Annotated in this window: 108 protein-coding genes (1 of these 108 only partly in view); 44 read left to right on the plus strand and 64 right to left on the minus strand. The window is 53.2% G+C overall.

The features are described 5' to 3' along the window. Positions 1-587: the 5' portion of a disulfide bond formation protein B gene (locus CX650_RS07260; RefSeq protein WP_101095585.1), read on the minus strand. The gene continues 16 nt to the left of window position 1, outside the view; only the first 587 of its 603 coding nucleotides appear in the window; it begins with the start codon at positions 585-587; its stop codon lies off the left edge, out of view. 11 nt (positions 588-598) lie between these two features. Further along, positions 599-1,219 carry a thiol:disulfide interchange protein DsbA/DsbL gene (locus CX650_RS07265; RefSeq protein WP_229799901.1) on the minus strand — a complete coding sequence of 207 codons (621 nt, stop codon included), beginning with the start codon at positions 1,217-1,219 and terminating at the stop codon, positions 599-601. 334 nt (positions 1,220-1,553) lie between these two features. Here CX650_RS07265 and CX650_RS07270 point away from each other — a divergent pair, with 334 nt between their 5' ends. The 4 genes from CX650_RS07270 (at position 1,554) to CX650_RS07285 (ending at position 6,275) form a co-directional block, all read left to right on the plus strand. Continuing rightward, on the plus strand, positions 1,554-3,332 hold the full coding sequence (locus CX650_RS07270; RefSeq protein WP_101095440.1) for an aryl-sulfate sulfotransferase: 1,779 nt from the start codon (positions 1,554-1,556) through the stop codon (positions 3,330-3,332). Between the two features lie 43 nt (positions 3,333-3,375). Next, the gene (locus tag CX650_RS07275; RefSeq protein ID WP_101095441.1) at positions 3,376-4,134 is read left to right on the plus strand and encodes an outer membrane protein OmpK; all 759 of its coding nucleotides are present in this window, start codon (positions 3,376-3,378) and stop codon (positions 4,132-4,134) included. 154 nt (positions 4,135-4,288) lie between these two features. Further along, on the plus strand, positions 4,289-5,263 hold the full coding sequence (locus CX650_RS07280) for a LysR family transcriptional regulator (RefSeq protein WP_101095442.1): 975 nt from the start codon (positions 4,289-4,291) through the stop codon (positions 5,261-5,263). A 124-nt stretch (positions 5,264-5,387) separates the two neighbouring features. Continuing rightward, positions 5,388-6,275: a universal stress protein gene (locus CX650_RS07285; protein ID WP_101095443.1), complete on the plus strand. Its 888-nt coding sequence runs from the start codon at positions 5,388-5,390 to the stop codon at positions 6,273-6,275. 1 nt (position 6,276) lies between these two features. Here the strand turns inward: CX650_RS07285 and folM are convergent, their stop codons facing one another. Next, positions 6,277-6,984: a dihydromonapterin reductase gene (folM, locus tag CX650_RS07290; protein ID WP_200887981.1), complete on the minus strand. Its 708-nt coding sequence runs from the start codon at positions 6,982-6,984 to the stop codon at positions 6,277-6,279. A gap of 281 nt (positions 6,985-7,265) precedes the next feature. Between folM and CX650_RS07295 the strand changes: the two genes are divergently transcribed. Beyond that, the gene (locus tag CX650_RS07295; protein ID WP_101095444.1) at positions 7,266-7,736 is read left to right on the plus strand and encodes a DUF4920 domain-containing protein; all 471 of its coding nucleotides are present in this window, start codon (positions 7,266-7,268) and stop codon (positions 7,734-7,736) included. Continuing rightward, the gene (locus CX650_RS07300) at positions 7,726-8,286 is read left to right on the plus strand and encodes a PepSY-associated TM helix domain-containing protein (RefSeq protein WP_101095445.1); all 561 of its coding nucleotides are present in this window, start codon (positions 7,726-7,728) and stop codon (positions 8,284-8,286) included. Before CX650_RS07295 ends, CX650_RS07300 begins: the two co-directional genes overlap by 11 nt. An 84-nt stretch (positions 8,287-8,370) precedes the next feature. Here CX650_RS07300 and CX650_RS07305 read toward each other — a convergent pair whose 3' ends face one another. From CX650_RS07305 to ung, 6 genes are all read right to left on the minus strand, one after another. Then, positions 8,371-10,374, minus strand: a complete 2,004-nt coding sequence (locus CX650_RS07305; RefSeq protein WP_208622109.1) for a TonB-dependent receptor plug domain-containing protein — start codon at positions 10,372-10,374, stop codon at positions 8,371-8,373. Between the two features lie 108 nt (positions 10,375-10,482). Next, entirely contained in the window at positions 10,483-11,292 is an 810-nt protein-coding gene (locus tag CX650_RS07310) for a class I SAM-dependent methyltransferase (protein WP_039033132.1), read from the minus strand. A gap of 40 nt (positions 11,293-11,332) precedes the next feature. After that, a complete protein-coding gene (locus CX650_RS07315; protein WP_039033131.1) occupies positions 11,333-12,073 on the minus strand; it encodes an ABC transporter ATP-binding protein in 741 nt (246 codons plus the stop codon). Continuing rightward, the gene (locus CX650_RS07320) at positions 12,070-13,065 is read right to left on the minus strand and encodes a FecCD family ABC transporter permease (protein ID WP_101095587.1); all 996 of its coding nucleotides are present in this window, start codon (positions 13,063-13,065) and stop codon (positions 12,070-12,072) included. The genes CX650_RS07315 and CX650_RS07320 overlap by 4 nt, the downstream gene beginning before the upstream one ends. An 8-nt stretch (positions 13,066-13,073) precedes the next feature. After that, the gene (locus CX650_RS07325; protein WP_144361567.1) at positions 13,074-14,099 is read right to left on the minus strand and encodes an ABC transporter substrate-binding protein; all 1,026 of its coding nucleotides are present in this window, start codon (positions 14,097-14,099) and stop codon (positions 13,074-13,076) included. 483 nt (positions 14,100-14,582) lie between these two features. Next, complete coding sequence (gene ung / locus CX650_RS07330; protein WP_101095448.1) at positions 14,583-15,251, minus strand: uracil-DNA glycosylase; 669 nt, start codon at positions 15,249-15,251, stop codon at positions 14,583-14,585. Between the two features lie 332 nt (positions 15,252-15,583). Between ung and CX650_RS07335 the strand changes: the two genes are divergently transcribed. Together CX650_RS07335 and CX650_RS07340 are read left to right on the plus strand one after the other, a co-directional pair. Continuing rightward, positions 15,584-15,910 (plus strand): DUF3144 domain-containing protein, encoded by a 327-nt coding sequence (locus tag CX650_RS07335; protein ID WP_101095449.1) that lies wholly within the window; start codon positions 15,584-15,586, stop codon positions 15,908-15,910. Positions 15,911-16,099: 189 nt separating this feature from the next. Further along, positions 16,100-16,999: a LysR family transcriptional regulator gene (locus CX650_RS07340; protein WP_308428122.1), complete on the plus strand. Its 900-nt coding sequence runs from the start codon at positions 16,100-16,102 to the stop codon at positions 16,997-16,999. Here the strand turns inward: CX650_RS07340 and CX650_RS07345 are convergent. Then, a complete protein-coding gene (locus tag CX650_RS07345; RefSeq protein ID WP_039033127.1) occupies positions 16,988-17,605 on the minus strand; it encodes a LysE family translocator in 618 nt (205 codons plus the stop codon). The genes CX650_RS07340 and CX650_RS07345 overlap by 12 nt on opposite strands. Before the next feature lie 191 nt (positions 17,606-17,796). On the opposite strand from CX650_RS07345, the gene CX650_RS07355 reads away from it, so the two are divergent. From CX650_RS07355 to ccoG, 3 genes are all read left to right on the plus strand, one after another. Next, positions 17,797-18,339, plus strand: coding sequence for a thioredoxin family protein (locus CX650_RS07355; RefSeq protein ID WP_229799899.1), 543 nt, complete (start codon positions 17,797-17,799; stop codon positions 18,337-18,339). An 84-nt stretch (positions 18,340-18,423) separates the two neighbouring features. After that, a complete protein-coding gene (locus CX650_RS07360; RefSeq protein WP_229799896.1) occupies positions 18,424-19,845 on the plus strand; it encodes a sigma-54 interaction domain-containing protein in 1,422 nt (473 codons plus the stop codon). A gap of 184 nt (positions 19,846-20,029) precedes the next feature. Continuing rightward, on the plus strand, positions 20,030-21,436 hold the full coding sequence (gene ccoG / locus CX650_RS07365; protein WP_101095452.1) for a cytochrome c oxidase accessory protein CcoG: 1,407 nt from the start codon (positions 20,030-20,032) through the stop codon (positions 21,434-21,436). 49 nt (positions 21,437-21,485) lie between these two features. Here ccoG and CX650_RS07370 read toward each other — a convergent pair whose 3' ends face one another. After that, the gene (locus tag CX650_RS07370; RefSeq protein ID WP_101095453.1) at positions 21,486-22,055 is read right to left on the minus strand and encodes an NADPH-dependent FMN reductase; all 570 of its coding nucleotides are present in this window, start codon (positions 22,053-22,055) and stop codon (positions 21,486-21,488) included. 222 nt (positions 22,056-22,277) lie between these two features. Between CX650_RS07370 and CX650_RS07375 the strand changes: the two genes are divergently transcribed. Beyond that, positions 22,278-23,894 carry an AMP-binding protein gene (locus tag CX650_RS07375; RefSeq protein WP_101095454.1) on the plus strand — a complete coding sequence of 539 codons (1,617 nt, stop codon included), beginning with the start codon at positions 22,278-22,280 and terminating at the stop codon, positions 23,892-23,894. Between the two features lie 63 nt (positions 23,895-23,957). Here the strand turns inward: CX650_RS07375 and CX650_RS07380 are convergent, their stop codons facing one another. Then, on the minus strand, positions 23,958-24,482 hold the full coding sequence (locus CX650_RS07380; RefSeq protein WP_039033120.1) for a cytochrome b/b6 domain-containing protein: 525 nt from the start codon (positions 24,480-24,482) through the stop codon (positions 23,958-23,960). 12 nt (positions 24,483-24,494) lie between these two features. Further along, entirely contained in the window at positions 24,495-25,037 is a 543-nt protein-coding gene (hemG, locus tag CX650_RS07385; RefSeq protein WP_039033119.1) for a menaquinone-dependent protoporphyrinogen IX dehydrogenase, read from the minus strand. A 309-nt stretch (positions 25,038-25,346) separates the two neighbouring features. Here hemG and CX650_RS07390 point away from each other — a divergent pair, with 309 nt between their 5' ends. Together CX650_RS07390 and CX650_RS07395 are read left to right on the plus strand one after the other, a co-directional pair. Then, complete coding sequence (locus tag CX650_RS07390; protein WP_101095455.1) at positions 25,347-26,549, plus strand: MFS transporter; 1,203 nt, start codon at positions 25,347-25,349, stop codon at positions 26,547-26,549. A gap of 65 nt (positions 26,550-26,614) precedes the next feature. Then, the gene (locus tag CX650_RS07395; protein ID WP_039033117.1) at positions 26,615-27,445 is read left to right on the plus strand and encodes a TIGR03899 family protein; all 831 of its coding nucleotides are present in this window, start codon (positions 26,615-26,617) and stop codon (positions 27,443-27,445) included. Positions 27,446-27,459: 14 nt separating this feature from the next. On the opposite strand, the gene cysC is transcribed toward CX650_RS07395, so the two are convergent. From cysC to cobA, 5 genes are read right to left on the minus strand one after another with little or no spacing between them, the layout of a single operon-like run. Beyond that, entirely contained in the window at positions 27,460-28,098 is a 639-nt protein-coding gene (gene cysC, locus CX650_RS07400) for an adenylyl-sulfate kinase (protein WP_025009979.1), read from the minus strand. Positions 28,099-28,107: 9 nt separating this feature from the next. After that, positions 28,108-29,844: an SLC13 family permease gene (locus CX650_RS07405; protein WP_071475796.1), complete on the minus strand. Its 1,737-nt coding sequence runs from the start codon at positions 29,842-29,844 to the stop codon at positions 28,108-28,110. A gap of 1 nt (position 29,845) precedes the next feature. Then, positions 29,846-31,261 (minus strand): sulfate adenylyltransferase subunit CysN, encoded by a 1,416-nt coding sequence (gene cysN, locus CX650_RS07410; RefSeq protein WP_101095456.1) that lies wholly within the window; start codon positions 31,259-31,261, stop codon positions 29,846-29,848. Then, entirely contained in the window at positions 31,261-32,169 is a 909-nt protein-coding gene (cysD, locus tag CX650_RS07415) for a sulfate adenylyltransferase subunit CysD (protein ID WP_025009976.1), read from the minus strand. The genes cysN and cysD overlap by 1 nt, the downstream gene beginning before the upstream one ends. Before the next feature lie 18 nt (positions 32,170-32,187). Further along, positions 32,188-33,009, minus strand: a complete 822-nt coding sequence (cobA, locus tag CX650_RS07420) for a uroporphyrinogen-III C-methyltransferase (RefSeq protein WP_039033114.1) — start codon at positions 33,007-33,009, stop codon at positions 32,188-32,190. A gap of 383 nt (positions 33,010-33,392) precedes the next feature. Between cobA and CX650_RS07425 the strand changes: the two genes are divergently transcribed. Both CX650_RS07425 and CX650_RS07430 read left to right on the plus strand, forming a co-directional pair. After that, complete coding sequence (locus tag CX650_RS07425) at positions 33,393-34,304, plus strand: phospholipase A (protein ID WP_189484289.1); 912 nt, start codon at positions 33,393-33,395, stop codon at positions 34,302-34,304. A 71-nt stretch (positions 34,305-34,375) separates the two neighbouring features. Next, positions 34,376-35,848 carry a S41 family peptidase gene (locus CX650_RS07430; protein WP_101095457.1) on the plus strand — a complete coding sequence of 491 codons (1,473 nt, stop codon included), beginning with the start codon at positions 34,376-34,378 and terminating at the stop codon, positions 35,846-35,848. Between the two features lie 547 nt (positions 35,849-36,395). On the opposite strand, the gene CX650_RS07435 is transcribed toward CX650_RS07430, so the two are convergent. Genes CX650_RS07435 through CX650_RS07445 form a run of 3 tightly spaced genes read right to left on the minus strand, consistent with a single transcriptional unit; the run spans position 36,396 to position 40,703 of the window. Beyond that, positions 36,396-37,157 carry a phosphoadenylyl-sulfate reductase gene (locus CX650_RS07435; protein WP_101095458.1) on the minus strand — a complete coding sequence of 254 codons (762 nt, stop codon included), beginning with the start codon at positions 37,155-37,157 and terminating at the stop codon, positions 36,396-36,398. Beyond that, positions 37,150-38,856: an assimilatory sulfite reductase (NADPH) hemoprotein subunit gene (cysI, locus tag CX650_RS07440; RefSeq protein WP_101095459.1), complete on the minus strand. Its 1,707-nt coding sequence runs from the start codon at positions 38,854-38,856 to the stop codon at positions 37,150-37,152. Before cysI ends, CX650_RS07435 begins: the two co-directional genes overlap by 8 nt. Positions 38,857-38,888: 32 nt before the next feature. Then, positions 38,889-40,703 (minus strand): assimilatory sulfite reductase (NADPH) flavoprotein subunit, encoded by a 1,815-nt coding sequence (locus tag CX650_RS07445; RefSeq protein ID WP_101095460.1) that lies wholly within the window; start codon positions 40,701-40,703, stop codon positions 38,889-38,891. A gap of 434 nt (positions 40,704-41,137) precedes the next feature. On the opposite strand from CX650_RS07445, the gene pntA reads away from it, so the two are divergent. After that, a complete protein-coding gene (gene pntA / locus CX650_RS07450) occupies positions 41,138-42,664 on the plus strand; it encodes a Re/Si-specific NAD(P)(+) transhydrogenase subunit alpha (RefSeq protein WP_039033109.1) in 1,527 nt (508 codons plus the stop codon). An 11-nt stretch (positions 42,665-42,675) separates the two neighbouring features. Then, the gene (gene pntB / locus CX650_RS07455; RefSeq protein WP_101095461.1) at positions 42,676-44,160 is read left to right on the plus strand and encodes a Re/Si-specific NAD(P)(+) transhydrogenase subunit beta; all 1,485 of its coding nucleotides are present in this window, start codon (positions 42,676-42,678) and stop codon (positions 44,158-44,160) included. Between the two features lie 220 nt (positions 44,161-44,380). Here pntB and CX650_RS20535 read toward each other — a convergent pair whose 3' ends face one another. Next, positions 44,381-44,509, minus strand: a complete 129-nt coding sequence (locus CX650_RS20535) for a hypothetical protein (RefSeq protein ID WP_264184784.1) — start codon at positions 44,507-44,509, stop codon at positions 44,381-44,383. 137 nt (positions 44,510-44,646) lie between these two features. Here CX650_RS20535 and CX650_RS07460 point away from each other — a divergent pair, with 137 nt between their 5' ends. After that, on the plus strand, positions 44,647-45,354 hold the full coding sequence (locus CX650_RS07460; RefSeq protein ID WP_101095462.1) for a hypothetical protein: 708 nt from the start codon (positions 44,647-44,649) through the stop codon (positions 45,352-45,354). A 422-nt stretch (positions 45,355-45,776) separates the two neighbouring features. Here the strand turns inward: CX650_RS07460 and mrcB are convergent, their stop codons facing one another. The 3 genes from mrcB to CX650_RS07480 all read right to left on the minus strand — a co-directional run bounded on the left by mrcB (position 45,777) and on the right by CX650_RS07480 (position 52,910). After that, positions 45,777-48,104: a penicillin-binding protein 1B gene (gene mrcB, locus CX650_RS07470; protein ID WP_101095464.1), complete on the minus strand. Its 2,328-nt coding sequence runs from the start codon at positions 48,102-48,104 to the stop codon at positions 45,777-45,779. A 14-nt stretch (positions 48,105-48,118) separates the two neighbouring features. Beyond that, the gene (gene hrpB, locus CX650_RS07475) at positions 48,119-50,674 is read right to left on the minus strand and encodes an ATP-dependent helicase HrpB (protein ID WP_101095465.1); all 2,556 of its coding nucleotides are present in this window, start codon (positions 50,672-50,674) and stop codon (positions 48,119-48,121) included. Between the two features lie 64 nt (positions 50,675-50,738). Beyond that, the gene (locus tag CX650_RS07480) at positions 50,739-52,910 is read right to left on the minus strand and encodes a putative bifunctional diguanylate cyclase/phosphodiesterase (protein WP_101095466.1); all 2,172 of its coding nucleotides are present in this window, start codon (positions 52,908-52,910) and stop codon (positions 50,739-50,741) included. Between the two features lie 156 nt (positions 52,911-53,066). Here CX650_RS07480 and thpR point away from each other — a divergent pair, with 156 nt between their 5' ends. Continuing rightward, positions 53,067-53,615 (plus strand): RNA 2',3'-cyclic phosphodiesterase, encoded by a 549-nt coding sequence (gene thpR / locus CX650_RS07485; RefSeq protein ID WP_101095467.1) that lies wholly within the window; start codon positions 53,067-53,069, stop codon positions 53,613-53,615. A gap of 1 nt (position 53,616) precedes the next feature. On the opposite strand, the gene CX650_RS07490 is transcribed toward thpR, so the two are convergent. Further along, the gene (locus tag CX650_RS07490) at positions 53,617-54,075 is read right to left on the minus strand and encodes a GNAT family N-acetyltransferase (RefSeq protein ID WP_071475785.1); all 459 of its coding nucleotides are present in this window, start codon (positions 54,073-54,075) and stop codon (positions 53,617-53,619) included. 91 nt (positions 54,076-54,166) lie between these two features. Next, entirely contained in the window at positions 54,167-55,444 is a 1,278-nt protein-coding gene (gene pepB / locus CX650_RS07495; protein WP_101095468.1) for an aminopeptidase PepB, read from the minus strand. 164 nt (positions 55,445-55,608) lie between these two features. Here pepB and sfsA point away from each other — a divergent pair, with 164 nt between their 5' ends. From sfsA to CX650_RS07535, 8 genes are all read left to right on the plus strand, one after another. Beyond that, entirely contained in the window at positions 55,609-56,313 is a 705-nt protein-coding gene (gene sfsA, locus CX650_RS07500) for a DNA/RNA nuclease SfsA (protein ID WP_101095469.1), read from the plus strand. Positions 56,314-56,481: 168 nt separating this feature from the next. Then, positions 56,482-56,925, plus strand: coding sequence for an RNA polymerase-binding protein DksA (gene dksA / locus CX650_RS07505; RefSeq protein ID WP_101053694.1), 444 nt, complete (start codon positions 56,482-56,484; stop codon positions 56,923-56,925). 68 nt (positions 56,926-56,993) lie between these two features. Beyond that, positions 56,994-57,863: a tRNA glutamyl-Q(34) synthetase GluQRS gene (gluQRS, locus tag CX650_RS07510; protein WP_101095591.1), complete on the plus strand. Its 870-nt coding sequence runs from the start codon at positions 56,994-56,996 to the stop codon at positions 57,861-57,863. Positions 57,864-57,976: 113 nt separating this feature from the next. Further along, the gene (locus tag CX650_RS07515) at positions 57,977-59,362 is read left to right on the plus strand and encodes a polynucleotide adenylyltransferase PcnB (protein ID WP_264184783.1); all 1,386 of its coding nucleotides are present in this window, start codon (positions 57,977-57,979) and stop codon (positions 59,360-59,362) included. Position 59,363: 1 nt separating this feature from the next. After that, complete coding sequence (folK, locus tag CX650_RS07520) at positions 59,364-59,852, plus strand: 2-amino-4-hydroxy-6-hydroxymethyldihydropteridine diphosphokinase (protein ID WP_101095471.1); 489 nt, start codon at positions 59,364-59,366, stop codon at positions 59,850-59,852. Between the two features lie 77 nt (positions 59,853-59,929). Beyond that, positions 59,930-60,724, plus strand: a complete 795-nt coding sequence (panB, locus tag CX650_RS07525) for a 3-methyl-2-oxobutanoate hydroxymethyltransferase (RefSeq protein ID WP_101095472.1) — start codon at positions 59,930-59,932, stop codon at positions 60,722-60,724. Positions 60,725-60,743: 19 nt separating this feature from the next. Beyond that, complete coding sequence (gene panC, locus CX650_RS07530) at positions 60,744-61,589, plus strand: pantoate--beta-alanine ligase (RefSeq protein ID WP_101095473.1); 846 nt, start codon at positions 60,744-60,746, stop codon at positions 61,587-61,589. Positions 61,590-61,747: 158 nt separating this feature from the next. Then, positions 61,748-62,254 carry a DUF4124 domain-containing protein gene (locus tag CX650_RS07535; RefSeq protein WP_071475781.1) on the plus strand — a complete coding sequence of 169 codons (507 nt, stop codon included), beginning with the start codon at positions 61,748-61,750 and terminating at the stop codon, positions 62,252-62,254. 1 nt (position 62,255) lies between these two features. On the opposite strand, the gene CX650_RS07540 is transcribed toward CX650_RS07535, so the two are convergent. The 5 genes from CX650_RS07540 to mpl all read right to left on the minus strand — a co-directional run bounded on the left by CX650_RS07540 (position 62,256) and on the right by mpl (position 66,646). Further along, on the minus strand, positions 62,256-63,026 hold the full coding sequence (locus CX650_RS07540; protein WP_071475780.1) for an ABC transporter permease: 771 nt from the start codon (positions 63,024-63,026) through the stop codon (positions 62,256-62,258). Next, positions 63,023-63,961, minus strand: a complete 939-nt coding sequence (locus CX650_RS07545) for an ABC transporter ATP-binding protein (protein ID WP_101095474.1) — start codon at positions 63,959-63,961, stop codon at positions 63,023-63,025. The genes CX650_RS07540 and CX650_RS07545 overlap by 4 nt, the downstream gene beginning before the upstream one ends. A gap of 126 nt (positions 63,962-64,087) precedes the next feature. Continuing rightward, a complete protein-coding gene (hpt, locus tag CX650_RS07550) occupies positions 64,088-64,618 on the minus strand; it encodes a hypoxanthine phosphoribosyltransferase (protein ID WP_039033092.1) in 531 nt (176 codons plus the stop codon). A 7-nt stretch (positions 64,619-64,625) separates the two neighbouring features. After that, positions 64,626-65,267 carry a flavin prenyltransferase UbiX gene (locus tag CX650_RS07555; protein ID WP_025010042.1) on the minus strand — a complete coding sequence of 214 codons (642 nt, stop codon included), beginning with the start codon at positions 65,265-65,267 and terminating at the stop codon, positions 64,626-64,628. Further along, positions 65,264-66,646 (minus strand): UDP-N-acetylmuramate:L-alanyl-gamma-D-glutamyl-meso-diaminopimelate ligase, encoded by a 1,383-nt coding sequence (mpl, locus tag CX650_RS07560; protein WP_101095475.1) that lies wholly within the window; start codon positions 66,644-66,646, stop codon positions 65,264-65,266. Before mpl ends, CX650_RS07555 begins: the two co-directional genes overlap by 4 nt. Before the next feature lie 252 nt (positions 66,647-66,898). Here mpl and CX650_RS07565 point away from each other — a divergent pair, with 252 nt between their 5' ends. Then, a complete protein-coding gene (locus CX650_RS07565) occupies positions 66,899-69,988 on the plus strand; it encodes a DUF2339 domain-containing protein (protein WP_101095476.1) in 3,090 nt (1,029 codons plus the stop codon). An 86-nt stretch (positions 69,989-70,074) separates the two neighbouring features. Further along, entirely contained in the window at positions 70,075-70,536 is a 462-nt protein-coding gene (locus CX650_RS07570) for a DUF1090 domain-containing protein (protein ID WP_101095477.1), read from the plus strand. Between the two features lie 38 nt (positions 70,537-70,574). Here the strand turns inward: CX650_RS07570 and CX650_RS07575 are convergent, their stop codons facing one another. From CX650_RS07575 to CX650_RS07595, 5 genes are all read right to left on the minus strand, one after another. After that, positions 70,575-71,852 carry an O-acetylhomoserine aminocarboxypropyltransferase/cysteine synthase family protein gene (locus CX650_RS07575; RefSeq protein ID WP_101095478.1) on the minus strand — a complete coding sequence of 426 codons (1,278 nt, stop codon included), beginning with the start codon at positions 71,850-71,852 and terminating at the stop codon, positions 70,575-70,577. Positions 71,853-71,984: 132 nt separating this feature from the next. Continuing rightward, positions 71,985-72,599, minus strand: coding sequence for a disulfide bond formation protein B (locus tag CX650_RS07580; RefSeq protein WP_101095479.1), 615 nt, complete (start codon positions 72,597-72,599; stop codon positions 71,985-71,987). A 10-nt stretch (positions 72,600-72,609) separates the two neighbouring features. Then, positions 72,610-73,224 carry a thiol:disulfide interchange protein DsbA/DsbL gene (locus tag CX650_RS07585; protein ID WP_226684395.1) on the minus strand — a complete coding sequence of 205 codons (615 nt, stop codon included), beginning with the start codon at positions 73,222-73,224 and terminating at the stop codon, positions 72,610-72,612. Between the two features lie 48 nt (positions 73,225-73,272). Next, positions 73,273-75,033 carry an aryl-sulfate sulfotransferase gene (locus CX650_RS07590; protein ID WP_101095480.1) on the minus strand — a complete coding sequence of 587 codons (1,761 nt, stop codon included), beginning with the start codon at positions 75,031-75,033 and terminating at the stop codon, positions 73,273-73,275. Between the two features lie 15 nt (positions 75,034-75,048). Then, positions 75,049-75,789, minus strand: coding sequence for a nucleoside-specific channel-forming Tsx family protein (locus CX650_RS07595; RefSeq protein WP_101095481.1), 741 nt, complete (start codon positions 75,787-75,789; stop codon positions 75,049-75,051). 231 nt (positions 75,790-76,020) lie between these two features. Here CX650_RS07595 and CX650_RS07600 point away from each other — a divergent pair, with 231 nt between their 5' ends. From CX650_RS07600 to CX650_RS07615, 4 genes are all read left to right on the plus strand, one after another. After that, a complete protein-coding gene (locus tag CX650_RS07600; protein WP_101095482.1) occupies positions 76,021-76,731 on the plus strand; it encodes a TetR/AcrR family transcriptional regulator in 711 nt (236 codons plus the stop codon). 232 nt (positions 76,732-76,963) lie between these two features. Then, complete coding sequence (locus tag CX650_RS07605; protein ID WP_039033083.1) at positions 76,964-78,301, plus strand: Na+/H+ antiporter NhaC family protein; 1,338 nt, start codon at positions 76,964-76,966, stop codon at positions 78,299-78,301. Between the two features lie 99 nt (positions 78,302-78,400). Beyond that, on the plus strand, positions 78,401-79,075 hold the full coding sequence (locus CX650_RS07610) for a hypothetical protein (protein WP_101095483.1): 675 nt from the start codon (positions 78,401-78,403) through the stop codon (positions 79,073-79,075). Between the two features lie 59 nt (positions 79,076-79,134). Then, the gene (locus CX650_RS07615) at positions 79,135-79,848 is read left to right on the plus strand and encodes an RNA pseudouridine synthase (protein ID WP_071475829.1); all 714 of its coding nucleotides are present in this window, start codon (positions 79,135-79,137) and stop codon (positions 79,846-79,848) included. A gap of 275 nt (positions 79,849-80,123) precedes the next feature. Here the strand turns inward: CX650_RS07615 and CX650_RS07620 are convergent, their stop codons facing one another. From CX650_RS07620 to CX650_RS07630, 3 genes are all read right to left on the minus strand, one after another. Then, positions 80,124-81,734, minus strand: a complete 1,611-nt coding sequence (locus CX650_RS07620) for a hypothetical protein (protein ID WP_226684393.1) — start codon at positions 81,732-81,734, stop codon at positions 80,124-80,126. A 125-nt stretch (positions 81,735-81,859) separates the two neighbouring features. Further along, the gene (locus CX650_RS07625; RefSeq protein ID WP_101095484.1) at positions 81,860-82,369 is read right to left on the minus strand and encodes a hypothetical protein; all 510 of its coding nucleotides are present in this window, start codon (positions 82,367-82,369) and stop codon (positions 81,860-81,862) included. Further along, on the minus strand, positions 82,362-83,108 hold the full coding sequence (locus tag CX650_RS07630) for a winged helix-turn-helix domain-containing protein (protein WP_039033081.1): 747 nt from the start codon (positions 83,106-83,108) through the stop codon (positions 82,362-82,364). The genes CX650_RS07625 and CX650_RS07630 overlap by 8 nt, the downstream gene beginning before the upstream one ends. Before the next feature lie 426 nt (positions 83,109-83,534). Here CX650_RS07630 and CX650_RS07635 point away from each other — a divergent pair, with 426 nt between their 5' ends. Together CX650_RS07635 and CX650_RS07640 are read left to right on the plus strand one after the other, a co-directional pair. Then, a complete protein-coding gene (locus tag CX650_RS07635; RefSeq protein ID WP_039033079.1) occupies positions 83,535-84,356 on the plus strand; it encodes a cytochrome c3 family protein in 822 nt (273 codons plus the stop codon). A gap of 10 nt (positions 84,357-84,366) precedes the next feature. Beyond that, complete coding sequence (locus tag CX650_RS07640) at positions 84,367-84,909, plus strand: hypothetical protein (protein ID WP_101095485.1); 543 nt, start codon at positions 84,367-84,369, stop codon at positions 84,907-84,909. Between the two features lie 3 nt (positions 84,910-84,912). Here CX650_RS07640 and CX650_RS07645 read toward each other — a convergent pair whose 3' ends face one another. The 6 genes from CX650_RS07645 to CX650_RS07670 form a co-directional block, all read right to left on the minus strand. Then, on the minus strand, positions 84,913-85,518 hold the full coding sequence (locus tag CX650_RS07645) for a hypothetical protein (RefSeq protein WP_101095486.1): 606 nt from the start codon (positions 85,516-85,518) through the stop codon (positions 84,913-84,915). Then, entirely contained in the window at positions 85,511-86,299 is a 789-nt protein-coding gene (locus tag CX650_RS07650) for a winged helix-turn-helix domain-containing protein (RefSeq protein WP_101095487.1), read from the minus strand. Before CX650_RS07650 ends, CX650_RS07645 begins: the two co-directional genes overlap by 8 nt. A 110-nt stretch (positions 86,300-86,409) precedes the next feature. Beyond that, a complete protein-coding gene (nhaD, locus tag CX650_RS07655) occupies positions 86,410-87,864 on the minus strand; it encodes a sodium:proton antiporter NhaD (RefSeq protein WP_101095488.1) in 1,455 nt (484 codons plus the stop codon). A gap of 220 nt (positions 87,865-88,084) precedes the next feature. Next, complete coding sequence (locus tag CX650_RS07660) at positions 88,085-88,822, minus strand: DUF481 domain-containing protein (RefSeq protein ID WP_039033075.1); 738 nt, start codon at positions 88,820-88,822, stop codon at positions 88,085-88,087. Positions 88,823-88,961: 139 nt separating this feature from the next. Beyond that, positions 88,962-89,144, minus strand: a complete 183-nt coding sequence (locus CX650_RS20590; protein ID WP_082014222.1) for a DUF2474 family protein — start codon at positions 89,142-89,144, stop codon at positions 88,962-88,964. Beyond that, positions 89,128-89,721: a cytochrome d ubiquinol oxidase subunit II gene (locus CX650_RS07670; RefSeq protein ID WP_276328238.1), complete on the minus strand. Its 594-nt coding sequence runs from the start codon at positions 89,719-89,721 to the stop codon at positions 89,128-89,130. The genes CX650_RS20590 and CX650_RS07670 overlap by 17 nt, the downstream gene beginning before the upstream one ends. 3 nt (positions 89,722-89,724) lie before the next feature. Between CX650_RS07670 and CX650_RS07675 the strand changes: the two genes are divergently transcribed. After that, positions 89,725-90,120: an aminotransferase-like domain-containing protein gene (locus CX650_RS07675; RefSeq protein ID WP_101095490.1), complete on the plus strand. Its 396-nt coding sequence runs from the start codon at positions 89,725-89,727 to the stop codon at positions 90,118-90,120. Between the two features lie 163 nt (positions 90,121-90,283). Here CX650_RS07675 and fba read toward each other — a convergent pair whose 3' ends face one another. The 4 genes from fba to tkt form a co-directional block, all read right to left on the minus strand. Next, complete coding sequence (fba, locus tag CX650_RS07680) at positions 90,284-91,351, minus strand: class II fructose-bisphosphate aldolase (protein WP_039033070.1); 1,068 nt, start codon at positions 91,349-91,351, stop codon at positions 90,284-90,286. A 114-nt stretch (positions 91,352-91,465) separates the two neighbouring features. After that, positions 91,466-92,641, minus strand: a complete 1,176-nt coding sequence (locus CX650_RS07685) for a phosphoglycerate kinase (RefSeq protein WP_101095491.1) — start codon at positions 92,639-92,641, stop codon at positions 91,466-91,468. An 87-nt stretch (positions 92,642-92,728) separates the two neighbouring features. Further along, positions 92,729-93,745 carry an erythrose-4-phosphate dehydrogenase gene (gene epd / locus CX650_RS07690; protein WP_039033068.1) on the minus strand — a complete coding sequence of 339 codons (1,017 nt, stop codon included), beginning with the start codon at positions 93,743-93,745 and terminating at the stop codon, positions 92,729-92,731. 131 nt (positions 93,746-93,876) lie between these two features. Next, the gene (gene tkt / locus CX650_RS07695) at positions 93,877-95,871 is read right to left on the minus strand and encodes a transketolase (RefSeq protein WP_101095492.1); all 1,995 of its coding nucleotides are present in this window, start codon (positions 95,869-95,871) and stop codon (positions 93,877-93,879) included. Positions 95,872-96,316: 445 nt separating this feature from the next. Between tkt and metK the strand changes: the two genes are divergently transcribed. Continuing rightward, positions 96,317-97,468 (plus strand): methionine adenosyltransferase, encoded by a 1,152-nt coding sequence (metK, locus tag CX650_RS07700; RefSeq protein WP_071475766.1) that lies wholly within the window; start codon positions 96,317-96,319, stop codon positions 97,466-97,468. A 64-nt stretch (positions 97,469-97,532) separates the two neighbouring features. Here the strand turns inward: metK and CX650_RS07705 are convergent, their stop codons facing one another. Beyond that, positions 97,533-97,862: a hypothetical protein gene (locus CX650_RS07705; protein WP_101095493.1), complete on the minus strand. Its 330-nt coding sequence runs from the start codon at positions 97,860-97,862 to the stop codon at positions 97,533-97,535. Between the two features lie 26 nt (positions 97,863-97,888). Beyond that, the gene (locus tag CX650_RS07710; RefSeq protein ID WP_101095494.1) at positions 97,889-98,425 is read right to left on the minus strand and encodes a GNAT family N-acetyltransferase; all 537 of its coding nucleotides are present in this window, start codon (positions 98,423-98,425) and stop codon (positions 97,889-97,891) included. Between the two features lie 129 nt (positions 98,426-98,554). On the opposite strand from CX650_RS07710, the gene CX650_RS07715 reads away from it, so the two are divergent. Both CX650_RS07715 and CX650_RS07720 read left to right on the plus strand, forming a co-directional pair. Beyond that, entirely contained in the window at positions 98,555-99,508 is a 954-nt protein-coding gene (locus tag CX650_RS07715; RefSeq protein ID WP_101095495.1) for a nucleotidyl cyclase domain-containing protein, read from the plus strand. A 120-nt stretch (positions 99,509-99,628) separates the two neighbouring features. After that, positions 99,629-100,495: a diguanylate cyclase domain-containing protein gene (locus CX650_RS07720; RefSeq protein WP_101095496.1), complete on the plus strand. Its 867-nt coding sequence runs from the start codon at positions 99,629-99,631 to the stop codon at positions 100,493-100,495. Positions 100,496-100,549: 54 nt separating this feature from the next. Here CX650_RS07720 and CX650_RS07725 read toward each other — a convergent pair whose 3' ends face one another. After that, complete coding sequence (locus CX650_RS07725) at positions 100,550-100,717, minus strand: hypothetical protein (protein WP_229799892.1); 168 nt, start codon at positions 100,715-100,717, stop codon at positions 100,550-100,552. Between the two features lie 136 nt (positions 100,718-100,853). On the opposite strand from CX650_RS07725, the gene CX650_RS07730 reads away from it, so the two are divergent. Further along, on the plus strand, positions 100,854-101,267 hold the full coding sequence (locus CX650_RS07730) for an META domain-containing protein (protein WP_039033061.1): 414 nt from the start codon (positions 100,854-100,856) through the stop codon (positions 101,265-101,267). 61 nt (positions 101,268-101,328) lie between these two features. On the opposite strand, the gene CX650_RS07735 is transcribed toward CX650_RS07730, so the two are convergent. Beyond that, positions 101,329-102,651 carry a dicarboxylate/amino acid:cation symporter gene (locus CX650_RS07735; RefSeq protein WP_039033182.1) on the minus strand — a complete coding sequence of 441 codons (1,323 nt, stop codon included), beginning with the start codon at positions 102,649-102,651 and terminating at the stop codon, positions 101,329-101,331. Between the two features lie 297 nt (positions 102,652-102,948). Between CX650_RS07735 and CX650_RS07740 the strand changes: the two genes are divergently transcribed. After that, the gene (locus tag CX650_RS07740; RefSeq protein ID WP_101095498.1) at positions 102,949-103,398 is read left to right on the plus strand and encodes a GNAT family N-acetyltransferase; all 450 of its coding nucleotides are present in this window, start codon (positions 102,949-102,951) and stop codon (positions 103,396-103,398) included. 2 nt (positions 103,399-103,400) lie between these two features. Here CX650_RS07740 and CX650_RS07745 read toward each other — a convergent pair whose 3' ends face one another. The 3 genes from CX650_RS07745 to CX650_RS07760 form a co-directional block, all read right to left on the minus strand. Beyond that, the gene (locus CX650_RS07745; protein ID WP_101095499.1) at positions 103,401-104,696 is read right to left on the minus strand and encodes an L-serine ammonia-lyase; all 1,296 of its coding nucleotides are present in this window, start codon (positions 104,694-104,696) and stop codon (positions 103,401-103,403) included. Between the two features lie 15 nt (positions 104,697-104,711). Further along, positions 104,712-106,025: an aromatic amino acid transport family protein gene (locus CX650_RS07750; RefSeq protein ID WP_039033058.1), complete on the minus strand. Its 1,314-nt coding sequence runs from the start codon at positions 106,023-106,025 to the stop codon at positions 104,712-104,714. A 418-nt stretch (positions 106,026-106,443) separates the two neighbouring features. Further along, positions 106,444-109,005 carry an acylase gene (locus tag CX650_RS07760; RefSeq protein ID WP_101095501.1) on the minus strand — a complete coding sequence of 854 codons (2,562 nt, stop codon included), beginning with the start codon at positions 109,003-109,005 and terminating at the stop codon, positions 106,444-106,446. Between the two features lie 232 nt (positions 109,006-109,237). Between CX650_RS07760 and yjjX the strand changes: the two genes are divergently transcribed. Continuing rightward, positions 109,238-109,774 carry an inosine/xanthosine triphosphatase gene (gene yjjX / locus CX650_RS07765; RefSeq protein WP_101095502.1) on the plus strand — a complete coding sequence of 179 codons (537 nt, stop codon included), beginning with the start codon at positions 109,238-109,240 and terminating at the stop codon, positions 109,772-109,774. Between the two features lie 191 nt (positions 109,775-109,965). Next, positions 109,966-110,967 (plus strand): bifunctional helix-turn-helix transcriptional regulator/GNAT family N-acetyltransferase, encoded by a 1,002-nt coding sequence (locus CX650_RS07770; protein ID WP_083399750.1) that lies wholly within the window; start codon positions 109,966-109,968, stop codon positions 110,965-110,967. A 5-nt stretch (positions 110,968-110,972) separates the two neighbouring features. Here CX650_RS07770 and CX650_RS07775 read toward each other — a convergent pair whose 3' ends face one another. From CX650_RS07775 to rplU, 7 genes are all read right to left on the minus strand, one after another. Beyond that, positions 110,973-111,362 carry a DUF3718 domain-containing protein gene (locus tag CX650_RS07775; protein ID WP_039033055.1) on the minus strand — a complete coding sequence of 130 codons (390 nt, stop codon included), beginning with the start codon at positions 111,360-111,362 and terminating at the stop codon, positions 110,973-110,975. Between the two features lie 133 nt (positions 111,363-111,495). Then, positions 111,496-111,978: a type 3 dihydrofolate reductase gene (gene folA, locus CX650_RS07780; RefSeq protein WP_101095503.1), complete on the minus strand. Its 483-nt coding sequence runs from the start codon at positions 111,976-111,978 to the stop codon at positions 111,496-111,498. Positions 111,979-112,001: 23 nt separating this feature from the next. Beyond that, positions 112,002-112,472 carry a threonine/serine exporter family protein gene (locus CX650_RS07785; protein WP_096140910.1) on the minus strand — a complete coding sequence of 157 codons (471 nt, stop codon included), beginning with the start codon at positions 112,470-112,472 and terminating at the stop codon, positions 112,002-112,004. Then, positions 112,469-113,230: a threonine/serine exporter family protein gene (locus tag CX650_RS07790; protein WP_101053828.1), complete on the minus strand. Its 762-nt coding sequence runs from the start codon at positions 113,228-113,230 to the stop codon at positions 112,469-112,471. The genes CX650_RS07785 and CX650_RS07790 overlap by 4 nt, the downstream gene beginning before the upstream one ends. A gap of 23 nt (positions 113,231-113,253) precedes the next feature. Further along, positions 113,254-114,420 carry an Obg family GTPase CgtA gene (gene cgtA / locus CX650_RS07795; RefSeq protein ID WP_025012064.1) on the minus strand — a complete coding sequence of 389 codons (1,167 nt, stop codon included), beginning with the start codon at positions 114,418-114,420 and terminating at the stop codon, positions 113,254-113,256. Between the two features lie 134 nt (positions 114,421-114,554). Next, positions 114,555-114,809: a 50S ribosomal protein L27 gene (gene rpmA / locus CX650_RS07800; protein WP_011760936.1), complete on the minus strand. Its 255-nt coding sequence runs from the start codon at positions 114,807-114,809 to the stop codon at positions 114,555-114,557. Positions 114,810-114,823: 14 nt separating this feature from the next. Continuing rightward, positions 114,824-115,135, minus strand: coding sequence for a 50S ribosomal protein L21 (gene rplU, locus CX650_RS07805; RefSeq protein WP_025012063.1), 312 nt, complete (start codon positions 115,133-115,135; stop codon positions 114,824-114,826). Positions 115,136-115,343: the final 208 nt, after the last annotated feature.

A 115,343-nucleotide genomic window follows, 5' to 3' on the forward strand; every position in this document is an offset into this window, starting at 1 on the left:
AGACTGTACAACCAGCCCAGGGTGACGGCACCCAGCGCCAGGCTGAAAATGCTGTAGGCTATGATGCAATAATCAGCCATATTCATTCCCAACAAGGTCCAATCATCTTCACCACAGCCCCCTGTCGGCGCGAACTCATAGGGTAACCATTCATGCAACGGTAACCCCAAGGGGAAATGCGGTTCGGTTGAACAAGCGGCACCACCGCCACCAGTAGCAAAGATATCGCCACCATCCAGCATGTGCGCAGCTGCATGTATCTGTTGCAGCTCAACTGACCAGAGCATCCCCTGGATCACACCATACCAAGCCAGCGCCAATCCCAAGACCTTGAGCCATTGACTGGAAGGCTTAATCGCCATGGCAATACCGGCAATCAAGATACAGCACTGACTAAAACGAATATAAACACAGAGCTCACAGGGATCCATCGCCAAGAACCACTGGAAATACCCCATTGCCGACAACAACAGAAACAGCGCAGCTCCGGCCATCAGCAACCACACACCTCTCTGGGCCTGCCAGCGGCCCAAGGTTGATAAAGGAGCCTGCTTAAACTCCCCAAACAAACGGCTAACAAGATTCATCTGCATTATCCTCACTTCTTGGACAATTCAAGGATCATTTCGTCCAGCATAGGCATACTGCGAATCGACTTGGTATTGATCAAATACTTGCCATTGACCACCAGCGCCGGGATCCCCTGGATTTTGGCGATGGCAATCCCTTGGTCCCACTTGGCCAAGAGTTGTTTCACTTCAGGGGTTCCCTTGAGACGGTTGAACTCTTCTTGCGAGATCCCAGCCTGACTCAAGCCAAAACGGATGAGCTCATCACCACTGGTAAACTTGGCCTTCTTATCGTGGATCCTGGCATATAAAGCCATTTTGGCAGCTTTATATTTGTCTTCACTTAACACCTTGGCCACCGCTAAAACCTCAGAAGCCTCAGCACCAAAAGGCGATTTACTGGAAATATGATAAGCATCGTAATCCACGCCGGAAGGCAAATTTCCAACCATTCCGGGAACAACAGACTTCTCATACTTGTAGCAGAACGGGCAGTTGACAGAAAAAATTTTGGTTACCTGTTTATTAGCCTGAAACTGAACATTTTCAGGTAAAACTTGATAATGGTTTCCTTCTTCCAAATCCAATGCCATTGCATTGCAGCTTCCCAGTAGAAAAACACCCACTACAATTTTTTTAATAAATTTCATTTTCGACCTCTTATCCATCAATCAGATTCAACCCCATAATGCCAATATAAAAACCAATCACAACAAGCCACTCCAGATAATTAATAACACTGTGAGTAACAACAAAATAAACAACAGAATTCAAATAAACCAATATGGATTTCAAAAAATAATGGATTACAAACAAACCAATAAGGTAAATCAAATTTTTTGAAGTGATAAGTCAAGACGCAAACAAGAGCACAAACAAAATATTAACCAAACATTAAAAATGCTAAATGTGACTATGACCTCAAATTAAATTCCTCCGTTCAACTTAATTAATAAGCGTCTATTAAAAACAAAGGATGATGATATGAAAAAGTCACTCACTTCATTGGCTGTGGTATTAGGTATTGGTTTATCAGCCTCTGTCTCTGCTGCTGGTTTTTACCCAGCACCGCCAGCTGGAAACTTAGGAGGGATTATTGTCAACCCCTATGGTAATTCGCCACTCACTGCCTTAGTCGATTTGGGTAGCAAGCGAGTGTCCGATGTTAGCGTTACCGTGGCCGGAAAAGGTAAGAATGGAGTCAGTATTTCCTATCCGGTTGGTCCCAAAACTATTAACAGACATGACGGTATTCCTATTTTCGGTCTGTATGCCGATTATAAGAATCAGGTCAGTGTTAACTTCACTCTAGATGGTAAGAAATATAGCGATAAATATGAAATTCTCACCAGTGCACTCGAGAACAAGTACATAGATAACCGTAATATTACTTCGATGCAGGAAGTAAAGGTCAAGAAAGTCGATAAAAATTTTAAAGACAGACTGTTAATGGTGAACTCTCATACCATGGTATTCCAAGGTTCAGATCTGCACTGGTCCGGAGTCAAGGGGAAGGATGCCGGTATTTTCGAGTCGACCCCAGCATTGGGCGCCATGACATTCGACATGGCCCCTCTTACTTATATCATTGATACACAAGGTGAAACACGTTGGTGGTTGGATCAGGATGCCACCTATAATGGCCGTGATATCGACGTAAACAAGCGCGGCTATCTGATGGGATTGAGAAAGGATGGCCGCGGTAATCTGAGCTTTGTCCAAGGTCAACATTTCGGATATCTGGACTTGATGGGTAAGATAGTCGACTTCAAGATCCCAAGGGGCTATCAGGACTTGTCCCATGAAAGCATAACCATGCCCAATGGCAACCTATTACTCAGGGGCGCCAAGACCAACTATGTCAACCCACAAGGGGACAAGGTGCATACCGTCAGGGACCATATCCTCGAGGTAGACCAACAGGGGAATTTGGTTGATGTCTGGGATCTCAATAAGATTCTCGATCCCTACCGTGATGCCTTGCTCAAGGCCTTGGATATGGGCGCTGTTTGCGTCAACGTGGATCTCGACCATGCCGGTCAAGCCGCCGGTGAAATGAAGATAGATGCGCCCTATGGCGATATTCCAGGTATAGCCGCAGGTCGTAACTGGGCCCACGTCAACTCCATTTCCTACGATCCCAAAGATGACGGCATCATTCTGTCGCTGCGCCACCAAGGGGTAGTGAAGATCACCCGCGATAAACAGGTCAAATGGATCCTCACCCCCAGCATAGGCTGGAAGGGAGAACTGGCCAAAAAGCTCCTTAAGCCCGTCGATGCCAAAGGCAAGGCCATTGCTTGCTCTGAGCAAGGTGATTGCCAAGGCGACTTTGACTTCACCTATACCCAGCACACAGCCTGGCTGAGCAGCAAAGGCACCTTAACTGTGTTTGATAACGGTGATGGTCGCCACTATACCCAACCCGCTTTACCCACCCAGAAATACAGTCGCTTTGTGGAATACAAAATCGACGAAAACAATATGACAGTGCAGCAAATCTGGGAATACGGTAAAGAACGGGGCTACGAGTGGTATAGCCCTATCACTTCCAACGTGGAATACGTTGCCGACCACAACACCATCTTTGGTTTTGGTGGCTCTATCAATCTGTTTGAGCCCGGCAGAGTCACAGGCAAATTCAATGAGATTGATTACCGCACCAAGGAAGTGAAACTGGAAATCGACGTTCTCTCCGACAAGGCGGGCCAGCCCCATTATCGCGGCCTGTTTATTGAACCGGCGAAGATGTTCGGACGTTGATTTGACTCTAACGGCCGGGAGCTTCCCGGCCTAAGGTAACACTATGTTAGTAAGGACTTCATTACTGCGGCTATTGCCCTTGTTGCTGCTGATCCCCACAGCCCAAGCAGAGGTATTCCAACAACAAAATGGCATCAAAGTCGGCTATGAACACCTGTTGGATGCCAAGGACAACAACCCTAATCTCTATAGTCAGAGTTACCTCAGCTTTACCAACACTACCCGCGCCAGTTGGGGCGATTTTGCGGCTTGGCTGACACTGGAAAACCCCCTGGACGACAACGACAATCAGCAAGGCGAAAAGGCCGGCGCTACCGTCAAGTCCTGGCTAAAGCTGGACTACAATCTGGGAGATAGTTCCTTTAACCTTTGGCTGCAGTCTTTTACGGCCAACAATAAACACCGTACCGAAGAAAACTTCTACTACGGCTTGTCTTACGACATTCAGTGGCAGAAGCTTAAAGGAACCATGGCGATTGGCGCCCATTACGCCTGGGGCGATATGGATGCCTCTAAGCAAGACTTTAATGGCAGCAGTGGTTATGCCGCAGTGGTGCAGATAGCATATCCTATAACTCAGGAATTACTGGGTAAATTTTACTTTGAAACCCAATTTGATCGCAGTGATGAACAAGTAACAACTTTCCTTTATCGGGATTCTGGTTATCAAGCAATTTTGGGGTTGGATTATCAACTCCTACCTCAAGCCTCAGCTTCATTGGCATATAAGTATCGAGATGCTTGGGGTGGTTCAATTCATCATGGAGGAGAACTGTTATTTGAGTTAGGATATCAATTTTAAAAAAAACAAATAAACAACACAAAAAGTATGCCAAAGGTAATAAGGATCACATTATTACCTTTGGCAATGTTAAAATACATATCACTCTTGATGGACGCGGGTCACAGTAAATCTCCATTTTATATACTATCTTGTATAAAAAGGGGAGCCAACCATGAATAAAGCCGACATAAACAATTTATCACTAATTCACCTTCAGCTAATAAGGCTTATCCTGGAGCATGGAAATGCCAGTATTGCTGCTCAAGAATTAGGGTTGACTCAATCTGGAATCAGCTATCATATAAAAAAAATAAGACAGATATTTAATGACGAAATGTTTGTCAGAACAAAGTACGGCTTCACCCCAACAGAAAAGTGCAACAAAATTAAAAGCACTGTTCAGGATATTATATTAAGAATTGAAGATGATCTGCTAAACAGTTGTGACTTTTCGCCTATGAATATCGATAAGGAAGTCTGGCTTGCGGCCGATAATACTATCTGCAACTGGTTTCCAGAGTTAATAGAACAAGCCAATCAAATCGCTCCTAGAATGGTACTTTGTACCCGCAGTTGGAATCAAAATAGTTTTGATGAAATTCTCACCGGCTCTATCAACTTTGGCATTCACGTTAACCAAACCTCGCTCAGTTCTCTCTACAAGGTAGATCTGCTACCCTGTTGCAGGTATTTCTTTATGCGTCATGATCATTACCTGGCGAAGAAAGGACATATTGATCTAAAGGATCTACTGGATTTCCCCGTGGTATTGCACGACTTGTGCGGTTTCAACTCTTATGGTCAATCCCTGATCGAAAAGACCATGAAGCTCAAATTTCCACACTTCAAGATCAGAGCTAAAATTAGCAGCATCAGTGAGATAATCGAAGTCCTCAAGAGCAGTAACGCCCTGGTGTATACCTCGGCACTGGCTTTCCCTCTGGAAGAAATAGGTACTGAGCTTTGTGTACTGGAAGCACCAAGCAGTCTATCCGATGTCGAGTTTATTTATAAACTGTATATCTCTTCCGCTCGCTACGGCTCAGTGGAGTCCGACTGGTTAATCAGCTTTATCAGCGAATCATTCCGTCATTTTGTCTGCTGTAAATATCAGCTGCTGGAGTCACTGATCTGCAATCAAGTCTAAGCAACCAAACAGAGCAAAAGCCACTATTGACAGGCGTTTCAAGAGCAAAAGGATCTGATGGCGCAGCCTGGTATAGCTAGACTTATACGAAGCCAAGATTAGACTTGGCTTCGAGGATAGCGTCATGAGTGTCTTTACACGCCTGCTGGCCGTTTCAGACGACAGCAATAGAGGAAAACTGGCCCTGAGAAAGGCGGTGCAACTGGCCAATGCCAGCCATGCCGAGCTCACACTGCTCAGAGTCAAAACCCCCCAGTATCAGGGTATTGGTCAGTGGTTACAGCAAAAAGTACATCCCCAGCCCTTGGTTTCCCATCTAAGGGAAAAACGCCCCCATTATCCATCGAGAGAGTTGAACCTTTGCGTGAAGCAATGTCAGGCCAAAGATCTGCCTACCGCCATTCTTATTGAGCTCAAACAAGCACATTACGATCTGCTGTTGGTAGAACATCACAGTTACTCAGCCCTGCAGTGTGAGTTGGGCCATACCTATGACTGGCAACTGCTGCAACGTGTGTCTCTGCCGGTGATGTTTGTCAGCGACTCTCCCTGGGAACAACAAGGGTCGTTGCTGACGGCTTTGGAGCTGGATGAAGACACGGAAGATCATGCCCATTTCAATCACAGGTTGTTGCAACAAGCCAATGAATTTGCCGGATTACTTAAACAAAAATTACATCTGCTCAATTGCTATCAGGAAGCCGACATCAGCATGGCCTTCGATAACCTATTACCCGGTTGTCGCTCACTGAAAGACAATCAATGGCATAAACTGCGACAGGTTGCCAGGCCTTTGGCTTTGAGTGACGAACAGTTGCATCTGGCCAGCGGCATGCCGGATCATGTAGTGCCGGAAGCCGCTCAAAAATGGCACAGCAACATAGTTGTCATGGGGGCGGCAGAGCACAGGGGCTTGTTGAGTGAACTCAACGGCCACGCCTCAGAGCAGATGCTCAATCAACTGCGCTGCGATGTACTGGCGTTAAAACCCAGTTGCCCCTTGCTGCATTGAATCACTTCAGCGGCCGCCCACCATCAAGTGATAGAGTGCGGCCCGTTATATAGCGGCTGGTCATCAGATACTTCACCGCGGTCAGCATCTCCTGCTCGCCGCCCTCTTTAGGCAATAATGCCTTGGCAAGCGCCTTTTGCCGGTAGGCCGTGTCATCCTGCTCATTGAACAGCATCAGTGCCGGTGCTATGCCGTTGACCTTGACACCCGGCGCCAGCTTGGCGGCAAATGACAGGGTTAAATTATCCAGCGCCGCCTTACTGGCGGCATAGGCTATGTGCTTCTTACTGCCCTTCTGCGCCACATAATCGCTGATGTGGATGATATCTCGGCTGCCTATCTCATCTGTCTGCAGTAGCGGCGCCAGTGCCAGATTCAACTGATAGGGCACGGAGGCGTGGATCTGCATCATGCTGTCAAAAACCTCTGCGGCATCTATGTCAGGCCGTTCCGGCATCCAATCCGAGGCGTTGTGAATGATTGCCCGCAGAGACTCATGCTTGCTTTTTACCTCGGCAATAAAGGCTTTGATCTCGCTATTTTGCAAAAGATCCACTCGATACAGCTCGGCGCCCGCGGCCTTGAGATCGTCGATAGCAGCATAGTGGCTGCGATAAGTGCCGATAAGTGGGTAGCCCTGAGCCATCAAATCCTTGGCCATTGCCAGTCCCAGACGCTTTCCTATGCCGGTGATCAAAATAGGCTGCATGTATTTTCCTTTCATGTGTCAGTCACACTATTGTTTCACGTTAGGCCGCACTCTGACCAGTCTCGGACAGTGCTCTAAACTGGGCGCAGATGCTAATCTGAACATATTGGAAACCCTATGAAAATAAACAGATAACCTTGACTAATCGGCAAAGTGCCAACTCGCTCGCATATTTGAATTTCAAAGCCATAAATACTGCTACACCTGTGCTCGCTTCAACAGTATCGCCATACAAATACCCAGTATTATCAATTAAAAATTCAACTACAAAGGTCACTCCCATGCGTCTCAATCAGTTAATCTTATTGGTAGCCCTGTTTATTTCCCCTCTGGCCTACAGTGCCAACAGCCTGTTTGGCGAAGCGGTCGATCTGAATATCTTAGTGCCCATTTCCACATTGATGGCATCGCCGAATGACTATCTGGGTAAGGAACTCACAGTGGAAGGCACCATAGTCTCAGTGTGCAGTAAGCGAGGCTGCTGGATGGAGCTGGCAACCGACGACAGCTTTGATCGTTTGAGAATCAAGGTTCGTGACGGTGAGATGGTCTTTCCCATCAGTGCCAGAGGGCAAAAAGCCTATGCTACCGGAGCTTTAGAGGCAATTGAGCTGGATCTCGAACAAACCCGCGCTTATCTCGGACATCAGGCCCTGCAACACAACAAACCTTTCGATCCCGAGTCTATTACTCAAGCCGTGACTTTCTATCAGTTGCATCCATACGGGGTCGAGATCCGTGATGCTGAATAATAAGCTGCGCAAAAGGATACGTTTATTACACAGAGACATAGGGTATCTGTGCATAGGCATGACTCTGGTGTATGCCATTTCGGGAATTGCCGTCAATCATATCAATGACTGGAACCCCAACTATCAGATAACCCAAAGCGAAAGCCGTGTCGAAGGGCTGAGTCCTTCACTGGGTAACAGTGACATTCAAAGCCTGTTGAGCAGGCACTTTTCACTGCAGGATAATATCCGCAGCGGTTACCGCGCCAGCGCCACCGAGTACCAACTATTTCTCAAAGATGGCAGCCAACTGAGCGCCAACCTGGTATCCGGCAGTGTCTCGGCCGAGATGGTAAACAACAGGCCATTGTTGCAGGCGCTCAACTATCTGCACCTCAACCATGCCCGTGACGCCTGGACTTGGATTGCCGACATCTATGCCGCCATGCTGCTGTTTTTGGCATTATCTGCGCTAGTGATGTTGCGTAGCAGTAACGTGATGAAAAGCCGCAAGACCTGGCTGACACTCACAGGTATCCTACTGCCATTGCTGTTTATTCTGCTGCGCTAACGCTCTCTAAGCAAAAAAACGCTAGCAGATAACAAAGAACCCGGTCATAGCCGGGTTCTTCCGTTTTCTGTCCCCTTGAAGAGCTTAACGACCGAAACGGTATTCCACTCCCAACCAATAGTTACGTCCCTCCTCGGGGAAGCCCTCACTGTAGGCGTAGTTGCGGTCAAACAGATTATTGACCGAGGCATTAACACTCAGCCCCTGCCAGAGACGGTAATCGAAGCGGATGCCGGTCACGCCAAAGCCACTGGCTACCTGAGTGCCTCTGGAGCTGCAGAGGCTGTCGCTGCGAGCTTCCTGACTCAGGATGATGTCCAGCTTATCCAGCGGAGTCAGCTTAACCCAGGCAAAGAGTTGATGATCCGGCAGGCCGGTAACATCAAGCTGTTCATCCTCAACATCGGCGTGAATATAGCTGTAGCTCAGGCCTACACTGGCCCAATCGCTGAGATCGCCATAAAGCCCCAGATCCAGCCCGCTGTAATCTACCCTGCCGCTGTTGCGGTTTTGGATAAGCGTCGGGGTGATGTTATGGGTCAAAATCGCATCGGACACCCGGTTATAATAGACACTGCTGTCCAGTTGCCAGTTAGCGGCCAGAGTTGTCTGATAACTGAGTTCCAGGTTAGTCGCCCGCTCAGGCTCCAAATGCGGGTTGACTATGGCAGTTTGGCCATAGGCGGGCCTGAAAGTGGTGTAGCGTTCTTTCAATGTCGGAAAGCGACTGCGCTGGGATAGAGACAGTTGCAGTGTATCCAGGTTATCCAACTCATAACGGGCCATCACTTGCCAATTGAAAGCGTGCTGCGAGTTGTCTTCATAGCGGGTCAGGCTGCCATCCTTTTCATGTTTGTAGCCTTCAAGGCTCTTGCGGGAGTCATAGCTGATGCCCCCAACCAGATCCAGGTTCTCTCTCAGGGCCCATTGATACTCCACTGCCGCCGACAGGGTTCTGTCCTTGTACTTGTCAAACTCCCCCCCTGGCTCCCCCTGTTCCTTGTGCAGATCTTCCTTCCAGTGAGCGGCAAACGACAAGATATCGTCTTTGCGCATATCGATACTGAGCTGCAGACCGGCACCATTGCTGGCATCGTCATAATGACTGTAGGGGCCTTTTTGTTGCTGCAGGTTTTTCAGGCTCTTGTATATCCTCAGGGTGTTTTCAAATTCATCGCGATAGAGGCGACTGTGCAGCACAACCCCGGGGGTGAACTCTGTATAGCCGCTGTAGTAAAAGCTCTGTTTGTCGTACTGCGGCCACTGCCAATAGGTAGGGCGAATATCGGCTTCAGTGCCGGCATAAGGCGGACTGTTCTTTTCCCCTTCCTGGCGGATATAAGTAAAAATGTACTCGTCTGTTTCATTGGGAGTCAGCCCCAATTTGGCGGTGCCGCGGCTATCGCTGTATGCCGAGTTGGCGCGTTTGCCGTCACTGCCGGCGATCGGGTTGTCGTTATCGTGGGACAGGCCAACAAAGTCTTTGTCCAGCTTATTGCCGCTCAATTGGATAAAGCCCCAATCATTACTGCCGGCCAGGCTGGCATCCAGGCTATAACCGTTGTCCTCTCCACGGGCCCAACCTTGAGAAGCGCTCAGTTGTGCTTCAAAGCTCTTCTTGGGTCTGCGGGTCGTCAGGTTGATGGCACCGCCCATCATATTCGGTCCCTGCAGCAAAGAAGCATACCCCTTGGAGACTTCCACCGAGGCCAGATCAGACGCCAAAAAACGCCCCAAGTCCAGATTACCGTCATAGGGGATGTAAATCGGGACTCCATCAAAAAACAGCGGTACCTGCCTACTATCAAAACCCCGAACCTTAACCTGTACCTCGTTACGACGACCGGATTTTTGCAGGCTAACCCCGGGAATAATATTCAGCGCCTCTGCCACGTTCTGCTTATTCAGCATCTTGATGGTGTCTTGATTGACACTGTCCTGATTGGCGGCAATCGGGCTGCCCCAGACACTGATCCTTTCTATTTTGGTTTCGTTTTTACTCTCAGGTTCAGCCACGCTGCCATCGGCAAGCGCCAACGGAGAAGCCAGCATCAGCGGCAGAATAGAGTAATAGTGCTTTGGTTTCATACTACAGACCTTCAACATCCAATCGATATATAAATCTCTATATATCGATAATTAAAAAAATACCCGGAGCTCGGTGCGAGTCCGGGCAATAACTAATCAGACTCTGACTCAGGACAGGGGAGTCGCATCCCAATAGACCATGGCCCAGCTGCGATCGCCGGTTCGCAGCGGTTTGTCCTGTTGCTTATGACGCTGATAATACTCTTGCAACCGCAGTTTTTCGGGTTCATCCAGCGGCCCCAGCGACCAGGCAACGTTGTCTTCAAACTGAGCGTAACTCTCAGCCTGGTTCATGCAACCACTGGACTCGATGAAGTCCACCTTGGGCTTAATACCCATCTGCTGCAAAATATTCACCGCATACAGATAGTTAGGCAGAGTCACCACCTTACGACCTATGGCTTGAATAATGGCGGGGTCGATAAAGGTTGAGCTGACTGTATGTGTGGTATAAACCCTTTTGCGGGCCTGACGATTGAGCTTTTCCAGGGCACTCTTGAGGCAGCCCACAAGAGTCGAGCGCGACGCTACTGCGATATCACACACGGGGATATCACTCCAATCATCTTCCCAGGCTCTCTTAATCAGAGTGACATTGCTCAAACCTTCCGCATCGGCGCGGCGTTTGGCCACTTCCAACATGCCGCTGCTGTAATCCAGGCCATAGACGGCCTGCATCTTGTCGGCCAACCCCAGACACACTGAGCCAGGGCCACAGCCCATATCCAAAAGCGTGTCGCAATCACTCAAGTCCATAAGCTTAAAAAAGCCCTCCAAGTAACTGTCCTTGGGTCTGGCGCAGTTTTCGGCCATCTTTTCCGCGCGCTTGTCCCAATGTTCGGCACTCTTGTGGCTACGTTCAGCCCTTTGCAGGTGCTCGCGGTACATGGCGGCAAAGTCCAGCTCTTCTATTATCATGAAATCACCTTGCTTAAAATTTAGCGCTCCCGTCAACACCTCAAAGGTGCTCGGCAATCGCAGATTCACTGACGCCATAGAGCTGCGCCAGTCCTGATACTTGCAACTGCCCGGCCACTGCGCCTTGTCTCAGGCCATGACCGGGTTCCACCAAGGCCACGCTATCGGCCAACAGCTCGGCATGACGTGGATGGTGAGTCGACATCAATACTGCGATTCCCTGCTGCTTGAGTCGTTTAACCTGAGCCAGCAACTTGATTTGATTGCCGAAATCCAGGCTGGCGGCCGGTTCATCCATCACCAGCAGTCTTGGCGATTGCAATAGGGCCCTGGCAATCAATACCAGTTGTCGTTCGCCGCCGCTTATCTGATCCATGGCGCAATCGGCCAAGTGAGCTATATCCAACTGCTTCAAAGCCGCCAACGCCCGCTTCTGCTCATTGGCGCCGGGCACGGCAAACGGCCCCAATCGCGACTGGCAGCCCATGAGCACCATTTCCAACACCCGAAATGAAAAACGGCTCAACTGCGCCTGCGGCACATAGGCCATCTGCTGTGCCAGCTCGCGCTGCGACCATTGATGAATTTGCCTGCCGGCTATCTTTATCTCACCGGCCAGTGGTTGCAGCAAGCCAAGCAGCGTTTTCAATAAGCTGGTCTTGCCGCTGCCATTACAGCCGAGCAAACAGACGATTTCAGCTTCCGGCAAACAAAGCTCTACATTAGCCAGCAAAGGCTTACCGGCATAGCCCACTGTGACGCCTTGCATGCTGGCGATCATTGGCCCCGACCTCCGCCTCTTAACAGTAAAAACATAAAGAAAGGCGCGCCGATACACGCGGTTAAAATCCCCAGCGGCAACTCGATTGGCGCCAGAGTGCGCGCCAGAGTGTCGGTCAGCAGCAACATAAAGGCACCCAGTAGCATGGACATGGGCAACAAGCGTCTGAAATCAGCGCCCACCAGCAGGCGGGCTATATGCGGCACCACCAGCCCAAGCCAACCTATGATACCGGCGATGGATACCGCCGCCGCAGTCAGCAAAGTAGCCGCCAAAATAAATATCAGCCGGGTTTTCGCTATATTAAGCCCAAGACTGCTGGCCTCATCGTCGGCCAGGCTTAACAGATTCATACGCCAGCGCAGCAGCATTAACGGTACCAAGCCCAGCAACATGGGCAGCAAGCTGGACTTCAGGTCTGCCAGCGTAATATCCGACAACCCACCCATCAGCCAGAAAGTAATGGAAGGTAACTGACTGTAGGGATCGGCCAACAATTTCATCAATGAAATACCGGCGCCACACAAGGCGCCAATAGCTATGCCCACCAGAACCAAAGACAATACTGGATCGCCCTGACGACTGAGCCGCGCCAGCAGACAAACCAGAGCCACCACCAGCAAACCGCCGAGAAAGGCAAACAGCTGGATGTTGTAAACCGATAAGTCCAGATAAATGCCCAATACGGCGCCCAGACCGGCGCCGGCGGAAACGCCCAGAATATCAGGTGATACCAGAGGGTTACGGAACATCCCCTGATAGGCGGCGCCGCTGGCGGCCAGACCGGCTCCTATCATAAGCGCCGCCAAAATTCTGGGCAGCCGCAAATGCCAAAAGACACTGATACTCTTGCTGTCCAGGGCGGCCACATCGCCGCCGATAGCATGCCATAGCGCTTGGCCCTGCTGTACCAGGCTAAGCGGATACTGGCCACTGGCCGCAGCAAAACAGAGAATACCGAGACAGAGCCCGGCCGCCAGTGGGTATTTCATTCTGTCGTTCATGCGGAGCGCAGCAGATTGGCAGCCTGCTCTCCACTCAGCTCACTGTGGTAAAAATCGCGGTAGAAATCCTTAACCAATGCTTGCTTGGCCTGCTCATCAGCGCCGGATAAAAGCAGTCTAAGATAACTCATGCCCAGCAACCGGTTTATTCCTGGCGGTGAGTCAATCCAACCAAAGGGCTTGTTCGGCAACCAATAGACCCGCTGATTACGCACAGCCGCCAGCGTGCCCCAGACCGGGTCTTGACGAATATGGCGGATAAAGGCGGGATCCTGGCTAATGATTAGCTCAGGCTCCCAGGCCATTAATTGCTCCAAAGAGACTTTGGCCAAGCCGCGGTAGTCACCGGCCTTGGCGACATTCTTAAGCCCAAGCTGCTCTATGGCTTCGGTATGAATGGAACCTGTAACTCCGGTTTCAAGCCCTGTCGCCCCGCGGCCGAAGTAAAAAGAGAGCGGCTCCCCCAAACTACGGCCAAACTCTCTGGCATCACTGAGTATTTCGGCCGTACGCTTGGCAACAAAATCGGCTCGCTCATTGACTCCCAACACCTGCCCCAATTTTCTCAGCTGTGCCGGAGTACCTGCGAGTGAGCCATCGAGCAGCAAAAACGGCACGCCGCTGATGCGTTCCACCTTTTGTGCCATCGACTGGTAGTTTTGGCTGAGGTTGCCATAGTCAACAACAAGATCGGCATCCAGAGTCATCAGCTTTTCCAACGAAAGACTGGCATTGCGGCCCACCAAACGGCCCAGTCTGGGCTTTTGCCACAGACTCGGAGCAAATCCATGCTGTTGTAACAAAGCCGGCTTGAGATGGGCGTAGCCGAGCAGTTTTTCCGGACTCAAGGCCAGCAACAGCAGATCAGCCGGCCCGCCGGCACTGACCACCCGCTTGATATCTTTAGCCTGTGGCAGCGACAATTGCCCATTTGGGGTCAACTCAGTTCCATTGGCCAGCATGGGCAAAAAGGCCAATAAGCCAAGACTTAAGCCACCCTTAATAACACTCCTTCTATCCAATCTTGTTATCCTCACTGCCAACCGATATATACAAAAATATATAGCGCTGAAAATTACCTTTATCCACCCACTTTGGCAATGGATGGAGATCACAATTAAAAGATTTGCAACAGCGAACACTTAAAAACGCTATACAAGCGCGTGGAAGAAATAACTTAAAAGGCAGATTGTTATCTGGCAAACATAGACAAGGGTATCCGCACCGGCTCCTTTCTCGAACCAGTCAATAACACAATCAAATTATGGTCTTGCTGCTCAGGAATTATCAAGGCAGATCTGTGGCTTCATCCTATGTTCCCATAGATGCATTCGGGGCTGGTTGAGCATTATGGGGCAGGAGCGTGCAGACCTCAGTCGCCGCTTCGGCGCAGCATATAATTTATGTCGGCACACTAGCGTACCTCGGTGAAATAGTCCGGCACTGCTGGCCTGCGCGGCGCAGTTCAAAGTTTACAGAATCAAGAGGGAGTCTGGGGATACGTCCTATACCTGCCAGTCTATTTCCGCTTGTTGCCACTGCTTGAGTTGCTGATTGATAGCCGAGAAATGGCCACAACCAAAGAAACCGCGATAGGCAGAAAGAGGTGAAGGATGCGGACCGCTGAAGATCTTGTGCTGCGGCGCCTTGATAAGCTTGCCTTTCTTAATGGCATGACTGCCCCAAAGGACAAAAATAATCGGTTCTTCACGCTGATCCAGCAGTTGTAGCGCCCTGTCGGTGAAGGTTTCCCAGCCCGCTTTGGCATGGGAGTGCGCCTTGCCCTGTTCCACTGTCAGCACAGTGTTGAGCATCAAGACCCCTTGTTTGGCCCAGTTTACAAGATGGCCGTGATCCGGGATTGTGAATCCCGGGATGTCAGTCGCCAGTTCTTTGTACATATTGACCAGCGAAGGTGGTGCCTTCACCCCGGGTTTGACCGAGAAACACAGGCCATGGGCTTGCCCTGGGCCATGGTAAGGATCCTGACCGATAAGCACCACTCTCACCTTGTCCAGCGGTGTCAGTTCAAAGGCGCTGAATACCTCGTCCTCAGGAGGAAAGATGGCCTTGCCGGCGGCGCGCTCTGCGGCGACAAACTCACTGAGTTGCTGAAAATAAGGGACCTGTTGTTCGGCGGCGATAAATGCCTGCCAGTCAGCGGAAAGCGCCATGGTGATAATCCTCTGCGTAAAAGAGGCCATAGCTTAAGAGTGCCGACTGCGGGATACAAGCGCCGAGCATAGACTCTGAGGCCTGTATTCGAAGGAACCCGAGTCAATTTTGCAAGCCAACCTTTTGAAGTGTAAGCCAAGATACCCCACGGACACAGACTTGAGTGACAGCAACTGCCGCAACGGTTGAAGCCACTTTTTACCCAAATGCCAAGAACTTTGCCCCAAGGCGCGGGGATTCAGATCCCAATCACCAATATTTTTCCTTGGCATAGCGCCTTTTTAGGTTAGAATCGGCCCTCAATCTTTGGCTTAGCAAGAGCGAATATAATATGTCAGATGCCAACAACCAAACCACCATATTCCAGTTAGCAGATCAGTTTATCGCCCTCGCCAATGAGCTGACCCAGCAAGAAGGCGACGTCGGCAAGGTTGGCACCGCCCTGAGATTTGCCGCCGCCCGCTTCAACGCCTTTGAAGCCGCTATCAAGTCTGCCGATCTGGGCGCCGAAAAAGCCAATGCCCTGGAGTGGTTTACCGCCGAATATCGCGACATGTTGGATGACAACCTGGAAGATCACATTGCCAACCCTCCAGTAGTCAACAACGAAGAAACTACCGAAGCGGCCGATAATGCCGTGCAGCAATTCAAGATCTAGGCTCAGTTTATTGCAGCTGCGGGGCCTGGTCCCCGCACTATTACACCATTCCGGCTTTCCCCTTCTCGGTCTCGTCAGCGCATCACAACCTCTGTTTCTTCCGCGACACTTTCAAAAGTTATTTGAATATCTGCCAATTACAGGCATAAATACCAGAGTCATCAACAGGACTATTCTGGGTAACCGCGCATGATACGAGCATTGCAGGACTTGAAAATATTCAGCGAAACCGCCAGACAGGGCAACCTGTCGCGGGTGGCACAACAGCTTGATCTGACTCCAGCCGCCACCAGCGCTGCCATCAAGCGCCTTGAGGCCCAACTCAACACTGTGCTCTTTGTCCGCTCTACCCGCAGCCTGCGTCTGACTCAGGAAGGCGAAATCTTTCTGCAGCACTGCAATGAAGCCCTGAATATTCTCGATAATGGCTTTCAGGCGATTCAACAAGGTCGGAGCCTGCTCAAGGGCAAGTTACAGTTGTCATTGCCATCGGATCTCGGCCGCAACCGCTTGCTGCCGATATTGGATGAATTTATGGAACGCCACCCACAGGTGAGTATCAGGGTGCAGATAAGCGATCGCCTGACGGATATCTATCGCCAACCCGTCGACATAGTGATCCGCTACGGGCTGCCAGCCGACTCGGCGCTTATCGCCCTGCCGCTTTGTCGCCAAAATGACAGGGTGCTGTGCGCCTCGCCCGACTATATTGCCAGGTTCGGTGCGCCGGGCAGCCCAGAGGAACTGGCAAAACACAACTGCCTGTGCTTTATGCTGGCCGATGCGACTCACAGCAAGTGGCTTTTTCAGTCACAGTCGGGCCAAATCACTGTGCAGGTCAAAGGCGATAGAGTCGCCGATGATGGCGAGTTGGTACGGCGTTGGGCCGTGGCCGGCAAAGGCATAGCCTACAAGTCACGGCTCGATATCAGTGAAGAACTGAAAAATGGTCAACTACTACAACTCTGCCCCGAGTGGCGCGGTGAAGAAGCACCACTCAATATGCTCTGCGCCGACAGACGCCAGCTCAGTCCTTTGGTTATCGCCCTCAGGGAACATCTCGAGCAGGCATTGCAATCACAGCAGTGAATAGATCACCCGCCCGGCCAACAGGATAAGCACCAGGCCGCTAAGGCGGTCAATCAACTGTGCCTTCTCTCTGAGCTTGGGTAACACCTTGGGTTGAGACAACAGGAAGGCTATCAGAGTGTACCAGAGTCCATCCACCAGCATGGGGGTCAAGACTATGATGCCTCGTCCCAGCAGACTATCTGCGGCGGCGACAAACTGGCTGAACAAGGCCAGGAAAAACAGCAAAATTTTCGGGTTGAACAATGAGATGGCAATGCCGTCCCGGGCCGCTGTCAGCATGCTCGTCGGCTTGCCGGCACTAAGCTTTTGCTGCATTCCGCCCTTGGATTGCAGTGCCTGAATTCCAAGCCAGGCGAGATAAAGCGCCCCCAATAAGGCGATGCCATTAAACAGCAGAGGGGTATGTTTCAACACCACAGCCAAACCCAGCAGAGTGATAAAGGCGTAAACACCTATACCCAAAGAGTGTGCCCAGGCGCAGGTAATACCGCGACTGCGACCGCCACCCAAGGTGTGACGCACCACCATGGCCAGGCTCGGCCCGGGTGACATGGCCCCCAAACACGAGATAGCCACCAGTCCCAACCAGTCACTCCAATTCATTGTTTCCCCTCGATGAAACCCACACCAGTTTGCCCTGTTTTGTGACCCACAAAAGACAAGTACCATCCGCAACAGGTTGGTCAATATACTCTATGAAGCCAGCGCTTTCGAGCCGCCAATTTTCAATTAGTTTTAAGGCTTGCTGACTATACTGGGCGCCCTTATAGCTCCCTACCCCCATTGAGGCCCGGATGATACTTACTCTCAGCATGCTGGCTCTGCTCAGCCTGATAGCAGTGATTGTGCTGCTGTTAATCAAAAAACGCCGCGGCGCCAAGATCCCCATGGCGGTGATCCTGGTGTTGGGAGGAATGGCTTTTTGTGTCGCCGCCGTGGTCAGTTTTGTGTATCGCGGCGAAGATTATGAGGCTTACCGGGAACTGCATTGGCAAACCTTAGACAGCCAGGCAATCCCGGCTCTGGTGGCCGAAGGCAAAACAGTCGTCATCGATGTGAGTGCCGATTGGTGCCTGATTTGCCAGGCCAACAAGGCCAATGTGCTCCATCGGGAGCAGATAGTCAGAGCGCTGGCCGAGCCGAATATTGTATTGATGCGCGGCGACCTCAGTAAGCCCAACCCGGCGGTATCCAACTATCTCAGCTCCCAGGGCGTTGCCGGAGTGCCTTATAATCGCGTCCATGGCCCGGCCGTGCCCGAGGGAGTCGTGATGCCCAGTGTCCTGACGGTCAATGATCTGCTCAAGGTGCTGGCTCATGTTCAAGCCAGGCAGTAAGGCACGATATATCGTGCCTCTATACTGACAAGCCCCGTAAGCGGCTCTATACTGGCGCAGTCCTCAGTGCCGAAGGAGCCGCTCTTGTCTGACTCAAACAGCTTTTTACCCGAAAACCGCCTCTTGCTCAATGCCGTCAGTGAAGGCATTTATGGTTTTGATCTTAAAGGCAATGCCGTCTTTATCAACCCAGCTGCCGAGAAGATGACCGGCTGGAGCACCGCCGAACTCCTGGGGCGCAAGATCCATGACTTTCACCACCACAGCCATGCCGATGGCAGCGCCTATCCCCACGAAGATTGCCCCATCTATCAGACACTCAAAGACGGCAAAGCCAGAGAAATCACCACGGAAGTCTTCTGGCGCAAGGACGGCAGCTGCTTTCCCGTACACTATAGTTCCACGCCTGTGTGGCAGGACGGTAAGCTCAAGGGCGTAGTAGCGATATTTCGTGACATCAGTCTGCAAAAGCAGACTGAGTTGTCGCTGCGTCAGGCGCTGGAACAGGTACAGGCACTGTCGGAACAGCTGGCCTCAGAAAACTCCTGGCTGCAGGCCGAGCTGGAAGACAAGACGGGCACCCAGGAGATTGCCGGTAACAGCCCGATGATCCAAACTCTGCTCAAACAGCTGCGCCTGGTGGCCAATACCGACAGTACCGTGTTGATCCAGGGGGAAAATGGCACCGGCAAAGAGCTGGTCGCCCGCCAGTTGCACCGACTCAGCAGCCGCAAAGACAAGCCGATGATCTCGGTCAACTGCGCCGCCTTCTCTGCCGGACTCTTGGAAAGCGAACTATTCGGCCATGAGAAAGGCGCCTTTACCGGTGCCAGTCAGCGGCGCAAGGGGCGCTTCGAACTGGCCCATAGAGGCACCCTGTTCCTCGACGAAGTGGCCGAGCTCAGTCTGGAGGCGCAATCCAAGCTGCTACGGGTCATTCAGGAGCAGGAGTTTGAACGCGTCGGCGGCAGCGAGAGTATCAAGGTGGATATTCGACTGATCGCCGCCACTCACCACGATCTGCAGCAGCGGGTGGAGCAAGGTCTGTTCCGGATGGATCTCTTCTACCGACTCAATGTCTTTCCGCTCAAGGTCCCGGCACTGAGACAGCGGCGGGAAGATATTCCCGAGCTGGTGCAACAGCTGCTCAAGAGTCTGTCATTGAAACTGGGTAAACCGCTGGCGGGCGTTGATGGCGATAGTCTGCGGCGGATGATGCAATATCAATGGCCGGGAAATGTGCGTGAATTGCAAAACCTGCTGGAGCGGGAAGCCATCCTTGCCCGCGAGCCGATACTGCATCTCGCTCCCTTGCCCAGCGATACACAGCTGCCGACCGTGGGTCAGACTCTGGCCGAAGTGGAGGCGGCTCATATCAAGGCGACTCTGGATGCCTGTCACTGGCGAATATCCGGCCCAAGGGGCGCGGCCAGCAGTCTGGGGCTGCCTCCCAGCACCTTGAGATCCCGGATGCAAAAGCTGGGGATCTGCCGCCAGGGCAGTTAAAGCCATAACAGGGGATTCAAGGCGTAAAAAGTCACGACATATCGCCAACTCACGCTATGTCGTGAGTTGGGTTTCCTACATCTAAATAAACATTAGATATAAATCAACAAGTTAATCCTGTATTTGAACTGGCACGTCTCTTGCGATTGCCTAGCCGTATGTCAGTCGTCATTCAGGAAATAGCATGGTTCAACAGGCAAGACAGTCATCGGAAGCGATTCCGGTCACTTTTATCCCCTCCCCCCAAGATAAAAAGAGCAGCCACCAAGGCGGTAAAATCCACTTTCGTAGCCAACGCGGTTATTTTCAGCGTTGGCGCAGCGGCCTCAACGCCCTGTTGATAGCCCTGTTTCTGTTACTGCCCTTTATCGACTGGCAGGGGCGACAGGCCATCTGGTTCGATCTGGCCAATCAACAGTTTTACTTTTTTGGTGCTAGCCTCTGGCCCCAGGATTTTACCCTGTTGGCCTGGTTCTTTATCGCCGCCGCCTTTGCCCTGTTTTTTGTAACCCTGTTTTGGGGCCGGGTCTGGTGTGGTTATCTCTGCCCGCAAACCGCCTGGACGTTCGGCTTCGCCTGGGTAGAAGAGAAGCTGGAAGGCAGCCGTAACCAGAGGATCAAGCTGGACGCTTCGCCCATGAGCCTCAGCAAGGCCAGCAAACGCGGCGGCAAACATCTGCTGTGGATATTGATTTCACTGATCACCGGCTGTGGCTTTATCGCCTACTTTGTACCGGCCAAGCAGTTGTATCCGGAGATTTTTACCTTCTCCGCCGGTTTTTGGGACAGCGCCTGGGTGTACTTTTTTGCCCTGTGTACCTATCTTAATGCCGGTTGGATGCGCGAACAGATGTGCCTGCATTGCTGCCCCTACTCAAGGTTCCAATCGGCCATGTTCGATTCCTTCACCAAGACAGTGACCTATGATGCCCAGCGGGGTGAAAGCCGCGGCCCAAGAAAGCGCAAACAAGCCACAGAGCTTGGCGACTGTGTCGATTGCAATCTCTGCGTCGAGGTGTGTCCCACCGGGATAGATATTCGTAACGGCCTGCAATATGAGTGCATCAACTGTGGCGCCTGCGTCGATGCCTGCGATCAGACCATGAGCAAGTTTGGCTATCGCCCCGGGCTCATCTCCTATACCAGTGAAGAGTCACTGACCGGGCAAACTCCACCACTGTGGCAACGCAAACGCTTTATTGGCTATGGCGCCGCCTTGCTGGCGATACTCTGCACCATGGGGCTGGATATCTACTCGCGGGATCCCATCACGCTCAATGTGATCCGCGACCGCCAGAGCCTGTACCGGGAAACCCTGGATGACGGCATAGAAAACAGCTATCTGCTGAAAATACGCAATAAGACCCAGCAGGATAAGCAATACAGGATAGAGATCAGCGGCGCCCTGCCCTATAAGTTGTCGACCAATCGCGTTCACATCGCCGCCGGCGAGCAGTATGAATTGCCGCTGACCTTGACTGTGCCTGTGGCGCAAATCGACAACAACCGCAGCAATCTGCTGTTTAAAGTGCTTGAGGCCGATGCGCCAGATAATAGCGTCAGCCAGAAGTCGGTATTTTTTGCCCCGTGAGTTGCCTCAGGGCGGCGAAGTGTTTCACCCTGCTTCGTCGCCCGCTTTTTTATCCTCTACTCTGCTGGGCAATCAGCCCCTGCAGTATGCTTTTCACCTTGCTCTGCTGGTCATCTCCCAGCAGAGAACCATCTTCGGTAAAGGCTTCGTGAGCCTTGGCAAGCGCCAACTGCTCGGGCAATACCAGCGCCCCCAGGTTAAACATCAGCTCGCGGACCGGGGTCAAACCTCTGAGCCCCCCGAGTGCCCCCGGGCTTGCCGCCATCAAGGCCACCCATTTACCGGCAAATACATTGCCCGCGGGCTGAGTTGCCGGACGGGACAGCCAGTCGATGGCATTTTTCAATGCCGCAGTCATGGAACCATTATACTCGGGGCACACCAGCACCAAACAATCGCTCCGCAACAGCTTGCCCTTGAGTGCCACGGCAGCTTCGGGAGCGCCAAATTCGGCCTCTTCATCCTGATTGAGCAGAGGCATGGGAAAGGCGTTCAGTGTCAGCACTTCAGGCTCCAGCCCCAGTTCAGCGGCCACTGTTGCGGCATAAAGGGCTAGGCGGGTGTTGAACGAATCTTTCCTCAGGCTACCGGAAATAAACTTTATCCGCAGTTGCTGCATGTTTTTATCCTTAATTACAGTCAATTAACCCACTTATTGCACAGGATTTTTCATCAGTCACCATTGCCTTGACCGCGCTTTGCCTCTAACCTGAACTCTGATCATTACTAAGCACCCCAAAAGGTGCAGAAAGTGTCGGGGGAAGCACGGGCCAAAGTTACTATCATGGCTGGATAAGTATTCAAAACCCAATAACAATAATAAATTCCAAAGGAAAAGGTGATGACAAGAGTGATACAGAATCAGGTATACGATAGCCAGACTCAGTTGGATTTTTCCCGCTATGACTCTCTTGCAGATATGATAGTCAGCAGTTGTGAGCGTTATGGCGACAAGAGCGCCTTTGCCTGCCTCGGCAAGGCCATCAGCTTCCGGGAACTGGAGAGGGATTCACGCGCCTTTGCCGCTTTCCTGCAGCACAATACCCAGTTGCAAGTCGGCGATCGCATCGCCATTCAACTGCCCAATATCAGCCAATTCGTTATTGCCGCCTATGGCGCTATTCGCGCAGGCCTGGTACTGGTAAATACCAACCCCTTGTATACCGAACGGGAATTGATCCATCAGTTCAAAGATTCAGGCGCCAAGGCGCTGGTGGTACTGTCAGATCTCTTGCCGATTCTGGCCAAGGTCGTTGCCAGCACCCCGATAGAAACTGTGATATCCACCCATCCGCTGGATCTTATCGAGCCACAAATTCAACCCAAGACCGGCCTGAAAAACCTCGAATTTACCAAAGTTCTTGAACAGGGGCGTCAGCTGGAATTCACCGAAGTAAAGCTGACTCTGGACGATTTGGTGGCGCTGCAATACACGGGCGGTACCACAGGCCTTTCCAAGGGAGCTATGCTCAGCCACAAAAACCTGATTGCCAACGCCCTGCAATGTGAATCACGTATCGGCGCCAACCTGGTTCAGGGAGAAGAGATCTTCATCGCCCCGCTGCCCATCTATCATATTTACGCCTTCTTGGTGAATCTGGTGCTCTACTTCGAGCGAGGCGCCCTGACAGTACTCATTCCCAACCCGAGGGACATAGCCTCGCTGATCAAGACCTTGGCCAAATATCCCTTTACCGGATTTGCCGGGCTTAACACCCTTTTTGTTGGCCTGTGCCATCAGCAAGCCTTCCGTGAACTGGACTTCTCTCATCTGAAGATCACCATTTCCGGCGGTACAGCCCTGACCGAAGCCGCAGCCAAACTCTGGCAACAAACCACAGGCTGCACCATATCTGAAGGTTATGGTCTGAGTGAGACCTCACCGGTTATCTCCCTCAACGCGCCGGGGCTTGAACGTCTGGGCAGCATAGGCAAGCCGGTTATCGAAACTCAAGTGCAAATTCTCGATGGCAATGACCAGCCCCTGCCGCCAGGTCAAGCCGGTGAACTCGCGGTGCGCGGCCCTCAGGTGATGAGTGGTTACTGGCAAAAGCCCGATGAAACTGCCGCTGTGATGACAGAAGATGGCTTCTTCAAGACAGGGGATATCGCCATTGAGAGCGAAGATGGCTATCACAGCATAGTGGATCGCAAGAAAGATCTGATTATCGTCTCCGGCTTCAATGTTTACCCCAATGAAGTCGAAAACGTGCTGGCCCGCTGTGAGTTGGTACTTGAATGCGCGGTTATCGGAGTTGAAGATGAGCGCAGCGGTGAAGCCGTCAAGGCGGTAATAGTGCTCAAGCCCGAGGTCGATGCCGCCAAGGCTCAAGCAGCCATTGAGGCCCACTGCCGGGCAGAACTCGCGGCCTACAAGGTGCCCAAAATGATAGAGTTTGTCGCCCAGTTGCCCAAGAGCACGGTCGGCAAAATACTCAGGCGTGCACTGCGCAAATAAGTCAGATAAAAATGCCGCTTAAAAGCGGCATTTTTATTACCAAAGTTTTTTACTTTCAGCGTGCTACTGACGGAAGAAGTCCAGCAAATGACTGAGGGCACAGATGGCGTGCACTATCAAAAATCCAATAAAGCCGTGAGCCAGATGTTTATGCCAACCACGCCAGAGCAGCGCATCACTAGAGCCTTGGGTCAAATACCAGAGCAGGCCGGTCAGGGCCACACCGAGCAGCAGTAACATCCCCAGCCCTTCTATCAGGCTGAACAGCCCCTTGCCACCGGCAACCGGTAACTTGCCTTTGAACAAGCCGCCGATATCGGCACCTATCTGGCGCCAATCGCCGATAAACAGGCTGAAATACTGACGCCAGCGGCCAGCAGTACAGTTACTCACAAGAAACGTCAGCGACAACGGCACACACAGTAACCCGAGATAAACATGGCTCAGATCCCAGAAGCCGGCACCGGCCCTGATGCTGCGGATCATCATCAAACTGCTGCTACCCAGCACCAGAAACAAACACAAGAGCATTAACAACAAGTGTTGATGGGCACTATAGAAGCGCCAAAGACGTTGCAACAGAGCCATTTCTGCCTCGCTTTAACCCGCTCTGGAGATCAGAGCCTGCGCCGCCAATTGCTCGGCAAATTCCTGCACCTTGTCCCAATTAGTGTATTCAATACAGGTATTGGGATCGGTCGGTCCCTTGGTGATCCACATGATGAAACGTATGATATTTCTGTCCATGGCTCCATAGCCCTGATAGTCAAGGTTGCCGCCAAATACGGCCAACTGCTTGGGCTTCCATTCAGTCTTGGCAAGAAACGCCTGCATGTAAGGGTTGGTTTCAGGAGTATTTTTTTCCGGCTTGCGCGCCACCAGACTCACAGAAAAGAAGCCATTGGCCTTGCTTTCCAGTTGCTGCTGATGTTGACGGATATAGTCGAACACGGCGGGATTGTGTTTGCCGTGTCGAATACTGGCTCCAATGGCGACCCGATCAAAATCGGCCAGATCCGGCGCATCATCTATCGCCGCCATGGTCACTTGCTGCCCCAAAGCGCCAAGTTGCTTTGCCATAACGTCACAGATCTTGCGGGTCTGACCATGCACGCTGGAATACAGCAGAAGAGTCTTGCTCACCTTAACCCCTAATAGTTCAATCTCTTAGTACTGATGTCATCTTAGGTGATCCATTAGCTCATTTACATGAAACAGATCACGGGCGAAGGGCGAAACGCTATCCAAGCCGTGGAAATACCGAGTAGTTCACAAAAAATAACCGCTGTGAGACCCTTTGAGTAACCGTCCCTCAAGGAGCCGTTATAGCAGTGGAACCTTGGCGCTACAGCAGCTTTACAGCCGAATAATATTTTTCAACAAAGTTTTCTGGTTATCTCCAGGTTCAGGCATTAGCATAAGCTGATACTCTGCAGCCATTTTCTAAACAAGATGCAGCAACCAAGCCGCAATCCCCAGGCCTTGCTACTATGGATGACCTTTGTCATGTCCTTGGTATTTGCCGTCTGGCAGGCCCTGTTGAACAACTTTGTTGTTGAAAGAGCACAATTTACCGGCGCCGAAATAGGCATGCTGCAAAGCCTCAGGGAAGTTCCCGGTTTTCTGGCCTTTAGCGCCATTTTTGTGCTGCTGTTGATTAAAGAACAGGCCTTCGCTCTGTTGTCGCTGGCGCTGCTGTGTATTGGAGTGGGCATTACCGGTTTCTTTCCCCAGGTATTGGGACTCTACCTGACGACCGTTTTAATGTCAGTTGGCTTTCACTACTTTGAAACCATCAATCAATCCCTGACCCTGCAATGGGTCGACAAGTCCCAGACAGCCGGTTTTATGGGAAAGGCCATGTCATGGCGCGCTGCGGCCGCCCTGGGGGGGTATGGCAGCATCTGGTTGGTGATGACAGTCTTCAAGCTGGACTATGTCTGGATGTACAGCCTTATAGGGGCCTTGGGGCTTTTAATGGTGATCACCCTCTACTGCTATTTCCCCAGGTTCGATACCGGCGAAGTCCAGCACAAGAAAATCATCCTCAGAAAACGCTACTGGCTTTATTACTTGCTGACTTTTTTCTCGGGAGCCAGACGGCAAATATTTATGGTGTTCGCCGGCTTTATGATGGTGGAGAAGTTCGGTTACAGCGTCAGTGAGATAACGGCTCTGTTCCTGATCAACTATGTAGTCAACCTGCTGTTTGCCCCGGCCATAGGCCGCTTTATCGGCCGCATAGGAGAAAGGCACGCCCTGACCCTGGAATATATCGGCCTGGTGCTGCTATTTATCAGTTATGCCCTGGTGGAGGACGGCCACATTGCAGCGGCACTCTATGTGATAGACCACCTGCTGTTTGCCATGGCGATTGCCATCAAGACCTATTTCCAAAAAATTGCCGAGCCCAAAGACATTGCCGCCACCATGTCGGTCAGCTTTACCATCAATCATATCGCGGCCGTGGTGATCCCGGTATTGCTCGGAGTGCTCTGGCTCAGTTCACCTGCAGCAGTATTCTATATCGGTGCCGGACTCGCCGCCTGTTCGCTGTTGCTGGCACGCCTGGTGCCCAAAGATCCTGCCCCTGGGCGCGAACTCAGTTGGCACAAGACTCTCGTTGCAGAAACCCAACAGCAGGAAGCCGGCTGAACTACTGGACAACTAACTGAAAACTATGCATAAATAAGCACAGTTTTTGCTAGAAGATAATTAAGATGGCAGAGGAAAAACTCCCCAGAGAAATCGAAGAGCCAGGTCAGGCATCGGCCCGCAAGAAGGCACTGCGCCTCGGGCGCCTGCTGGGACTCGCCTCTGAACAGGACTACAAACCCGCCAATGCCAGCGTCGCCGAGCGGGCCGCCTTTCGCATCGACAAACAGCAAGCCCAGTACCAACGTAACCTGGAAAACATCTATGCCATGGCACTGAGCTATACCCCATCCGACGTGACCGGGGTGGAGCTGGATCCCGACTGGGTACATCAATTCTTCCAAATGGCCGAGCAGATCCACAATCGCAAGATGCAGGATCTGTGGGCTCGGATCCTCTCCAGTGAAATCATCAATCCAGGCAACTTCAGCCTGCGTACCCTGGCAACCCTGAAACAGCTGACCTTGAGAGAGGCACACATACTGGAAAAAGCGCTGGGGATGGCGGTCAAGGTCAACAATGAAAGCCGACTCAAGCTTATCAGTGGTTACAGAGTCAGCGGCGGCATAGGCCAGTATTTTCGTAAACACAGCGCGGTCAACCTGGGGTTGTCGCAATTCGGCATGCCCTACTCAAGCATACTCACCCTGGTGGATGGCGGCATACTGCACAGAGGCGAGTTCGAGACCGGCATATTGGACAGCAAGAGCCCACTGCAACTGCAGATCCAGCAGCAACACCTGAAGCTGACCCCCAAATCAGGCCACCTGTTGTTCAGCTACTACCGCTTTACCCCTGTGGGCGATGAACTGGCACTCTTGGTGCGCCCAAGGGAAGACGAAGCCTATATCAAGGCGCTGAAGGCCTTGTTTACCAAAGACTTCAGCATTAGCTAGGCATCAACTGAGCCTCAGGCGCTGGCCTGTAATCGCGTCGATGGGATCACTTCCAAGGCAGAGAGGTAATCCAGCAATGCCTGCACCTGGGTATTGAGATCGCCCTTGCTGGTATCTATGGTCAACTCGGCGGCCAACGGCTCTTCGTAGGGCGCCGAAATCCCGGTAAAGTCTCGGATCTCCCCCTTACGCGCCTTCTGATACAAGCCCTTGGGATCGCGGGCCTCACACACAGCCAGCGGCGTGGAAACATGCACTTCGATAAAACGTCCCGCGGCAAACCGACAGCGAATGGCATCACGCTCGGCCCGGGTCGGCGAGATAAAGGCCGACAGTACCAGCAAACCGGCATCCACCATCAGGTGCGCCACTTCGCCCACTCTTCGCAGGTTTTCATCCCTATCGGCGGCGCTGAAGCCGAGATCTTTGCAAAGACCATGACGCACATTGTCGCCATCGAGCAGATAGGTATGAAACCCCGCCTCGAACAGTGCCCGCTCCAGGGCGCCTGCCAGGGTCGACTTGCCGGCGCCGGACAGCCCGGTGAACCAGAGCAGCACAGGTTGTTGGCCCTTCTGGGCTGCCCTTGCCGCCTGATCGACAGCATGCTGGTGCCAAACGATATCGGCATTGGGCTGGGTAGAATTCTTCATCGTCACTCCTTAAAGACCCGCATCAAAGGGGAACAGCATGGGCACCAGAAACAGAACTATCGCCGAGTAAAGCAGCGACAGCGGCAGCCCCAAGCGCACAAAATCAATAAAGCGGTAGTTACCGGCGTTGAACACCATCAGATTGGTTTGGTAGCCATAGGGCGAAATAAAGCTGGCGCTGGCACCAAAAACCACTGCCAGAATAAAAGGCCGACTGTCGACCCCGAAGCTGGTCGCAATCGCATAGGCCACGGGAAAAGCCAAGGCCGCCGCCGCGTTGTTGGTAATTAGTTCGGTCAACAGCAAGGTCAGCAAATAAACCCCGACAAAGGCACCAAAGACCCCAAAGCCGGAAAAAGCGCCGAGCAGAGTATCAGCCATCCCTTTGGCCAAGCCGGTATCCAACATCAGCTTAGCCAGACTCAGGGCACTGCCGACAATCAACACCAGCTCCAGCGGGAACCGCCGTTTGAGCTCGCCCAAGGTCACAGCACCTATCGCCAGATAACTGAGCAGCAAGAGCACCAGCCCCTTGGCCAGCGGCAGCCAGCCCAGCAGACTGGCAGCTATGGTGAGCACAAAGCCCGCCAGCACCCACTGACTGCGGCGACTGTCCAGCCTGACACTCAGGTCCAGGCCGCTGACGGCGGCAAAGTCGGTACTGAGACGCGGATTACGGCCAAAGCCATCGCCCGGGGTCAACAGCAACACATCTCCGGCCTGCAGCACTATGTCGCCCAAGCCGCCCTTGAGTGGATGATGGCCACGGCGAATCGCCATTACGGCGGCATCAAACTGCTCCCGAAATCGCGAAGCCTTGAGTGACGATCCCACCAAAGCCGAAGACGGCGCCAGCACGGCTTCCACCAGATTCTGGCCCCTGGCCTGCTGCTTGCCGAACCACTCCAAACCATCGAATTGATGCAGCAACTCCACCGACTCCACCGCGCCGCTGAAGCGCAGCACATCCCCCGCGGCCAGCACGAGTTGCGGCGGCACAGGGCAGATGCGAATGCCGCTGCGCTCCAGCTCCGCCAGATAGAGCTTTTTCAGGGCCCTGAGTCTGTTGTCCTGCACACTGCGGCCCACCAGGGTTGAGCCGGGCAACACCTTGGCTTCCAACAGATAGGGCAGACTTTCATCACCATGTTGCTCATCGCCATCGGGCAACAGGTGTGACAGCAATACCAAAAGCGCAATACCGGCCACCACCACGGCCAGGCCAATCAAGGAAAACTCAAAAAAGCCCAGGGGTTTCAGCCCGGCGTTTTCAACAAAGGAGTTCACTATCAGGTTGGTCGAGGTGCCAATCAGGGTCAGGGTGCCGCCCAAAATCGCCGCGTAGGATAAGGGCAGCAATAACTTGGCCGGTGCGTGCTGCTGATTGCGACGCACCACGCCAATCAGCGAGGCCACCACTGCGGTATTGTTGGTAAAAGATGACAGCAGCGCGGTGGAAAACCCCAGCTTGGCCATGGTCAGCCCCAAGGAGCCTGAGCCTATGACCTGGCTTAACCTGCCAAGCAATGGCGTCTTCTCCAGTGCCGTGGTTGCCAGCACCAGAAGCACCAGAGTCACCAGACTGGCGTTGGTAAAACTGCCCAGCAGCGACTCCAGTTCCAGCATACCCAAGAGGTAACTGAGCAGCGCCGCTATGGTAAACAGCATGGCCGGTGATGCCAGACCACTGACGAGTCCGGCCACCAGCGCGAGCAGTATTAACCCCAGGATCCAGGTTTCAGACAATTCAGTCTCCCTGAGCGCGGATATCCAGCGCCTGCCAATGGGGGAAATGCTTGCGGATCAAGGCATTGAGTTCCAATTCAAACTCACTGAAATGGGTCGTTTTTTCAGTTTCCCCAAGCGCCTGCTGCACCATACCGGCACCGACTGTGACATTGCTGATACGATCGATAAAGATAAAACCGCCGGTATCGCGATTGTCACTATAGGCATCGAACACCAGGGCCTCACTCAGCTCAAGTTCAACCAGGGCTATGGTGTTGAGGCTCAGCTCGGCAACACTATCCTGTGCCAGGGTATTCACATCTATGCTGTGCAGTATGCGGCTGACACTGGCGGGCACCTTTTTGGTTCCCAGCTTGATGTTGTATTGCTTGCCGGGTGTCAGCGGCTGCTCGTGCATCCACACCACCTTGGCCAGCAGCCGGTTGGAAACGCCCACAGGGCTCGCCGCCGGTACTATCACATCGCCGCGGCTGATATCTATCTCATCATTCAGAGTCAGGGTCAGTGCCTGGCCGGCATAGCCCTGCTGCCGATCACCATCGAAGGTGACTATCGAGGCGATAGTCGACTCTTTCCCCGAAGGCAGCACCTTGACCCTCTGGCCAACTTGCAGACTGCCGGAGGCCAAAGTACCGGCAAAACCGCGGAAATCCAGGTTGGGACGGCTGACATACTGCACCGGGAAGCGGGCATCGAAGGCGTGGTTAAAGCCGGTCACAGGCGCACTCTCCAGCATGGCAAGCAGGGTTTCGCCCTGATACCAAGGGGTGCGCGCCGAGCGGTTCACCAGGTTGTCGCCATCGAGTGCCGACAGCGGTACAAAGCGGAGCTCTTCCAACTGTAACTGGCCGGCAAACGCCAGATAGTCGGCCTTGATCGCCTCGAAACGCTCCTCACTGAAATCCAGCAGATCCATCTTGTTGACGGCCACGATGAACTGCTTGATCCCCAAGAGAGAGCAGATAAAGCTGTGTCTGCGGGTCTGGGTCTGCACCCCGTAGCGACCGTCGATCAGGATAATCGCCAGATCGCAGTTGGAAGCGCCGGTCGCCATATTGCGGGTGTACTGCTCATGCCCGGGAGTGTCGGCAATGATGAATTTGCGCTTCTCGGTAGAGAAATAACGATAAGCCACATCTATGGTGATCCCCTGCTCGCGCTCGGCCTGCAGGCCATCCACCAGCAAGGCCAGATCCACGGCTTCGCCCGTGGTGCCATGGCTCTTGGAATCCTTGTGCAATGCCGCCAGTTGATCTTCATAGATCTGGGCGCTGTCGTGCAGCAAACGGCCTATCAGGGTTGACTTGCCGTCATCCACGGAACCACAGGTCAGAAACTTCAAAAGCGATTTATGCTGCTGATTTTCAAGATATTGCTCTATACCCAGCTCATTGACTTGTTGTGCAACCGACATTAGAAATACCCCTCACGCTTTTTCTTTTCCATCGACCCGGACGAATCCCTGTCGATGACCCGTCCCTGACGCTCACTGGAGCGGGACAGCAACATCTCTTCGATAATCTCTGCCAGTGTCGCGGCACTGGACTCTATGGCGCCGGTCAGGGGATAACACCCCAAAGTGCGAAAACGCACCCGGCGATACTCGGGCACTTCGCCTTCATTGAGCGGCATCCGCTCGTCATCGACCATGATCAGGCTGCCATCGCGCTCCACCACAGGGCGCTGCTCGGCAAAATAGAGCGGCACTATGTCGATGTTTTCCTGATAGATGTATTGCCAGATATCCAACTCGGTCCAGTTGGAAAGCGGGAAGACCCTGATACTCTCCCCCTTGTTGACCTGGCCGTTATAGGTGTGCCACAGCTCGGGGCGCTGATTTTTGGGATCCCAGCGGTGATGGCGATCGCGAAAGGAATAGACACGTTCCTTGGCGCGGGACTTCTCCTCGTCGCGGCGGGCGCCGCCAAAAGCGGCATCGAAACCGTATTTATCCAGGGCCTGTTTCAGGCCTTCGGTCTTCATCACGTCTGTGTGCTTGGCCGAGCCGAAGGTAAAGGGATTCATGCCCATCGCCAGGCCTTGCGGGTTCTTGTGCACCAGAAGCTCGAAGCCGTACTTCTTGGCCGCCTGATCGCGAAAACGTATCATCTCGCGAAACTTCCAGTCGGTATCCACATGCAGCAAGGGGAAAGGGATCTTGCCCGGATAAAAAGCCTTGCGCGCCAGATGCAACAGCACGGAAGAATCCTTGCCGATGGAATACAACATCACCGGGTTGTCAAATTCGGCGGCAACTTCGCGAAAGATCTGGATGCTCTCGGCTTCCAACTGTTCAAGGTGACTCAACACTGGCCCTGACATCTTATTTCTCCAATTGATTCAAAGTGCTGTAACAGCATCATGTTGTAGTTGCAGGCCATTGTTCGCCGCCTCGGGTTCAAACCAGCTGAGGCTGTCCGCCAGAGCGACGACTTCGCCTATGATCATCAGCGCCGGCATCACTACCCGCGAGTCCTGAGCCAGGGTTTGCAACTGCTCCAGAGTGCCGATAACACGCTGCTGCTGCCTGGTCGTGGCCTTGGAAACTATGGCCACCGGCGTCTGTGGGCTACGACCATGGGCAATCAGTTGTTGCTGAATAAGCCCGGCATTGAGGATCCCCATGTACACCACCAGGGTGTTGGCCGGGTTGGCGTAGCCTTGCCAATCCATGGGGCGGTTTTGCAGCTGGCAATGACCGGTAATAAAGCTGACCCCCTGGGCAAAATCCCTGTGGGTCAAGGGAATCCCCGCATAGGCGGCGGTACCGCTGGCGGCCGTGATGCCCGGCACCACTTCAAAGGCAACGCCGGCCTGCGCCAGAGTCTGCAACTCCTCGCCGCCGCGACCGAAGATAAAGGGATCGCCCCCCTTGAGTCTGACCACGGTTTGGCGGGTGAAGGCCTTGGTCAGCAACAAACGATTGATTTCACTCTGAGAAGCACTGTGCTCACCGGCCCGTTTGCCCACGGCAATGCGCTCGGCACCTTCGGGGATCAGCGCCAGGATCTCGGGACTGACCAAGGCATCGAACAGCACCACATCGGCGCGCTTAAGCAAGTGCCACGCCTTGACGGTCAATAGTTCTGGATCGCCGGGACCGGCTCCAAGCAGATAAACTTTGCCCTTGGCCCGCTTACCGGGCAGTGTCAGTAATTCCATGCGCTATTCCCCATCTTGCTGATGCAAGCAATATAGCGGCTACACATATTCCACTATAAATAGAGAATCATTAGTTGTTATTACTTTTAGATATATAAGAGGAAATCGCGGTAATGAAAAAGATATCTGGGACGGATAAATCTGTTAATAAAAAACATTACTTTTTACTTTCAATGAATTACGGAAATAGAGTCGAACCGGGTTGATGAAATTTTTTATTGTTTACTGCCGCATTTGGCACTAACTTATGGCAAAAAATTCTAGTTTAAGCTCAGTGACTACGACTCGGGATGGGCATGTGCAGGCTAAAGCCAGGATGTTACACTCTCAAGCCGAAACTATAGCCGGGCACCCATCAAGCCTCAGAGACAACAGGGAAGAATATGTATACCAAAATCCGTTCCAGCCTCAGCGGCCTGACCTTGGCCCTGGTCATATTACCGTCCAGCCAACTCTCCGCCGCCGAAGACAATGCCCCTTCGCTGGTCGATCAAAGGGTGCAAGAGGAACTGGAAACCTCAGAGCGACCCTTTGTAATCACCCCGCACAAGGTCAATTACATACTACCGGTCACCTATAATCCTTCGCCCAATATGGCCCCTTTTGAATCGAAAACGACTTCAGAAGATGAAACCTTGGATAAATATGAAGCCAAATTCCAAATAAGCTTCAAATTCCCGCTGATGTACAACGTGTTTGGCGACAATGGTCACCTGTTTTTCGCCTATACCAATCAATCCTGGTGGCAGGTATACAACAAGGATATCTCCTCGCCGTTTCGGGAAACTAACCACGAACCCGAACTCTTTATGTTGTTCAACAACGACTGGAAAATAGCCGGTTTCACCAACTCCTTCTGGGGCTTTGGCGCCGTGCATCAGTCCAATGGCAAGTCGGGCGACCTGTCCCGCAGTTGGAACCGCATTTACGGCACCATGGTGTTCGACAAGGGCCCAATCGCCCTGGCGGCCAAGGTGTGGTGGCGGATCCCGGAAAGCGAGAAAGAGTATGAGGGAGATCCCCGCGGCGACGATAACCCGGATATCACAGATTACCTTGGCCATTTCGAGCTGACCGGCGTCTATGGCATAGACGACCACAGATTCAGCCTGATGTTGCGTAACAATCTTCAAAGTTCCAACCGCGGCGCGGTGGAGTTTACCTGGAGTTACCCCATACTCGGTAACCTGCGCCTATATGCACAATACTTCAATGGCTACGGCGAAAGCCTTATCGACTATAACGATCACAATCAGCGTATAGGTATAGGGGTCGCCATCAACGATATCCTGTAAGCTAGCAAGGGCGAGCTTAATGATTGCCTCTGTGCCGTTTATAGGCCCAGAGGCTGATATCAGGGAGAGATATGAAGCCGGGATTCCGTGAAATAGTTAGCTGCTTTATCCTGCTGTTGCTGATCTCCTGTCTGCAGTTGGGACGATTCCTGCTGCCTGAGCCTGCGAAAAAAGAGCTGTTAAGCCAAAAACAGATGCAGGCCGATCTGACTGTGCTGCTCAAACAATTGCAACAGCACTCGGCCTTTATGGTGCTGGATCCGGACATTGAATCCCGGCTCGAGAAACGGCTGCAACGGCTGAAACAGGAATACCGAGACAGCATAGCTATCATTCGTTTCACCGCCGAAGTCAATAAACTGCTGGGAGAGCTAAAAGACCCCGGAGTCAGAGTCAAGCAAGCTGCGCTGCCTTCCGGCGTCTTGCCCCTCAGGCTCAAGCCCATGGAAGACAAATGGCTGGCGCTCAATGACAGAGACGAGCCTCTTCAAAGTGATACACCTTTTATCAGCCATATCGATGGCCTGCCCATCAGCCATTGGCAGAAGATTGCCAATCACTTTTTGCCGCCGGAGCAGCGAAATAATGTACCTATGCAGATACCTTGGCTGCAACAGCTGGATCTTCTGCGGCGGGAGATGGGGCTTAGAGTCAAAGATGAGGTACTACTGACGCTCTATGGGGCTGACCTCCAGCCACAAAATATAGAGATAAAAGTACCGCTGCAGTTTCTCAGTGCTCCTCTGTCTATTCTGGCCAGTTGGCAACAATTGGCGCCTGACACAGCCCTGTTTACCTTGACGGATCTCAACGCCATAGAGACAGACCCTCAGCTGCAACAAGATCTGCTGCGCGCGATGAGTAATCACACCCTGGTGCTGGATCTGCGCCACGCCAACGGATTCAGCGACAGCCTGCTGCAGTTTCTCGGCAACTATCAAGATGGACTCAGCAGCCAACCACTGGGCTATAGCCGCTACCGCCGCTCACCGCAGCTACGGCGCGACTTTCTGCAGCCTCTGCACTTTGAACCGCTCACTCAATTCGCACCGTTTCCGCCGGTACAGGCCGCACTGGACAATCAGCCACAGCCCAACCTGAGTCACTGGTATGCCCGACCGATCCCAAAACTGACTGCAGCGCCCGTGCCTGAGTCGGGGCGCCTGGTCCTGCTTATCGGCCCGGACTGTCGTCAGGAGTGTGAATGGATTGCCTATGCCGCCAAACGCTGGCGCAGGGCGTTGTTGGTGGGCGAACCGACCCGCGGCGATCTGGGGCGTTTACATCATTTCACCCTGCCGGCCAGCGGCCTTAAACTGAGTATCAGCGCCTCGCTTGGCTATGACGGTTATGGTCAGTTGCTTTCCGGAGTCGGCACAGAACCGGACCTGTTGCTACCTACAGATGCCCCCTTGCAATGGCAGGGATTACTGTCACTCATCTCCCCGGAGCAGCGTTTGCGAAAGTCTAAGGATGCTCAATCAGAACTCATGGAACCCAAGACTCAATTAAGCTCGACTACGCCCAGCTCAACTGCTCGGTAGCCCCTCTCCGGCATCTTATTTTCAATAGTTGACTCATTCAAAAAGTCACTTGATGAAAACCTTAGTTAGTAGAGACATAGATGAAGTTGAAGTTTGGAACAAACAATTCCCGGATAGCCCCATGAAAGGGTAAGTGGGCTATCCGGGACACGGAGAGTGCTTTGAAGCTGCGCCAGCAAGCCAATCAAAGCTCGGGGTCACTCGCGACCGACTGCTGAAAAAACCTGGGCAACCGATGCCATAAAGGCGAGCCGTCTTGATGTGTATTGCCGACTGCACTGCCTGCCGCTAAGCCGATGTTTCATAAAAACACCCGATACAGAATGACATATCACACTTCCCCCAGCGGGAACTATGGATTATAAACCAGAAAACCGCCCTGTGCATAACCCTGTGAACAAATATGTACTAAAGTATAACCCTCAACGGTTAGAAGACCGTAACAATAGGAATCCTCAAGGTTAACTTTCCAAGATGACCACAAGATGACAAGCCGGACAACTTGTCCACAGACAGAAAAAGGCCGCTGATGACAGCGGCCCCAAAATCAGATCTCATAGTGCAATCCGCACTCGCGTTTTAACCCGTTGAAACGTGTCTCTTCTTCCGTCATCCCCAGCTCCAGGGGCTTGCTCGAATGGCTATCACCCACAGAGACATAACCCTGCTCCCAGAGAGGGTGATAGGGCAAGTCATAGCACTTGAGATACTCATGCACCTGTTTGTTGCTCCACTCGATAATCGGCAGCATCTTGTAGCGCTTGCCGTGGATAGCCAAAATCGGCAACGCCTCCCGGGTCGATGCCTGGGAACGGCGCAAACCGGCAAACCAGGTGCCGACATCCAGCTCAGCCAGTGCCCGCTGCATCGGTTCCACCTTATTGATGCGATTGTATTGCTCCAGCCCTTCAAGCCCCTGCTGCCACAGCTTACCGAATCTGGCCTCCTGCCAGGCGGCGCTCGTCTCGGCCCGATAGACCTTGAGATTGAGTCCGAGTCGCTCTGTCAGTTGATCGATAAAGCGGTAGGTCTCGGGAAACAGGTAGCCGGTGTCGGTCAAAATCACTTGTGTGCCTTGCTGCACCGAGTTCACCAGATGCAGCATCACTGCCGCCTGAATACCAAAGCTGGACGACAGGGCATGACTTCCGGGCAGATAGGCCAGGGCCCATTGGATCCGCTCCTCAGCGCTCAATCCGCCAAGATAGCCATTGATGGCAGCGAGGGCACTTTGCTGCTCAGAGGCCGGCGCATCCAGCAAGGCCAGCAGCGCCTCGGCGCTGTGCAATAAACTTGTGGTATCAGCCATGAAAGTCCCTCGCGGCGTCCAATACAGGTTTTACTATTCCGGCGCGCACCGTGAAATCACCGAAGCTCTCGCCGATTTCGCGCTCGGCGGCATAGCGACCAAACAGGGCATCGAGCTCGCTGAGGATCTCGGCTTCCTGAATATTTTCACGGTACATCTTGTTCAATCGGGTGCCTTCGAAGCTGGCGCCCAGATACATGTTGTAGCGCCCAGGGGCCTTGCCCACAAAACCGATCTCGGCGGCAAAGGGGCGGGCACAACCGTTGGGACAGCCCGTCATACGCACGACTATCGCCTGCTCACCTATGGCGTGCTTGGCCTGCAGCGCATCCACATGATCGATAAACTCGGGGAAATAACGCTCGGCTTCGGCCATAGCCAGGGCGCAGGTCGGCAGCGCCACACAGGCGATAGAATGGCCACGGGTTGCGGTGATCACCTGCCCCATCAGACCATACTTACGTGCCAGTGCTTCGATTTCAGCCTTATCCTCATCCGCCACTTTGGCGATGATAATGTTCTGGTTGGAAGTCATCCGAAAATCGCCCTTATGTATCTTGGCGATTTCCCGAAGCCCGGTCTGCAACAACTTACCCTGGGTATCTTTCACCCGGCCACCTTCGATAAACAGGGTCAGGTGCCAGTGGTTGTCTATGCCTTTAACCCAGCCGTATCTGTCACCGCGATCGCCAATGACCACATCACGCTTGGGGGCGAACTTAACCCCGGCGCGCTTCTCAACCTCGGCCTTAAAGGCCTCAAAGCCGTGATCCACTATGGTGTATTTGAGACGGGAGCGTTTACGATTGCTGCGGTTACCCCAATCGCGCTGCACTGTCATCACGGCCTCGGCAAACTTAATGGTGTCTTCGGCCTTGATAAAACCAAAGTCATCGGCCAGCCGCGGGAAGGTTTCCACTTCGCCATGGGTCGAGCCCATACCGCCACCGGCCACCAGATTGAAGCCCACCAGCTCCCCCTCTTGCGCCACGGCAATAAAACCCAGGTCATTGGTGTAAACATCCACGTCGTTGTCCGGTGGCACAGCTACCGCCATCTTGAACTTACGCGGCAGGTAGGTCTTGCCGTATACAGGCTCGACCGCAGCCGACTGCTCATCTTCTGTGCTGAGCAGCTTCTCCTCGTCGAGCCAAATTTCGGCATAGGCACGGGTGTGCGGCAGCAGATGATCCGACAATTTCTTGGCCCAGAAATAAGCCTGCTGATGCAGCTTGGACTCTACCGGGTTGGGGTTACACATGACGTTGCGGTTCACATCACCACAGGCGGCAATCGAGTCCAGCGCTTCCCTGTCCAGCCCCTGAATAATGGTTTTCAGGTTGCGCTTGGGGATGCCGTGGTACTGGAATGTCTGCCGGGTCGTCAAACGTATGCTGTTGGAGCTGGTCAGCTCCGAGGCTATCTTGTCCACACCCAGCCACTGCTCTGGAGTACAGACACCACCCGGCACCCGGGCACGCAGCATAAAGCTGTACAGCGGCTCGAGCTTTTGCTCCTTACGTTCATTGCGCAGATCCCTGTCGTCCTGCTGATAGAAACCGTGAAACTTGATCAGTTGCTGATCGTCGTCGCTGAAGGCGCCTGTCACTTCCGTGCCCAGACCCTCGCGTATGGTGCCGCGCAGATAGTCACTGTCGGTCTTGATATGCTCGTTGGCGGATAATTTCTGCTCACTCATGGCCTTATCTCTTTATTCCTAGGTTCTTCAGCTCAGTAGACATCTTTCTGGTAACGCTTGGCGCTGCGCAGTTGATCGAGAAACGCTTCGGCGGCCTCGCTCGTCAAACCGCCTTGCTCCATGGCCACTTCAAGCAGTGCCTGGTGCACATCTTTGGCCATTCGCTCGGCATCGCCGCACAGGTAGATATGAGCCCCGCGCTCAAGCCACTGCCACAGCTCTTTGGCCTGTTGTTTAATCTTGTGCTGAACATAGACTTTCTCTGCTTGATCCCGGGAGAAGGCCAGCGAGATCCGGCTCAGGGCGCCACTCTTGAGGTACTGTTGCCACTCGGTCTGATAGAGAAAATCCTGCTCGAAATGGGGATTACCGAAGAACAGCCAGCTGTCGCCGGCCACGCCCTCGGCCACTCTTTGTTGCATGAAGGCCCGAAATGGCGCGACACCGGTTCCCGGCCCTATCATGATCACTGGCGTCTGTGGGTCTTCGGGCAGGCGGAAGTGCTTGTTGGGTTCCACATACACCCGCACCTGAGCGCCCTCCTCGGCCCGGGCCAGGAAGTGAGAGGCGGCGCCGAAACGGCGTTGGCCATCACGCTCCTCCTCCACCAGCGCCACTGTGAGATGCACTTCAGACTCCACTTCACTCTGACTCGAGGCGATGGAGTAAAGCCTAGGGGTAATAGGGCGCAGCTTGTCCAACAGAGCCTGGGCAGAATCCAGCTTGGCGCCATTGAGAGGATAACGTTTCACCAGGTCCACCAGTTGGTGGCTGAGAATAAACTGCCGGGTCTGCTCCTTGTCTTGACTGATAGTAAGCAGCTCGCCGCTTTCTACGGTTTCGGCCCAAAACTGCACCAGACCGGGATAGAGCTGGGTCAGCTCTTTGCTCTCAATCAGAGCATCACGCAGCTCCACAGACTCGCTGCCAAGCTTGACCCGGGTATCCGGCGCCAGCGCAAGCGCCTCGAGAATTTCGGCCACCAGAGCCTCATCGTTATGGAAATAGACCCCCAGCGCATCACCCGCCTGATAGCTGATGGCCGACTCGCCCAAATCGATTTCCAGATGACGGATATCCTTGAGTGAATCCCGGCCCGTCAGTTTCTGGCTGACTATCACTTCGGCGCTGTAGGGGTTTTGCTTATCATATTCCTGACCGATATTGCCATTGATACCTGCATTGACGGCATTGATGGACACCACATTGGTCGCTGCGCCATCGGTCGCCTGCAGCAGAGGCTTAACCTGCTCAAGCAGCTCGGTTTGCCAGCTGTCACTCTGTAACTGATAGTCCACATCACAGTCCACTCTCGGCAGTAAAGACTTGGCCCCGAGGGCGCTCAGGCGAGCATCGAAGTCTTTACCTGTCTGGCAGAAAAACTCATAGGAGGAATCCCCCAGCGAGAGAACCGCATACTGAAGCTTATCCAGCTTGGGGGCGCGTTTGGAGCCGAGAAACTTGTGCAGCTCAATGGCATCATCGGGGGCTTCACCTTCACCATGGGTACTCACCACGGCCACCAGCAGGGTTTCCTGCTTGAGGTTCCGGACATTGTATTCGCCCATAGATGCCAGGTTAACGCCATAGCCCAGACTCTGGGCCTTGGCGGCCAAAGCCTTGGCGATACCCCGGCCATTGCCCGTCTGACTGCCATAGAGTATGGTCAGAGTTTGCCCGCTCTGGCTTTGGGGGGAAGCGCCCTCCTGCCCCTGAGCGCTGGCGGCCAGATAACCACTGACCCATGCCAGCTGCAGCGGGCTGAGCTCGGCGGTGAGTTGTTTAAGCTTATCCACTTGTGGTGCTGAGAGTGGCGAAGCCAGTGAAGAGAGTTGTTTCAGTAACATTGAGACGGCCCGGTGACAGAGTAATGTCAGCAGCTTAGCCCCACTATCGAAAAGCAAAAAAGAATAATATTTAATTTTTTATATCAATAAGGAATATGCATGGTATAAAAATTAAGCTGCAAAAGTGTGGCCTGGCGCAAAGAATTTGCTCTGACCAGTGGAGAAACACACCACATGAAGAATATGAGCTTGTTTCCATTGAAAGACTTGCGACAATGCCAAAAGCACGCTAGGTGCCATGAAAGGAATATCTGTACCCCACACCCAGGATTTCATTCATGAGCGGGCTTGGTTCCTGAAAACATTTCAGGAAGTCCCCAATGGAAAGGGAAAGACCAGTCCCCCGAGTCCAGGTCAACAGACTTGCATTCTTTCACTCTGCCAGCGGAGTTTTGGCGGGGTGAATTTTGTTTATCAACCATCAGGGAATAGTCATGCAGATTGGAATACCGAGAGAGAGTCTCGCCGGTGAAACCCGGGTCGCTGCGACCCCGGCAACGGTAGAGCAACTTAAAAAACTCGGCTTTGAAGTGGCAGTGGAAGCAGGCGCGGGTGCGCTGTCCAGCTTCAGTGATGCCGCCTTCGAAGCCGCCGGTGCCAGTGTGGTACCGAATGTATGGCAGGCCGACTTGATCTTTAAGGTCAACGCGCCAACCGAAGATGAAATCAGCCAAATCAAAGATGGAGCCACCCTGGTAAGTTTTATCTGGCCGGCCCAAAATCCTGAATTGGTGGAAAAGTTGTCACAGCGCAACATCAATGTGATGGCGATGGACATGGTGCCGCGGATCTCCCGTGCCCAGTCCCTAGACGCCCTCTCATCCATGGCCAATATCGGCGGTTATCGCGCCGTGGTGGAAGCTGCCCATGAGTTTGGCCGTTTCTTTACCGGCCAAATTACTGCCGCGGGTAAAGTCCCACCGGCCAAGGTGCTGGTGATAGGTGCCGGGGTTGCCGGTCTTGCCGCCATTGGTGCCGCCGGTTCATTGGGCGCCATAGTGCGCGCCTTCGATACCCGTCTGGAAGTGGCCGAACAGATCGAATCCATGGGCGGTGAATTCCTCAAATTGGACTTCGGCGGGGAAGACGGCTCTTCCAGCGATGGCTATGCCAAAGTGATGTCTGATGAATTCATCAAGGCTGAAATGGCGCTGTTCGCCGAGCAAGCCAAGGAAGTGGATATCATCATCACCACAGCACTGATTCCAGGCAAACCTGCGCCCAAGCTCATCACCAAAGAGATGGTCGACTCCATGAAGCCGGGCTCAGTGATAGTGGACCTGGCGGCCGCTACCGGCGGCAACTGCGAATACACCCAAAGCGGCGAACTCTTTGTGACCGACAATGGCGTTAAAGTCATAGGTTACACAGATCTGCCAGGGCGTTTGCCGGCACAATCCTCCCAGCTTTACGGCACCAACCTGGTGAACCTGATGAAGCTGATGTGCAAGGAGAAAGACGGCAACGCCAGCATAGACTTCGAAGACGTGGTGATGCGCAACATGACGGTCGTCAAGGCAGGTGAAGTCACCTTCCCGCCGCCACAGATCTCAGTGACCGCAGCGCCCAAGAAACCGGCTGCCAAAGTCGAGCCGAAAAAGGCTGAAGAGAAAGCGCCATCCAAGCTCAAGTATATTTTGGGCGCTCTGGGTGTGGCCGCGTTCGGCGCCGTGGCCTCGGTGGCTCCGGCTGAGTTCCTGTCGCACTTTACTGTATTCGTGCTCGCCTGTGTGGTGGGTTACTACGTGGTTTGGAACGTGACTCATGCGCTGCATACGCCATTGATGTCAGTCACCAACGCTATTTCCGGCATTATTGTGGTAGGTGCACTGCTGCAGGTTGGCCAGGGCTCGGCCCTGATGACCGCACTGGCATTTATCGCCGTGCTGATTGCCAGTATCAACATCTTTGGTGGCTTTACCGTCACCCAGCGCATGCTGAAGATGTTCCGTAAGGATTAAGGGGGTATATCGTGTCTCAAGGACTGGTAACAGCAGCCTATATCATAGCGGCCCTGTTCTTCATCTTAAGCCTCGCCGGCTTATCGAAGCAGGAGTCTGCAAAAAATGGAAACCTGTTTGGGGTTATAGGGATGTCGATCGCTTTGATCGCTACCATACTGAATCCTGAAACCAATGGGGTTCACTGGATCATTCTCGCCATGGTGATAGGCGGTGCCATAGGTATTCGTCTGGCGCTCAAGGTTGAGATGACAGAAATGCCTGAGCTGGTCGCCATTCTCCACAGCTTTGTGGGTATGGCCGCCGTATTGGTGGGTTTCAACTCTTTCCTCGGCCTGCACCCACAGGCGATGAACGAAGTAATAGTCACTGTCGGTAATGACCTCAATGCCACTCTGGAAGCCGCCAGGGCAGCCATAGAGCAAGCCGCCGCCTCGGCAGCGCATGAGCCCATGACTGGCGCCATGCTCAACATCCACCTGGTGGAAGTCTTCCTGGGGATCTTCATCGGTGCCGTGACCTTCACCGGTTCTGTGGTGGCATTCGGCAAACTCAGAGGCATTATCTCCTCCAAGCCGATGATGTTGCCTCATCGCCACAAGCTCAACCTGCTGGCGGTAGTGGTATCCCTGCTGCTGATGATTTACTTCGTCAACGTAGGTGGCAGCATCTGGCCTCTGCTGATCATGACACTGATAGCCTTTGCCTTTGGCTGGCACCTGGTAGCCAGCATAGGCGGCGCCGACATGCCGGTTGTGGTATCCATGCTCAACTCCTACTCTGGCTGGGCGGCTGCAGCGGCGGGCTTTATGTTGTCCAACGACCTGCTGATCGTCACAGGTGCCCTGGTAGGTTCTTCCGGTGCCATCCTGTCTTACATCATGTGTAAGGCGATGAACCGTTCCTTTATCTCTGTGATTGCCGGTGGTTTCGGTACCGATGGCGCCGTTTCCAGCGGTGATGAAGAGATGGGCGAATACCGTGAAACCACGGCCGAGGATGTGGCCGAGCTGCTGAAAAACTCCAGCTCAGTGATCATCACCCCCGGATACGGCATGGCGGTGGCCCAGGCACAGTATCCCGTGGCCGAGATCACCCAGAAACTGCGTAATCTGGGGGTTAAGGTGCGCTTCGGTATCCACCCGGTTGCCGGGCGTCTGCCGGGCCATATGAACGTGCTGTTGGCCGAGGCCAAAGTGCCTTATGACATAGTGCTGGAGATGGACGAAATCAATGATGATTTCGAAGACACAGATACAGTACTGGTGATAGGCGCCAACGATACGGTTAACCCGGCGGCCACTGAAGATCCTTCCAGCCCAATCGCCGGCATGCCGGTACTAGAAGTGTGGAAGGCCCGCAACGTCATCGGCTTCAAACGCTCGATGAACACAGGTTATGCCGGGGTGCAGAACCCGCTGTTCTTCAAAGACAACACCCAAATGTTGTTCGGCGATGCCAAGGCCAGCGTAGAAGCGATTTTGAAATCACTCTAAGTAGCCTATCGCAGTAACAGCATGAGTAATAGAGGGATCCTGATGGCTCCCTCTTCTTTTACCTGCTCTTTGCAGGTTTGAGCACTCAGGCCGCTATCTCCTGCCCCCAAGCTGTCTTTAGGGAAGGTGCGAATAAGTCCTCGTGGCACTGGGGGAGATTCACAAAGATAAACTCAGCTTTGGAGAATGGTATTAAAAGCAATCTGGCAATGCGACATCACTATGCCGAAACAACTACCATGCCCACCTGCACCTCTTTATCTTTCTTGCCAAGCTCCGTCAGGGTTCGCTCAACGGCGTTTTCGGCGGCTTCTTGCGCCATGAGATAAGAGAAGTGCATACCTGCCACTAAGACCGGCTTTAGTGGTCTCTAGCCCACCTAATCTCCGCCCGTTCACTGTTCAATTTATGGACAATCAAATCATTGACCCTGCAAGTTAGGTCTGTTAGATATACTCAGATTAAAAAATGCAAAGGAGATGTGAAATGAGTATACGGATCTTACTTGCAATTCTGTTATTGGGGTGTTGCTCTCAAAACGCGATTGCGAAACCAGAAAGCGATGTGCAAAAAAAAGTAGAAGCTCACGCTCAGTACTTTGGTTTTCAAAGTCCAGAGGCTTACCTGCACTTTTCAGCTGAATTAAATCAGCTGATGTCAGGGAAGAAAACCCTAGGAGAACCTCTTTTAAAAACGACTACTTACATCAACTCTTTGGGGGCTGGAACTACTTATTCTACACTTTCTGTTGAGCAAAAGAGTGAACTCTTTGCTTTGATAAAAGCACGTAGGCTAAACATGGCTCAAAGTCTTGGTATTCCAGAGTCTTCAATGGATAGACTTATCACTCAATATGCAACCTACTCTAGACTGAATGCAAAGTTGCATAACATTGCTCTGGATAAGGTGTTTCAAACCAGATCAGGTGAAGATGATGAAATTGAGCGGATAGAAGTCGAGGGACGTCTACTACAAAGTTGGGGAGGCTATGGCTCACTCATGATGTACGTAGGAATCACCGAGATGGCAATGCAATCGAGTATTTCCCAATACACTCCTTTCGTTGTTCGTTTTACCGCAAGAGAGTCTGAACAAACTTTTATGTATAATAATTATTCTGGGTCATGGAGTATCTCAAACGAAACTCCGTGTATACAAGATAGTTGCCAAGGGTATCCTGTTCTAAATCCTTAATTAAAAGGATTGCCAAAAAGCCCCAGTAGAATTAATTACAGGGGCTTTTTTGTACTCAGAATTTCACCTGTCAGAAGTTGTCTTAGTTACTCTAGTGCGAGCCTTCAGCTCTCCCTCCGCTGCAATAACTTTACCTTGCACTTGGTGACCTTTCCCTGAGGGGAAATTCACAAGGATAAGCACTGCCTTGAGAATGGCATTAAACGTAATCTGGCAATGTGGTATCACTATGCCATTACTGTGAACAAAACGGTACGATTCACAGCCACTCTGGGATAGAACAACCGCTTGTTGGTCCATTTCCCCCTCCAAAAGTTGGTGTGGAAGACCCCCCGATTAAAGCTCACGCACACTCAGTGCCCCAGCTTGGCCTGCTCAATAAGCAGGGCCGCTGGTATAGCCGCCCTGCTTAGTTTTAGCCGTTAACCACCGAGGATCCGTTTCCACCAAGGCAAAGGTTCACCGCAGTTGGGTGCCGGATGATAACTGTCGGCCAGCGCAGGAACCGCCACCACATTACGGCAATCGGCTTGTTTCGCCGCACCTGTATCCCGGTCGAAATAGCCCTGCACCACACCGTTGACCGGCGGCAATCTCAGCCCCAGCGGCGGCCGCTCGGCGAGGAAACGTTGATAGACAGTCATGGCACCACTGCTGCCATAGAACTGGGTCTTGCCGTTGTCATCACGGCCAACCCAAACGGCGGCAACGTTACGCTCGTCAAATCCGGCAAACCAGGAATCGCGGCGGTCGTTGCTGGTGCCCGTCTTGCCCGCCAGCATCACTCCGGGGAAAGCCGCCCCAAGACGCGAAGCCGTGCCGGACTCCACCACCTTGGTCATGGCGTACTGCACCAGATAGTTGGCCGCAGGCGTTATCGCCTCATGGCGTGGCATACTGGCCACAGGCAGGGGCTGGTTGTCGCTGTCCAGCACGGCAGTCACCGCATTGAGCTTACGATAACGACCTCCGTCCGCCAGGGTCTGATATACCTGCGCCACCATCAAGGGGGAACCGTTCACGGCGCCGAGCAACATGGAAGGATAAGCCGATACAGCTTCATTCCAACCGGCCTCTTTTAGCGTCGCGGCTACGGCATCGACGCCAACCATCATGCCCAGATTCACGGTCGGCACGTTCATCGATTTCTTGAACGCCGTCAACAGCGGCACCTGGCCGCGGAACTTGCGATCCACATTCTGGGGCGACCAGGTCTTGCCCTGCTCATTCTTGAGGGTAATGGCCTCATCTTTGAGGGGGCTGGCGAGATTGAACTTACTGCCCTGTGCCAGCGCCGTGGCATAAACAAACGGCTTAACCAGTGAACCTATGGGACGGCGAATTTCCACCGCCCGGTTGAAACCCTCGTAGCCCGGCACCTTATCGCCCACCATGGCGGCAATCCCGGCGCTGTACTTGTCGGTCACCACCATGCCCACCTGCACCTCTTTATCTTTCTTGCCAAGCTCCTTCAGGGTTCGCTCAACGGCGTTTTCGGCAGATTCCTGCGCCATGGGATCCAAAGTGGTATAGACCTTGACGCCGGACTGCTTCAGCAGCGCCGCACCATAGCGGTCCTTGAGTTCCTGTTTAACCACGGCAAAGAAGGCCGGCAGTTTCTGGTGCACCGGCTTATCCGAGCGCCTTAATCCCAGCGGCGACTCCGCTGCCGCCTTGTATTGGTCGACAGAAATTTTGCTGCCTTCCATCAACAACCTGAGCACCAGATCGCGCCGCTCCTGAGCCCTGTCAGGATAGCGCCAAGGGTTGTAGTAGGATGGCCCCTTGATAGCGGCGACCAGGAAGGCTTGCTGTGCCAGGGTCAGCTCTCCGACCGGGCGGCCAAAATAGAATTGCGATGCCAGCCCCATGCCATGCACGGCTCTGGATTTGTCCTGCCCCATGTAGACCTCATTGAGATAGGCCTCGAGAATTTCATCCTTGCTGTAACGAAAATCGATAATCAGCGCCATCAAGGCCTCCCTGGCCTTACGGATTAAGGAGCGCTCGCTGGAGAGGAAGAAGTTCTTCGCCAGCTGCTGGGTCAGGGTTGAGCCGCCCTGTACCGTGCGACCGGCACTGATATTGACCAGCAGGGCACGGGCGATGGCAAAGGGATTCACCCCGTGGTGCTCATAGAAGCTGCGGTCTTCCACCAAAATAAGCGCTTCGACTATGTGTTCGGGGATCTGTTCGGTTGGTACAAATAGCCTGTCCTCACCATCACCGGCGATGATCCTGTCCAGCAGCACAGGTTCGAGATGAAACACCGCCAGTTGACGTTTGTCGCTCATGCGCGCCACCGAAGTGACGCCGTTGGAGTCGAAACTTATCATCACCCGCTGCTCTGCCTGGCTTCCCTCAGGATGCAGGAAGGGGCGACGCCACAGCTCGATTCGGGTACTGGAGGCAGAAAACTCCCCCACCTGGCGCGGATTGGCCACCTTGCGATAGCCCAGCAGCTTAAGTTCGGCCATCAGCTGGGCGTGGCTCACCGCCGCCCCGGGATAGAGTGCCATTGAGCGACTGAACACCTGCGCCGGCAGGTGCCACTTCTGCCCTTCAAACTTACGGGCGATGATCTGATCCAGGTAGATACAATAGATGGTCAACGCCGCTACCAGAATAAGGGCCAGCTTCCAGGTTATCGACCATAACCTGCGCCACAACCCGGAGCTTTGCCGCGCCGGCTTGCTCTTGCTGCTGGTTTTTCTGGTACTTTTTTTCGTGGTACTTTTCTTGGTGGTCATGCTTATCCCAAAATTTACTGCTGGATATTCAAGGTCTTTTTCTTGGTGAATTTGGTCGGCAAAGTATTAGCCGGATCGTCGGGCCACAGGTGTTTAGGGTAGCGCCCACGCATCTCTTTTTTCACTTCGACATAGGGCCCTTGCCAAAAGCTGGCCAGATCGGCCGTCAGTGCCAAGGGGCGCTGCGCCGGAGACAAGAGTTCCATGGTTACGGTCAGCTCCCCTTGCAGTAGCCGCGGGCTTTCGGCCATGCCCAGCGCTTCCTGCAGACGCACGCTCAGCAGCGCCCGCCCGCCGGCATCATAGCGGATCGGCGCCCGGGTGCCCGTGGCCATTTTCCAATGGCTCGGTAGCCATTCATTCAGCATCTGCTGCGCCTGCCACTCGAGGCGATTGAGCAGCAGCTGCTTGATATCCAATGCCATTAACCCCTTTAGCTGCTTGATATCGCTCAAAAACGGCTCCAACCACTCCTCGAGAGAATCCAGCAGCGCCGGATCGCTGCTGTCCGGAAATAGGCTCGGATCTTTGGATCTTGCCAGTGCCAGCCTGAACTGGAGCTGCCTGACATCCTCATCCATATTGAGCAGCGCCAAGCCTTTGCTGCGCAGCAACGTCATAATCGCCTGAGCCCTCAGCTTGGGATCCGCCTCTTTCTCGGCTTCCCGCTTGAGCACTATCTCCCCCAGACGCAGTTGGCGCTCGGCAAAGAAACGTCCCTTGGACTCATCCCAGCCCGCCTGCTGTTGCCAAGTGCAGAGAAAAGCCAGCTCATTTTCCAGCAACCCCGCCGGTAATTCGGCCGCCAGATAGATGCGGCCGGCGCTGCGGCCCTCGGTCTCCTGGTAATCGGCCACCACCAGAAACTCGCAGCCGCTGAGGCTGTCACCGGCATCGAGCACCACGCCGCTGCCATTGGCCAACTGGTAACCCTCGACGCCTCTTGCCTTGGCTATCCTGTCAGGAAATGCCAGCGCCAACAACAGGGCGCAATCGGCACGATTCGCCAATTTCAGAAAGTCTGCCGCCTTGCCATTAAGCCCTAAGCGTCTGAGCCAGTTGCCGACTTGTCTGGCCTCAAGGCCTTGAGTGGCCTGAGAAAGTTTATCCATGATATCGGCGCCGTTGCCCGCAAGGCTTCTGGCCTCCAATAAGGCAGCCAGCAGACAAGCCAGACCGGCGAGCTCAGGTTCGCCGCGCCCCTGCCCCAAACTCTGCGCCCGGAGCAGCATATGCGCCAGCCGTGGCTGCGCCCCCAGTGCATAGGCCGCGCGGCCATGGGCGGTAAGCTTACGTTGCCTGTCTACCAATTGCAGCGACTGCAACAGCTGCCAGGCCACCGCCTCATTGGCTCTGGCCGGTGGCGTCAGTAAAGGCAAGTCACTGAGGCTACGCACACCCCAGCAAGCGGCATCCAAGGCCATGGAGAGCAAGTCGGCATGCAAGATTTCCGGCTCATCCGCCTGCGGCAAGCGGCCGTGCTCCTCCTGGCCCCAAAGCCTTAAGCAGAAACCCGCACTGGTGCGCCCAGCCCGCCCGGCTCTTTGAGTGGCCGATGCCTGGCTGATACGCTTGAGTCCCAAACGGGTCACGCCGCTGCGGGGGTTGAAACTGGCCTGGCGCTTGTAACCACTGTCCACCACCAGAGTAATCCCCTCTATGGTCAGACTGGATTCCGCCAGGTTGGTGGACAATACCAGCTTACGCTCACCGGCATTGGCCGGGGCAATCGCCGCATCCTGCTCTTTGGCACTCAGTGAGCCGTAGAGAGGACAAATGCGCACATTGGCCGCAACTCTGGATTGCAGATAGTGCTTGAGGCGCTGAATTTCCCCCTGTCCCGGCAGGAAGGCGAGTATCGAGCCCTGTTGCTGCGCTTCGCTAGCCCCCAAAGCGCCGGCCTGCTGAGGGTCCAGCAGCGCCAGCAACTGCCGCCCCATATGTTCAAGCCAAGGCGCCATGCCAGAGCCGGACCCCGAACCGCTGCGCCTCTGCGCCGAAACAGCGCTGTAGGCGATAGTCACAGGGTAGCTGCGGCCCTCACTGGCAAGTAGCTTGGCATCCGGCATCAAGGTGTGTAACGGCAAACCTTCGAGCGTTGCCGACATGGCCAGCAAGTGTAAATCGTCCCGCAATGAGGCCTGCACTTCCAGTGCCAACGCCAGACCGAGATCTGTGCTCAGATGGCGCTCATGGATCTCATCGAAAATGATCATGGCAACGCCCTTGAGCTCAGGGTCCTGCTGGATCATGCGGGTCAGCACCCCCTCGGTGATGATCTCGAGTCGGGTGTTGCCGCTGACCTGACTCTCACCGCGAATCCTGAACCCCACCTCTTGCCCCAGCGCCTGCCCTCTTTGGCGCGCTAAAAAGCCGGCGATGGCCCGAGCCGCCACCCGTCTGGGCTCCAGCATAAGGATCTTGCCGTCGATTTCCGGCCAGTCGAGCAGTGCCAAGGGCAGCGCGGTGGATTTACCGGCTCCGGTAGGCGCTTCGAGGATAACTTGCAGGCAACTGGCCAAGGTTTGGCGCAGTTGAGGCAACAGAGATTGAATGGGTAAGTCGTTCAAGATTCAGGGCATGGCTTACAAAAACAGGCGCTCAGTGTAACCAGTTTCCGCCGCCGTGGCTAACCTAACGGGGTAGCTCACTCAGCTCAAGTAAGGGCCTGGGTTTGCCTATGGCGTAACCTTGAGCATAATCCACCCCCAGATCCCGCAGTTTCGCCACTATTGCCTCGGTTTCCACAAACTCGGCAATAGTTTGAAACGCCATCTGCCTCCCCAACTGGCACATGGCGGCAATGATCGCCTGATCCGCCTTGTCTTCACAGAGATTGACCACAAACTGGCCGTCAATCTTCACATAATCCACCGCCAACTGTTTAAGGTAGGCAAAAGAGGAAAAGCCGGCGCCAAAGTCATCCATCGCCAGCTTACAACCCAAAGGTTTGAGCAGTTCAATCAACCTATGAGCCTGCTCGAGCTGACTGAGAACCGAAGTTTCGGTGATTTCGATACACAGCTTATCGACCAACTCGGGCTCGGCCAGCAGACGCATCTCAAGCCAGTCCATAAACTCCTCATCCTCAAGCGAGGACGCCGAAAGGTTCAGCGACACCAAAGACAGGGACTGCCACAACTCAAGATGCCGATTGCCCCAAAGCAGCAGATGATCTATCACCCAGCGATCCACTCTGGACGCCAGGTTATAACGCTCTGCCGCCGGCAGAAATATCGCCGGTGACAGCATCTCTCCCTCCTCCTGATACATACGCAGCAAGATCTCCAGATGCATACCGCTATCTGTAGCCTCCAGCGGGCGGATCTCCTGAAAATAGAGCTCAAATTTGTCGTTGGCCAGGGCTCCCAGGACATCGACCGAGGCGGTCATTTCGCTGTAGAGCCGCTTGAGGCGGGGATCGCTGCTGTCGTAGAGTAACCAGCCATTGCGCCCCTGCTCCTTGGCCAGCCGGCAAGCGGCATCGGCCTGGCCCATAACGGTATAGATGTCCTGCGCCAATGGTTCCAACTGGGCTATGCCTATGCTGGCCGAGACCCCATGTTTGCGGTTTTCCCAGTTGAATTCATGATTAAACAGCTGCTGACAGATACGCTCAGCGATATGTTTGGCCGACTCTGGGTTACAAAAATGCATCAGGATCCCGAACTCATCGCCGCCGAGCCTGGCCACCACATCCCCCTTGCGCACCAGCTGCTTGAGCCGCTGCGCCACCTGACACAAGAGCCTGTCACCCGCGATATGCCCGCTGACATTGTTGATCACCCGAAACTGATCCAGATCCACAAAGGCAATACACACAGGAGGAGCCTGTTCCTCGCCGAGCACTTTGGCCAGCAAGGCTTCGAAATGCACCCGATTGGGCAGGCCGGTCAAAGCATCATAATTGGCATGGAATGACAGCTCGCTGGCCAATCTGTGGCGTTCACTGACATCTTCAGCCATCAACACCAGGGTACGCTTATCAGCCTTGCTACGACTGATACTTAGCTTTTGCCAGGAGAGCTCCTGTCCATGCTGAAAACCAACCTCACACCAGGCCTGATTCAATACCCCATCGCGCACCACGGCCAGGGTATCGAGCAAAATGCCCTTGTCATCCTCACGCACCAAGGTCAGCAGATCCTGGCTATCAGCGGCTACCAGTGTCTGTTTGGCTATCCGGTTCATCATGGTCAGTTGGTTGCTGCTATCCAACTGCCCGCAAGCCAGGGGTAACTGCTGAAACAACTCCTGATACTTGCGCTCACTGGCCAGCAGCGCCAATGCGATACGGGTCAGTTCCATCGCCGAGCCTATCATGGCGGCCGCATGGCTAAGCTCATTGACAAAGTCCTCCTGCCAGCGCTTTTCACCACCGCATTGCAAGGCACCGACGGCGATATGGGTCTCCCCCAGATGCAGTGGCGGCAGCACCAGCAGGCTACGTACCTGCCACTGGCGTAAAAAACGTTTCTCTTCCTGAGCTTCCTTGGGAAGCTCTTCAATACTGTCCAGGGTCAGGAGTTTGGGATGGCGTAACAGATTGCGAAAAAAAGGCATGTTCCCCAACCCCCACTCTCGGGTGGCTTGCAGAGTATTGAATTGGGGTTTGAGGTAGAGATTACGGGTCTTGAGCCGCCCGGGAGCCTTTCCGGCCGCCAGCACAAATACCCCGTCACAATCCAGTTGCCGGGTGATGATCTCCAGGGCGCGATCAACATTCTGCTCCAGGGTGATCAACGGAGAATCGCTGAAGACATCCACCAGGGCATGTTGCAATTGATTGGCTAGACTCACGGACATAATGGGGTCATTTCCTTACGACTGTTCCTGAACTGAAGAATCCATCTGATACCATTATGCTTCCATTTTAACGCAGTGAGTCAACTCTCATGCAAAATGGTATAAGCCACAGTATAGGTCAAGAGTATAAGCCAAGGCCTTAACCGGAAACGAAAAATGAGCCCAATTACGCGTAAAAGACTATTTCTCGGATTCTCGCCAGCCGCGGCAGAAAGAGCAAGCTTGCTGAAGTTACAGCAGGCTTGTGAACAAGCTTATGAACCGTCAGCCCCAGGTCTCAAGAAAGTGACTGAGGCCAATCTGCATCTCACCCTGGCGTTTCTCGGCCAGGTGACGGCAGAACAGCTCGGGGATTTACTCGCAGCCATTCCCGGCTTGCCCTTGAAACGCTTTCGGTTGCGGCTCGAGCATCTCTGTTTCTGGCCCGGGCCGAAAATACTCTGCCTGGCCGGCATAGCCGAAGATCCAGCGTTAATGGCGCTCGCCAAGGCGGCGCAACAACTGGCAACAAATCTTGAGCTGCATAGCAGCGAATATGATTACCGCCCCCATATCACCTTGATGCGAAGGGCCAACAACCTACCGGAACTCGAAGATGTTCCAACGCTCAATTTAACGCCAAGCGAGCTGCAACTCTACGAGTCTTTGAGTACTCCAACCGGCGTCGAGTACCAGATATTGGCCAGCTGGCCGTTAAGCGGCTGAATCACTTAAGCGCCTTGTGCATCACCACGCAGTCGAGCACTATGCCTCTTGGGGAGTGATATTGGCTTATCCCCTCACCGCAAAAGCCACAACTGCGATAGAAGTCGGCGGCATTGAGGGTAGACTCCAGCGTCAGCACGGTCACGCCTCTTTCACGCGCCAAAGACTCGAGATAAGCGAGTAAGTCGCGCCCAAGCCCTTGGCCCATGGCTTGTGGATGCACGAACAGGGCTTCAATTCGGTCGTTATCCAGCATGCCGGTCGCCAGTATTTTTCCCTGATGTTCGATGAGATAAAAGTCTCTCTCCACCATGGTGATAAAGACAGAGGGCATCTCGCCTTGGGTCCAAATTCTGAGCTCTGCCTTTGTGTAAACCTCCTGGCAACCGGCCTGAATCGCCAGATTACGGATATCCCAGGCAGCTTGTGCGTCTTCCTTTCTTGCCTTGCGTAACTTCATCCTGCACTTCCCTTCGTTGAAAAATAGCGATACACAGGCATTAAAAAGCCGCCCTGTGGGCGGCTTGGTTTGGGCGTTAATTCCCTATGACTCAGTCCGCCAGCAGTTCGGCTATGGTCAACATACCATGAGTCGTGGCGCCTGCAGCCCAAAGAGCCGAAGCATTGTCTTCAAATGCGGCGGCCAGATCGATATGCAGCCAATCGACACCTTCATTGACAAAACGCCACAGGAAACCAGCGGCATTGGAAGCGCCACCGGCGCCGCCACCTTTTACCGGGCGGCTGTTGGCGGTATCGGCATAGGCAGAAGGACACATCTCTTTATGCCAAGGCTCCAGCGGCAAAGGCCAAACATTTTCGGCCACTAGAGCCGCCTTTTGCTGCGTCAACGCCAGCAGTGGCTGACTGGGGGAGAAGATGGCGTTATAGTTGCGGCCAACGGCCATCACGGCGGCGCCGGTCAGGGTGGCGGCATCGATAACCCGAGTCGCACCGCTGGCGCAGGCGGCCTGCAGACCATCGGCCAGCACCAAGCGCCCCTCGGCATCGGTATTGACCACTTCAACCGTGGTGCCGTTCTTGTAGGTCAGTATGTCTCCCAGCTTATAGGCACGACCACTGATCAGGTTCTCGGCGCAGCAGAGGTAGAGTTTAACCCGCTTGTCGAGACCGTTCTGAATCGCCAGCCCCAGCGCCGCAGCAACCGTTGCCGCGCCGCCCATATCGGCCTTCATGCCCAGCATGCCTTCGGAAGCCTTGATGCTGTATCCGCCTGAGTCAAAGGTGATCCCTTTACCTACCAACGCGACGGACACGGGAGCATCTTCCCCCAGAGGGTTGAAGTCCAGTTCCAGCAACGCTGGTGGCCTTTCGCTGCCGCGGCCAACCGCATGAATGCCTATCCACTGCTCCTGCAGCAAGGCTTCTCCTTCAACTATCCGGTAGCTGACCTTGTCACCGCCGAGCTCGGCCAGCCAATTGGCCGCCTGCTGCGCCAGTTTCAGAGGTGGCAGGTTTTCCGGTGTTTCATTAATAAGACTGCGGGCAAACGATGCGCTGTAAGCCCTGCTGGTCAGCGCACCCTTGAGCGCCTCATCACCGGCCCACTGGATCTCATGGCCGCCTTTGGCGGTGACAAAGCCCTGGGCAAAGGCCCATTGACTGTTGAGATCCCAACCCTCTCCCACCAAAGAAACCTGATTGATCCCCTGGTTACGCAGCTTACGGGCGGCCATCTGGATTTGTCGCAGGGCATCGTTTCCCTGCAGGTGGATCTGAGCCTGCTCAGCATTGTAGGTTACATCGGCCTTGCCCCAATGGGCCGCTGGGGCTTCATGGGTCAGCGCTATCTTCATGGATTGACTCATTTCGATTCCTTCTTCTTTTATATGTAGTGAACGCAAGGCGCCACAATTGCGTCCAGTGTACTGCATTCCTGCCCGGCACTTGAAGCCCTGCGCCGAATGAGAATTGTTGCCAACTGTAAAGCCTGCTAGGCTTTGGAGTTTTCAGTCACTTCAGGGAGATGGGAATGGAGTTTATCCCACCACTGCAATCCGGCATTTTGATCCAAAGGTATAAACGCTTTCTGGCCGATGTCAGGCTGGATGATGGCACTGAGATTACCCTGCACTGCCCCAATACGGGTTCAATGAAGAACTGCCAGTTCCCCGGCGAGCGGGTTTGGTTCTCCTGTTCGGACAATCCCAAGCGTAAGTACGCCCACACCTGGGAACTGATGCAAACCCCTGGAGGCGACCTGATTGGAGTCAACACCGGCCGGGCCAATGCTCTGGTAGAGGAAGGGATCCAAACAGGTGTCATCAAGGAACTACAGGGATACCAAAACCTCAAGCGGGAAGTGAAATACGGTGATGAAAACAGCCGTATCGATATTTTTCTCAGCGAAGGGACAAAGGCCGATTGCTATATCGAAGTGAAGAACACCACACTCTTGGAAGAAGGTCACGGTTACTTCCCTGATGCCGTCACCAGCCGCGGTCAGAAACACTTGCGGGAACTGATGTCCGTGGTAAAAAGTGGCCAACGAGGGGTATTGGTGTTTTTAGTGCAACATACCGGCATAAAAACCGTATCAGCGGCCCGTCATATAGATTCAAAATATGCTGATTTATTGAACGAAGCCATAGCGGCCGGAGTTGAAGTGCTGGCCTATGCCACAAGCCTTGCCCCAGAAGGCTTCAGGGTGGAATCAAGGCTCGAATTTATCCGCTGAACCAGCTGTGAAAAGTGATAAAAAGTTGATTTAATCGGGTTTAGCAGACATATTCAAATAATTAGCAATAAGTAAATCGAAATATTTGCCTAGGTAGAGAGATTCTGATATAGATAGCGGCCGTTCATAAGAACGCCCTACGACGCAAATGGAAACAGGAGATGCGTTATGCCTGAAGGCACTAAAAAACTTGGTGTACTCGCTATCGCTGGTGTAGACCCTTACCAGGAAAAACCCGGTGAGGAGTACATGAACTCGGAACAACTGAGTCACTTCAAAACCATTCTTGAAGCATGGAGGAATCAGTTGCGTCAAGAGGTGGATCGCACTCTTACCCATATGCAGGATGAAGCTGCAAACTTCCCGGACCCGGTGGACCGTGCCGCCCAGGAAGAAGAGTTCAGCCTCGAACTGCGCGCCCGCGACCGCGAACGTAAGTTGATCAAGAAGATCGAAAAGACACTGCAGAAAATTGAAGAAGATGACTTCGGTTTCTGCGAATCCTGCGGCGTTGAAATCGGCATCCGTCGTCTGGAAGCCAGACCGACAGCCGATCTGTGTATCGACTGCAAAACGCTGGCAGAGATCAAAGAAAAACAGATGGCAGGTTAATCTAATCTGCCACAGCGCGGGGCCAAGTGTTACACTGGCCCCGCGATTTTTTTGTCACTCTGCCCTTGATGAACAACACTTCCTACATAGGCCGTTTCGCCCCCTCGCCTTCTGGCTCTTTGCATTTTGGCTCTCTTGTTGCCGCCCTCGGCAGTTATCTACGCGCCCGCTCAAAACAAGGGCAGTGGTTACTGCGAATAGAAGATATCGACCCCCCAAGAGAAGTCAGCGGCGCAGCCGATGACATAATGCACACTCTGGAAGCCTTTGGCTTACACTGGGATGGCGAAGTGCTGTACCAGAGCCAACGCCTGCAAGACTATCAACAACATATAGATGCCTTGCTGAAATCCAATCAGGCCTACTATTGCCAGTGCACCCGCAAACAGATCCAGCAAAGAGGTGGCGTTTACGACGGCCGCTGCCGGGAGTTGCAACTCAAGCAAGGTGCTATTCGCATTCGCAACCAATTGGCGGTTGCTCAGTTTATTGATGACCATCTGGGTAAAGTCTGTGTCGACCCGGCCTTCGCCGCAGAAGACTTTATTATCAAGCGCAGCGATGGCCTGTACGCCTATCAACTGGCGGTAGTGCTGGACGACGCCTTTCAGGGCATCACAGAAATCGTCCGCGGCGCCGATCTCTTGGAGGCCAGTTGCCGACAGATAAGCCTGTTTCGCCAATTCGGGTTTCAGGAACCGAGTTTTTTTCATCTGCCGCTGGCCAGCACCCAAACTGGACGCAAGCTCTCCAAGCAAAACCATGCCACGCCGGTGGATAAACGCCATCCACAGCCGGCGCTGCTGGCGGCACTTGAGTTTCTCGGCCAGGCCGCTGTCACCCCCCAAGCCGATGTGACTCAGATGTTGGCTCAGGCGGTGGCTCAGTTTGATCCGGACAGCATTCCCAAACAGACAGAGATCCTCATCGGCCGCTGATATACTCATCGCCCGCTATTTGGTATATCATAGCCGCCAGTTTTTAACCCTTATTTTGCGTTAACGTTCCGAGGTGTCCCATTTTTCGCCGTATCAGTCAGTTTTGTAAGCAGTTGTTTGACGATGGTCAGACAGCCAAGGCTCAACAAGAAGACAACACAGACACAGGTTTGAGCCTGGAGGTTATCCCGCGCGATGGCCACAGCATTTCCCGCAGACAGATTAGCGAGAATGCGCTCAAGGTTTTGTACCGCCTGCATAAGTCTGGCTTTAACGCCTATCTGGTCGGTGGCGGCGTACGCGATCTGCTGCTTGGACTGGATCCAAAAGACTTTGACGTGGTCACCAATGCCACTCCGGAAGAGATCAAGAAGCTGTTTCGCAACTGCCGCCTGGTTGGCCGTCGTTTCCGCCTGGCCCATATCGTCTTTGGCCGGGATGTTATCGAAGTGGCTACCTTTCGCGGCCACCACGGCAACAGCGAAGAGAAAATTTCCAAGGTCAATTCGGCCGGACGACTGCTGCGCGATAATGTGTATGGCGACATAGATGAAGACGCCGAGCGTCGCGACTTTACCGTCAACGCCCTCTATTACAATATTGCCGACTACTCCATTCGCAGCTATGGCGGCGGTATTCATGATCTTAAAGCCAGAAGCCTGCGACTGATTGGCGATCCCGAGACCCGTTACCGGGAAGACCCGGTGCGTATGCTGCGAGCCGTGCGCTTTGCCACCAAACTGGGGATGTCCATCGATAAGCGCACTGCGGCCCCGATCAAGAGCCTGGCTCCGCTGCTGAAAGATATTCCGGCGGCGCGTATGTATGAAGAAGTGCTCAAGCTGTTCTTCGCCGGTAAGGCGCTGAACAATTATCAGATGATGCGCGAATATCAGCTGTTTGCACCGATCTTCCCTCTGGTGGAAAGCCTGCTGCGGGACGATCCCAAGGGCCCGGCCGCCAGACTGCTGAGCGAAATGATGCACAACACAGATGTGCGCGTCGGTGAAGACAAGCCTGTGACACCGGCCTTCTTCTATGCCGCGCTCCTTTGGTATCCGCTGCAAAACCGCGCCCAGGATATTGCCTTGGAGAGCGGTCTCAGCCCCTATGATGCCTTCTTTGCCGCCATGGGCGATGTACTTGAGCAGCAGTGCCGCTCGGTAAGCATTCCACGCCGCTTCAGCACTCCGGCACGGGATATCTGGCAGTTACAGATGCGCTTTGAACGCTCTCAAGGGGGCCGCGCCTTTAAACTGATGGAGCATCCCAAGTTCCGCGCCGCCTACGATCTCTTGCTGCTCAGAGCCAATGCCGAAGGCGGTAATCTGGCCAAACAAGCCAGTTGGTGGCAACAGTTTGTCGAGTCTGATGATGATAAGAGACAACAACTGATACGCAGCGGCAACAAAACCGGCGGCAGCCGCAACCGTAATGCCAATCAGCGCCGGCGCCGCAAGCCACGTCGCCCAAGCGAAAAACCACAGGCGGCAGAGTAAGATGACCGGAGTCTATGTGGCGCTGGGCGCCAACCTGGACTCTCCCGAGCGCCAGCTTGATAGTGCTTGCCTGGCGCTGCAACAGCTGGCGCTGCAAAACAGCTTTCGCGTTTCATCCTACTATCGCTCGGTTCCCATGGGCGATGTTCCCCAGCCAGACTATGTCAATGCGGTGGCCTGTTTCGAGACCGAACTGGCGCCGCTGGAACTCCTTGACGCCTTGCAGGCAATCGAGTTGCAGCAAGGTCGACAACGCCTGGTGCGCTGGGGGCCCAGAACCCTGGATCTGGACCTGCTGCTCTACGGCGATCAGCAGATACAGACCCCAAGGCTCACTGTGCCGCACTACGGCATCAAGAGCCGTGAGTTTGTCCTCATTCCACTGGAAGAACTCAATCCTTCGCTGGTGTTGCCCTGCGGTACCGGCATAGCCACACTGATCACCGATGCCATGCGCCAATCGCTGCAATTGCTCCATCCCTCCGGCTGAGAAACTGAGCCGGATCGTTGCAGTCCAAAGCTTCATGGCATATAACACCACTTTACTCGGTTAATAAGAAGAGCATTATGTCTAAAATCACCACAGCTACCCTGCGTAAATTCAAGCAGGAAGGTAGAAAATTTACCGCTCTGACCGCTTATGACGCCAGTTTTGCCGCCGCTTTTGACAGCGAAGGTGTAGACGTCCTGCTGGTAGGAGACTCATTGGGAATGGTTCTGCAAGGGCACGATGATACCTTGCCTGTCAGTGTCGAGGAGATGGCCTATCACACCCGCTGTGTTCGCCGTGGCATCAGCCGCAGTTTGTTGATGGCCGATCTACCCTTTATGAGCTACGCCACTCCCGAACAGGCAATGACCAATGCCACCAAGCTGATGCAGGCCGGCGCCAACATGATCAAGATTGAAGGGGGCCAATGGTTACTGGAAACGGTTTCCATGTTGACCGAGCGCGGCATTCCTGTCTGCGCTCATATAGGACTGACACCACAATCAGTGCATGTGTTCGGTGGTTTCAAGGTGCAGGGCCGCGATGCCGACAACGCCCAGCGGATCCTGGATGAAGCCAAGGCGCTGGAAGGTGCCGGTGCCCAACTTTTGGTACTCGAATGTATCCCGGCAGCGTTGGCAAAACAGATAACCGAAGCGCTGCAAATTCCGGTGATCGGCATAGGTGCCGGCAAGGAGACTGATGGCCAAATCCTGGTGATGCACGATGTACTCGGGATTTCCAGCGGCTATATCCCGCGCTTTTCCAAGAACTACCTCAAGCAGACAGGTGAAATCCGTGAGGCCGTGAAGGCCTATATCGACGAAGTTCAGCAGGGACAATTCCCCGCAGAAGAGCACACCTTTAACTGAGCCGGGGATTCGCCAGATTATGCTGACCACAGCCAAAATAGATGAGATCCGTGCCCGGGTACGGGAATGGCGCCAAAAGGGGGAAACCATCGCCTTTGTCCCTACCATGGGCAATCTGCACCAGGGACATGTGAGTTTAATCCTCGAAGCTGCGCGCCGCGCCGATCACGTGGTGGCCTCGATTTTTGTCAATCCATTGCAGTTTGGCAAGAATGAGGATCTCGATGCTTATCCCCGCACCCTGGGCGCCGATCAACAGAAGCTGACCGAAGCCGGCTGCGAGCTGCTGTTTACCCCAACACCCGAGCTTATCTACCCCAAGGGGCTGGATGCCCAGACCTTTGTGGAAGTCCCCGGGATCTCCGATGAGCTTTGCGGTGCCAGCCGTCCAGGGCATTTTCGCGGAGTCGCGACCATAGTCTGCAAACTGTTCAATATAGTGCAGCCGGATATAGCCCTGTTTGGCCGCAAGGACTACCAGCAACTACTGGTGATCAAGACCATGGTGACCGACCTGTCGCTGCCCATCGAGGTCATAGGGGTAGAAACCGTTCGCGAGGATTCCGGCCTGGCACTGAGTTCGCGCAATAGTTATCTCACCGAGACCGAAAAGGCGCTGGCCCCCAAGCTCAAGGCAAGCATGGATAAACTGGCCGAGGCGATCGTCCTGGGACAGGATATCGACCAAGCCATCAGCAATGCCAAGGAGTTCCTGCGCGCCGCCGGGCTTGAGCCCGACTATCTGGAAGTGCGTGAAGCTTCAAGCCTCAAGCCTGTGAACAGCGATGACAAATCGCTGGTGATCCTGGCCGCCGCTTATCTGGGTAAGGCCCGCCTCATAGACAATATGATATTGTCACGCTGATCTCTTTTTAAGGGGTAGGATAGCTACCCCTTCATTTTCTGCCCAATAGCTTCCCCCAGCCACAATAATTTCCTTAGTCAAAAACTGGTCTTCAATAAAGGTTTGAGTCATATTGGTTACACTTGTTTTAGATATGTGACGAAAGGATTCCCACCCCAATGTTGTCCGGACAGCCCAGACTCTGGCTCTTTGTTGCACTGCTGCTCGCTTGGCAAGTTCAGGCAGGTACCGTCTATAAATGTATCAAAGAAGACAAGGTGGTATTCAGCCAGCAGCCCTGCCCACAAGCCTTCACCCAGCACAGAATTGAATACCAGTATGGCGTGACCACGGAAACGGCCGAGGGAGAAAGAGTTGATCCGCTGCAATCCCTTTTGGAAAACGACAGCCTGCCAGAAGACAAGCTGTTGCGCCGACTGGAAGCCGAAGTCTATCGGCTGCAGCAGGAAAACAGCTATCTGGAAATACTGCGAACCAGCGAGCTACAAAAGCAGGAGCGGCAACGCTATTGGCAGAAAATGGCGCGGGAAGATCCCGCGTTTATTGAGCAGCGCGGCAAGATAAACGCCCACTTTGATGAGCTCAAACGCGCCAATGATGACAAGATAGCCAAGCTGCAGCAATACAGACAATTGCTGCAGCAGAAAACCGAGGCTCAGCCCTGAATCAGCTGCGCAGCCCTATCCCACGAGAGATCAGATAATAGGCCAACAACCACAGACCCGCACAGAACCCCAGCATCACCCCAATGGACAGCGGCACGCTCATATCGGCAAATCCCAGGAAACCATAGCGGAACACGTTGATCATATACACCACAGGGTTCAGCGCCGATACGCCACGCCAAAAGTCAGGCAACAGCGACAGCGAGTAAAACACCCCGCCAAGATAGGTCAGCGGCGTCAACACAAAGGTGGGGATAATGCTGATATCGTCGAAGCTCTTGGCAAACACGGCATTGATAAGGCCGCCAAGGGCAAACAGCACTGAGGTCAGAAACACTGTGACTATCACCAATCCCAAGTGCTGCACACTGAGATCGACAAAGAACATGGCTACCAGGGTCACTATCAGGCCCACCAACAGTCCACGGGCGACACCGCCACCGACATAGCCGGCTATCATCACATAATGAGGCACAGGCGCCACTATCAGCTCTTCCAGGTTACGCTGGAACTTGGCGCTGAAAAAGGAAGATGCCACATTGGAGTAGGAGTTGGTGATCACCGACATCATGATAAGGCCCGGGGCGATAAACTCCATATAGGACACCCCGCCCATCTCACCGATGCGACTGCCCACCAGATTACCGAAGATCAGAAAATACAGTGTCATGGTGATCGCCGGCGGTACCAGCGTCTGTATCCAAATGCGGGTAAAACGGGTAATTTCCTTGATTAAAATACTCTTGAAGGCAACCAGATACAGACCTCTCATGCCTGGCCTCCTTGGGCATTTTCAACCAGTTTCACAAACAACTCCTCCAATCGATTGGCCTTGTTACGCATGGATAGCACCTCAACCCCCTGCTCGCTCAGTAAACCGAAGACGGCGTTCAGGCTGTGGGACTTCACCAAGTCCACTTCCAGGGTCATTGGATCGGTAAGCCTGACGCTAATATCGCCAAGCTTGGGTACCTCAACAAGCGGCTGCTTGATATCCAACACAAAGGTTTCCATATCCAGTTTCGACAGCAGGGACTTCATACTGGTGCACTCCACCAGCACGCCCTTATCGATAATGCCTATGTTGCGGCAAAGCATTTCTGCTTCTTCCAGATAGTGGGTCGTCAGTATGATGGTGACGCCTTCAGCGTTGATTTTTTTGAGAAACTCCCACATGGAGCGCCGCAGTTCTATATCCACCCCGGCGGTAGGCTCATCGAGGATCAAAAGCTTGGGCTCGTGCATCAAGGCCCTGGCTATCATCAAACGCCGCTTCATGCCGCCGGAAAGCTGCCGGGATTGGCTGTTGCGCTTGTCCCAGAGATCCAGTTGCCTGAGATATTTCTCGGCCCGCTTATGGGCCTCGGCTCTGGGCACACCGTAATAACCGGCCTGGTTAACCACGATTTGCAGTACTGTCTCAAACTGGTTGAAGTTGAATTCCTGCGGCACCAGGCCGATACACAACTTGGCCTGCTCCAGCTCTTTATCCAGATCATGGCCAAAGACCCGCACACTGCCGCCACTTTTGTGCACCAGCGAACTTATGATACCGATAGTGGTGGACTTACCGGCACCGTTTGGGCCGAGCAAGGCAAAAAAGTCACCCTGAGCCACTTTCAGGCTGATCCCTTTGACGGCTTCGACACCGCCCTTATAGGTCTTCTTAAGATTGTCCAGCTCCAACGCCAGAGCTTTGGTCGTCATAGATGTTTCTCCTAAAGAGCCTCCAATACCTGGGGTATCGGCAGCGGCCCGGGACGCAAAAAGCAAGACTCCCGCCGTGGCGGGAGTCTGTCTTACTATATAAACAAAGCCGACATCACAGCTTGCTTACTCCTGCGGGATCACCTTGGCGATATAAGGCAGGTTGCGATACTGCTCGGCGTAGTCGATACCGTAACCGACCACAAATTCATCAGGAATAGTAAAACCGACAAAGTCTACCGGTACATCGACTTCACGGCGATCCGGCTTATCCAGCAGAGTACAGAGCGTCAGGCTCTTTGGCTCACGCAGCAGCAGCATTTCGCGTACCTTGTTGAGCGTGTTGCCCGAGTCAATCAAATCTTCGACGATCAACACATCACGATCGGCGATTTCCGACTGAACATCTTTGAGTATCTTCACGTCTCTGGTGCTGGTCATGGCATTGCCATAGCTGGAAACAGACATAAAGTCGATCTCTACATGGCCCTTAATCCGACGGCAGAGATCGGCCATAAAGACCACTGAGCCCTTGAGCAGGCCGACCATCAGCAATTTGTCGGCATTGGCATAATGCGCATTGATGCGCTCGGCTAATTCATCCAGTTTCTGGTTGATCTCTTCTGCCGAGATCATCACTTCGGTGGTGTGTTTCATATAACTCTCAATTGTCGATCTCACTGTCTTTGGGTTTGTCATAACCCCAGCGATCCGTTAATGCATGTTCGACACCCAGATGATCCAGGATCCGGGCGACCATGAAGTCTATCAGATCTTCAATGGATTTGGGATGGTGATAAAAGCCGGGTGCGGCCGGCATTATGATGGCGCCCAGTTGGCTGAGTTTCAACATATGTTCAAGATGAATGGCGTTGAAAGGTGTCTCTCTGGGCACCAACAACAGCTGACCGCGCTCCTTGAGCACTACATCGGCGGCCCGCTCCAGCAAGCTATTGCTCATACCTGTGGCCACCGCAGCCAGGGTGCCGGTTGAGCAGGGACAGATCACCATCTGCTTTGGCGCCGCCGAGCCAGACGCCGGTGGAGAGAACCACTCATCCTTGCCGAGCACTCTCAGTTCACCGCCTTCGGGAAACAGTTTTCTGAGCTGCTCTGTGGCCTTGTCCGGTGCGCTGCTGAGTTTGAGCCCATGTTCCGTTGCCAACACCACCCGAGCGGCGCTGGACACCATCAGAAAAACCCGAAACTCGGCCTTGAGCAAGCACTCCAGCAGCCTCAGCCCATAGGGCGCCCCGGAGGCGCCGGTCCAGGCGAGGCTGATACTCTTAATCTGCTGATATTTCACGCTTTGACCTCGCCACTTCTGGCTTTAAGGGCCTGGAGCAACTTTTGATGCAAGCCGCCAAAGCCACCATTGCTCATGATCAGCACGGTATCGCCGGGCTTGGCTTCACCACTGACCTTGGCCACTATCTCATCTATGTTGTGCAAAACCTGTACCGGCAGCGGCGCCGCCTGCATGGCCGCGGCAATATCCCAATCGATATTATCCGCCTGATACAACACGGCTTCATCGGCCAGGGCCATGGAGTTGGCCAGTGTGTCTTTATGCACCCCTTGCTTCATGGTGTTGGAGCGAGGCTCAAGCACGACAGTGATTTTGCCCTGGCCTACCTTGGCGCGCATTCCCTGAAGAGTTGTGGCGATTGCCGTTGGGTGATGGGCAAAGTCGTCATAAACGCTGACCCCTTCTACGCTGCCCAGCAACTCGAGACGACGCTTGGGCGGGGTAAAGTCTGCCAACGCCTTGAGCGCATCTACCGGCAAGACCCCAACATGACGCGCCGCAGCTATCGCCATAGTGGCGTTGTCTATGTTGTGACGCCCAATCAGGCCCCAGCTCAAAACGCCCTGGGATTCACCGCGGAAAAATAGCTCAAACTCGTGACCATCATCTGCCAGCATCCTGGCGCTCCAGTCACCCTGGCCCACTTCATGGCTCAAGGTTTCCTGCTCACTCCAGCAGCCCTTGGCTATCACGTCGGCAACCGCCTGGCTGTCTTGCGGCCAGATCACCCGGCCATCCCCAGGCAGGATTCTGAGCAGATGGTGAAACTGCTTCTGTATCGCCTTGAGATCGTCGAAGATGTCAGCATGGTCGAACTCCATGTTGTTGATCACCAGGGTTCTTGGCTGGTAATGCACAAACTTGGAGCGCTTGTCGAAGAAGGCGCTGTCATATTCGTCGGCCTCGACCACAAAGAAGGGCGACTCGCCCAACCTGGCCGAAATGCCGAAATTCTGCGGCACTCCACCAATCAAAAAACCAGGTTGATAGCCGCAGGCTTCGAGGATCCAGGCCAACATGCTGGCGGTTGAGGTTTTGCCATGGGTACCGGAAACGGCCAATACCCAACGTTCGGGCAATATATGGTCATGCAAAAACTGCGGGCCCGAGGTGTATTTCAGGCCGCGGTTGAGTACGGTTTCCACACAGGGGTTGCCGCGGCTCATGGCATTGCCTATCACCACAATATCCGGCTCGGGATCCAGCTGTGAAGGGTCAAACCCCTGAATAAGATCTATCCCCTGCTGCTCAAGCTGGGTGCTCATGGGAGGGTATACATTGGCATCGGAGCCGGTGACCTTATGTCCCATGGCGCGGGCCAGCAGTGCCAAGCCCCCCATAAAAGTGCCACAGATCCCCAGAATATGTACGTGCATTAAGGCCATCCTTCTGCAGTGAGTCCGCTCGCCCCTCGTTGGGCGAGTTTGCATGCCGCTCATTGTACCTATGCCACCGGCAAGACGCGAGAGGCCTCTGCCAGCTGTTCAGCTTTATCTCATCTTCGCTAAGCAATGTGATTAATAGATAAAGGAATTTCCCAAAACCTGAGCCGAACGCTGGTCAGGACAGAGCCGCGCGTTTAAAATGCCCGCAGCCTACGCAAATGCGATTAGCATCAGGAAAGCAGCATGCAGTTAACGGAAGAACTCCAACATCTCAGGCGCGAGCTTGAAGATCTCAAACTCAAAGAGACTAACCTGGAAATCAGGACAGATATCCGCCTCGACGCGATAGAACAAAGAATCGAGGCGCTGTTTGCGGCCGTCAATCAGCTTGCCGAAGAGCAAGCTCAGCCTTTGGCGGCCAAGGTTGCCGAGCCGTCAGCAATGCCTGAACAAAATGAACCTCAGGCCGAGCCAAAAGCCGCCGATTTGTCTTTCGAGTCGCCGGCTCAGCGCCAGGACGCCTGGCAGCGCAGGGCCGATATTCAGCCTATCGAGCACACCCAGCCGGCACCAGCTGATACGGCAGCAACGCCAGTTGCAACCCAAGCGCAAACCGCATCAAAACAAACCGTAGCCCAAAGAGTACCGCCCCAAACACAAGAGGGGCGAGGACAGCAGACTCCCAACTGGGGGCGTAAATTTGATCAGGCTGTGGCCGCTTTTTTTGCCGCTATGCTGAGCCCGCTGCTGGGACTCTTCGCACAAGCCAAAGATTTTTATCAGCACTATCAAGCCAAAGGTCAGGGCCCGGTATTTATGATGACCCTGGCCGGGATCATCGCCATGACCCTGGGCTTTGGTTATCTGCTGCAGTATTCCATGAACCACTGGCTGTCGGACACAGGAAAGGCCTTGACTGGCTTTGTCTGCGCCAATGGCATTCTGGCCTTGGGAGCCTTTATCCGCAAACGGCAACGAGCAATGGCCGATTTCGGCTCGGGTCTGGTGGGCCTTGGGCTGATTATCAACTATCTGTGCGCCTATTTTGTCGGTCCCTACTTCGAGCTGGTACCGGATGGCGTCAGCTATCTGCTGCTGTTGCTTATCACTGTAGCCGGTTACAGTCTGGCGCTGAAACTGGAAGCCAGAGTCATCAGCATAGTCGCCTTGCTGGGTGGCTCCCTGGCACCACTGATGCTGCTTTCCGGCAGTCAGGCGCCTTTGATGTATCTCCCCTTCCTGCTGCTGATTGGTGGCTGCTCTTTACTCTTGAGTCACAAGATACGTTGGCCTGTGCTGCTGGAAACGACAGCCATACTGCACATCGCCTGTATCGAGAGCCTGAGTTTCTTTGTCGAGCTGCCGCTGCAAGGGCAAGGGATAATGGGAGTTCTGGCGCTCATCTCCCTGCATGGCCTCTTCTATGGCTATGGACTTGGCAGCCTTTGGCTGTTTGGCCGGGAAGGTCTCAGCCACAGGCTGCTGGCTCTGCCTGCGGCCTTGCTGGCCTTTTTGGTCTATAGCCTGAGCCAGTTCAGCCCCCACGCCGGCGAGCTGCTGCTGGCGAACGCCGCCGTGCTTATCGGCCTGTCGCTCTGGCTTAAACAAGACAAACAGCTGCAGACGCTATTATGGCTGGCGACCGGTGCCTGTCTCGGTTTTGCCGCGCTCAGCCTGCTCAGTGGTGAGCTGCTGGGGCTGGTGTTACTGCTCGAAGCCTTGCTGTTGATGTGGCTAGGTTGCCGAGAGCAGCAAGCCTCGCTGCGAATCGAGGCCATCACCCTGCTGGCTCTGGGACTGGTCATCAACCTGTTGGCCCTTGGCGATATGATCAATGAAGCGCCGGCGCTCTTGTCACTGCCGCTGCTGGCTTGGGGGCTAAGCACGCTTAGCTTGTTTGGCTTTAACCAACTGCTGGGCAAACAGCCCGAGCTCAGCCGCTGGGAGCAACAACTGCTGCAGCTGGGACGCGAGCTTGCCAACGTGCTGCTGGTGTCTTTAGCCCTGGTTAGCACCTGGCTGATAAGTGAACACTACTTCCTGGTGATAATTCCCGGATTGAGTCTGACCTTGCTGCTACTCGCGCGCAGGCAACAACTCAGGGTCAGCGAGGCCTTGGCCTGGGCCTTGTTGTTACCGCTGGCGGCTCAGGTCATTTTCGCCGTTGTGGAGGTGCATAGCCTGAGTTTCCGCGCTCAGCCGCTGTATGCGCAAATCGCCAGGGTAGAGCTGTTCCTCTGCCTGTTACTGGCCTGGTATGCATACCGGCGCTTCCATCCCCTGGGCGAACTTAAGCGTTTGGCCTGGTACGCTCGCCTGGCCTGCCTGGTGCTCTTGCCACTGCTGTGGCTGCCCAAAATTGCCCTTCGCTTTGAAGATTGGCTGGCCCCGGCCTTGTGGTTATCCTGCTTTGTTAGCTTAGTATTGGCCCGCAAGTTCAGACAGCCGATACTGAAACGCGAAGCGGATGTGCTGCTGGTGCTGGCTATAGCCCAAACCGCTTTAGCCTGCCTGGCAGGACAATGGCCCGGGCTTGTCGCACTGCTGCTGGGCAGTCTCTATTCTGGTCTGCTGCTGTGGCGCTATCCATCCTTGCCAAGGCTCTGGCAAGGCCCCTGCCGACTCGGCTGGCAGTTGTCACCCTTCTATGGCGCGCTGCTGCTGGCGGTGGTGAGTCACAGCCTGGAGGTCTTGTTCAGCCACACTCTGGCACTGAGCAGTGTGGTGCTGAGCGGCTACTTCTTTATCCTGCTCAGCCGCAAACCGCTCAAGGCCCTGCGCCCGGGTTACCCCTTTGCCTTTGCCAGCTTCTTTATCGCCTTGCTGCTGCCCTGGCTCAGTTGGCTCGACAGCCTTCAGTCGTTGCAGCTCGATGCCCTGACTCGGCCTTCTGAGCCTTGGTTGATGGCGCTGGCACAAGCTTGCAACCTGGCCTTGCTGGCGCTGTTTATCCGTAAACGGCCATTGGCCATGAGACGCTATCGTCAGCAGTTGCCGACCAATATGGTGTTTATCGCCTGGCATGCCCTGTTGCTGCTGGCCTATCTGCCTCTGGCCTACCAGATGCCAACCGGGTTCGATGCCACCCTAAGCACAGTGCTCATGGTGTCCCACGGCTGCTGGCTGATGTTCCTCAGCCTGCGTCCCGGCTGCCAGATTATGCTCAAACTGGCCGCAGGTCTGTTTGCCATCAGTTGCCTCAAGGTATTGCTGCTGGATATGGCCGCCGCCGATCTGCTGCAAAAGATCATCGTCTTTATGCTGATTGGCGCCTTGCTGCTCGGGGTGGCTTACTTCTACCAGAAATCCAGAGCCCGGCTGCTGTCACAATAAACCAACTCAAAGGCGCCCGCGGGCGCCTTGGGAATAAGTCTGACTGAAGTTTTGCTAACGACCTTTTACTCCATTCTTGGTAATTTATGAAACTGACCCAAATAACCCTATTTTCCCTGGCTCTGTTTTCACTCCCCGCCCTGGCCGGTGGTCATTGCGCCAAAAAAGAAGCCGCAATCGAAAAGCAGCTCTCTGATGCCAAAGAGCATAACAACAGCCACAGAATACGGGGACTGGAAACTGCGCTGGCCGAAGTCCGTGCCCACTGCACTGAGGCCGGTGAAATCCAAAAGCAGCAAGATTCACGCGATGAATTGGCAAACAAGATCCGTGACAAGCAGAATGAGATTCGCGAGTTAGGTGAAGAACTGGCCGAAGAACGCGCCAAACTGAACGCCGATATCGCCGAGGCCGAGCGCAAGGGCAAAGTCGATAAGGTCACCAAATATCAACGAGAACTGGCCGAGGAAGAGGCTAAAACAGCCGCGAAAATCAGCGCTAAAGAAGCTGAAATACGTGGATTGAAGTCCGAGATGGACGCCAGATAAGTATTAGCCCCGCTTGGCGGGGCTTATTGATGACATCATCAAGCCTGGGACGCTTCCAGCGCCTGGGCCACATCGCTGATGATGTCGTCTATATGCTCAATTCCCACAGAGATCCGGATTAGATCTTCACTCACCCCGGCACGAGCCAACTCCTCGGCGTTGAGCTGCCTGTGGGTCGTGGTGGCAGGATGACAGGCCAGTGACTTGGCATCGCCTATATTCACCAGACGCAGGATCATCTGCAGCGCATCGATAAAGCGCCCACCGGCCTCTTTGCCCCCCTTGATACCAAAGCTGATGATACCGGACGCCTTGCCTGAGGTGATTTTGTCGCAATTGGCCTTATAAGGACTGTCTGCCAGGGCGCCATAATTGACCCAGTTCACCAGCGGATGGGACTGCAGGTAACTTGCCAGCGCCTCGGCATTGCTGCAATGTCGCTCCATCCTCAGGCTCAAGGTCTCCAGCCCCTGCAACAGTAAAAAGGCGCTGTGTGGTGATAAAGCCGCGCCGGTATTACGCAGCGGCACCACTCGGCAACGGCCGATATAGGCCGCCGCGCCGAAGGCTTCGGTATACACCACCCCATGGTAGGAAGGGTCCGGCTGATTGAGCACCGCAAATCTGTGTTTATTGGCAACCCAGTCAAACTTGCCCGAATCGATGATCACCCCGCCCACTGTGGTGCCGTGGCCACCGACATACTTGGTCAGCGAGTGGACAACAATATCGGCGCCATGTTCGAAGGGGCGGCACAGCACAGGGGTCGCCACTGTGTTATCCACCACCAAGGGCACGCCATGTTTGTGGGCAATTTCTGCCAGACGCGCGATATCGACAATATTGCCGGCGGGGTTGCCTATGGACTCACAAAACACCGCCTTGGTGCGCTCATCAATAAGCGACTCCAGGGTATCGAAGTCATCGAACGAGGCCATGCGCACCTCTACTCCCTGGCGCGGCAGAGTGTGAGCGAACAGGTTATAGGTGCCGCCGTAGAGCTGGCTGCTGCTGACTATGTTGTCGCCCACTTCCGTCAGCGCCTGCAGCGCATAAGTGATGGCCGCCATTCCCGAGGCCAGCGCCAGCGCGCCAATGCCACCTTCGATAGCTGCCATTCTGGCTTCGAGCACGGCGTTGGTGGGGTTCATGATGCGACTGTATATATTGCCGGGCACCTTGAGGTCAAACAGATCGGCGCCGTGTTGAGTATCGTCGAAAGTATAGGACGTCGTCTGATAGATGGGCACCGCCGCCGACTTGGTGGTGGCTTCCGATTCATAACCATGGTGCAACGCCAGGGATTCCAGTTTCATCTCGCGCTCCTTGATGACAGATAATGCTGACTGAATGAGTGAGCAATCAAATTAACAGACAGACGTCCAGATGTCCAAATAAAAAGAAACCACCCCTGAGGGTGGTTCTTGCCAGGCGCGATTAGCTGTCTGTTATGGCTTGGCCTTGAAGCTCGCCAGCCAACCCACTATTGCGCCGCCAAGGCCGATGGCAAACACTGAGTAGGCTATGATGCAATAGTGCGCCATATTCATGCCAAACAGTGACCAGTCATCTTCACCGCAGCCGCCGGTAGGAGCGAACTCAAATGGCAGCCACTTATCCAGCGGCAAGCCCAGAGGGAAGTGCGGCTCGGTGGAGCAGGCTGAACCTGCCGCCGAACCTGCCTCGGCAAAGAAGTCCATCGACTCATCCACTACCAGGTGCGCGGCGTCGTGGATATTCATCAGTTGAATCGACCAGGCCATTCCCTGGATCACGCCGTAGAGTGCCAGGGCAACACCCAAGGCCTTGAGCACGTGGTTCTTCGGATTGATCAATATGATGGCACCGGCCAGTACTATGCAGCATTGGCTGAAGCGTATGTAGACACACAGCTCGCAGGGATCCATCTCCAGAAACACCTGAAAATAGCCCATGGCAGAAGCGAGCAAAAATACTGCCGCGCCCAGCATTATGCTCCAGAGTACTCGCCCCTGTTGCCAGCGAGCCAGAGTGGGAACGGGAGCCTGGGTAAACTCCCGAAACAACATACTCAATTTATTCATCCGTGACTCCTTACTTGGCGGCCAGTTCGGCCACCAGTTCATCGAGCATCTGCATGCTGCGAATAGACTTGGTGTTGATCAAGTACTTGCCATTGACCACCAGTGCCGGGATCCCCTGGATCTTGGCGACTTCCACGCCTCTGTCCCATTTGCTCAAGAGTTGTTGCACCTCAGGGCTATTCTTGGCCGCTTCAAAACCGGCGCGATCCAGGCCTGCGGCCTTGAGGCCAAAGTCGATGACTTCATCGGCGGAGGCAAAGCGGGCCTTGTCGTCATGATACTTCTTGTACAGTGCCATCTTGACTGTCTTGAAAGCCTGCTCGGATTGGGTTTGGGCATAAGCCAGCACCAGGGCTTTCTCCATGCCGAATGGCGGCTTGGTGGTGATGTGATAATCATCGAAGGTCACCCCCTTGGGCAGATTTTTCACCATGCCGGGGATCACTGCCTTGTCGTACTTGTAGCAGAAGGGGCAGTTGACCGAATACACCTTCACCACTTGATTGGGAGCATCAAAGCTGGCGGCCCCCAACAGTTGATAGTGTTCGCCTTCATTGTATTTGGCAGCGGAAACAGAGCAGGACAACAACAGGGCACTCAGTGCCAACAGACTTTTCTTCATCATGATACGGACTCCAAACAGGCGGCAGCCCGGCTGCCGCCACAAAAATAATCAACGATTGAACATACTTTCGGGGTGAACCACGGTAGAGCGATAGCCAGGCTCGTGTTTCATCAGGGTCTTCACCTTAATTTCGACCTTGACCTCGTTGGTCTTGGGATCCACTTCAGTGATCCAATGCTCGGGAGCCTTATCCCCTTCCAGCAATCCGGCAGAAGCCGAGGCCATAAACATGGTCTTGTGATCCGCTTGCCACTCTGTGATGGAAGTGATTGGGCTATACCACTCGTATCCCCGCTCTTTGCCGTACTCCCAGGTCTGCTGCACTGTCATCTTGCCCATGTTGACTTTGTACTCGACGCCGCGGGAATACTTCATGGTCGGCAGTGCAGGTTGTTCCAGACCGCGGCCATCGCCGTTGTCAAACACTGTGACTGTGCCCCTGTCCGGTACCGGCCAAGCCGTGTGCTGAGTCCAGGTCCAGTCAAAGCTGCCTTCGCAACCCTTGGCGTCACACTTGAGTGCCCGACCTTTGGTATCAACGGGTTTCAGTACCTTGGCGGCCAGTTCTCCTTTCCAACCTTCGGGAGTGCCGAGGATCCACTTGACCTTGTTATCACGGCCAACCTTGATCACCGCAGACTGGTGGCGTGAGCTGACAATGATGCTGTCATCGGCCGGGTCATAACCTATGGAGTTGATATGCAGCCAGTTGCGACCGGTTCCGACCCCGGCAACATCGCCATAAGGTTCGCTGGCCAGCTCTTCGGCAGTCTTGGTTTCACCGGCCTTGGAGACATCCACGTTCAGGCAAACCGCCCCCATATCCAATGACTTGAGCACAGTGTCACGCATAGGGTCGAGTATCTTGTTGAAGTCCCAAACCTTAACGACATCACCGTTCTGATCCACTTCAATCACATGGTCGCGCACTGTGTCGACCTTGAGGCCATCCGGCGTGACATAATCACGCTTTCCCACCCTCAGCAGCAGGTGACCATTGGGCATTTCGGTGATCTCATGGGAGAAACCATTGAAGCCCCGCGGGAGTTCGCGCTTGAAGATAGGCTTGCCGATAAAGTCATACTTGGCGTAGTAAGGCACCTGGAACCCTTGATGCAATTCAAACATCAACCCCTGGCCAAAGATCAGCTTGCCATCACGGGTCTGCTTGAAGGACATGGAGCCGCCCGGACGGTCATAGATAACATCGCTGTTCAGATGCCAACGCACATCGCCGTTGGTATCTATGATGTTCTGGGTCGGGATCCAGTCCCAGTGGTCACGGATATTGGGTGGTATCACCTGACCATCAACCAGATAGAATCTGTCTTCAAAACCTTTGGCGACTTTGACCGGCTCATATTCATATTGAGTGCGGTCATTGCCATCGATATGCAGGTGAGGCAATGCACTGGTGCGGATCTTGTATTCCTCGGTCACTGACTTACCGGCCAGTTTGTAGCTGACCTCAACCCGGTTCAGATAATCGGGATAGAGGCCAAATACCGGAATACCACTGTGGGTGTTGAGTTGAGTCAATCCCACAGGGTACTGAATATCAATCCCTTTCTTTCCTTTGCCTTTGACCGTGACCTTGACGTCACTGATGGACTTGCCACCGAGATCGATCACCGCCACCAAGGGGCTGAACTTGTAAGGATCTACATAGACAAATCCCAACTGCCCCTGAGGTATGGCACTGGAACTGGTACCCGGCAGATCGCCACCGGCAATCACCTGGGTTGAGAAACCCGTTAATGTCAGACTGGATGCCGCCAACATTAAGTAACACAGTCTCTTCATTTTCATCTTGTCACCTTCCAATTAAAGTTGATATTGCAGGGAATAAAAAATAGCGTCGTGATATCCTTGTTTTCCTAAGTTATTTTCCGCATACCGATAACTCAGGATAAAACTCAGATTTTCGCTAAAAGACCAATTAACAGATAAAGCTCCATTAAAACCAAAATCTTTTCCATCACCAGATAAAACCAAATAATCATCTTCGCGATTAAAAAAGTGTTCTTGCCACCAGGTCAACTTAAAGTCTTGCTTAAATAGATTTAGCTTATGGCTTGCCAGAAAATAAACATACCCACTGTTGAAACCACCTTCAAAGTTGGCATCAAAACTTTTATAAGTGGCATCGACAAAATGTCCTGCCAGGGCAACTTGTAGATAAGTATCGTCATAATTTTTGTCCCAGCTCAGTCCCAACATGGTGTTGGTTTCGCCCCAACTGGGTTTACTCTTGTCAAACACTTGGCCATAGAGATTCCAATCTGTCTCCCCTAAGTTAATCTGACCTATCACATTAATCTCTGTGCCGTAGTAGGCTCCATCATCCGGGTCTTCCCACTTTACATGGCCATAAATATCCCCATACTCATTACCAACGGCACCTTTCAGAGTGATAAATGGGTTATTGTCTTTGGCCTCGCCAAAATAATCCGATGCTTTGGATTGCCAATCCATCATCCCGGCTTCAACAGCCAACATAGCCGCCTGACAGTGGCCACCAAGGCAGGCAGAGATAATTAAGGGACATAGCAATTTCGTGTTCATATTCAATCCTTCCTTCCCGACTCAAGTTAATTATTTACAGAAGCAGAATTGAATAGGTGAACTAAATCACATGAAAATGTTTATTTTGTCTTTTTGTTAAAAGGTTTAATAAGGATCATCAAAAAATAAAATTTTATTTTTTGATGAGCGAGATCACAAAGAGCTAATTAACACTCAAAAACTTTTATTCTCCAATTTATAATAAACCAACACTTTTTTGAGTATTTTAAAATGGATAAGCCCGAGCATAACCGTATACGGGAAGCTATTTTGGATTTGGCAGAGTCTGTTATTGCCAAAGAAGGATTATTGTCTCTGAAAGTATCAGATATCACCAAGGGATTGGGTATATCCACGACTCTGTTCTACAGCATCTTCAAGACCAAGGAAGATATTCTGGTGGCTCTCACCTGTCGCGCCTTTGACCAGGTGCTTGGGCTGCGTTGGTGGCTCAATCTGGAGGGCTACTCAGGGCTGGAGAAGTTTATCGCCTATATTCTCAATGAAATCCAATTTACCGAGACCTACTGCCTACGCAGTTCCATCTCCACCATCTCCTGCAACAGGTTGATCTTCAACAAGGCCAGTGCCACTTATCTGCGTAATCTAAATCGACTGGCCATGGATTATTGGGAAACCCCGCTCCAACTTCTGGCTCAAGCAAAAGAGCAGCAGGAGATCTTGGCCAGTGATGTACAAATCCAGCAGTTTTGCCATCTGTTATGCACCTATCTGAGAGGTCGAGAGTTGGTGGGGAATACCTATGCCGGTAAGGAGTACAGCCAGGATGTCAGGTTTGATAACGCCAGGCTGCTCACTCAACTGCTCAAAGAGTTATGCCCAGGCAAAAGACTTAATCCCCAAACTCTTGCCAGAGCGCAGCAACTACGCCGCGAATTACCCCGCTACAGAGAATTACGCCAACAACAGCTAAACACTTGAGTGAACCAAAGGCCTTGGGTAATTCCACAAGCGACCGGGATTTAAACCGCACAGTGCACAAAACCAACATAGAAGTAAAAACATCTAGACGTCTAAATTGACAGACGACTGGCTATCCCCTATTCTTTCGCCTAATTTGTCAGGAGATGATGCCGTTAAGACAATGCAATTCAGCGAGTTTGGCTGCTACGGAGGGAATCCCCGGCCAAACGTGATTTACAGAGAGTAGATTTTGACCCAGAACAACACTTCTCCAGCCGTTAAAGCTCCGGCCTCATTTGTGGCGCTGCTGCCACTATTTCTGTTTCTGGCGCTGTTTATCGGTGCCGGGGTCTATTTCCAAAGCCAAGGGGTAGATTTTGCCTTCTATCAGTTGCCAAGTCCGATAGCGATATTACCGGCGATTGTACTGGCCATTTTGCTGTCCAAGCAAAAGCTCAACCAGACCATGAACACCTTTATGGCGGGGATAGGCCACAACAACATCATCGCCATGTGCCTCATCTACCTGTTAGCCGGTGCTTTTGCCGCCGTAGCCAGTGCCACTGGAGGGGTCGATGCCACAGTTGCCCTGGGGCTTAAACTGATCCCGGCCAATCTGTTGCTGCCCGGTTTTTTCATTATCGCCGCCTTTATCGCCACCGCCATGGGCACCTCCATGGGCACGATTGCCGCTGTAGCCCCTATCGCCCTAGGGGTTGCCGATCAGGCAGGGATTGAACTGCCACTGATGGCCGGCTCTGTGATGTCCGGCGCCCTGTTTGGTGACAACCTGTCTATTATCTCGGATACCACTATTGCCGCCACCCGCACTCAGGGCTGCGAAATGAGAGACAAGTTCCGCGAAAACCTGATCTTTGCCATTCCGGCGGCGATCGTGACCCTGCTGCTATTCGGTTTCCTATCTTCCGGTCAAGCCGAACTGCCACCGCAGGAGGTCGACTTTGTTAAGGTGTTGCCTTACTTGAGTATTCTGGTGCTGGCCGTCGCCGGGTTAAACGTATTTGTGGTACTGGCCATCGGCATTTTGCTGGCCGGGACCACGGGATTTCTCACTCAGGACTATTCGTTGCTGACCTTCGGCCAAGACATCTATAAAGGCTTTGGCAATATGCAGGAGATTTTTATCCTCTCCATGCTGGTTGGTGGTTTGGCAGCCCTGATGCAGCAGCAAGGTGGTCTGAGCTTTGTCAGCCAACAGATTGAAAAACTGATCGCCCGTTTCTCCCGCGCCAAAGGCGAAGCCTCCTGTCGTGCCGCCGAGTTAGGTATGGCCGGGATTGTCGCCCTGACCAACTCCTGTGTGGCCAACAATACCGTCTCTATTGTGGTCAGTGGTGATATCGCCAAAGATCTGGCCGCCAAACATGGCGTGGCCCCCAAACGCGCCGCCAGTGTTCTGGATATTTTCGCCTGTATTATTCAGGGACTTATTCCCTACGGTGCCCAGGCCTTGCTGATAGCTTCCCACTTCAAGATCTCTCCGCTGGAAGCGGTTGCCAACACTTGGTACTGTATGATCCTGGCATTGGTCGCTGTAGTGATTGTGATACTGCGCCCCCGCAGTTAAACTAACAAATACAAAAACCAAACCGGTCCCTGCGACCGGTTTTTTGTCGCTGCCGTTTGGCAAGCATTATTGAATACTGATATTCAAACGAGCCACTGCATGCCCCCTTACGAGCAATATCACAAACAAGATCCGCAGCGCCTGGCATTTATGATGTCTCTGGTAGGCGTTAGCATAGCGGCACTAGGTATGATTTCCTCCTTTTGGGCCGCTTATGACAGTATGGGCAGTGCTATTTTCAGCATGCGCATGGACAGACTGGGTGACTATTTAAGCTCGCCACTGGCCTATGTCTACAACATCTCGCTACTGCTCGGCGGTGCTTGCTTCACCTTGGCCATGGGAGGCCTCTGGTGGCAAAAGCACAGCGCGGCGGCCAACTTACTGTCAAGGTCGGGGATAGCTGTGGGGGTGGGGATAGCGGCGCTTGGTGTGTTTCCCTATAATGAACTCTTTGCTCACCAGTTGGCGGCCATCTTCTTTATTGCCAATACCTTGGTGATGTTTACTCTTTGCTGCTACTGCTTTGTTTCCCATCGAGCACTGTGTAACCTGCCGCTGTGCCTGTTTAGCCTGCTGGGAATAGTATCCGGTATTGGCTTGTTATCTCAGTTGCAATGGCCATCGATGAATTATGCCTCTTGCCCGGCGCAAACCCTCTGCCTTTCGGTATGGTTTATGTGGTTGCACTCCATTGCCACTGTGTTTGCCGGCCTCAGCCTATCGGCCACGGTTTATCGGCTGTGGCACTGGTCGCAGCCGATAAACGACTGATGTAACCCTGGCAATAAAGGCCTGCAATGACCCACGCAAGAGCATCTCAACAAGCCACAATCCGCCTCGCTCACTATCTGGCGCAAACCGGCCTATGTTCAAGGCGCGAAGCCGCCAGGCGCATCGAAGCCGGAGAGATTTTTCTGGGTGACAAACTCGCTAAACACACAGACAGAGTCACCCTCGCCACCGGGCAGCGCCATTGTCTCGAAAAGCTGTTTTATCTGGGCGAGCCCGTTGCCGCCCCGGCAGCTTACACTTATCTGCTATTCAATAAACCCGTCGGCATAGATTGCCGCCTGCTCAAGGATGACCCGAGCAGCCTATTGCATCTATTGCCTCAGGATAAACGCCTGTATCCAGCCGGAAGACTGGATAAAGATTCCCGCGGCCTATTGCTGCTCAGCAACGACGGCGAGCTGACCCAGCAACTGATGCATCCAAATTTTTGCCACAGCAAACACTACCGGGTCACTCTGGAGCGGGCATTTACTGACGCGTTTATCCATGCCTTGAGAGCCCCGATGGATTACGGTTATGGCCAGGTGCGGGCATCACAAGTCACACCGATTTCGGCAAACAGTTTTGAAATTATTCTGACTCAGGGCAAGAAGCGGCAAATTCGCCGTATGTGTCGGCATTTGGGCTACAGAGTCACAGATCTCTGCCGTACCCGGATAATGGAGTTAACGCTTGATAAGCTTGCTGAAGGGGAGTTTAGGGAGCTCAGCCATGCACAAATCGCTGCGCTTAAAGATGCAGTACAACCTTGACTAAACAGCTGTGTATTTTTTACGACTCTAAATTATTGGCAAAACCAAGCGCTTGGTTAACTGTATCAACCCAACACAATATTGTTTGTGGCAACACTCACTCCCCATACGCTCTCAGACAAATCAGCTCTCACCCACGTTGATAGAGGACATTTATAGTGGCCCGTTGTCGCCACTTGGTTGAACGCGCCATAGGCGGCGTATTGGTCAGCCTGGGGCTGGGATTGGCCTTTTCCTCTGTGGGACGTTCCTGAGCAGTTTCACCGTTAAGGCCGTCAGGGTTGACTGCCTTCACCATTCTTAGGTTCGCTTGCCCGGGAGGAGATAGCTTTATCTTCCTTCTCGACGCCGGGTTGCAACTCAGACAGAAGATCGGCGGCCTGCGTCACGGCAGCCAGATTGGCCTGATGTTCTTCTTCCTCCACAGTCTTGGATTCGACGCGCTCTTCCTTACTGCGCCTGGACTCGCCATTGGCCTTGACCTCGGAATCATAGGGCAGATCCTCAATTCCCGGCAGTGAATCAGGAATATCGCTGGGGCTGACATCCACTATCTGTGAGCGGTTCATGGTGATCTTGTATCTGGCATAGCGCGGCGCCTGCTTGCCCTCTTTGAGTACGGCGACCAGATTTATCTGATAACGCCGCTCCACCGACTCGTTAGTGATCCTGCCATCGGTTTCGGTGTAAATTTTGGCCTTACCCCGTTCCAGATAGCGGGCAAAGGGCACTAAGCTGAACACCACCTGCTCCTGCAATGTGTTGTAACCGGCAAGAAATTCGGTATCTGCCACCTTGGTTTGAATGCCGTAGTGAAGAATTTCAGCGTCGACCTTATTTTGGCTATGGCGCCGCCGGAGGATCTCTTTGACATCATCAGGGAGATCCCGGCTGCGCATAAACTCAAGCCAAACCAGCTGCTTGGCAATAAACTTCTGGTTGGTTGTATCCCTCAATATCCGGCTCCAACGGGGGCGTCCCCGTTGGATATAGCGCCACAAAGCATTGCGGACATCATCTTTAAAGATCTCCCGCGCGCCGTAAATCAGCGCCAACACCAACACCAAGACCAGAGTCACGCCGCTGAATATCCCCTGAGCCTTGATGATCAAGGCTGATACCACCAGCATCACCAGCGCAGTAGCCAACCCTGTGGTTAACTTTTTAAGCCCAGTGTTCAGAGGTTTAATCTCCTCTTTGAGCACCACCCCTTGCTGAATAAGCCGCCTGAGCAGCAACATCTTGTTGGCAATACGATTGGGATCTTGCAGGGTTTGCGCCGAGTTATAGAGTCGCTCGGCCCGATAGTTATTTTCTACCCGGCAGAGGGTGATCACCTTATCCGACACATGGCTGAAGTCACTGTTTCTGGGACCATGGGCCAACAACTTCAACAACTGCTGTTCACAAAACCAGGACAGGTAGTTATCGGCATTCTCAAAATAGTGTTTCCATCTGGCATCAGCCGGTTCGTTGCGGCGAAACTTCTTCAGCAAAATCGCTGTCTGCTCGGTTAACTCCTCCAGCAAGGGATAGAAGTTTTCCGGTTCGGATTGCCGTGAAATCTCCTTGGCATCATTCTCCATCGCCACCACAAACTGGTAGGCAAACAGATTCAGATATAGACGAAATTCTTCGACGGTACGCTTCTTCTGGCTGACGAACCTGGATTGTACCAGGGGCAGATGCAGACCATCCGAGTAGTAAGAACGCCGTCCGAGAATGGCGCTGAAGTAGTATTCTTCTTCATTCAGGCTCTGCGGCCCTATGCCCATCTCCTTGGGCAGGGAAAAGTAGAGATCCAGCTTGCGCTGCTCCCCAACACCCATCAGATGACTGAATTTGATGGATAGATTTTCTTCCTGCTTGATACGTAGTTTGGACACAATAATGGAAAACTATCAATGAATTGATGAAAGAACCTGACTATAGCCCAAGCAACACGGGAATGGGATAGCGCACAGGCGTTAACTGAAAGGAAATGGTGAAATCGTCAGCGAAAATTCAGCCGTCAATGGATCAAGCGGCAGCCACATACTGTGTTACTCGGTTGGAACAACACAATAGCATAGTCTTTGGCTTCATCGGCATCGAGGATCTCCAGTGCCAGGTGATGCAGACCTTCATTACTGAGGTTGAAGCTGGAAATATAGGAAAGGTATTGCATATGGGCAGGCCTTGCCCCCTTACCGGAAAGCTCCTGTTTATCTGTAACCAGGATTTGATAACGCCCCGCCTCTTCCGAAGCCAGTTGCCCCTGCATCAAGATGCTGCCGGCCGGGGTGCCATCCATGTTGAAGTAGCGATAGTTGACCAGAGCTCGCTTGCCTTTGGTCTGCAGATCCAGCAGCAGGTAGTGCTGCGCATCTTCGCCCTCGTTCAACTGCCGGTCGTAGAGTTCAGAACTGCAATTAAGCGCCAAAGCGGGCGCTGTTTGGCTGAAACGATAGATCACCAGCAAACAGCCGAGCAAAAAGATCAGGATCAGCAAATTTATCACCCAAAGCCAACGTCTAGCCACAGAGATCAACCTCCTTAAGCCAAGGTACACTGACAAATGCCTTGACCTGACGTCCATCGCTTATTTTGAGATTACGTACCACGGACTGTCCCAAATACTCGCCTCTCAATGTGAGGTTAAGGACTTGTTTGTCATGGGAAAGAGACACATATAATTTGCGCCAAGGGCTGCTCTTGCACTGAGCCAATGCCGAGGTCAGCACCTTGCCCTGTTCGGTCAACAACTGATTGTTGGTACGGGAATTGGAGTAGAAAAACAGCTCCATTCTCTGACCAGATAGCAGTGTCAATTCCTGCTTGTTCAGTGGAATGGTGGGTACCACTCTGGGTAAACGATACAGATAGAAGACACTGAGACCAAGCATGAGTATCAGTACCAAGCCCACCAGCAGTTGCTTGGGACCGGCATTCAACCTGGACTCCAGCACTCCCGCGGGTTTACGGGCCACAGATGAGCGTAGCAGATACCCCTGCCCCTTGACCGTTTCAATCAAAGACTCATATTCGGGCCCCAGAAAGGCACGCAACATACAGACAGCACGGGCTACAGACGAATCACTCAAAGGAGGATGATTGTCATCACCGGCGCGCAACTCAATACGGGAAACCAAACGTCCCTGATTGGCAAGCAGGAGTTTCAACACCTGCAACTCCGCCCGAGGGAGATGCCAACTGTCTCCCCTGCCTTTGTGTTGTAACTCACCGCTGGCTTCATCAAACCAGCAGTCGCCTATCTGCATCATCTTCCTCCTGTTTTATATGAACATGAGTGTATGCAAGAAATCTAATCACTACTGTGATCCTCATAACCCTGACACAGGAAAAAGTTTAAAAAGTGATCCAACTCAGGCAAGGAAGCAAGCAAGAGGGAAGCAAGTAGCGTTTTGTGAACCAGTTCCCATGGTTGAAGGCTTTGAAAACAGGCCTGAATATTGATAAACCAGCCATTAATTAACATGAATAAAACAAATAAAGTGATCTCGCTCAACCCTTAACCCTCAAAAAGGGTTAAGGACAACCACCCTAATCACCTTAAAAGATTCAAACTCCAGTCTTTGACAACTCAATATTCATGCGCGCTAAATCACAACCTTCATATCTTAACCCCCTAATCTGAATACAACCGACCCGGTCGGGAAAAACAAAGACAACAAAGGGTGATAAATATGAGCATTAACAGACGTCAGGCCCTGGGCCAGATTATCGGAATTAGCGCCGCAGCAGCCGGAGCCAGCCTTACGGCCACTTGCGCCTTTGCTGCCACGGATGAGTCAGGAAACTACCGCCTGGAGTTGGGTGAAAAACTCAAATATGCTCCATTGGATCCTATGGAGACTGCCAAACTGGCTTATGAAACCGGCGGTGGCTGTATGCATCAGGTATTTCACGCCACTGTGACCATGCTGGCTCGGTCTGCCAGTGTCGATGCCGACAAGTTTGCCACCATTCCAACGGCGCTGGCCGGCTACGGTTTTGCCGGTGTTACCGGCCAAGGCACGCTTTGCGGTAACCTCAATGCGGTAGGTATGTTGGTTAATATTCTCGATGACATTAATGGCCAAAACTCCGCCGTCATAGGTTCCTTGTTCCGTTACTACGAGAATACCGAACTGCCTTTGTCCAGCGATGAGTTCGTTGCCGGTATTGGCTCCACCGCCGAAAAGACTGCCCTGGTGGTCAAATCCTCGGTTGCCAACAGCGTATTGTGTCACTCCTCTATCAGTAACTGGTCCAAGGCCTCAGGCAAGACCTTCTCTGAAAAAGGTGAACGTTGCTATCGTTTGTCGGCCTCTATTGCCTATCACTTAGTGGAACTCTTGAACCGAGCCTACAAGGGTGAAGACTTGGGCGCCCTGCCTGAAAGTAAACCCAGCTCAGAAGCCCAGAGCTGTCAGAGCTGTCATGGCTCCACAAGTACTATGGGACCCGCCGCCAGCGTCAAGACAGACATGGAATGTACCACCTGTCATACCGGGCACTTTAACTGAGGATTATCCGATGAAAATCAGCTATCTGAGCCTGCTGCTCGGCTCGGCCCTGCTATTGGGAGGCTGTGGCAGCGATGATGACAACAATAATGGTGGCGGTGAGATCACGCCTCCGCCACCACCTGTGGAAAAACCCGGTCAGGATATCGCCGAAGCAAGTAGTATTGAGTTGACTCTCAACAGCTTCGACCCAGATTCAGGCCAGGTCACCTTTGCCCTGCAAAACGCCGAAGGAAAAGCGCTCACCAATGCCGCCAAGTACCAAATCACCTACTTTGGTTATCCGGCAGAAGAGCAAGCTTCCACCAAGCCCAAAGCCTGGAAACGCTGGCATGTAACCTATGGTTACAGCTGCGACCCGACAACCGAGTGCGCCGAGCCGCTGCAGGCTCTGGAAAGTGCCGGCAGCTACAGTTTCAGTCCATCAGGGCTCGACTGGGACGCTAATGCTGCTACTGGCGCGGTTAGCCGTTACAAGGTAGCCATAGAGGTATTCGGAACTGAAATCAGCAATGAAGTGACGCTCTATTCTCCCACTACAGACGTAAACTAAAGGTCACCAATCCCAAATGCCGTTGTTCAATGAGAGCAACGGCATTTGGGACTCATCCTCCTCCTCAAATTCAGTCATACGACAGGCCCAAAGGTGATTGCCTGGACTCAGTTGAATAAGTGAATAGTCGGCCAAAATATCCATCTCAAGAACATGCAACCTGAGCTCCAATTTACCCGACTGAGCCAAAGCCTTATTGATAGCCTCCCGCATTGCCATCAAGTACGGAGGGAGTTCTTCTTCACCTAATAGCAGTTTATCCTGATAGGGCTCCAGACTCATCAGATAGCTTAGTGAACCAAGCTCAACGCCTTCTATAGTACCTGCCAGCTCAATACCCGCCCATGGCTCATTATCATAGCGATAGCTGACCTTCAGTCTGGTCTGCCCATTTTCTGTGGTTATCCCAAGCCTGAGTTTCTCGTCTCCCCTTGTTCCCTCGGCTTTGCCGGGGTTAATTAAACTCGCTTCACAATTAAAGCTTGGGTTTAGATACTTGGAAATCAAGGTGTCAACCGCCAGGATACCCACAACAAATAACAGCAGTAACAACAGCAATATCCAGCTCCGGTTTTGGCGTAAGCGCCGCCGCAGAGTCGATTCAGTCACAGCGCAACGCCTCCTTCAACCAAGTATGCTCGGGGGCACAATCATTCATCTGAGACATGGTCAGCTTGTAAGCTTTAAAGTACTCCCCTTGGTCACTTTCTCCCTTGAGCACCATACTCAATACCTTGCTGTCATCACTGAGGGAAATGGAAATCGTACGCCAGCTATCGGGGCAAGGAGCCAGCCAGCCTTCAATGCTCTGAGTCAGATCTTTCAATGTCGCCAATGCCTTGGGTTCGCCATAGAGACGCAGGAAGGTAGTATTGCCCGAAGGGTGCGCGAGTTTTATCACTTCATCCGGCGTTTCCAGATAGCGCAGCGGTCCGACTCTGGACGATAGAAAAAACAATATCAACCCACTCAGGAGTAACATCCAAAAAAAATGATACCAGGGTGTTTTTCCATTTAAAAACAGAGAGATTGACTTACGTTTTTGAGTTTTTCTGTGCAGTAAAAAACCTTGCCGGTCGATGGGCTCCAACAGGCCACAGTAATCAGGCCCCAGGTATTGGCGGATACGGGCCACCGCTTGTTCCAATAAATGCTCTTGGTTGACGGGAATGCCCGCCTCCTGCAGCAATTGCATTCTGGAAACCACCTTGCCCTGATGGCTCAACAAAACACTCAACACACATTGTTCTATTTCAGACAAGACCCAAATCTTACCGGACCCAGTATGTTTGAGCGTGCCGGTATCAGCATCAAACCAACAGCAACCTACCTGCATGGCATTGCTCAGCAGCAAATGAATGGCGGCAGTATAATGGAAAAAAACACCCATCCAGAGTGATCTGCATGGGTGTTTTCAGGCTTTTAAGAAAAGCGTGAACCTTCTCTCAGACTTTTCTCACGATTAAAAATTTGTTAATTAACAATATGATACATGCATTTCTAGAATGTTGAACTGTTAAGCCAGAGATGTATCAGAATACTGGCGATATAACCCAGGGCGATAACAGGCGTCCACTTGAGATGAGCCCCAAAAGTATAAATGCCCCTCGCTTGCCCCATCAGCGCCACCCCGGCAGCACTGCCGATAGACAGCAAACTGCCCCCGACTCCGGCGGTCAGGGTTACCAGCAGCCATTGGCCAAGAGCCATATCCGGATTCATGGTCAGTACGGCAAACATCACAGGAATGTTGTCTATGATGGAAGACAACACCCCAATGGCGATATTGGCATAAGTGGGATCCCACTGGGTGTACATGGCGTGAGACACCATACTCAGATAGCCCATAAAGCCCAAACCGCCAACACAGAGCACCACGCCATAGAAGAACAACAAAGTATCCCATTCGGCTCTGGCAATACGGCTGAAGACATCGAAAGGCACCACGTTACCCAGTTGCTCCAGACGCTTTTCATCCTGCATCAGGCGCGCCTTCTCCTGCGCCCTTGCCAATGCTTTGGGGAAATTCTTCCTCAGGTAGAAGCCAAAGCACTGCAGCAGTCCAAGACCTGTCATCATGCCAAGCACAGGTGGCAGCCCCAACAATGAATGAGCACAAACAGCCATAGAAATAGTAAACAGTAACAGCAGCACTATCCGCTTGGCGCCTGTCTTGGTATAAACTTTTTCAACCAAGGCATCGGATCTTTCCCTGGAAATAAACAGGCTCATGATCAGCGCCGGAACCAGGAAATTCACCAGTGATGGCAGGAACAGCTTAAAGAACTCGGAAAAGTGCACCATGCCCTTTTGCCACACCATCAGAGTGGTGATATCCCCAAAGGGACTGAAGGCGCCACCGGCGTTGGCCGCCACCACTATGTTGATACAGGACAGGGTGATAAAACGGCGATTATCGGCGCCCATTTTCATCACCACGGCGCACATCAATAATGCCGTGGTCAGGTTATCGGCGATGGGTGAGATAAAGAAAGCCAATAAGCCGGTAAGCCAGAATATCTGGTACAAACTGAAGCCCTTGCCGACCATCCAACAACGTAAAGCATCAAACAACCTGCGCTCTTCCATCGCGTTGATATAGGTCATTGCTACTAGCAAAAACAGCAACAATTCGGCATATTCGAGCAGGTTATGCTTAAAAGCCGCCTCGGCCACTTCCGACATACCGTTTTGGGTATAGATATAACCTATCATGCCCCAGATAAGACCGGCGGCGACCAATACAGGCTTGGACTTCCTCAGGTGCAGTTTCTCCTCCCCCATTACCAGCAAATAGGCGATGGTAAATAGAGTCAGTGCCAGATACCCCACAGTTGAGTCGGTCAGATTCAGGTTATTTACGGCTTCCGTGCTAGCCAGGACCGCAGGCGAAAACAGTCCGGACAAAATTCCTCCTAAGGCTGCGCAGCCCCCATGCAAACGCATCAACTTCATTTCAATGATCTCTCGGTAGGAAATTAACTAAAACCTAGCACAGAGACAGGAAATCAAATCTTGATAAAACGCAAATTTCTGTAATTTAAGTGAGCAAGCCCAAGCCTTAAGCGGCAGACAACTGAAGAAAGGTTACCAAGGACTGGCAAAAAAACACCATAGATCACAAAAGCGCCCGCAGGCGCTTTTATCTGGTTCACACTTTTTATCTCACGACTTTTTAGAAGGAGTACAGCAGTGTCATGTTGGTTTCGGTATCTGTGCTCTTTTTGTCATCCAGCGGATCGCTGTTATAACGCACAACCACGGCAAACTTCATCGCCAATGCACCTATGATATTAGCGGTCAACGAAGTCTCGGAACGCGCGTCGAGCTTGTCACCATAGTCGGCAACAAACATCTGGCGGAATTTGGAGGTCTTGCTGATCTCAAGCTCATAGTTAATCACTCCGTGAGCCACCCAGCTGGCATCTGAGTTATAACCCAGAATAGCCCGCTGCTCACTGTCCAAACGCTGATACTGGTAACCAGGACCTATCTCGGCATCCAGGAAACTCTTGCTGCCCTGGAAAACCCGGTAGCCGTAACCGGCTGCGCTGTTGAACTTATAATCATAACCTGTAAAGGGATCGGCTTCGTAACTGGTGTTGGCAAACAGATAACTGCGCTCATCCAGACGGTAGTTACCCTGAACGCCACCAAAGTAACGCTTGGCGGTAACTTCTTCAGAGTCTTCCTTATACAGACCTTCGAGCAGATACTGGTTTTCCCAGTTACCCAGTTCGTGTTTCATCGCCAGGCGACCCTTCACCGAAGAGGTATCAGTGTTACCTGTGGTCAGGGTAGCCCCCAACTCCGCCTCACCGGCAAATGTTTTATCACCTTCGACAAAGTCGGCCCCTGCGTGAGCAAATGGTGCGACCAGCAGAATGGCTGCAGCGCTAAGCAGTTTTTTCATTCTTGTGCATCTCCGTTCAAAGCAATCCCTAAAAAAACGGGCGCCATCTTAACATCTACAGCGAAAAATACGAAACAGCTCGCATTTCTCAGCCGAAAAACCTGATTGCGTACACCATCTTGATAACAATGGCCTCCAATCATGCCCGCAACCCGGCCGCAGACATCAGCAGTCGCAACAGCGAAGAGACACTCAGTAAAGAAAGAACACTCAAGCACCAAAGCAGCAGCATCCAACAGCCTGGACGGCTATCGAGCCAAGCCTTAGCGGGGGCCAACAGCCGGATGGCCCGGCCCCTCAAAGCATTAATGATAGGCATCATCGGCGCTCACCTTGCCGCGGAACACATAATAGGTCCAGCAGGTATAGACCAGAATAATCGGGATAATGAACAGGGCCCCCACCAGCATAAAGCCTTGGCTCTGGGGCGGTGACGAGGCCTGCCAGATGCTGATGCCCGGTGGAATAATGTAGGGCCAGATGCTGATCCCAAGACCGCAGAACCCCAGTAACACCAACAGCAGCGTCATCACAAAGGGTTGGTAAGTATCTTGTTTTTGCAGCCCCAGGTACAGATTCCATCCCAGCAGTGCCGTCAATAAAGGCACAGGTGACAGAAAAATAAGGTTCGGCAGCGAAAACCAACGCTCGGCGATTTGGGGATGTGCCAAAGGCGTCCAAATACTGACCAGCACTATCGCCACCAACAAGCCTATGAGCAAAGAACGGCTCAGCAGAAACATCTGTTGCTGCAGATGCCCCTGGGTCTTCATGATTAGCCAGCTGCTGCCAAGGAGTCCGTAAGCGACCACCAGGCCGACACCGCATAAAAGCGGGAAAGGCGCCAACCAATCGAGCTGCGAACCGGCAAGATGGCGCTCAGTATTCAAAAGCTGCAACTGATGAGCACCCTGGCCACCAGCACCCCGGTGCAATTGGCGCTGGCTCATTACTTGTCGACCCGCAGTTATGAGACCCACCTGCGACAATTGAGGCGCACCCTGGAGCAGCGAAAGTTTGCCACCTGGCAGGCATTGAAGAACCGCTTACCCGACAGTGTCAGAGTGCATTATGGCGATGGCGGCTATTTTCTCTGGGTAGAGTTACCCGAGGGGCGGGACACCACAGAGCTCTATCGCCAGGCACTCTGGCAAGGAATAAGCCTGGCGCCGGGACAGATGTTCTCGGCGCACCGGGAGTTCAGCCACTGTTTTCGCATCAACGCCTCACTGCCTGGTGGGCCAAAGTTGGAGCAATCGATAGCCAGCCTGGCCAAGCTTATCAAAAAGGCGTTGTGATGACTCAAGAGCCATCCGGAAAACACTCCGCCAACCTCAACCCTATCACCCGAGTGTGTCGTGACAGCCAAGGCGCAACAACTCGCGCCCACCTCGGATTTACACTCTGGAAACTAAAAGTAAAAAAGCCCGCGAATGCGGGCTTTCAATACAGAGAACGGGATTACAGATTGATCTGTGGGTCCAGTTCGCCGGTCTGATAACGCTTGTACATGGCCTGCAGTGACAGCGGCTTGATCTTGGAGCCCATACCGGCACAACCGAAGGCTTCGTAGCGCACGGTACAGATGTCGGCCATAGCTTCCATAGAGGCCTTGAGGAATTTGCGTGGATCAAACTCAGTTGGGTTTTCGGCCAGGAACTTACGTACCGCACCGGTTGATGCCAGACGCAAATCTGTATCGATGTTAACCTTACGTACACCGTGCTTGATACCTTCAACAATCTCTTCCAGCGGCACGCCGTAAGTTTCAGGGATCGCGCCACCATACTGGTTGATGATCTGCAGCCACTCCTGAGGTACAGAAGAAGAACCGTGCATTACCAGGTGAGTGTTGGGGATACGGGCGTGGATCTCTTTGATGCGGTCGATACGCAGCACATCGCCGGTAGGCTTGCGGCTGAACTTGTAAGCACCGTGGCTGGTACCTATGGCGATGGCCAGGGCATCCACGTGAGTGTCGGCCACGAAGCGGGCAGCCTCTTCCGGGCTGGTCAACATCTGCTCATGGCTCAGGGTGCCTTCGGCGCCGATACCGTCTTCTTCACCGGCCATACCGGTTTCCAGGCTACCCAGACAACCGATTTCACCTTCAACAGAAACACCACAGGCATGGGCGAACGCCACTGTCTTACGGGTAACATCGACGTTGTACTCATAAGAGGCAGGAGTCTTGCCGTCAGACATCAAGGAACCGTCCATCATCACAGAGCTCATGCCGAGCTGGATGGAACGCTGACACACGTCAGGGTGGGTACCGTGATCCTGGTGAATACACACAGGGATATCCGGATACTGCTCGAGGGCGGCCGCCATCAGATATTTGAGGAACTGAGGACGGGCATACTTACGGGCACCGGCTGAGGCCTGCACGATCACAGGGCTATCAGTGGCTTCGGCGGCCTGCATGATAGCACGCATCTGCTCCAGGTTGTTGACGTTGAACGCCGGGACGCCGTATCCATGTTCGGCGGCGTGGTCCAGCAGTTGGCGTAGGGAAATAAGGGCCATTTTTTTACTCCAATAATAGGGTGAATTACTTCACCGAGGTCGCTATCGCTTGGATTTAACTTGATGCTCCCGGCAAAGCCGGGAGCGGTTTCTTTATAATTCTTTTGACTTTGCTTAGTTACCGCGGGCCTTGAGCATAGCCACTGCCGGTAACTCTTTACCTTCGAGGAACTCGAGGAAGGCGCCGCCGCCGGTAGAGATGTATGACACCTTGTCGGCAATACCGTATTTATCCACGGCGGCAAGAGTATCACCGCCACCAGCGATGGAGAAGGCCGGTGACTCGGCGATCGCCTGGGCGATACGCTTGGTGCCTTCGCCGAACTGGTCGAACTCAAACACCCCTACCGGGCCGTTCCAGACTATAGTACCGGCTTGCTGCAGGATAGCTGCCAGGGCTTCGGCGCTGTCCGGGCCTATATCAAAAATCATCTCATCGTCGGCAACCTCGGCCACTGGCTTCAAGGTAGCCACGGCTGCAGGGCTGAACTCCTTGCCAACCACTACATCGGTAGGCACAGGGATATCGCCGCCACGGCTCTGGGCATTGGCCACCAGGCGCTTGGCTTCATCGATAAGGTCGGCTTCATAGAGTGACTTGCCCACAGGATGGCCGGCGGCGGCTATAAAGGTGTTGGCGATACCACCACCCACCACCAGTTGATCCACTATGCAGGATAGAGACTCAAGCACTGTCAGCTTGGTTGACACCTTGGAGCCTCCGACAATCGCCACCAAGGGACGTGCCGGGTTATCCATCGCCTTACCCAGGGCATCCAGCTCGGCTGCCAACAATGGGCCGGCGCAGGCTATCGGGGCAAACATGCCGACTCCGTGAGTCGAGGCCTGGGCGCGGTGAGCGGTACCGAAGGCATCCATCACATAGACATCACACAGGGCCGCCAGCTGCTTGGAAAGCGCCTCGTCGTTTTTCTTCTCACCCTTGTTGAAGCGGACGTTTTCAAACACCACGACTTCGCCTTGGGCAACTTCGACGCCTTCAAGATAGTCTTTTTCCAGACGCACCGGGCAATCCAGCGCCTTGGCCAGATAGTCAACCACAGGCTTGAGGGAAAACTCCTCATTATATTCGCCTTCGGTTGGTCGTCCCAGGTGGGACATCACCATCACGGCAGCCCCTTTTTCCAGTGCCAGTTTGATGGTGGGCAGTGACGCCCGCAGACGCGCGTCACTGGTGACCACGCCATCGGCCACCGGCACGTTGAGATCTTCACGGATCAGCACACGCTTGCCCTGAAGATCCAGCTCTGACATCTTGATAATTGCCATTTTTACGCTTCCTTCTTAATCAAAAACAAATCTGTTTCACTAAGGGCGGCAGCTTCCCTGCCCCCTGAAATAATCTGTCGCAGTCTCTCAGGCGCTGCGGGCCTTGATCATCGCCAGTGCCGTATCCAACATACGGTTGGCAAAACCCCATTCGTTGTCGCACCAAAGCAACAGCTTCACCAGTTGGCCATCACTGACCCGGGTCTGGGTACCATCGACCACGCTGGAGCGCGGATCATGATTAAAATCGCATGATACCAGAGGCTCATCAGTATAGCCCAGAATCCCCTCGAGCCGGCCGTGGGTCGCCTGCTCCAACACTTGGTTTACCTTGGCAATATCCACTCTGTCGTTGAGGGTCACAGACACATCTATAGCGGTAACATTAATAGTGGGCACCCGTACAGAGATAGCCTCAAACTTATCCTTCATCTGCGGCAGGATACGCTCTATGCCTCGGGCAAGCTTGGTATCTACCGGAATAATTGATTGCCCGGCGGCGCGGGTACGGCGCAGATCGTCGTGATAGGCATCTATCACCTGTTGATCATTCATCGCCGAGTGGATAGTGGTAATGGCACCGCTCTTGACCCCAAAGTGCCGGTCCAGCACATCGATGACAGGGACAATACAGTTGGTGGTACAGGATGCGTTGGACACCACTGTGTGTTCGGCGGCCAACAGTTCCTGGTTGACACCATAGACTATGGTGGCGTCAACATCCGCCGAAGAGGGGTGACTTATCAATACCTGGCGGGCACCGGCCTGGATATGAGCCTCACAGCTCTGTCTATCAGAGAGGGCGCCGGTAGCTTCGAACACCAAGTCGATATCCAGCTCGCCCCAGGGCAGTTTGTCCGCCTCCGGCTCGGCCAACAGGGTAATGCTGTCATCCCCCAGTTGCATCATGCCGTCGGCAAGGCTCGCGCGGCTATGGAAGCGACCATGGGTGGTGTCATAGTTGGTGAGGTGGACTATGGCCTCGGGCTTAGCCAGTTCATTGATAGCAACGATCTGAATTTGCTGCCTTTTACCCGATTCGTATAAGGCACGGAGAATTGAACGGCCGATGCGGCCATAACCATTGATTGCGACTCTGATCATGGAGATCCTGTTCCTCTAATGAGGGATGCTGATTGGGTAACGGCCTGACTTCCCGACAGGCCGTTGCACTTCCTGTGCGGCATTCCATTGCCTGGTTGCCGCACAGTCATTTCCAATCAGGCAGGCGCGGCTCAGGCGAGCAGAGCCTTACCGGCTTCAACCACTTTATCGACAGTGAAACCGAACATCTCAAACAACTGATTAGCAGGCGCCGACTCACCGAAGCTGGTCATGCCAATAATGCGACCGTTCAGGCCGACATATTTATACCAGTAATCGGCTATGCCCGCTTCCACGGCCAGTCGTTTTGTGACATTGGCTGGCAGTACAGCTTCTTTATAAGCCGCGGTTTGCTGGTCAAATACGTCGGTAGATGGCATAGAAACCACGCGCACCTTGGCGCCAGTAGCGGCCAGCTCAACCTGGGCCTTAACCGCCAACTCGACTTCGCTGCCGGTGGCAATGATGATCAGCTCAGGCGCGCCTTCGCAATCCACCAGCACATAACCGCCCTTGGCCACATCATTCAGTTGTTCGGCGCTGCGTGGCATCTGGGTCAGGTTCTGACGCGAGAAGATCAGCGAAGTTGGGCCGTCTTTGCGCTCAATGGCGTATTTCCAGGCGATAGCAGATTCTACCTGGTCACATGGGCGCCAGGTGCTCATGTTGGGAGTCATACGCAAAGAGGCAATCTGCTCAACCGGCTGGTGAGTCGGGCCGTCTTCACCCAGCCCAATGGAGTCGTGGGTATAGACTTGAATATTCTGCACCTTCATCAGCGCAGCCATGCGCATGGCGTTGCGGGCGTATTCCATAAACATCAGGAAGGTGGCGCCGTAAGGTACAAACCCGCCGTGCAGGGCAATACCGTTGATGATGGCGGTCATACCAAACTCACGCACACCATAGTGCAGGTAGTTGCCGCTGGCATCTTCGGCCGAAATAGGCTTGGAACCTGAGTACATGGTCAAGTTGGAAGGCGCCAGGTCGGCACTGCCCCCTAAGAATTCCGGCAGCATTTTACCGAAGGCTTCCAGTGCATTTTGCGAGGCCTTGCGGGAAGCGATATTGGCAGGGTTAGCCTGCAGCTGCTCTATGTAGGCTTTGGCATCGGCGTCAAAGTTGGCAGGCAGTTCACCGTTGAGGCGACGCTTGAGCTCGGCGGCCAGCGCAGGGTGAGCGGCTTCATAGGCGGCGAACTTGTCGTTCCAGCTGCTTTCGGCGGCCTTACCGGCTTCCTTGGCATCCCAGGCAGCATAAATTTCAGATGGGATCACGAATGGGTCGTGCTTCCAGCCCAGGAATTCACGGGTGGCGGCAATTTCAGCATCACCCAGTGGCGCACCGTGGCAATCATGAGAACCGGACTTGTTGGGAGAACCGTAACCTATTACGGTCTTGCAGCAGATCAGCGATGGACGCGGATCAGCCTTGGCGGCTTCAATGGCGGCGTTAATAGCTTGTGGGTCGTGACCATCGACACCGGCAACCACGTGCCAGCCATAGGCTTCAAAGCGCTTGGGAGTATCATCGCTGAACCAACCTTCAACATGACCATCGATGGAGATACCGTTGTCATCCCAGAAGGCGATCAGTTTGCCAAGACCCAGGGTACCGGCCAGTGAGCAGGCCTCATGGGAGATACCTTCCATCAGGCAACCGTCACCCATGAAGACATAAGTGTGATGATCGACAATATCGTGACCGTCACGGTTAAACTGAGCCGCCAGAGCCTTTTCCGCAATCGCCATACCTACAGCATTGGTAATGCCTTGGCCCAAAGGCCCTGTGGTGGTTTCGATGCCGGGAGCATAACCATATTCAGGATGGCCCGGGGTGCGTGAGTGCAGTTGACGGAACTGCTTGAGATCTTCAATGCCCAGATCATAACCCGCCAGATGCAGCAGTGAGTAATGCAGCATGGAACCATGGCCGTTTGACAACACAAAGCGGTCGCGGTCGGCCCATTGAGGGTTCACAGGGTTGTGCTTGAGGTGATCCCGCCACAGGACTTCGGCGATATCAGCCATCCCCATGGGAGCACCGGGGTGGCCGGAATTGGCCTTTTGGACAGCGTCCATACTTAAAACACGGATAGCGTTAGCGAGTTCTTTACGGGAAGACATGCTCTCTCCTGCTTGATCTTAGAGGTCTTGGGCAAATTGGAGCCATATTTTCCCCTACCGGGCAGAAGGACGCAAATAAAATTCACCCACTCACGACGCTAAAAGCAGCCCAGGCTTTGCTTTGTGTTTACATTTGCGCCTCATTTGCGAAGCTTGCCGCTCACAAAGCTGTCAACTTGCCTGTCCGCTGTTCGCTTTCAATGCGGCTACCTGGGTTAAAGCGCCATAGGAAAACTCCTCACCCAGATACAGATGAATCTGATACATTTCAGCAAAATAGCTGAAAATAGTGGAAAAAGCTCTTAGTCATTTGAGCCGATTCCTGCGCCATGGCGCACAAATATTTGCGACAAGGGGTGTCATCCAAGTCGAATTCCACTAAAATGGCCGTCTAGATGTAGATGCTTCTACACGTTTGAATTCCACAGACGAGATTTTCCGAATTATGGCAAAACACTTGTTTACCTCTGAGTCAGTCTCAGAAGGACATCCAGATAAAATCGCCGATCAGATTTCTGATGCGGTACTCGACGCGATTCTGGCTCAGGATCCCAAGGCCCGTGTAGCCTGTGAAACCCTGGTCAAGACAGGTATGGTACTGGTGGCCGGTGAAGTCACCACCTCGGCCTGGGTCGATATTGAAGAACTGACCCGTAAAACCGTTCGCGAAATAGGTTATACCCACTCGGATATGGGTTTTGATGCCGACAGCTGTGCGGTACTGAACGCCATCGGCAAGCAGTCCCCCGATATCAACCAGGGTGTAGACCGTGCCGATCCCAAAGAACAGGGTGCCGGTGACCAGGGTCTGATGTTCGGTTACGCCAGCAATGAGACCGACGTGCTGATGCCGGCTCCTATCACCTACGCTCACCAGTTGGTTAAGCGCCAGTCAGAAGTCCGCAAGAGCGGCGCTCTGCCTTGGCTGCGTCCCGATGCCAAGTCTCAGGTGACTTTCGCCTACGAAGACAACAAGATTGTCGGTATCGATGCCGTGGTACTTTCTACCCAGCATTGCGAAAGCGTCAGCCAGGCGGATCTGGTGGAAGGCGTGATGGAAACCATCATCAAGCCAGTATTGCCTGCCCAATGGCTGAACAAGGACACCAAGTACTTCATCAACCCAACCGGCCGTTTTGTTATCGGTGGCCCTATGGGTGACTGTGGTTTGACCGGTCGCAAGATCATCGTTGATACCTATGGCGGCATGGCCCGTCACGGTGGTGGCGCCTTCTCAGGTAAAGACCCATCCAAGGTTGACCGTAGCGCCGCTTACGCTGCCCGTTACGTTGCCAAAAACATAGTGGCTGCCGGTCTGGCTGACCGCTGTGAAATCCAGGTGTCTTACGCCATTGGTGTGGCCGAACCGACCTCCATCAGTGTGGAAACCTTCGGCACAGGCAAAGTCTCGCAAGAATTGCTTATCCAGTTGGTACGTCAGCACTTCGATCTGCGTCCATACGGCCTGACCGAGATGCTGGATCTGGCGCGCCCCATCTATCAAGGCACCGCCGCTTACGGTCACTTCGGCCGTGACGAGTTCCCATGGGAGCAAACCAACAAGGCTGAAGCCCTGCGTGCCGACGCAGGTCTGTAATAGACTCAGCTTGCAAAAAACCGCCTCAGGGCGGTTTTTTTATATCTATTTATCGGGCGATATCTCAGTAGCAGTGATCGAAATGGGCCGTTTCCATACAGAGGTAACCCAACTGCTCGGCCGATAGCGGCGTGATATCCAACACTTTCATTGGAGTGAATTCGGTATCGGTCAACAGGCGGATCTGCACCTGATAGCTATTGCTGCGCCCACAGTCGAAACAGACGCCCAAGGCTTGCAGCAGATAATGCGGCTTGCCATCGATTTTGGCTTCAAAAGCCTTTGCCTGCTGACCCTGCAGCGTCAAAACAGACACCAGGTATCTGACATTATCCCAGGCAGAAAGCCTTAGCGACTCACAGGATTGCAGTAGGGTTTCTGGCGTGTTTTGCATCTTACTCTCCCGCGTCAAAGCGCCTGTTAACCCAGCAGCAGATAGAAATCCCGGCCACATAGGGTGACAAAATCCAGGGTGCGCATGCGGCCATCCCGGCTATGGGCACGTATAGACGCCTCGTTATCCTCGGCGATCAGTGCCAGCCAAGGCGCACTGATGTTGGCTCTGGCGGCGCCATAAAGCTTATCAAATACGCCCTTGCCACGATAATCAGGATGCACCCAAACCGGACCGTAATGCAAAGTCTGCTGCCAATTCAATTCCAGGTCAAAGCGATTCTGGGCCAGTTGCCGGCAGAGGGCCTGACACAAAGGCGAATGCTTGAGTTTATCCCAACTGCCGGTTATCAGATAACCGGCTACCTTAGTCGCGTCCAACGCCAACCACACCAGGCCGGAAGCCACCAGAGGTTCAAGCTCCTTGGCAGAAAAGCCCTGCCCTTGCATGCCTTGAGTGCGCTCTCTGGCACTCAATTCATCCTGGCCGAAGCGCTGCTCCAGACTGGCAATCGTCTCAATATCGGCCGCCTCGGCCTGGCGGTATTGCATGGTTTGCAGCATTAAAAAGACTCAGCAAGAAAAGAAGCCGCATTATAGCCAAAGCAGGTTTAAGCCGCACTCGATTTGCGAAATTCCTATACTGCTTCCACACTTAAAGTTGAACTTAAGCCACATCACTCAGGAAGAGACATGCTCCCGGATACCATAGACCCAGGCAAGAGCCTATTGGAAAATGAAAGCCACAGACTCAACCTTATTCGCTGGATGCATCAATGTGAGCTAATGAAACGTTACTACCAGGCCGACAAAGTCTTTGTGCTGCAAAAGACAGAACAGGGATTTGAAGTCATTGTCAGCGCCGCCGATGCCAGCCACAGGTTCCCACCCGGTAAGGTATTCTCTGCAGACGAAAGTGTATTCCAGCGTATGGTCGATAGCCCACCCGAGGGCGTTAATCTGGATCTCACCCGCTCCACCTATAATGACAATCCAAAAGAGTTCAGCAATGTCCTTGGGATTCTATCCCGGCCCGTGCTCTGGCCCGATGGCTCGGTGTTCGGTTGCCTGTGTGTCATCAATGCCCATGCCAACGAGCAGCAACATATAAGCCCTTATATGCTGGAACCGTTTCAAATTCTGCTGCAGCAAGACTTGGCGCTCCTATGCCAAAGCCATAGAATCGAATCGCTATCCATGCGAGACCGGGATACAGGCATACTCAACCGTTATGGTTTCATTATGATGGCGCCAAGACAGCTCAATCTCGGTCGCCGCTTCGGTGCTCATTCAGGCATTATTTTTTTCGAGTTGATACCCGGGGCGAATATGGATGCCGAAACGCTGGCACGTCATCATAAGGAACTCGGTAACCTGATCCTCAGTACCATAAGAACCGCGGATATTGCCGCCCACTACAACGACAGCCAATATGTCCTACTGGTGTTTGTCGATCTGGAGCGGGATCTGGAACATATCATCAAGCGCCTTGAGCGGCAGATGAACCAGTTTTCGGCTCCATTGCAGTTGGACTCCAGCAGTTGCTTTTTCAGCCCGGACTCAGCAGCCAAGTTGGCCCCCATGCTAGAAAGTGCCAGAGCAGGGCTCAAGTCATCCAAACAGAAGAAAGAAGCAGAAAAGCCTTGATTCAAAGCACAGAACAAGCATTAAAAAGACTCAGATCCAATAACTGATTATTTGCATTTTATTAACGCAAACGGTTAGGTATCCTGAGGCAATCCCTGCCATCAAAAATACGATAACTATATGCATGCGCAACTGACGGAAAAAACCAGCAGCTTAAGAGACCACCCCAACGACCCTTTGAAGCTTAGCCATTGGCAAAACCGTTTAGCCACTGTCAGAGAAATATTTCACGCCCAAACTGTGCTGTTACTACAGCATATGCCAGACACCAAGCTACAGGTCCTGAGCCACAGTTCGGTGGCTGAAATCCCAACTGAATTTGAAGATATTGCCTCTATACTGCAACACTTTGCAGCTCACCCGGCCGAGACCATCAAGTACCCACTTCATTGGTCCGATGGCAAGCTGTTTGGCCAATTACTGATCCTAAATGGCAAACCCAAGGTAGCGATAGAGCAGCTGCAGTCTTTGCTCGAGCCTATGCTTGAGCTGCTCAAGAGTGAGCTTGGACAGTTGCAACTGATGGAACAGATGACGTCTCTGTCTTTACAAGATGAACTCACAGGTATGCTCAATCCCAGGGGCTTTAATCTGCTGGCATCAAGACAGCTGAGTCTTAGTCGCCGTTTGGGCTCCCATGCCGGACTTTTACTGTTGGAAGGCAAGGAACTTAACTCAAACCGTATTGCCGGACTGCAACAAGATAAGGCCCTGAAAATGCTGGCAAGGGTGATACTGGAGAACATGCGTGAAGCAGATATCTGCACCAGGTTGAATAAGAGCCAATTCATTATCCTGGCATTTGTAGACAACCAAGCGCATTTGGATATTCTTACCAGTCGCTTAAAAAAACGAGTTAGTCGCAGCGATTGCGGCCTACAACTGCTGGTTGGGAAAAGCTTCTTTGCACCTGACTCCCACTTCGAACTTTCACCTATGTTGGAACTGGCAAAGCAAGATCTACTGCAATATAAGGCCTCAAGTTAATCCGGGAAAACCGCTTGCGCCATGGCCGTTCATGCTAATTTTGAACTTAAACGTTTATTGCGTTTTTTTATCCTGAGCCTTGGCCCATTGGATAAAGATAACCACAGGATATGGCGACATAAATACCAACCCCAAGCCTATCAGCGAGGCAATAATCAACATTCCGCTGACTTCAAGCGCCATAGTAGTCAACATATAAAGCCCAACACCGACAAGCAGCATTAACACTCCGATCCAATGTAACAACTTTAGAAGGCCTATCACTGAGTTAGCATTGGATATCACCCTTCTCCCCCTTTTTAATCCGCGTTATTCTTGTCACACTATAAAGGCTTTATAGACTAATGGAAAAATGACCATGATTAAGAAAACTCTCGTAGCTGCTGCGCTGCTATTTGGTCTGGCTGCCTGCCAAACCACCCCGGATACCCAAGGTCAGTTTCTGCCACTGGAAGGCAGCTGGCAAGTAGAAAGCATTATGGGACAACCGACTATAGATTACAGTCCCGCCCAGTTGGTTTTTACCAAGGACGGCAAATTGTCCGGTAACAACAGCTGCAATAACTTCTTCGGCACCTATTCCCAGGAAGGCCTGAAGTTAAAACTCTCACCCGCCGGCAGTACAATGAAAGCTTGTGTCGATGCACTGATGGCCCAAGAACAACTGGTGATGCAGGCCATGCCTCAGGTGACCCAAGGTGAAATGAGCAATGGCAAGCTCTTGCTCAAGGGTGTTGACGGCCAGGTTCTGCTGCAACTCAGCAGCCTCTGATTTTTCCCTTCAGTCATAAAAAAACCGCCTTCAGGCGGTTTTTTCATTTATGTAACTCATATCAATTACGGCCATGCTCTATAGTGTCAACGGCATTCTGTTCAGCTATCAGAGCACTCTGCTGCATATCGGCATTGTAGTGTTCAATATCCAGTTCATTTTCCGACTTGGCAATCACTGTGGTAGCCACCAAGTCACCGGAGACGTTAACCACAGTGCGGGCCATATCCAGAATACGGTCGATACCGGCAATAATCGCCACCCCTTCCAGCGGCAAACCTACTGTGGTCAGCACCAGCGTCAACATCACCAAACCGGCGCCGGGCACCCCCGCAGTACCTATAGAAGCCAGCGTCGCAGTCAGAATAATGGTGATGTAGTCCACCCAGGTGAGGTCTATGCCAAAGGCCTGAGCCACAAACAGCGCGGTCACCCCTTGGTAGAGTGCGGTGCCATCCATGTTGATAGTGGTACCCAGCGGCAGCACAAAACTGGAAATCTTCTTGTTCACCCCCAGGTACTCACTGGCACACTTCATACTGGCCGGCAAGCTCCCCGCCGAGCTTGACGTGGTGAAGGCGACGGCCATCGCATTGCTTATCCCCTTAAAGAAATGCAATGGATTGAGACGGGCAAAGACACTCAAGACCAAGCTGTAGAAACCGACAATATGCAGGAAACAGCCGATATAAACAGCAACAATCACCTTAATGAGCGGCAACAACATCTCCATACCGTATTCACCAGCCACCCAAGCCATCAAGCCAAACACCCCGTAGGGCGCCAGACTCATCACCATATCGGTCAGCTTGTACATAGCTTCTGCCAGGCTCTCGAATACCCGAATCGCAGGCTTGCCATGTTCCCCTATCAATACCAGGGCGATCCCCAGTGCCACGGCGAATACGATCACCTGCAGTATCTGCCCTTCGGCCAAAGCCGATACTGGATTGGTAGGCACTATGTTGATCAGGGTTTCCATCAAAGAGGGAGCCTGGGCAACCTTTTCGGTACCGATTTCAGGTGTCATACTCAAGCCGGATCCCGGACGTATGACAGAACCGACAATCAACCCCAAACTGATGGCAATGGAAGTAGTACCCAGATAGAAAGCAAAGGATTTAAAACCTATCCGCCCCATCTTGGCGGTATCCTGCATTGAGGTCACCCCCACTATCAGCGAGCAGAACACCAATGGCACTATCAGCATCTTGATAGTGTTGACGAACAAAGTCCCTATCGGCTTGAGATAGATGGCGTCTTTACCCAGCATCAGTCCTGTGCTCATCCCCAGAACCATACCTATCAGTATCTTCAGCCACAAAGGCAGCCCCGACCAGCGTGACCACAGACGGCCGATGCGTGAAGGTTCGTGTTTTGACATGTGTAAACCTTGATATTTGAAAAAGAGAGGGGCCATTTCCTTGGCAGGTGGCCAAGATCAGACATCAAGGCCGGTGCGCGAGTTTAGCACAATGCCCCTGTCGCAAGGATGATCTATATCACGCTGCCCGGCTCCTGGGTGGAGTTACCATGAGCTGAGGCTGGATAATCCGGGTAAAACTTGAAGTGACACTTTTGATCCAGTCCCCTTTGCGCCTGCACCTAACTGCTGATAAATTGTGCCCCGCACACGCAAATCCTACGGGCGCAAAAGCAAACAGAACTCAAAGGAATAATTATGCTTATAAGAAAAGGTACCCCAAGAGACGCCGAGGCCCTGGTGGCCTTCAACCAGGCGATGGCACAGGAAACCGAAGGACTGTCACTGGACAACGACACCCTGAGCCGCGGCGTCAGCACTCTATTGGAAAACCCCGCCAAAGGTTTTTATCTGGTGGCGGAGATAGATGGAGAGATTGCAGGCTCCTTGATGGTTACCTATGAATGGAGCGACTGGCGCGCCGCCGACTACTTCTGGATCCAGAGTGTCTATATCAAACCTGAACACAGACGCAAAGGTATATATCGCGCCCTGTATCAGGAGGTTAAGGCACTGGCAGAGCACCAAGGCGGCGCCGCAAGCTTCAGGCTCTATGTGGAGCAGGAAAACACCCGCGCCCAGCAAACATACCAATCACTGGGCATGAGTCAGAGCCACTACTTGATGTATGAAGAAAAGCCCGCCTGAGTTCAGGCGCAGATACTGGTGACCTTAATAGCCAGGCCATCCAGGCTGACTCTGGGCTCACAGTTCCTGCGCAGTGCCATTCGGGCCGAGTTAACCGCCTTCACGGCGGCAATGGCGTTACGCTCAATACAGGGCACCTGAACCTGCCCGGCGACAGGATCGCAAGTAAGCCCCAGATTGTGCTCCATGCCGATTTCGGCCGCCATACACACCTGGGCCGGGCTGGCCCCCATCAGCTCGGCCAAACCGGCCGCCGCCATGGAGCAGGCAACCCCGACCTCCCCCTGACACCCTACTTCGGCGCCCGAGATAGAGGCATTGCGTTTGTAAAGTCCACCTATGGCCGCGGCCGTGAGCAAAAAGCGACTGTACTCTTTCTGCCCCAAAGGACGAATAAATTTGTCGAAGTAAGCCATCACGGCTGGAATAATCCCGGCGGCGCCATTGGTCGGCGAAGTCACTACCCGGCCACCGGCCGCATTTTCTTCACTGACCGCCAGGGCAAACAGGTTCACCCAATCGACTATGACCATAGGATCGCTGGAAAGGCGCTCCCCGGTTTGCAATTGCCGCAACAGTGCCGGTGCCCGCCTTGGCACTCTCAATGGCCCGGCCAGAATCCCTTCGGTATGACATCCCTTGTCGATGGCTTGCTTCATTGTGTGCCAGATATTGCCAAGACCACGGTAGATGCGCTCCTCCGGAGCCAACGCCTTTTCATTGGCCAGCATCAAGGCACTGATACTCATGCCATGTTCACGGCACAGCGCCAGCAACTCTTCGGCATTGGTAAAGGGATAAGGTAAGCTCCGCTCACTTACAACTTGTTTGCCAAAGTCGGCCTCTTCCACCACAAAACCACCGCCGATGGAATAGTAGGTCTTGCTGCTCAATACCAGCTCACCGGCCCAGGCGGTGAGCCGCATGGCATTTTCATGCAGCGGCAGGGCCTCACTGTGAAACTTTACGGCATCGGCCGGAAAGGCCACCTTGTGCCCGTGTCCGAGCACGAGTTCACCACAGGCCTGCACCTGTTGGATAAATGTCGGAATCGCATCTATGTCCACTGTCTCCGGACTATTGCCCGCCAACCCCATAATGATGGCGATATCTGTATGGTGGCCCTTGCCGGTCAGCGACAGTGAACCGTAGACATCGACACTTACCCGGGTCAGGCGACTCAAACGTCCGTCAAGATGCTGCTGCTCGACAAAATCCCGCGCCGCCTTCATAGGGCCTACGGTATGGGAACTGGAAGGACCCACACCTATCTTGAAAATATCAAAGGTACTGAACATGCTCCCCCCAGTAACTTAGCCTTGGAAGAAGGAGTAAAAAATGGCGGTCATGGACATCAAGCCGGCCACTATCACAAAAATGTTGCTCAAGCGACCGCGATAGGCCTTGAGTGCCGGTACTTTGTAAACGGCATACATAGGCATCAGGTAAAGAATGGCCGCAATCACTGGGCCGCCCAGAGCTTCAATCATCGTCAGAATACTGGGATTGGCAATCGCCGCGCCCCAAACGGTCAGGAACATAAACAGCTGAATACCGCGATTCAGCCCCTTGTCGCTGCAACGCTCTCGAACAAACGGCAACTGTTTGGAGGCAATTCCCTTCAATCCTTCAGTGGCTCCCAGATAGTGGCCGAAGAAAGAGGATACTATGGCCACAAAGGCAACAACCGGCCCCACATAACTGATAAATGCACTGTCATGGATATTGGCCAGGTAAGACAAAATCGGCAGGTTGGATGCCTTGGCTTGTGCCAGTTGTGCCGGACTCATGGCCAGCACACAGGAAAACACAAACAACATCACAAACCCCAGCAGCATCATGGCGGTATTACGCAAGATCATATCGGCCTTCTTGGCCGCATTGGCGCCATGTTCCCGCTTTAGCGATACCGCAAACTGGGAAATAGCCGGAGAATGGTTAAAAGAGAAGATCAACACAGGGATGGTGACCCAAACAATACCGAGAAACTCTCCGGCCGATGGAACCTGCATCAAAGCATCCATCTTCCAATCGGGAATGAGATAGAGCGACATAAACAGCAAGATGCCGACCAGAGGATAGACCAGGAACTGGGTCACTTTGAGCATCAACCGCTCACCGGCTACCATCACAGCCATCATACCGGCAATCAAAGCCCCGGACAGTAGCCAACGCGGTAAAGATGCCATCCCCAATTGATGCACCATAAAACTGTCAACCGTATTGGTGATACTTACGCCATAGATCAACACTATCGGATAGATGGCCAAAAAATAGAGCCAGGTAATGGCGCGACCGGCACCAACACCGAAGTACTCCTCGACCACTTGAGTGATATCACTGCCTTCAATCTTCGAGGCACAGACAAAGCGAGACAAGCCCCGGTGAGACAGATAGGTCATGGGACCTATCAAGATGGTCAACAACAACAGCGGCCAAAAACCACCGAGACCGGCATTCATAGGCAAAAACAGGATCCCGGCACCCACTGCAGTGCCAAACAGACTCAACATCCAAGTAGTGTCCTGGGCCGTCCAGGATAGTGAGCCAGACACTTGTCCCTTTTCCGGGGCCGTGGGGGGCAGTACAGCGTCTTGAACCTGCGTACCTGTGATCTCTTGTTGCATAAGGATTACCTTAACTTCGGCTGAAATTGGCGGCAAGCATAGCCAATCGCCCGGCAAAGAAATTGATCTGAACCGCCATTCACGGCACTGAATTTGGGCTCTGAGTCATAACTGGGATCCAGATCTGCCTTTTGCTGTAATAAAATTTCAATTAGGCAACAAATTAATTCCACCCCGCAAAGCCGCTGAAACAAAGGTGCTACCTTGAATACCAGCCGGTAAAGCATCAAGTTTGCGGAGAAAAAAAGCAACAGAGATCACCAGCACGTTCGTGAGAAAAATATGACGTAACTCAGCAAGGCTGAATTAAAACCCGACAGCGATCACCGTCTAAATTGTAATTTTATTAACAAACCGGCAGCAGGCAAAAAAATGCCGCTCATCGACATGAACGGCATTGAAGCAGAATGAATAGTGCTTAACGCTCGAGCGTCAGGTCCATCTTGGATACGGTTGCCGCATCAATATCCGCTTCTTTGAACAGCAAGGGGCGGAACCGTTTCTCACTGGAGTAGAGCGCGGTCTGATCGGCAAATTCGGGACGCAGAATATTGCTGGTCTCTGAGTAGGTTAGTATCCCTCTCGCCTCCGGGCCCTCATCGGTAAAGCTCACCGCCATCATCCAACTGGAGCCATAACGAATCTGATAGCCTTTGGCGCTCAGACCTGAATCCAGCGCTTTACCGCTCAGTACATCGGTTGCCGGAGCGTAAGAGTGCTGTGGGATCAGAGTGTCGTCACCACTGGTTCTGGTGGAAAATACGTTGAAACCACCCTCGGCATGATGACTGCCGGGCCAGGGCAAACGCACGCCACTGGCGCTGCCATCCGGCAATGAACGCTCGACAAACTGCACACTGCCAAGAGGCGCATCGACGGCAAAACCGGCCGCTTCCAGGTTGAGCGCGGCATGCGCCAGCGCGGTGAGCGCCGAACCGTCAGAACTCAGCCCTGTGGGAGTGGTCGCCGGCTGCAGATAATCAAAGCCTTGGGTCAACATGGTTTTGTCATTGAACAGATGGGCGAATTCCCGAAGCAAAGCGCCGCCTTTACTGTCGTTGTCCTGATGACCATTCCAGGCCTTGAGCGCCGCGCAGGCAGCGCTGATATCCTTGGCAAGGGTACCGACCATTACAGGTTCACTGCCCTTGGCTTCACACTGGGCAATCAGATCATCCAAAACCATTTCGGCCAGATAGCTGCGGTTGTTGAGCACTGCCGCCTCCAATTCATCCAGGTTGAACTTACCATCACTACCGGCGGCATCACCAAGCAGCTTGAGTCCCATGCGGGTTCTCATGCTCAGTTGACCACGCTCCGGGCCATACATGGGAGAAAAATACTCCAGCGGCTCGGCCGGGTTGGTAGACCAGAAGGAGTTATTGGAGTTTTGCACAAAATCTGTGCGTTCCAACTTGGGTGCCCGCTCGAAAGGCGTGGGGCCAGCGAAAGCGAACAGTGAGGTATTGCCCGGCAATATGGTAAAGCCCGCCTGCGCCTTGGCCGCCTTGATCTCAGGGGAAGTCTTCAGCAATACCACAGCCGCCTCGGATAATCCCGGCACGGTAGAGTCATCGATATAGAAGGCGTTGCCTTCCCTGTCGGCATACATGGTGTTATTGAAGATCATGCCGTCATAGTCTTTAAATGCCTGCACAAACTCCTGTTTGTTGGCGGCCATGTTCATCGCCAGCCAGTGATCCACGGGATCCAGGGTCGCCATGTTAGCATCCTGCAACATAAAGGCCTGACCATCATCCCAGCCAAAAGGTGCCTGGGTCGCAGGCGCTTCGACTATAGGTCCCTTGGGAGTGGTATAGATATCTTTTTCGGCTACCAGCATACCCGCCGGACCGGCATTGACCAGCACCTGCACGGTTTCCTTGCTGATAGGCATAGGCTCACCATCAAACAGATACTGCATTCGGTCGCCGGAAACCAGCTCCAGGTTATAGACCACAAAATGTTCGGCGGTGGAGAAGGTATGGGTCCAGGCGAGATCTTTGTTGAAACCAATATTGATTGGGCCTGGCATGCCGACCAGAGAGCCGCCCATCACATCCAGGTGTCCGGGAATGGTGGCATGGGACTGCCAGAATCTCAGGTTACCCGTATGCGGGAAGTGCGGGTTCCCCAGCACCATGCCCTTGCCGTTTTCCGTCTTGTCTTTGCCAAGGCCCCAGCCGTTGGATCCCAGTTCACCCGGGTTGGTCTCCGGGGTTGAAATATTGGCGGCTCTGGCAATCAGCTTGCTGTTGATGTCATTGACAAAAGCGGTCTGGGCGGCAGAGGCCGGAGCCGGGCCGACTATTCGCGGCAAATATTCATCACCATCCCCCGGATTGGCGTAAAAGATCAGATCCAGGAAGTTGGCCGCCCCCGGCAACAGGGCAATTGAAAACAGGTAGGTCACCACATCTTCAGCTTCGATAGGTTTGACCCAGGGCTGCCCGGCACAGAAGGGCTCGGCCTGTTGCTTGCCTTCGGCCACATCGCTCAAATACCGGTTATAGCCGGCGACAAACCCGCTGATTAGAGCCCGGGAGTTTTCGCTGAATTCAGGCCATTTGGCCTCGGCCTGAGCTCTGACCTTGAGCGCCTTGTAGGCAAAGTCGGAGATCAGATTGCCATTGTCTTCCCGGGCCGGGATCCCTGTGGTGAAGTCCAGGCTGGCATGAGGGCCGAAATACATGGAACGCTCTGAGTTGGCCTTAACAAAACCATCGGCCAGAATGCACAGATTGTCCTGCGCCTGCACATAGCCGTTACCGAATCCCAGGCTTTCCAAATTGTCGGCTTGAATATGAGGCACACCGAAACTGGTGCGCCGCACGCTGACAGAGAGCTTACCATCCGGTGCAAATGCCTGCAGTGTGTTATCGACCGGAGGCGGGTTCTGATCATTATCGTCATCCGAACAGCCAACGAGTACCAGGGTGCCTGCCAGCCCCATGGCGTACATGAGTTTGTTGAATTTCATTATAATTATCTCTTTTTTAATGCCATTTATCCGACAAGGCCCAGCCCCTTGAACAATACAACTCCCCAAAGTCATACGGGTTTGTCGTGGCGCCTATGTCGTGTCCCTCGGTGCACCTTGCGTTGTGATTTATGGCACGTCACAATGACGCCCAACTCAAGGTCGCACCTCCGACCATTTAAACAACGATTCAAACGCCCGTCTACATCAAAGATCCATCAATAAAACAAATATGAAACAAAAACAGTTACAGATAGTGGTGGGTTCTACCAACCCGGTGAAAATCAAAGCCGCCGAGAATGCGGTCCACGCCCTGCATCCCGACGCCGAGATCCACTGCCAAGCAATGAAGGCGCCATCCGGTGTGGCGGAGCAACCCATGACAGATGCCGATACCCGCCAGGGAGCCATCAACAGGGTGGAATGGTGCAAGGCGAATGCAGATGCCGATTACTATCTGGCAATGGAAGGTGGGGTGGATGATTTCCCCCAGGGGCCAGCCACCTTTGCCTATGTGGTTATAGCCACCAAAGAACGCCTCTGCGTCGGCCGCAGTGCTCACCTGCCCCTGCCGCCCAAGGTTTATGCCGCGCTCAAGGCCGGTGAAGAACTGGGAGATGTGATGGATTCGCTGTTCAATACCGTCAATGTCAAACAGGCAGGTGGCGCCATAGGACTCTTGACCCAAGGGCATGCTACTCGCGAGAGTATTTATCACTCGGCCTTGCTGCTCGCATCGGCGCCACTGCGTTACCCGGAGCTTTACTGATACCAGCAACCGCTGTTATTAATAACGGCGGTGTTGTTGACCTCCCCACTTCAATCTTTTCCAAGCGACCTGTGTAAATGCGGGACGATGACCAAACCCAACTGTTGCAAATAGATACAGACTGAGCTAAGTTGAATTCAGAATTAGTTGCTTTACGCAACCATTTTATCATTTGCGAGGTAATTCCTTAGATGTCCCTCAGTACAAAACCGTTAAGTTTAGGCTCATCCAAGCCTGATGTTAAAGAGCCGAGCTCTCACCAGGAACCATCTCAGGATGAACTGGCCCAGGTCAGTCCTGTACTCAGACAACTGTCACGTCACTTGGTACGGCAACTGGGTATGTTGTCCGGCGCCTGTGGGCAACTGCCACTGACCCCGGTGCAGGCACACACACTGCTGGAGCTGGGACAGCAAGATCTCAGTATCAAGGAGCTGGGAAACCTGCTCAATATCGATAAATCCAATGCCAGTCGTGCCGTCAGTCATCTGGTCAAGAAACAACTCGTGCAAACCAAGGCTAATCCCAGGGACAATCGCTGTCTGCAGGTCAGCCTGACTCCGGCCGGGCATAGGATGCTGCAACAATTGGATAACCAACAGGATAACCAATTTGCTGACATTCTTGCCCAGCTGGCACCAAGCGAGGTGACCCAACTGGAAGCCAGCCTGCGCTGCTACAATAAGGCGATTACCAAGGCCAAGAGTCAACAAGGGGTAATAATCCGGCCACTGCAGGCGGCAGACGATGCCGAGTTAGCCGCCGTGATACGCGCAGTATCGGCCGAATATGGCCTGACACCCGATAAGGGTTATAGTGTAGCCGACCCGACCCTGGATCACCTGAGTCGCCAATATACTCAGCCAGGAAGCCAATATTGGATAATTGAAAAACAGCAGCAACTGCTCGGCGGTGCCGGTATCGCCCCCTTACCCGGCGAAGATGGCGTGTGTGAGTTGCAGAAGATGTACTTTATGCCCGCACTACGAGGCCTGGGGCTCTCCCGCCGTTTGGCACTGCAATGTCTCAGCTTTGCCCGCGAGCAGGGATATAAGGCCTGCTATCTGGAAACTACCCAACTGTTGCCACAAGCGCTCGGCCTCTACGCCAGCCTGGGCTTTACCACCTTACCCAAGCCCCTTGGCAATACCGGCCACAGCGCCTGCGAAATCCCTATGTTGTTGACACTTTAGCGGATTCAGCTGCCTAAGCGCTCTTTAATGGCCAGGGTAATAATGCTGGCGCCAAAACCATTGGCGTCGGCCCAGTCGACTATGGTCTTGCCGTCAGCTTCCACCACTTCCAATTCGGTTTTTGACAAGCGCTTGGCGATAAACTCGCCGGTATCTTCGGCGTTGCTGTGATAGGCAGTGCGCAGCAGGCTTTCGCCGTCACAGGAAAGTCCTGAATAGATATTACGCAGTTTCACTCGATTTTCTTTCAATTTCTTACGCAGGCGATTTTTATCGTTGGACTTGACGTAATCACAGATACTGGCAGCCAACAGATCTTCGGCTTTTGCAGTTGAAGGGGATGACACTGAAGATACAGCAATCAGTGCAGCAATGGCCACGGGCAACAGACGCATCTGACACTCCTTTTTGTAATTGTTATTAAAACCAAGAGTCCCCGGCAGACTTGTCTGCCGGGGACTCTTGGGGATAAGGATCGCTTCGTGGCCGGTGCCACTCACGTTTCAGGGTTCAAAAGTCTGCTCAAATTTAACATTTTCTAATCATATTAATAAAGCGAAAACCCAATCCATTTACACCGCGACCACTTTCCTCGTAAACTTGCTGCCAGCTGCCATCGTTCCATTCAGGAAAGCGAGTGTCCCCTTCCACTTGCAAGTCTATCTCTGTCAGATACAGCCTATCGGCCTGAGGCAGGATTTCCCGGTAGAGCTGACCACCACCTATCACCACCAGTTCTTCGCAGTTTCCTGCTGCTTCCACGGCTTCTTTGAAGGAAGAAACCCGGGTCACACCTTCCGGGGCATAGTCGCTCTGGCGGCTGATCACTATGTTGTGGCGCCCGGGCAGAGGACGACCTATGGATTCAAAGGTCTTACGTCCCATCACCACCGGCTTTCCCAGGGTCATCTGCTTAAAATGGCGCAGATCTTCCGGCAGGTGCCAGGGCATTTGGTTATCTTTGCCTATGACTCTGTCATGGGCCATGGCGGCAATCATGGCGATGCGCATATACGCTCCTTGTTATTATTGGATTAAATTACCGGGCGAGTACGGAAATACAGCAGGCTGGGCATGGCCAGACCGACAGATAAAGCCCCGAGAATGAACACGGTTTTCAGGCCATTGGTAACCACCTGCTCCCATAGCTCGGTACTGAGTTGTGACTGAGCGGTCAATTGCACCAAGGCAATCACAGTGTTGTAGGCATAGGAACCCGGGATCATAGGGATAATTGCCGCCACGGCATACAACAGCGGCGGTGCCAGATGACGCTTGGCAAAGGCAATAGTCACCATGCCTATGATGGCGGCAGCGGCAAAGGTGGCCCACTCTATCGGCAAGCCAAACTGCAACATCAAGGTCCGTGAGCTGTGGCCTATGGCCCCGGCCAGGGCACAGTAAAGCAGATAACGCCTGGGAACATTGAACAGCATGGCAAAACCCATGGCGGGAATAGCCGAGAAAAAGGCATCATTCAGCAGTAACAACAGAGTGTCCATCATAGAAAGATCCCCCCAAGCTGCATGGCAATGGTAATGCCTATCACGGAGGAGACTGTCATCAAGGTCGCCTGCCCCCAGCGGGAGATCCCCACATTCATATGGCCTTTAACCATATCCGATATCGAGTTGATCATCGGAAAGCCGGGAACCAGCATCAGCACAGAGGCCGCCATCGCCAGCTCAGGGGTTTGGGTCACAGGATAGAGATACCCCAACTGGGCTGCCAAGCTGGTGACGAAGGCGGTCACGGCAAAGTTCACCAACACATTGAAGTGACGTTGCGCCATGGCCAGGCGCACAAACATGCCAATCACAGAAGCAAAGAAAGTGATAAAACATGCGGCCAGGTCGCCACCGAACAGGTGACAAAAACTGCCGCAGGAGAGGCCTATCATGGGGATAAGCAGCCACTTGGGGTAGGTTTTGGGTTGCAGTCTGGCGAGGCGTTTGCGGACTTCATTGGGGCCATAGAGGCCTTTTTCGGCCAGCAGGCAAATGCGTTGCAACTCGCACACCACTGTCATATTAATGCCGTGCTCACGAATGCGCCGGGTAGTGGTAATACAACGACCGGAAACCAAGCTGGTGAGCACCAGCGAATTGGAGGAGATGGATAGCTCGACACTGGCCAAGCCAAGTGCCCGGCCAAGACGCTGACTGATCTCTTCAACCAGTTCAGATTCAGCGCCGTAGGCCAGCAATAGCTGAGCAACCCGGACGACCTGCCGGGTGATATCGTTTTGGGTATCAGCGTACACAGGTGTTCAGGCTCGCTCAGATATTATCTTTGGTAAATAACCTCAACATCATAATCATCGTCGTCGAAGTCATCGTCGAACTCATCATCATAGTCTTCGTTGAGATCTTCCAGGCTATCCTGATGGTAGTTGTCCCATTTGAACTCAACATCGGCGTCAGGATCTTGCTGTTGCTCTTCCGCCGGCAGACTGCTGATAAAGTCATAGAGCTTTTCTGCCAGTTCCTTGGTGCCTTCACGGGTATAAGCCGAGATGGTGTAAACATCCCCTTCCCAGCCCATCTCCTTGACTATGCTGTCGACTCTTTCCTGCAGCTCTTCTTCCAGCAGCAGATCTGTCTTGTTGAACACCAGCCAACGTGGCTTGGAAGCCAGCTTGGGCGAGTATTTTTCAAGCTCAGTGACAATCGCCTTGGCCGCTTCGGCCGGGCTGGTGCCATCGATAGGCTCGATATCCAGGATATGCAGCAATACACGGCAACGCTCAAGGTGCTTGAGGAAGCGAATACCCAGACCGGCACCTTCGGCGGCACCTTCGATCAACCCTGGGATATCTGCCACCACAAAGCTCTGCCCTGGACGTGGGTTTACTACCCCCAGATTAGGAACCAAGGTGGTAAAGGGATAATCGGCCACTTTTGGTGTCGCGCGGGAAACCGCCCGAATAAAGGTCGACTTACCTGCATTTGGCATACCAAGCAGGCCCACATCGGCCAACAGCATCAGCTCAAGACGCAAGCTACGCACTTCACCGGGGGTGCCCAGGGTTTTTTGTCTGGGGGCACGGTTAACACTGCTCTTAAAGCGGGTATTGCCAAGACCGTGGAAACCACCTTTGGCCACCAACAGCTTCTGACCATGCTTGGTCAGGTCTCCGAGCACTTCGTCGGTTTCTTCATCAACCGCACGGGTACCCACAGGTACCTTGAGTACCAAGTCCTGGCCGCCTTTACCGGTACAGTCACGGCCGCGGCCGTTTTCACCGCGCTCGGCCATATGGAAACGCTCAAAACGATAGTCAATCAGGGTGTTGAGGTTTTCGTCGGCTTGCAGATAAACACTGCCACCGTCGCCACCATCGCCACCGTCTGGACCACCATCCGGCACGTACTTTTCACGTCTGAAGCTGACGCAGCCACTGCCACCATCTCCAGCTTCAACTCTGATCACTGCCTCATCGACAAACTTCATACATACTCCTGGCACCACGGAATGGGGCAATTATACTGCCTAACCCTGCAAGGCGCCAAAAAACAGAAACTATGGCTTTCGCCCAAAACAAAAGCCCCACCAATGGCGGGGCTCAAGCAATTCTGGTTTGAAGATTAGTCTTCGATGCTAACGAACTTACGGTTGTTAGGACCTTTAACTTCAAACTTAACTTTGCCGTCAGTCAGGGCAAACAGAGTATGGTCACGACCGATACCTACGTTAACACCTGCGTGGAATTTAGTACCACGTTGACGAACAATGATGTTACCAGCCAGAACTGATTCGCCGCCGAAGCGCTTTACACCAAGACGTTTGCTTTCTGAATCGCGGCCGTTACGAGTAGAACCGCCAGCTTTTTTGTGTGCCATGAGTCAGACTCCTATTAAGCGTTGATAGCAGTGATTTTAACTTCAGTGAACCACTGACGGTGGCCCATTTTCTTCTCGTGGTGCTTACGACGGTTGAACTTTTGGATAGTTACCTTTTCACCACGGCCATGGCTAACAACAGTAGCCACAACTTTACCGCCTGCTACCAGAGGGGTACCCACTTGGACGTTTTCACCATCAGCGATCAGCAGAACTTGATCGAACTCGATAGTCTCACCAGTGGCAACTTCAATTTTTTCCAAACGAACAGTATGGCCTTCAGCAACACGGTGTTGCTTACCACCACTTTGAAAAACAGCGTACATAGCTATTTTACTCCGAAATTCTTAACACGCCGGCTCATCTCTATGAGGCTGGGTGCTACAAAAACTTTAATGACAATGGGCGCGGAGTTTACGCGAAGAATCCTTTACTGGCAAGCCCTAATTGACGAAGAAGAAAAAAAGACCGGATTAACTCGCACATTGATCTCTCTGCTACTGTCTTGTTCATTAATTTTAGGTAAACTTCGGT

Source organism: Shewanella indica (genome assembly GCF_002836975.1).
Classification (GTDB): domain Bacteria; phylum Pseudomonadota; class Gammaproteobacteria; order Enterobacterales; family Shewanellaceae; genus Shewanella; species Shewanella indica.

Excerpts from the sequence above, each read along its gene's own strand:
- CX650_RS07265 (WP_229799901.1), bottom strand. The coding sequence starts at position 1,219 with ATGAAATTTATTAAAAAAATTGTAGTGGGTGTTTTTCTACTGGGAAGC.
- CX650_RS07270 (WP_101095440.1), top strand. The coding sequence starts at position 1,554 with ATGAAAAAGTCACTCACTTCATTGGCTGTGGTATTAGGTATTGGTTTA.
- CX650_RS07275 (WP_101095441.1), top strand. The coding sequence starts at position 3,376 with ATGTTAGTAAGGACTTCATTACTGCGGCTATTGCCCTTGTTGCTGCTG.
- CX650_RS07280 (WP_101095442.1), top strand. The coding sequence starts at position 4,289 with ATGAATAAAGCCGACATAAACAATTTATCACTAATTCACCTTCAGCTA.
- CX650_RS07285 (WP_101095443.1), top strand. The coding sequence starts at position 5,388 with ATGAGTGTCTTTACACGCCTGCTGGCCGTTTCAGACGACAGCAATAGA.
- folM (WP_200887981.1), bottom strand. The coding sequence starts at position 6,984 with ATGCAGCCTATTTTGATCACCGGCATAGGAAAGCGTCTGGGACTGGCA.
- CX650_RS07295 (WP_101095444.1), top strand. The coding sequence starts at position 7,266 with ATGCGTCTCAATCAGTTAATCTTATTGGTAGCCCTGTTTATTTCCCCT.
- CX650_RS07300 (WP_101095445.1), top strand. The coding sequence starts at position 7,726 with ATGCTGAATAATAAGCTGCGCAAAAGGATACGTTTATTACACAGAGAC.
- CX650_RS07305 (WP_208622109.1), bottom strand. The coding sequence starts at position 10,374 with ATGAAACCAAAGCACTATTACTCTATTCTGCCGCTGATGCTGGCTTCT.
- CX650_RS07310 (WP_039033132.1), bottom strand. The coding sequence starts at position 11,292 with ATGATAATAGAAGAGCTGGACTTTGCCGCCATGTACCGCGAGCACCTG.
- CX650_RS07315 (WP_039033131.1), bottom strand. The coding sequence starts at position 12,073 with ATGATCGCCAGCATGCAAGGCGTCACAGTGGGCTATGCCGGTAAGCCT.
- CX650_RS07320 (WP_101095587.1), bottom strand. The coding sequence starts at position 13,065 with ATGAAATACCCACTGGCGGCCGGGCTCTGTCTCGGTATTCTCTGTTTT.
- ung (WP_101095448.1), bottom strand. The coding sequence starts at position 15,251 with ATGGCGCTTTCCGCTGACTGGCAGGCATTTATCGCCGCCGAACAACAG.
- CX650_RS07335 (WP_101095449.1), top strand. The coding sequence starts at position 15,584 with ATGTCAGATGCCAACAACCAAACCACCATATTCCAGTTAGCAGATCAG.
- CX650_RS07340 (WP_308428122.1), top strand. The coding sequence starts at position 16,100 with ATGATACGAGCATTGCAGGACTTGAAAATATTCAGCGAAACCGCCAGA.
- CX650_RS07345 (WP_039033127.1), bottom strand. The coding sequence starts at position 17,605 with ATGAATTGGAGTGACTGGTTGGGACTGGTGGCTATCTCGTGTTTGGGG.
- CX650_RS07355 (WP_229799899.1), top strand. The coding sequence starts at position 17,797 with ATGATACTTACTCTCAGCATGCTGGCTCTGCTCAGCCTGATAGCAGTG.
- ccoG (WP_101095452.1), top strand. The coding sequence starts at position 20,030 with ATGGTTCAACAGGCAAGACAGTCATCGGAAGCGATTCCGGTCACTTTT.
- CX650_RS07370 (WP_101095453.1), bottom strand. The coding sequence starts at position 22,055 with ATGCAGCAACTGCGGATAAAGTTTATTTCCGGTAGCCTGAGGAAAGAT.
- CX650_RS07375 (WP_101095454.1), top strand. The coding sequence starts at position 22,278 with ATGACAAGAGTGATACAGAATCAGGTATACGATAGCCAGACTCAGTTG.
- CX650_RS07380 (WP_039033120.1), bottom strand. The coding sequence starts at position 24,482 with ATGGCTCTGTTGCAACGTCTTTGGCGCTTCTATAGTGCCCATCAACAC.
- CX650_RS07390 (WP_101095455.1), top strand. The coding sequence starts at position 25,347 with ATGCAGCAACCAAGCCGCAATCCCCAGGCCTTGCTACTATGGATGACC.
- CX650_RS07395 (WP_039033117.1), top strand. The coding sequence starts at position 26,615 with ATGGCAGAGGAAAAACTCCCCAGAGAAATCGAAGAGCCAGGTCAGGCA.
- cysC (WP_025009979.1), bottom strand. The coding sequence starts at position 28,098 with ATGAAGAATTCTACCCAGCCCAATGCCGATATCGTTTGGCACCAGCAT.
- cysN (WP_101095456.1), bottom strand. The coding sequence starts at position 31,261 with ATGTCGGTTGCACAACAAGTCAATGAGCTGGGTATAGAGCAATATCTT.
- cysD (WP_025009976.1), bottom strand. The coding sequence starts at position 32,169 with ATGTCAGGGCCAGTGTTGAGTCACCTTGAACAGTTGGAAGCCGAGAGC.
- cobA (WP_039033114.1), bottom strand. The coding sequence starts at position 33,009 with ATGGAATTACTGACACTGCCCGGTAAGCGGGCCAAGGGCAAAGTTTAT.
- CX650_RS07425 (WP_189484289.1), top strand. The coding sequence starts at position 33,393 with ATGTATACCAAAATCCGTTCCAGCCTCAGCGGCCTGACCTTGGCCCTG.
- CX650_RS07430 (WP_101095457.1), top strand. The coding sequence starts at position 34,376 with ATGAAGCCGGGATTCCGTGAAATAGTTAGCTGCTTTATCCTGCTGTTG.
- CX650_RS07435 (WP_101095458.1), bottom strand. The coding sequence starts at position 37,157 with ATGGCTGATACCACAAGTTTATTGCACAGCGCCGAGGCGCTGCTGGCC.
- cysI (WP_101095459.1), bottom strand. The coding sequence starts at position 38,856 with ATGAGTGAGCAGAAATTATCCGCCAACGAGCATATCAAGACCGACAGT.
- CX650_RS07445 (WP_101095460.1), bottom strand. The coding sequence starts at position 40,703 with ATGTTACTGAAACAACTCTCTTCACTGGCTTCGCCACTCTCAGCACCA.
- pntA (WP_039033109.1), top strand. The coding sequence starts at position 41,138 with ATGCAGATTGGAATACCGAGAGAGAGTCTCGCCGGTGAAACCCGGGTC.
- CX650_RS07460 (WP_101095462.1), top strand. The coding sequence starts at position 44,647 with ATGAGTATACGGATCTTACTTGCAATTCTGTTATTGGGGTGTTGCTCT.
- mrcB (WP_101095464.1), bottom strand. The coding sequence starts at position 48,104 with ATGACCACCAAGAAAAGTACCACGAAAAAAAGTACCAGAAAAACCAGC.
- CX650_RS07480 (WP_101095466.1), bottom strand. The coding sequence starts at position 52,910 with ATGTCCGTGAGTCTAGCCAATCAATTGCAACATGCCCTGGTGGATGTC.
- thpR (WP_101095467.1), top strand. The coding sequence starts at position 53,067 with ATGAGCCCAATTACGCGTAAAAGACTATTTCTCGGATTCTCGCCAGCC.
- CX650_RS07490 (WP_071475785.1), bottom strand. The coding sequence starts at position 54,075 with ATGAAGTTACGCAAGGCAAGAAAGGAAGACGCACAAGCTGCCTGGGAT.
- pepB (WP_101095468.1), bottom strand. The coding sequence starts at position 55,444 with ATGAGTCAATCCATGAAGATAGCGCTGACCCATGAAGCCCCAGCGGCC.
- sfsA (WP_101095469.1), top strand. The coding sequence starts at position 55,609 with ATGGAGTTTATCCCACCACTGCAATCCGGCATTTTGATCCAAAGGTAT.
- dksA (WP_101053694.1), top strand. The coding sequence starts at position 56,482 with ATGCCTGAAGGCACTAAAAAACTTGGTGTACTCGCTATCGCTGGTGTA.
- gluQRS (WP_101095591.1), top strand. The coding sequence starts at position 56,994 with ATGAACAACACTTCCTACATAGGCCGTTTCGCCCCCTCGCCTTCTGGC.
- folK (WP_101095471.1), top strand. The coding sequence starts at position 59,364 with ATGACCGGAGTCTATGTGGCGCTGGGCGCCAACCTGGACTCTCCCGAG.
- panB (WP_101095472.1), top strand. The coding sequence starts at position 59,930 with ATGTCTAAAATCACCACAGCTACCCTGCGTAAATTCAAGCAGGAAGGT.
- panC (WP_101095473.1), top strand. The coding sequence starts at position 60,744 with ATGCTGACCACAGCCAAAATAGATGAGATCCGTGCCCGGGTACGGGAA.
- CX650_RS07535 (WP_071475781.1), top strand. The coding sequence starts at position 61,748 with ATGTTGTCCGGACAGCCCAGACTCTGGCTCTTTGTTGCACTGCTGCTC.
- CX650_RS07540 (WP_071475780.1), bottom strand. The coding sequence starts at position 63,026 with ATGAGAGGTCTGTATCTGGTTGCCTTCAAGAGTATTTTAATCAAGGAA.
- CX650_RS07545 (WP_101095474.1), bottom strand. The coding sequence starts at position 63,961 with ATGACGACCAAAGCTCTGGCGTTGGAGCTGGACAATCTTAAGAAGACC.
- hpt (WP_039033092.1), bottom strand. The coding sequence starts at position 64,618 with ATGAAACACACCACCGAAGTGATGATCTCGGCAGAAGAGATCAACCAG.
- mpl (WP_101095475.1), bottom strand. The coding sequence starts at position 66,646 with ATGCACGTACATATTCTGGGGATCTGTGGCACTTTTATGGGGGGCTTG.
- CX650_RS07565 (WP_101095476.1), top strand. The coding sequence starts at position 66,899 with ATGCAGTTAACGGAAGAACTCCAACATCTCAGGCGCGAGCTTGAAGAT.
- CX650_RS07570 (WP_101095477.1), top strand. The coding sequence starts at position 70,075 with ATGAAACTGACCCAAATAACCCTATTTTCCCTGGCTCTGTTTTCACTC.
- CX650_RS07575 (WP_101095478.1), bottom strand. The coding sequence starts at position 71,852 with ATGAAACTGGAATCCCTGGCGTTGCACCATGGTTATGAATCGGAAGCC.
- CX650_RS07580 (WP_101095479.1), bottom strand. The coding sequence starts at position 72,599 with ATGAATAAATTGAGTATGTTGTTTCGGGAGTTTACCCAGGCTCCCGTT.
- CX650_RS07585 (WP_226684395.1), bottom strand. The coding sequence starts at position 73,224 with ATGATGAAGAAAAGTCTGTTGGCACTGAGTGCCCTGTTGTTGTCCTGC.
- CX650_RS07590 (WP_101095480.1), bottom strand. The coding sequence starts at position 75,033 with ATGAAAATGAAGAGACTGTGTTACTTAATGTTGGCGGCATCCAGTCTG.
- CX650_RS07595 (WP_101095481.1), bottom strand. The coding sequence starts at position 75,789 with ATGAACACGAAATTGCTATGTCCCTTAATTATCTCTGCCTGCCTTGGT.
- CX650_RS07600 (WP_101095482.1), top strand. The coding sequence starts at position 76,021 with ATGGATAAGCCCGAGCATAACCGTATACGGGAAGCTATTTTGGATTTG.
- CX650_RS07610 (WP_101095483.1), top strand. The coding sequence starts at position 78,401 with ATGCCCCCTTACGAGCAATATCACAAACAAGATCCGCAGCGCCTGGCA.
- CX650_RS07630 (WP_039033081.1), bottom strand. The coding sequence starts at position 83,108 with ATGCAGATAGGCGACTGCTGGTTTGATGAAGCCAGCGGTGAGTTACAA.
- CX650_RS07635 (WP_039033079.1), top strand. The coding sequence starts at position 83,535 with ATGAGCATTAACAGACGTCAGGCCCTGGGCCAGATTATCGGAATTAGC.
- CX650_RS07640 (WP_101095485.1), top strand. The coding sequence starts at position 84,367 with ATGAAAATCAGCTATCTGAGCCTGCTGCTCGGCTCGGCCCTGCTATTG.
- CX650_RS07650 (WP_101095487.1), bottom strand. The coding sequence starts at position 86,299 with ATGGGTGTTTTTTTCCATTATACTGCCGCCATTCATTTGCTGCTGAGC.
- nhaD (WP_101095488.1), bottom strand. The coding sequence starts at position 87,864 with ATGAAGTTGATGCGTTTGCATGGGGGCTGCGCAGCCTTAGGAGGAATT.
- CX650_RS07660 (WP_039033075.1), bottom strand. The coding sequence starts at position 88,822 with ATGAAAAAACTGCTTAGCGCTGCAGCCATTCTGCTGGTCGCACCATTT.
- CX650_RS20590 (WP_082014222.1), bottom strand. The coding sequence starts at position 89,144 with ATGATGCCTATCATTAATGCTTTGAGGGGCCGGGCCATCCGGCTGTTG.
- CX650_RS07675 (WP_101095490.1), top strand. The coding sequence starts at position 89,725 with ATGAGCACCCTGGCCACCAGCACCCCGGTGCAATTGGCGCTGGCTCAT.
- fba (WP_039033070.1), bottom strand. The coding sequence starts at position 91,351 with ATGGCCCTTATTTCCCTACGCCAACTGCTGGACCACGCCGCCGAACAT.
- CX650_RS07685 (WP_101095491.1), bottom strand. The coding sequence starts at position 92,641 with ATGGCAATTATCAAGATGTCAGAGCTGGATCTTCAGGGCAAGCGTGTG.
- epd (WP_039033068.1), bottom strand. The coding sequence starts at position 93,745 with ATGATCAGAGTCGCAATCAATGGTTATGGCCGCATCGGCCGTTCAATT.
- tkt (WP_101095492.1), bottom strand. The coding sequence starts at position 95,871 with ATGTCTTCCCGTAAAGAACTCGCTAACGCTATCCGTGTTTTAAGTATG.
- metK (WP_071475766.1), top strand. The coding sequence starts at position 96,317 with ATGGCAAAACACTTGTTTACCTCTGAGTCAGTCTCAGAAGGACATCCA.
- CX650_RS07705 (WP_101095493.1), bottom strand. The coding sequence starts at position 97,862 with ATGCAAAACACGCCAGAAACCCTACTGCAATCCTGTGAGTCGCTAAGG.
- CX650_RS07710 (WP_101095494.1), bottom strand. The coding sequence starts at position 98,425 with ATGCTGCAAACCATGCAATACCGCCAGGCCGAGGCGGCCGATATTGAG.
- CX650_RS07715 (WP_101095495.1), top strand. The coding sequence starts at position 98,555 with ATGCTCCCGGATACCATAGACCCAGGCAAGAGCCTATTGGAAAATGAA.
- CX650_RS07720 (WP_101095496.1), top strand. The coding sequence starts at position 99,629 with ATGCATGCGCAACTGACGGAAAAAACCAGCAGCTTAAGAGACCACCCC.
- CX650_RS07725 (WP_229799892.1), bottom strand. The coding sequence starts at position 100,717 with ATGCTGCTTGTCGGTGTTGGGCTTTATATGTTGACTACTATGGCGCTT.
- CX650_RS07730 (WP_039033061.1), top strand. The coding sequence starts at position 100,854 with ATGATTAAGAAAACTCTCGTAGCTGCTGCGCTGCTATTTGGTCTGGCT.
- CX650_RS07735 (WP_039033182.1), bottom strand. The coding sequence starts at position 102,651 with ATGTCAAAACACGAACCTTCACGCATCGGCCGTCTGTGGTCACGCTGG.
- CX650_RS07740 (WP_101095498.1), top strand. The coding sequence starts at position 102,949 with ATGCTTATAAGAAAAGGTACCCCAAGAGACGCCGAGGCCCTGGTGGCC.
- CX650_RS07745 (WP_101095499.1), bottom strand. The coding sequence starts at position 104,696 with ATGTTCAGTACCTTTGATATTTTCAAGATAGGTGTGGGTCCTTCCAGT.
- CX650_RS07750 (WP_039033058.1), bottom strand. The coding sequence starts at position 106,025 with ATGCAACAAGAGATCACAGGTACGCAGGTTCAAGACGCTGTACTGCCC.
- CX650_RS07760 (WP_101095501.1), bottom strand. The coding sequence starts at position 109,005 with ATGAAATTCAACAAACTCATGTACGCCATGGGGCTGGCAGGCACCCTG.
- yjjX (WP_101095502.1), top strand. The coding sequence starts at position 109,238 with ATGAAACAAAAACAGTTACAGATAGTGGTGGGTTCTACCAACCCGGTG.
- CX650_RS07770 (WP_083399750.1), top strand. The coding sequence starts at position 109,966 with ATGTCCCTCAGTACAAAACCGTTAAGTTTAGGCTCATCCAAGCCTGAT.
- CX650_RS07775 (WP_039033055.1), bottom strand. The coding sequence starts at position 111,362 with ATGCGTCTGTTGCCCGTGGCCATTGCTGCACTGATTGCTGTATCTTCA.
- folA (WP_101095503.1), bottom strand. The coding sequence starts at position 111,978 with ATGCGCATCGCCATGATTGCCGCCATGGCCCATGACAGAGTCATAGGC.
- CX650_RS07785 (WP_096140910.1), bottom strand. The coding sequence starts at position 112,472 with ATGATGGACACTCTGTTGTTACTGCTGAATGATGCCTTTTTCTCGGCT.
- cgtA (WP_025012064.1), bottom strand. The coding sequence starts at position 114,420 with ATGAAGTTTGTCGATGAGGCAGTGATCAGAGTTGAAGCTGGAGATGGT.
- rpmA (WP_011760936.1), bottom strand. The coding sequence starts at position 114,809 with ATGGCACACAAAAAAGCTGGCGGTTCTACTCGTAACGGCCGCGATTCA.
- rplU (WP_025012063.1), bottom strand. The coding sequence starts at position 115,135 with ATGTACGCTGTTTTTCAAAGTGGTGGTAAGCAACACCGTGTTGCTGAA.